Origin of the sequence: Amycolatopsis sp. NPDC006131 (assembly GCF_040614175.1) — a bacterium.
Taxonomy (GTDB): Bacteria; Actinomycetota; Actinomycetes; order Mycobacteriales; family Pseudonocardiaceae; genus Amycolatopsis_E; species Amycolatopsis_E tucumanensis.
The window spans coordinates 1-107998 of record NZ_JBEXTX010000013.1 but is presented as its reverse complement, the minus strand read 5'-3'; the positions used below and the strand labels follow the sequence as shown (position 1 = coordinate 107998).

Here is a 107998-nt window from a genome sequence, read left to right as displayed (position 1 = left end):
GGTGCGGGCAGGTCTGGCGGTGCCGGCCGGCGGGAGCCGGATGCGCGGCAGGAGTCGGGCCGTGGTGCGGGCAGGTCTGGCGGTGCCGGCCGGCGGGAGCCGGATGCGCGGCAGGAGTCGGGCCGTGGTGCGGGCAGGTCCGGTGGCGCTGGTCGGCGGGAATCCGGCCGTGGCGCGGGGGCGGCCGCGCACAGGTCCGGCGGTAGCGCCCGGCAAGAACCGGGAACGCGGCAGCAGCCGGGTGGCGCCGCGGCCTTCTCCGCGGGCGCCCGCACCGGCCGCCGCCGGGGTGGCTCCTCTCGCTGATCGCGCCAGGCGCGCCGTGTCCAGCGCGGATCAGCGCTGGATGACAGCCGCACCGAGCGCCTGCCGGGCCGGGCTCCGCCCGGCGCGACCCGCGCCGGTGAGCCCCGACGGGCGTGGATTCGGTTCGCGCCCGGGGGGACATGCGCCGGGCGCGACTCGTGCTGGCCGCCGAACGCGCCAGGGCCCGAATCCCGATCCACGCCGGACGTCAGCCGCGCCGTGCGCGGGCGTGGACCCGAGCCAATTCCCGGTAGTTCTCGGCGTTCGCGCGCGTCGCGGCCTGCTCCTCGGCGGTGAGCGGGCGCCGGACCTTCGCCGGGATTCCTGCGACCAGTGAGCCGGGCGGGATGTCCGCGCCCTCCAGCACCACCGCGCCTGCCGCGACGAGGCTGCCCGCTCCGATCCTCGCGCCGTTGAGCACCACCGCGCCCATCCCGATCAGGCAGTCGTCCTCGATGGTGCAGCCGTGCAGGACCGCGCGGTGCCCGACGCTCACCCCCGAGCCGATCGTGACGGGGAACCCGGGGTCGGCGTGCACGATCGTGCCGTCCTGGATGTTGCTGCCCGCCCCGACGGTGATCGTGTCCAGGTCCGCCCGCAGCACGGCCGTGTACCAGACCCCGGCGCCCGCGGCGACGGTGACCGCGCCGGCGACCACCGCGCCCGGCGCGATCCACGCGCCCGCGTCGACGGACGGCTGTTCGCCGTCCACAGTGAGATGTTCCATGATGTCCTTTCCAGATGTCTACAGTGGATTCACAGCGCGGACGGCAGGATCGCCGCCGTCCAAGCGAGCAGGGGCGCGCCCACGACGACGAGCGCGCTGTAGGCGAGCATGCGGCGCTGGAAGACGCGCTTGTCCGGGACCTGGGCCTGCGCGAGCACGATGATCCCGTTGGTGGAGAACGGGCTCACGTCCACGACGGTGGAGCAGAAGCCGAGTGCGACGACGAACCCGGCCGCGCCGAGCTGCCCGAGGTCCAGCAACGGCACGGCCAGCGGGAGCGCGATCCCGAGGGTGCCGATGGAGGAACCGAACGCGGACACGATCGCCACGGCGAAGCACAGCAGGAGCGCGGCCAGCAGTGGCGACCCGAGTGCCGCGGCCGCCTCGCCGAGCATCGCCAGGGTGCCGTTCTCCTTCAGCACCGCCATGTAGGACAGCATCCCGCACACCAACAGCACGGCCGGCCAGGCGACCTCGTCGGCCGACGGCTTGTGCCGGTCCGGGGCGAACAGCAGCAGGACGGCGGCGATGACGAACGCCGCGACCCCGACGTCGATCCCGAACGCCCCGGCGACCAGCAGCGCGAGCATGCCGGTCAGGGTGATCACCCGCAGCGGGGTGACCCGCGCCTCGGTGACCACGGCGGTCCGGGTCCGCGTGAGCGTGCCGGTGGACCCGCCGCCGCCGGCCGGCTGGCCCGGTCCCGCCACGACCTCGTCGCGGACGAACAGGTCACGCCCGAGGACCGCGAACAGCACCGCGGCGATGAGCACGTTGAGCCCGAACGGGACGGCGAACAGCAGCAGCGGGCTGACGTCCAGGCCGGCGTCGTCCACCATGCCGGTGGTGAACGCGCCGTACACGGTGATGGGGGAGAAGGCGGCCGACAACGCGCCGTGGCTGAGCATCATGCCCATCAGCAGCGGGTTGATCCGGTAGCGGGCGGCGATCGGCATCGCGATGGGCGCGAGCATGCCGACCGCGAGCACCGACCCCAGCGACATGAGCACGGCGGCGAGCGCGAACATCAGCCACACCACCGCCCACCGCCGCCCGCGCACCAGCTTGAGCGAGGCGGCGACGACGAGGTCGATCGTGCCGTTGACCTTCGCCACCCCGAACAGCAGCGTGATGCCGACGACGAGGACGAACGTGTCGCCGGGGAAGTACCCGGTGACGTCGTCGACGGAGATGCCGGAGATCGCGCCGACGACGAACGCGGCGACGAACGCGAGGATCCCCATGTTGACGGGCAGGACCGTGGCGAGGGTGAACACCGCCACGAGGACGAGGAGTGAAACGAACTGGACCATTGCGACCTGTTCCGGTCACGCACGCCCGCGGGGGCGGGCCACGTCACCATTGACGAGGGACCAGGGGGACGACGCGGCCGTCAGGCCGGTGCGGGTGCGCGGCGCAGCGCCTCCCGCACGGTGGCGACCGCGGTGGAAAGCACGTCTTCGTCGATCCCGGTGGGGATTCCGCGGGCGTGCAGGTGCGCCACGAGATCCTCGGTGGCGATGTTGCCGTGGGCGCCGGGCGCGAACGGGCAGCCGCCGTAGCCGCCCGCGGCGCTGTCGAAGCGGGTGACGCCCGCCTCGATCGCGGCGTCCACTGTGCTCAGAGCCTGACCGTGCGCGTTGTGCAGGTGCAAGGAGAGTTCGATGCCGGGCAGGGCGTCGCGGACCCGCGCGAGCGAGGTCATGACCTGGTCGGGCGTGGCGGTGCCCAGCGTGTCGGCGAGACCGATGCGGCGGATGCCCATCACGGCGAACCGCCTGGCGACCGCGACCAGCCGGTCCGGGGCGACCGCGCCGTCGAACGGGCACACGAAAGCGGTCGAAATGCCGGCCCGGAAAGCGGTTCCCGGGTGTTCGGCCACGGCGCGAGCCAGGTCGTCCAGCGCGGCGTCGCTGTCCCGGCCGGCGTTGGCGCGGCTGTGCCCGCTGCTGGCGGAGGCGACGACCAGCACGTCGCGGGCGCCCGCGGCGACGGCGCGGCGCACGCCGCGGGCGTTGAGCGCGAGGAAGGTGTAGCGCACGGAATCCTGGTGCGGCAGTGCGGCCACCAGGTCTTCCGCTCCGGCCATCTGCGGCACCTTGGCGGGGTTGACGAACGATCCGGCTTCCAGGTGCCGCAGGCCTGCGGCGACGAGCGCCTCCGCGATCGCGACCCGGTCGGCCACCGGCACCACGGCCGGCTCGTCCTGCAGGCCGTCGCGCAGCACCACGTCGGTGATGGTCACGCTCACCTCAGATCACCTTCCGCTCGCGGTAGCCGGACAGGCGCTCGGCGCCGATGCCGAGCAGTCCACCGAGCACGGCCTCGGTGTGCTCGCCCAATTCCGGACCCGCCCACCGGACGTCGCCGGGGGCGCCGGGCAGGCGCGGCACCACGCCCGGGAAGCGGATCTCCTCCGGCTCGTCCTCGACCACGACCTTGAGGGGGCGCAGCATGTCCCGCGCGCGGTAGTGCTCGTCCGCGGCGATAGCCCGCGCGTCGTACACCGGCCCCGCGGGCACCCCGGCGTCGTTGAGGATCCGCACCGCCTCCGGCGCGGTGTGCGCGGAGGTCCACGCGGTGATGGCGGCGTCGAGTTCGTCTTCCCGGGCGGAGCGGGCGTCGCCGTCGGCGAGCGCCGGGTCCTCGGCCAGGTCCCGGCGGCCGACCGCGGTCATCAGGCGGCCGAACGCGCCGCTGGAGTTGCCCGCGATCATGACCGACTGCCCGTCGGCCGTGGGGTAGACGCCACTGGGCACCACACCGGGCAGGTTCCCCGCGGTGCGCTCGCGCACCACGCCGTAGGCGTCGTAGTCCGGGATCAGCGACTCCATCATCATGAACACCGACTCGTAGAGTGCGACGTCGGCGACGCGGGGGCCGTCGTGGGGGACACCGCGTGCCTTGCCCAGCAACAACATCAGCGCGCCGACGACGCCGTAGAGCCCGGCGGCGGCGTCGGCGATCGGTGCGGCAGGCCGCACCGGGGGACGGTCGGGGTGCCCGGTGACCTGCCGCAGCCCGCCGAAGGCTTCGGCGACGCCGCCGAACCCGGCGCGGTCGCGGTAGGGGCCGGTCTGCCCGTAGCCGGAGATGCGGACGACCACCAGGTCCGGGTTCACCGCGGTGATTTCGGCCGGCCCGAGGCCCCAGCGTTCCAGCGTGCCGGGGCGGAAGTTCTCGACCACCACGTCGCACTGCCGCGCCAGGTCCAGGACGAGCGCGCGGCCCTCGTCCTGCTTGAGGTCCAGCGTGACCGATTTCTTGTTGCGGGCGATGGTGCGGAACAGCATCGACGTGCTGCCCCGGGTGCGGCGCCAGCCGCGCAGCTCGTCGCCGACGCCGGGCCGTTCGACCTTGATCACCTCGGCGCCGAAGTCGGCGAAGACGCGGGTGGCGAAGGGGGCGGCGATGAAGTTGCCGAGTTCGAGCACGCGGATGCCGGTCAGGGGAGCGTCGGCCACAACGCCTCCGTTCTCAAATAATGACTACCGATGTCATTTATCGAGAAGGACCATAAGTCGCGAGGGCCCGGCGCCACAAGACCGGTGCCCAACTTCAGCGGTGGCGCAACGCCCTTTCCAGCGTTTCCGCGGCCGCGACCACGAGATCGCCGTACTGCGCGCCCGGCCCGTCGCCGGACACCCGGAACACCGGGGCGGCCAGGCAGACCGCCGCGACCACGTCGCCGCGGTAGCGCACGGGCGCGCTCACCGAACACAGGCCGGGGGTCCGTTCGGACACGCTCTCCACCCAGCCCCGGCCGGCGCCGGTGAGCGCCAGAGCTGCCGATCCCTTGTCCGACAACGGCAGCACCGTGCCCACGGGCACGGCGGCGCGCAGCTCGTGGGGCGACTCCTCGCTGGCCACGCACAGCCGGTCCTCGCCGCGCAGCACCCACAGCTGGGCCGTCTCGCCGGTCTCGGCGCGCAGCCCGGTGAGCACCGGCGTCGCGGCGGCCGTCAGCGCGGACGAGGCGAACCGGGGGCCGATGTGGTGGCGGCCGTCGTCGTCGCGGTGCAGCAGGCCGTGCTTGACCATGGCGGACACCAGCCGGTGGGCGGTCGGCACCGACAGCCCGAGCGCGCGGGCGATCTCGCTGGCCCCCATCGGGTTCGCCTCGACCGCGTCCAGGATCGCGACCACCCGGTCCAGCACACCTACCCCGGTCGACACCGTCTCGCGCCACTGCTCGTCGTCCGCCACGCCGACACGGTAGCGCCGCCGGTGCGCGGCCGTCGCGGCGGCTCGCTGGACAAAGTGACCAGTGAAAGGGGCGAAACGTCGGGCAGAACGCGCACAATGATCAGCGCCGGGGGCGACACTTGCGCAGCTCCGGCGCCGCCCCGCACGCTTCGGCCATGCACGAAGCTGATCTCCCCGCGCTCCACCGCCTGATGGTCGTGGCGCGCCGGCTCGACGAAGAGGCCATCGCGCTGCAGCGCCAGGGCGTGTTCCCCGCCTACGCGCCGGCCAAGGGCCAGGAGGCCGCTCAGGTCGGCAGCGCCGCCGCGCTCGACCTGGCCCGCGACTTCGCCTTCCCGTGCTACCGGGAGCTCGGCGTCGCGGTGGCGATGGGCGTCGACCTCGTCGGCTACCTCGCGACCCACCTCAACGTCTGGCACGGCGGGCTCTACGACCCGAAGGCCTCCCGGCTGGCGCCGTTCAACGCCGTCGTCGGCGGTCCCGTCACCCACGCGGTCGGCTGGGCGATGGGCGCGAAGCTCGACGGCACCGGCGGCGCGGCGATCACCTACTTCGGCGACGGCGCCAGCTCGCAGGGCGACGTGCACGAGGCGATGAACTTCGCCGGCGTCTACCGGCTGCCGGTGGTCTTCTTCTGCCAGAACAACGGCTGGGCGATCTCGGTGCCGACCGCGGAGCAGGTGGCGGGCGGCTCGGTCGCGGCCCGCGCCGCCGGGTACGGCATCGAGGGCGTGCGCGTCGACGGCAACGACGTGGTGGCGGTGTTCGAGGCGACTCGCGCCGCGCTGGACCGCGCGCGCGACGGCGGCGGACCGACCGTGATCGAGGCGATGACCTACCGGCTGGGTCCGCACTCCACTTCGGACGATCCCGGCCGCTACCGCACGCTGGAGGACGAGCGCGCGTGGCTCGACCGGGACCCGCTGACCCGCGCGGCCGCGCAGCTGTCCGCCGACGAGGTCGCCGCAGCCGAGGAGCACGCCGCCACGGTGGTGAGCGGTGTCCGCGACGGCCTGCTGGCGCTGAACCCACCGCCCGCCGAGGAGCTGTTCTCGTTCGTCTACCGCGAGCCCACGACGGCCCTGCTGGAGCAGCAGCGGGTGTGGAAGGAGTCCCTCGATGCCTGAGTTCTCGTTGCAGCAGGCGCTGAACCTCGCCCTGCGCCACGCGTGCGAGGACGACGACCGGGTGCTGATCTTCGGCGAGGACGTCGGCACGCTCGGCGGGGTGTTCCGGGTGACCGACGGGCTGCGTGACAAGTTCGGCGAGCACCGCGTGTTCGACACCCCGCTGGCCGAGTCCGCGATCATGGGCATGGCGGTCGGGCTGGCCGTCGCCGGGTGGCGGCCGGTGCCGGAGATCCAGTTCGACGGCTTCAGCTACCCCGCGATCGACCAGATCGTCAACCAGGTCGCCCGCATGCACTACCGCAGCCGTGGCGTGCTGAACATGCCGATCACGTTGCGGCTGCCCAGCTTCGGCGGGATCAAGGCGCCCGAGCACCACGGCGAAAGCCTGGAAGCGCTGTTCGCGCACGTGCCCGGCCTCAAGGTCGTCGCGCCGGCCACCCCGCGCGAGGGCTACCACCTGCTGCGGCAGGCGATCGCCGATCCGGACCCGGTGATCTTCCTCGAGCCCAAGTCCCGGTACTGGCACCGCGAGACGTTCGATCCCACCGAGCCGGCCGAGATGCCGCCGCCCGGCACCAGCCGTATCGCCCGTCCCGGCAAGCACGGCACCCTGGTCGCGTGGGGCGCGATGGTCGCCCGCTGCCTGCAGGCCGCCGAACTGGCCGCCGAGGACGGGGTCGAGCTGGAGGTCCTCGACCTGCGCTGGCTCAAGCCGATCGACGCCGACGGGCTCGCGCGGTCGGTGGCCCGCACCCGCCGCGCGGTCGTCGTGCACGAGGCGCCGCTGACCGCCGGGCTCGGCGCCGAGGTGTCCGCGCTGATCACCGAACGCTGCTTCGCCGACCTGCGCGCGCCCGTGCAGCGGGTCGCCGGGTTCGACGTGCCCTACCCGTCCGGCGCGCTGGAGGACGAGTACCTGCCCAGCGCCGACCGCATCCTGACCGCCGTGCAGACCACCCTGGAGTACCGCCGTGGCTGAAGTGACCTTCCCCCTGCCCGACCTCGGCGAGGGCCTGATCAGCGCCCGCGTGCTGGAGTGGCTCGTCGCCGAGGGCGACTGGGTCGAGCGCAACGCGCCGCTGGTCGAACTGGAGACCACCAAGTCCGCCGTGGAGATCCCCTCGCCCCAGTCCGGCCGCGTCACCCGGCTGCACGTCGGCGAGGACGAGGAACTCGCGGTCGGCGCGCCGCTGGTCACCTTCACCGTGGAGGACGCCGGGATCGTCGGCACCGTCCCGGAGGAGCGCAAGCCGCAGCGGCGGGTCCGCCTGACCCTGCCGGAGGACTGAGGCGTGTTCGCCACCGCCGCCGACGGCACCAAGATCTGGTTCGACCACGCGCCCGGGCCGCGGACGGTGCTGCTGATCCACGGCTTCGCCTCGGACAGCGCCCGCACCTGGGAGCAGACCGGCTGGTTGCGGGCGCTGGACGGGCTCGGGCACCTGGCCGTGGACCTGCGCGGGCATGGGCAGAGCGGCACGCCCGCCTCCGGGTATTCGCCCGGCGGCCTGGCACGGGACGTGCTCGCCGTGCTCGACGAGGCCGGGTTGTCCACTGTGGACGTCGTGACGTACTCGATGGGCGGTCTGGTCGGGTGGGAGCTGGCGCGGCTCGCCCCGGGACGGGTCGGCCGGATGGCGCTCGGCGGCATCGGCGGCCGCCCCGTCGCCCGCGAGTCGATGGAGCGCGTGCGGGAGGCGCTGTCCGGCGGCGACCTGGACGCCTGCGTCGACGGGATCGCCGGTCACCGCCTCGACGGCCCGCCGCCGGTGCCCGTGTTGTTCGCCGCGGGTGAGCAGGACGAGGTCGCCGCGGACGCGCCGGAGTTCGCGGCGTCGCTGGGCGCGCCGTTCGTGTCACTCGGACGGCGCACCCACTTCAACGCGGTGTCCAGCCGCAGGTTCAAGGACGCGGCGCTCGCGTTCCTCGCCCCTGCAGGATGACCAGCGCCCCGAGGACGAGCACGGCGGCGCCGATCACCCGCAGCCCGGTGTCCGCGCCCGACACGAACGCCGGGATCACCTCGTCGGCCCGGGCGCGGGTGAGCGCCTCGGCGACGGTGTGGGCGCCGCGGGCGTCCTCGGGGAGCGCGGCGGTGAACCGCGCCGTGAGCACGGTGCCGATGACGGCGACGCCGAGCGCGCTGCCGAACTCCCGGGTGGTGGCCTGCAGCCCGGTCGCGACCCCGGCCTGCGCGGCGGGCTGCGAGCCGGCGATCACCCCGGACAGTGTCGGCAGCGCGAGCGTCACGCCGATCCCGGTCACGACGAGCCAGGCCGCGTAGACGGCGTACGGGGTGGCGGTGTCGCTCGTGGACAGTCCGAGGAGGCCGGCGCCGACGAAGCCGAACGCGAGCGCGGTCACGGCGGTGAGGCCGATCCGCGCCGTCAGGCGGCCGACGTGCCGCGCGCCGAGGATGATCGGGACCGTCAGCGGGATGATCCCGAGGCCGGTCCACAGCACGCCGAAACCCTTGGCGTATTGGAGGAACGACGCGTTGACGTAGAACAACGCGAACATGCCGAAGAAGATCGCCGTCATGCCGAGGCACGCGCTGCGCAGGCCGGCGATCCGGAACAGCCTGGGATCCAGGAGCGGGTGGCGGACCTTGAGCTCGACGACGGTCCACACCGCGAACAACACGGCCGAGCAGGCGAACCCGCCGATGACCAGAGGGCTGCCCCGGCCGGCCTCCGGGCCCTGCACGATGCCCAGCAGCAGCGCCACCGACGCGGCGACCAGCAGGACCGCGCCCGGCACGTCGAGACGGCGGTCGTGGCGCGCCGACACCGGCGCGATGCGAGCCACGAGCGCGGCCAGGACCAGCGCGATCGGCACCGCGGCGGCGAACAACCAGCGCCACGACCCGCCGGTCAAGATCGCGCCGCCGCCCGCGTTGCCGATCACCCCGCCGATGCCGGTCATGGACGCCCACGTGGCGATGACCGGGCCCTTCCGGTCGGCAGGGACGGCGTGCAGCAGCACCGCGAGGGTGTTGGGCAGCACGGCGGCCGCGCCGATCCCGGTGACCGCGCGCCCGGCGAGCAGGAGCGGGATGCCCGGCGCGACAGCGGAGATCAGCGCGCCCGCCGCGAACAGGGCCAGGCCGGAGAGCAGCACGCCCTTGCGGCCGAAGCGGTCGCCCGCCGCGCCGCCGGGGATCACCAGGCAGGCGAAGAAGACGACGTAGGTGTCGACGATCCAGACCAGCGCCGATGCGGACGGCCGCAGGGCGCTGGCGGCCAGCATGGGCACGGCCAGGTTGATCGCGGCGACCATGCCGACGACGAGCACGACGCACGCGCACATGACGGTGAGCAGACTCCGGTGCGAGACCCGGGGGAGAACCTGTGACATGACACGGACGCTAGGGATTCCTTCGACCTGCTTGCCACGCAACTTTGGCAAGGGAACTTTGCGTACGATGCAACTGTGGCCGAGCACCTCGATCTGAACCTGCTGCGCGTGTTCGACGCGCTGCTGCGGGAGGGCAGCGTGACGGCGGCGGCCGAGCGGCTGCACCTGTCCATCCCGGCGACCAGCCGCGCGCTGGGCAGGCTGCGGCGGGCGATGGACGACCCGATCCTGGTGCGCGCGGGCCGCGGGATGGCGCCGACGCCGTTCGCGCTGCGCACCGCGCCGCGGGTGCGGTCGCTGCTGGAGGAGGCGTCGGCGCTGACCAGCGCCGACCGCGAGGTGCGGCTGGCGGAGCTGGAGCGGACCTTCACGATCCGCATCAACGACGGGGTGGCGGCGACACTGGCAGCGGCCGCGGTGGAGGCCGCGTCCGCGGTCGCGCCTGGGGTGACGCTGCGGTTCGTCGCGGAGGGCAGCGAGAGCGCCGAGGCCCTGCGCGACGGCTCGGTGGACCTGGACATCGGGGTCGGGGAGGCGACGGCGCCGGACATCCGCACGGCTGTGCTGTATCGCGAACGGCTGGTCGGCATCGTGCGGGCGGACAGCTCGCTGGGGCGGCACCGCCGTCCGACGCTGGCGCAGCTGTGCCGGCACCCGCACGTGTCGGCGTCCCGCCGCGGCCGGGCGCGCGGCCCCCTCGACGAGGCGCTCGACGCCGCCGGGCTGGAGCGGCACGTCGCGGCGGTGGTGCCGACCTTCGCGGTGGCCGCGCTGCTGGTCTCGTCGAGCAGCTACGTCGGGCTCGTGCCGCAGCGGCTGGCCGCCCAGTACGGCTCGGTGCTGGGCCTGCGGTGGTTCCCGGTCGCGGCGGAGCTGCCGGAGCTGGAGGTGCACCTGCAGTGGCACGCGCGCCTGGACGCGGACCCCGCGCACCGCTGGCTCCGCGCCACGATCCGGGACGCGGTGGGCGGGACGCCGGCACCGGGTTGATGGTCGACGCGGCCGCCGCGGCGGGTTCGGCTTTCGCGAACGGGAATTCCGCATCTGGGCGGTCACCGGCGGGTCAGCCGGACCACCGGGTACTCGCGGTCGCTCTTGCGCTGGTACTTGCCGTACCTCGGCTGCGCGGCGACGATGCGCGGCCGGCCCGGTCGCGGTCGGCGCCGTCGAGCCGCTGCGGTTTCACCGGTACCCGGTCCTGGCCGGACAGCCTGATCGCCGCGCGGTCCGGGTGCGCCGTCAGGTTCGCGTACCTGTCCGGGTTCCGGTCGCCGCCGCCGGCGAACCGGGTCAGCGGTGTCTCCCGCGGCTGCCCGCTGCGGCGGCCGGCGGTGTGCAGGATCAGGACGTCCATGCCCATCATCGGGCCGCCCTTGCGGCGGATGCGGGTGACGGTGCGGGTGTTCATGCGCCGCTGGAACCAGAGTGAAAGCTTGCTCGCCATGCCGGGCAGTCAACCGCGCGGCGTGGGCCGGTGCTTCTCGGTTCCTGAGCGGTTCGCGGGCGTGACCAGCCCGGACTCGTAGGCGAGCACCACCAGTTGCGCGCGGTCGCGTGCGCGCAGTTTCGTCATCGCGCGGTTGACGTGCGTCTTCGCGGTCAGCGGGCTGATCACCATGTGCTCGGCGATCTCGTCGTTGGACAGGCCCTGCGCGACCAGCGCCACCGCCTCGCGCTCGCGGTTGGTCAGTTCGCCGAGGCCGGGGCCGGGGTGGAGCGGGCGGCTGACGTAGCGGTCGATCAGCTTGCGGGTGATCGACGGGGCCAGCAGGGCGTCGCCGCGGGCGGCGACCCGCACGGCGTGCAGGAAGTCCTCCGGCTGGATGTCCTTGACCAGGAACCCGGCGGCCCCGGCGCGCAGCGCGTCGAACACGTACTCGTCCAGGCCGTAGTTGGTCAGGATGACCACGTGCACCGCCGCCAGCGCCGGGTCCGCGGCGATGCGGCGGGTGGCCTCGATGCCGTCCACGACCGGCATCTGGACGTCGACGAGCGCGATGTCCGGCACGTGCTCGCGGGCGAGCGCGACCCCGGCCGCGCCGTCGGCGGCCTCGGCCACCACCTCGATGTCGTCCTCGTTGTCCAGCAGCGCGCGGAACCCGCTGCGGATGAGCGGCTGGTCGTCCACCAGCAGGACGCGGATCACGGCACCCGCTCCACCGGCAGTTCGGCCTCGACGCGGAACCCGCCGTCGGCCCGGGGCGCGGCGTCGAGGCGGCCGCCGAGCGCGGTGACCCGTTCCCGCATGCCGAGCAGCCCCACCCCGGGCGACGGCGGAGCGTCCACTGTGGCCGTTCCGTCGTCGTCCACGCGGATCTCGAGCGCGGCGGGCCGGTATCCGATGTGGACCGAGGCGGTGGTGGCGCGGGCGTGCCGGGCCACGTTGGTCAGCGATTCCTGGACGATCCGGTAGGCGGTGCGCTGCACGGCGGCGGGCACGTCGCCGGGTTCGCCGTCGATCGTCAGCGTCGTCTCCAGGCCGGTGGATCGCGCGCGCCGCACCAGTTCCGGGACGTCGTCCAGGCCGCGCGGCGGGCTGGTGCCGTCGTCGCGCAGGGCCTCCAAGGTCGCCCGCAGCTCGCGGGCCGCTTCCCGTCCGGCGTCCCGGATCGCCAGCAGCGAGTCCGGCACCTCCTCGCCGCGCTTGCGGGCGAGGTGGACGGCGACCTCGGCCTGCACCTTGATGACGGAGATCTGGTGGGTGAGCGAATCGTGCAGCTCGCGCGCGATGTGCAGGCGCTCCTCGTCGGCGCGGCGCCGCGCGGTCTCCTCCCGGGTGCGCTCGGCCTCGTCCGCCCGGCGCTCGGCCTGGCGGACCGCCTCGCCCGCCGCGCCCGCGGCGACCAGCCACGCCAGCTGGAGCACGTCCCGGGAGTGGGCGAACGCTCCGCCGACGGTCAGGTCCTGCGAGATCAGCAGCGCGAACGGCAGCGCGGCGAGCATGACCACGGTGGCGGCCACCGTGACGAGCCGCCGCCCGGCGCGGACGGCGGCGAACACCGCGAAGAGGTAGGCCAGCGCCGGGACGTCGACCCCGATGGCCTGCGCGGCGAGCGCGCTGAGCCCGGCGGCCGCCAGCACGGCCACCGGCGCCCGGCGGTGCGCGGCCAGCGCCAGACTCCCGGCGGCCAGCAGCGCGTAGCCCAGCGGCGCGAGAGCCGGGGCGGGCGCCGACAGCGCGGTCACCAGGAGGATCGCCGCCATCCCGGCGCCGATCGCCCAGTCCCCGGCGCGAATGGGTTCCTGCCCGGTGCGGATGGCCCTGTCGCCGGGACGGGTCGCCCCGGTGGGGATGGTCCTGTCTCCAGGGTCGGTCGTCCCGGTGGGGATGGCCCTGTCTCCAGGGCGGGTCGCCCGGGCCCCAGTGCGGGTCGCCCAGCCAACGGCACGGATCGCCCCGTTCCTGACACGGGTTGCGCCGATCCTGAAACGGGTCGTCCCGTCCGCGGCTGGGGTCGCGCTGCCCCCGGCGCGGCTCACCCACTTCCCGGCGCGGCTCATGCGCAGAACATTAGCCCGATCGCGGCGGGGGCGAGTCCTGCGCGTGGAGCATCCCTCGGCTACCGCGGGCGTAGTAGTTCCGCGGTTCCTGCGGCGCGGGCGGCAGCGTGGATTGCCTGCGCGTGCCGGACGACCGGCGGGGTGATCCCGGGCAGCATCACCGGTGTCGGAAAAACCGTTGCAGCCAAAAGGAGTTCGCCATGTTCGTCCAGTACACGCTCGCCCAGGCCGTCGACGCCGGGACGCTCACCACGGGGCGGCTCGTCGGCACCGTCGCCGCGCTGGTGGCGCTCGCCGGTGTGGTCGCGGGGGCGCTGGCGGTGGCCCGCCACCGGCGGCGGGGCGCCACCGCCGCACTGGCCACCGGGGTGGCCGGGATGGCAGCCGGCGGGATCGTGGTGGCGCTGGCCGAGGGCGGGCCGGGCACCGGCTACGGCATCGTCGGCGGGTTCGCCGCCCTGGCGATCGGGCTGGTCGCCGCCGCGCTGGGTGGGCTGGGGCTGGCCCGCACCCGCGCCCGCGTCTGAAACCGGTGGCCGGAGCGGGCCGGTCCGCACCCGCACCACGCCCGCGCCGGAAACCGGTCGCCGGAGGGGGCGGGCGCTGTTAGCTTGCGAGGCGTGGATCTCTTCTCACGCTCGTGGGCGGCGTTGCGGACCGCGGTCGCCGGGCTCGCCGACGACGACCTCGCCCGTCCGTCCGGCTGCGCCGGCTGGCTGGTGCGGGACCTGGTGTGCCACCTGATCATCGACGCCCAGGACGTCCTCATCACGCTGGTCACCCCGGCGGACGAGGAGCCGACCCGGGACGAGCTCACCTACTGGGAGGTCAGCGACCGGCCGCCGACCGGCGAGGACCCGCTCGACGCGCTGACGGTCCGGCTGGCCGCGGCCTACGGGGAGCCGTGGCTGCTGAAGTTCCACCTCGACGACGTCGGCTCCGCGGCCGGGCGCGCCGCGGAGCTGGCCGACCCCTCGGCGCGGGTGCGGACGCGCGACCAGGTCCTCACCGTCGCCGCCTACCTGTCCACCTACGTCATGGAGTGGACGCTGCACCACCTCGACCTGGTGGCGCACCTGCCGTCCGTCGCCGGGCCGCCCGCGGAGGGCCTCGCCGCGTCGCGCGAAATGCTGGAGAAGATCGCCGGGGCGCCGTTCCCCGGATCGTTCTCCGACACGGACGCGCTGCTGGTCGGCACCGGGCGCCGGGCCTCCACCGAGGCCGAACGGGCGGCGCTGGGCCCGCTGGCCGCGCGAGTCCCGTTCGTGCTCGGATGACGGCCGGGGTGATGCTGCCGCGGGACCTCGCGGCGGCGGAGATCGTGCCGTTCGCCAGGCGGGCCGAGGAACTCGGCTTCGGCGAGGTGTGGATCGTGGAGGACCTCGGCTTCCACGGCGGCATCGCGCAGGCGGCTACGGTGCTGGCGGTGACCTCCCGGATCCGCGTCGGCATCGGCATCCTGCCCGCCGGGGCGCGCAACGTCGCCTTCACCGCGATGGAACTGGCGACACTGGCACGGCTCCACCCCGGCCGGCTCGTCGCGGGCATCGGGCACGGGGTGCCCGGGTGGATGCGCCAGGTGGGCGCGTGGCCGTCGAGCCCGCTGACGTTGTTCGCCGAGTACGCCCGCGCGCTGACCGCTCTGCTGCGCGGGGAACGGGTCCGGGTCGCAGGCCGGTACGTGCGGCTCGACGACGCCGGGCTGGAGACCGCTCCGGAGACGGTCCCGCCGGTGCTCGCCGGAGTGCGCGGCCCGAAGTCGCTCGCCGTGGCCGGGGCCGAGCTGGACGGCGTGATTCTGGCCGAACCGGCGCCCGCCGAGTACATCGCCGCGGCCCGCCGGATCCTGCCACCGCACAAGCAGGTCGTGGCCTTCGGGCACGCGGTGGTGGACCCCGACCCCGAGGCGGCCCGCGCCCGGGTGCGGCCGCTGCTCACCGCGATCGGGGATCCGCAGCTGTCCGCGCACGTGGACCCGCTGCCGTTCGCGTCCGAGCTGCTGGCGTTGCGTGCGCGGCACCAGGACGGGGACTCCTTCGCGGCGGCGTTGCCGGGGGAGTGGGTGGACGAGCTGACGCTGGCCGGTCCCGCCGACGTCGTGCGGCGGCGGATCGCCGGCCTCGGCGCGGATTCGGTGGTGCTGATCCCGGTGGGAGACGACCGGCTCGCCGCGCTCGGCGCACTGGCCACGGCACTGTGAACCTGGCCGGGCAGTGTTTCCGGGGACGCCGGCCCCGCCCGGACCCGGCTCACCGCGCGCTTGCGCCACCTCCCCGCCGGGGGAGTGCCGCCTGCGGGACGACACCGGCAACCGGGACATGGCCGGCCGGTTCGACGGGTCCTGGCCGCCGGCGACGACTTGCGGACCCGGCGCTGGTCGCCTGTCCGCGGCACGTCGGCCAGGCGATGACCGGGCAGGCCGCGTTCCGCTGATCACCCGGCCACCGCGGTGATCGCGGCGATCACCGCGGGGCCGTCCAGCAGCACCGGGTCGTTGTGGTCCGCGCCGGGCACCTCGACGGCCCGGCCACCGGCGGCCGCGGCCACGGCCCGGCTCTGCTCCGGCGGCACGATCGAGTCGGCGCCGCCGTAGACCACGGTGACCGGCGCGGGCACCCGCGCGACCTGCTCGGCGACCGGGAAGGTGTCCAGCAGCAACAGCCGCACCGGCAGGAACGGGTAGTGCCGCCGGGCGACCGCGGCCAGGTCGGTGAACGGGGAGCGCAGCACCAGCGCCGCGGGCGGGAAGTCCACGGCGAGCCCGGCCACCACCGCCGCGCCCAGGCTCTCGCCGAAGTAGACCAGCGGCACCCGCGCCTGCGCGGCCAGGAACTCGCGGGCCGCGCGCACGTCCAGCGCGAGCCCGGCCTCCGTCGGCGAGCCCGGGTTGCCGCCGTACCCGCGGTAGTCCAGCAGCAGGGTCGCCACGCCCGCGGCGTGCAGGGCCCGCGCGAGCGGTGCGCGCAGCGACCGGTTGCCGGCGTTGCCCGGGGCCACCAGCACCGCCGCGCGCGGCGCGGCCACCGGGAAGTACCAGGCGGTGAGAGTCAGCCCGTCCGCGGTGCGCAGCGCGACGTCCCGGCCACCGGGGAGGACCTCCGCCGCGGACGGGACCGGGCCGCCCGAGGGCAGGTAGATGAGCCTGCGCTGGAACGCGAAGGCGCTGCCGAACACCACCGCCACGATGATGACGACCACCGCCGCGCCGATCAACAGCCGCCTGCGCACCACCCCATCATCCGCATGTGGCCGCAGTCACCGGCAGAATCGGGCCATCGTGTTAAAAAGGCTGCGAATATGATCGCGCGCTCCCCGACCGGGGTCGGCCACGGGGGAGCGCGACCAGGAGTACGTCGACGTACGACACCCGGCGTTCGTCGTCCAACCGTGGACGAGGTGATTCGATGCTGGTCGGAGTGCTGAAGGAGGCCACCCCCGGCGAGACCAGGGTGGCCGCGACGCCCGCGACGGTGGCCCAGCTGCTCAAGCTGGGCTACGAGGTCGTGGTGGAGCCGGGCGCCGGCGAACTGGCGAGCTTCTCCGACGAGGCGTACGCCGAAGCAGGCGCGTCGATCGGGAACGCCGTGCAGGCGGAGATCGTCCTGGGGGTGAACGCGCCGGCCAAGGAGCAGCTGGACGCGATGAAGCCGGGCGCGACCCTGATCAGCCTGCTGGCCCCGGCCCTGAACAAGGAGCTGGTCGACGACCTGGCGAAGCGGCCCATCACCGCGATGGCGATGGACGCGGTGCCGCGGATCTCGCGGGCCCAGTCGCTGGACGTGCTGTCGTCGATGGCCAACATCGCCGGGTACCGCGCGGTGGTCGAGGCGGCGCACACGTTCGGCCGGTTCTTCACCGGGCAGGTCACCGCCGCGGGCAAGGTGCCCCCGGCGAAGGTCCTCGTCGTCGGCGCGGGCGTGGCCGGACTGGCCGCGATCGGCGCGGCGGGCAGCCTGGGCGCGGTGGTGCGCGCGACGGACCCGCGGCCCGAGGTGGCCGACCAGGTCAAGTCGCTGGGCGGGGAGTACCTGTCCATCGAGGCGCCCGACGTCGAGGTCTCCGCCACGGGCTACGCCAAGGAGATGAGCGACGACTACAAGGCCCGCGAGCGGCAGCTCTACGAGGAGCAGTGCCGCGACGTGGACATCATCATCACCACCGCGCTGATCCCCGGGAAGCCGGCGCCGCGGATCATCACCGCCGACATGGTCGCCTCGATGCGGCCGGGCAGCGTGATCGTGGACATGGCCGCGGCCAACGGCGGCAACGTCGAGGGCACCGTCACCGGCAAGGCCGTCACCACGGACAACGGGGTGACGATCCTCGGCTACACCGACCTGCCCGGCCGGTTGCCCGCGCAGTCGTCGCAGCTGTACGGCACGAACCTGGTCAACCTGATGAAGCTGGTGACGCCGGGCAAGGACGGCACGCCGGTGTTCGACCTGGAGGACATCGTCATCCGGTCGATGACCGTGGTCCGCGAGGGCGAGCTGCTGTGGCCGCCGCCCCCGGCGCAGGTGTCGGCCGCTCCCGCGCAGGCCACGCCGAAGGCCGCCGCCAAGGAGCCGGAGCCGGAGAAGAAGAAGCTGTCCCCGGCCGCCCGGATCGGGCTGACCGCGGTGGCGGGCGCGTTGCTGTTCCTGCTGGTCGCGGCGTCGCCGCCGGCGTTGCAGGGGCACCTGACGGTGTTCGCGATGGCGGTGGTGATCGGGTTCTACGTGATCGGGCACGTGCACCACGCGCTGCACACGCCGCTGATGTCGGTGACCAACGCGATCTCCGGGATCATCGTGGTCGGCGCGCTGTTGCAGGTCGGGCACGGCGGCGGGGCGGTGACCTGGCTGGCGTTCGCGGCGATCCTGCTCGCCTCGATCAACATCTTCGGCGGGTTCGCCGTCACCCGGCGCATGCTCTCGATGTTCTCCCGCAGCTGAGCCCGATCAGGAGACCTGAACTCATGACTCTCGACACGATCGCGCAGGCGGCCTACCTGGTCGCCGCGTTGTTGTTCATCCTGGCGCTGGCGGGGCTGTCCAAGCACGAGACCGCCAAGACCGGCAACGGGTTCGGCATCGCGGGCATGGTCGTCGCGCTGGCGGCGACCGTCGCGCTGGCCGTGCACCGCGACATCTCCACCCTCGGCGTGGTGCTGATGGTGGTGGCGGTGGTGCTCGGCGCCGCCGTCGGCCTGCAGCGCGCCCGCGTGGTGCAGATGACCGGCATGCCCGAGCTGATCGCGCTGCTGCACTCCTTCGTCGGTCTGGCCGCCGTGCTGGTCGGCTGGAACGGCTACCTGGAGGTCGAAGCGCACCCCGAGGGGGCCGAGGCGCGGACGCTGGCCGCGCTCGGGCTGGGCGGGATCCACTCGGCCGAGGTGTTCATCGGCGTGTTCATCGGCGCGGTGACCTTCACCGGGTCGATCGTCGCGTTCCTGAAGCTGTCGGCGCGGATCAACTCCAAGCCGCTGATGCTGCCCGGCAAGAACTTCCTCAACCTCGGCGCGCTGGCGGTGTTCGTCGCGCTGACGGTGTGGTTCGTCATCGACCCGCAGCTGTGGCTGCTCGTCGTGGTCACCGCGGTGGCGCTCGCGCTGGGCTGGCACCTGGTGGCCTCGATCGGCGGCGGCGACATGCCGGTGGTGGTGTCGATGCTGAACAGCTACTCCGGGTGGGCGGCCGCCGCGAGCGGGTTCCTGCTGGAGAACAACCTGCTCATCGTCACCGGCGCGCTGGTCGGCTCCTCCGGTGCCTACCTGTCCTACATCATGTGCAAGGCGATGAACCGCTCGTTCATCTCCGTGATCGCGGGCGGGTTCGGCATCGAAGCCGGCCCGGCGGACGACACCGACTACGGCGAGCACAAGGAGATCACCGCCGACGGCGCGGCCGAGCTGCTGGCCGACGCGAGCAGCGTGATCATCACCCCCGGCTACGGCATGGCCGTCGCGCAGGCCCAGCACGGCGTCGCCGAGCTGACCCGGCGGCTGCGGGAACGCGGGGTCGAGGTCCGGTTCGGCATCCACCCGGTGGCCGGCCGCCTGCCCGGGCACATGAACGTGCTGCTCGCCGAGGCGAAGGTGCCCTACGACATCGTGCTGGAGATGGACGAGATCAACGACGACTTCGCCGGCACCGACGTCGTCCTCGTCATCGGCGCCAACGACACGGTCAACCCGGCCGCGGCCGAGGACCCCGGCTCGCCGATCGCCGGCATGCCGGTGCTGCGGGTGTGGGAGGCCAAGAACGTCGTGGTGTTCAAGCGGTCGATGTCCTCGGGCTACGCGGGCGTGCAGAACCCGCTCTTCTTCCGCGACAACTCCGCCATGCTGTTCGGCGACGCGAAGGAACGGGTCGAGGACCTGCTGCGGGCGCTGCCCGCCCCGAGCACGGCCGGGGCCGGGGCCCGCACCGGGAGCTGAGGACGGCGAAAGCGCTTCCCCGGCGGACCCGCCGCGCGTGGTCCGCCGGGGAAACGGCAGGTAACAGATCAAGGCCGATCACCCGGTTGATCTACCCACCTGCTATGTTCGCGCTCCCCACCGTCGAGAACTCCACAAGGACAACGACATGGAAACCGAGAGCGACCAGCACGCTGCTTCAACCGACGTGATAAGCAGCGCGGCGCACGCCGCCCGCCTGGTCATGTTGGACACCATGGACGAGAAGATCCGGTACGCGTGCGAGACACTGGGTGAGCCGTCGACCTCCGACGTGCTGGCCTTCCTGGTGACCTACGGCGTGGTCACCAACCCCAAGCGCGAGCGCGCCGCGGTCGCGGAGAAGGTCGGCAAGTGGCGGGAGGAGCGCGGGCTCGGCGACACCGGGGACCTGCCGCGGCTGTCGGTGAAGATGCTGGCCGAGCTGGACGGCCGCAAGGAAGCCGACGCGGCTGCCGAGGCGGAGCCGCAGGGCGACGAGACCGACACGCCCACCGGGGAGATCACGGAGACCGCCGAGGCGGCCAAGCCGGCGAAGCGCAAGTCGCCGGAGGGGTCGCGCGGCTTCTACCTGGTGGCGTTCATGTCGCTGCTGGTCTCGGTGGACACCTCGTGGCGCTTCTTCGGGGAGAAGCTCGGGATCACCAACGTCTACGAGCGTGCCGCGATGTTCGCCGTGGTCGAGGTCGCGCTGATCGCGTGCGGGTTCGCGATGCGCGCCGAGATCCGCAGCCCCAAGGGCAAGCCGGGCCCGGCCCGGCTGATCCTGTGGGCGCTGTGCGCGGCGTCCGGCTACATGGCCTTCGACCTGGCCGGCCCGGTGTCCGGCCTGGCGCGGGTCACGCTCGGCCCGGTCCTCGGTGTGGTCATGCTGCACCTGGCCCTGGGCATCGAGCTGCGGCACACCCGCGCCCGCGTCACCACCTGGTCGCGGGTCAGCCGTGAGCTCAAGGAGCGCTTCCTCTCCCGCCTCGGCCTCGGCGACGACGAGCGCGACGCACTCGCCCGGACCCGGGACCGCGCGGCGCGCCGTGCCGCGCACCTGGCCCGCGCGTCCTGGTTCACGCCGTTCCGCAAGACCCGGCTGGACCGGGCGCTGCGGGCGGCCAACGCCGCGCACGACGACCGGATGCGCGCCCGGCTGATGGCGGAGCTGGCCGCGGTCCAGCACGCCGACGAGCTGCGCAGGCTGGACCTGGCCTCGCCGTGGTCGGACTCGCTGTCCAACAGCCTGAAGTTCCTCAAGCGCTGACACTCGTCCCGACCGGAAACGGCCGCGTGCCGCCACGACTCCCGTGGCAGCACGCGGCCGTTCCGCTGTGGACGGTCAGTGTGCGGGGTGGAAGACCGCGCGCACGCAGCCGTCCTTCTTGTGCTTGAACAGGTCGTACCCCTTCGGGCCCTCGTCGAGCGGCAGCGTGTGCGTGACCAGGTGCCGGGTGGGGATCTCGCCCGCGGCCATCCGCTCCAGCAGCATCGGGATGTAGCGCTGCCCGTGCTGCTGGGCCCCGCGGATGGTGAGGCCGTTGTTGATGACCGCGCCGAGCGGGAACTTGTCCACCAGCCCGCCGAAGACGCCGAGGACGAACACGGTGCCGCCCTTGCGGCAGGCGTGGATGGCCTCCCGCACCGCCGCCGGCCGCTCGGTGTGCAGCCGCAGCTGCTGCTTCACCTGGTCGTAGGCCTGCTCGACGCCGGTGGTGTGCGCCTCCATGCCCACCGCTTCGATGCACACGTCCGGGCCGCGGCCGCCGGTGCGTTCACGCAGTTCGGCGCCGACGTCGGTGCTGCTGTAGTCGATGGTCTCGGACCCTATGTGCCGCTCGGTCATGGCGAGCCGTTCCGGGTAGCGGTCGATGGAGATCACCCGTTCCGCGCCGAGCAGGATGGCCGCCCTGGCCGCCATCTGGCCCACCGCGCCGCACCCCCACACGGCGACGACGTCCCCGGGCTTGACGCCGCCGAGGTCGGCCCCCATCCAGCCGGTCGGGATCGAGTCGGAGGCGAACAACGCCGCGTCGTCGTCGAGCCCCTCGGGCACCGTGAAGGCGCCGTAGTCGGCGAAGGGCACCCGGATGTACTCGGCGTGGCTGCCCTGGAACCCGCCCATCGCGTGGGAGTAGCCGAAGATCCCGCCCGGCTCGTAGCCGTAGGCCATCGCGGTGATGCCCGGGTTGGTGTTGCTGTTGTCGCACAGCGACCACAGGTCGTTGCGGCAGTACCAGCAGCGGCCGCAGCCGATGAACGACGCCACCACCACGCGGTCGCCGACGCGGTGCCGCCGCACGCCCGCGCCGACCTCGACCACCTCGCCGAGGAACTCGTGCCCCAGCACGTCCCCGGCCTCCATCGCCGGGATGTAGCCGCCGATCAGGTGCAGGTCGGAGCCGCAGGTGGTGCTCGCGGTGACCTTCACGACGACGTCCTGGTCGTTGCGGATCTCCGGATCCCGCACGTTCTCCACGGAGAGCTTGTTCACGCCCTGCCAGCACAACGCCTTCACAGCCGTCCCTCCCCTCCCGCGCGCCGCGTCGCGAAGCGCATGATCGCACCGCCCGGTGTGGGTTTCCCGGTCGTCGGCGGGTCCGGGCGGATCACCTCGCCGGTCTCCAGCCGCGACTTGAGGTCCCGCAGCGCCCGGCGGATGTCCTGCCGCGGATCGGCACCGCTGAGCCGGGCGAGCGCGCCGCCCGGCCCGGGGTCCACCGGCCGCAGCGCGACCTCGGTGCCCCGTTCACCGGGGGCCGCGGTGAGGCGGAACTCCACGGTGTCGCCGAAGTCGGCCAGCGTCCGCCGCAGCTCGTCGCTGTTGCCCACGCTCAGGGGCGACTCGCCGATCGTGACGGTGAGCCAGCGGCCGGCCTCCGTCCCGCCCCGGCGGGCCAGTCGCTTCCGGACCACCGGTGCGGCCGCGGCCGCTGCCGCCGCCAGCCCGCCGAGTCCCAGCCAGGTCCTGTCCATCGCGCCCTCCGTCGTGTCGTCGCGGGTTCCCTGTACCCCCGTGCCGGCGGGTGACACGCGCCGGCGGCGGGTTTGCGCGATCGCCGAAACGGGTAGCAGGGCCCGGCACGGTTGGAACTCGCCGCGAAGGGCACCGCATGACCGACACGTTGCGTCCCGCCGATCCCGTTCTGGTGCCGCGTCCCGCGGTGCACCGGCCGTCGCGTGGTTCGGCGGTGTTGCGGTTGTTGCGGACGACGGATCCGAAGCAGATCGCGATTCTGTACCTGACGACGTCGTTCGCGTTTTTCATGGTGGGCGGGTTGATGGCGTTGCTGATCCGGGGGGAGCTGGCGCGGCCGGGGTTGCAGTTCCTGTCGCCGGAGCAGTACAACCAGCTGTTCACGATGCACGGCACGATCATGTTGTTGCTGTATGCGACGCCGACGGTGTTCGGGTTCGCCAACTACATCCTGCCGTTGCAGATCGGGGCGCCGGATGTGGCGTTCCCGCGGTTGAACTCGTTTTCCTACTGGTTGTTCCTGTTCGGCGGGCTGATCGTGATGGGGGCGTTCCTGACTCCGGGCGGGGCGGCGGATTTCGGCTGGACCGCCTACACGCCGTTGTCGGACGCGGCGAACTCGCCCGGGATCGGCGGGAACCTGTGGGTGGCCGGGCTGATCGTGTCCGGTCTGGGCACGATCCTGGGCGCGGTGAACATGCTGACCACGATCGTGTGCCTGCGCTGCCCGGGCATGACGATGTGGCGGATGCCGATCTTCACCTGGAACATCCTGTTCACCAGCGTGCTGGTGCTGCTGGCCTTCCCGATCCTGACCGCGGCGTTGTTCGGGTTGCTGGCCGACCGGCTGATCGGGGCGCACGTGTTCGACCCCGGCAACGGTGGCGCGATCCTGTGGCAGCACCTGTTCTGGTTCTTCGGCCACCCCGAGGTCTACATCATCGCGTTGCCGTTCTTCGGGATCATCACCGAGATCATCCCGGTGTTCAGCCGCAAACCCCTGTTCGGCTACAAGCTGATGGTGTGGGCCACGGTCGGGATCACCGCCCTGTCGGTGGCGGTGTGGGCGCACCACATGTTCGCCACCGGCGCGGTGCTGCTGCCCTTCTTCTCCATCATGACGTTCTTCATCGCCATCCCCACCGGCATCAAGTTCTTCAACTGGATCGGCACCATGTGGCACGGCAAACTCACCTTCGAATCGCCCATGCTGTGGTCGGTGGGGTTCCTGGTGACGTTCCTGCTGGGCGGGCTGACCGGCATCCTGCTCGCCTCACCACCGCTGGACTTCCACATCCACGACAGCTACTTCGTGGTCGCGCACTTCCACTACGTGCTCTTCGGCACCATCGTGTTCGCCACCTTCGCCGGCATCTACTTCTGGTTCCCCAAGATGACCGGCCGCATGATGGACGAACGACTCGCCAAACTCCACTTCTGGACCACCTTCCTCGGGTTCCACACCACCTTCCTGGTCCAGCACTGGCTCGGCGACGCCGGCATGCCCCGCCGCTACGCCGACTACCTCGCCACCGACGCCTTCACCGGCATGCACATGGCCTCCACCATCGGCGCCTTCCTGCTCGGCCTGTCCATGCTGCCCTTCATCTACAACGTCGTCCGCAGCTACCGCTACGGCGAACCCGTCACCGTCGACGACCCCTGGGGCTACGGCAACTCCCTGGAATGGGCCACCACCTGCCCACCACCACGCCACAACTTCACCGAACTACCCCGCATCCGCTCCGAACGGCCCGCCTTCGAACTCCACTACCCGCACATGGTCCAGCGCTTCCGCGACGAAGCCCACATGACCCCATTCCAGAAACACCACGCCTCACCCGGCGAACTCGCCGCCGCCGCCACCCAGCCCGACGACCAAGGCCCCGGCAACGACCCGCGGGGCAAGTAGCCGGGGGCGCGCGGCTGCGGAGGTTCGTGTGGCGGCCGGTGCAGGGGTGAGAGGGCGGTCCGGCCGCACCGGTTAAGGTCGCGGGCGTGTCGATCAACTTCGGCGCCGTGCTGGCCATCGCGGGGCTGCTGGCTGTCGCCGGGTGCGCCTCCGAGCGCGGCTACGCCGTGCCGGATCGCGTGTGCGGCGTCCCGGTGGACTCCGCCGCGCTGGCGCCGCTCCTGCCGGACGGCGAGGGGATCGGTGAGAGCTTCACCGACAAGGCGCAGGGCAGCGTGTCCTGCCGGCTGAGCGTGGACGGCTCGACCGTGCTCTACCTCGCGGCCGACGTCACCGACCGCGGCACCGCCGCGGTCTCCCTGGACGACGACGGGCTGCGGCGGCTCGGCAACCCCGTCCTCGTCGACGGCGCGGGCGACGTGACCGCGGTGGCCGACCGCGGCGCCAAGGCCATGGCCGAGTGCACGCACGCCGGGCAACCGCGGTTGTTCGTGGGTCTCGTCCAGTCCGAGGCCGCGCAACCGCGGGACGTGCTGCTGGCCTTCCTGGCGAGCTGGTTCCCCGCGGCGCGCGCCGCGGCGGGTTGCTGACTCAGCGCAGCCCGGCGATCAGCAGCTCCACCAGGCGGCGGGCGTCGTAGCGGGGGTCGGAGTCCGCACCGACACACAGGTTTCCCACGCCGCGCATCAGGGCGTACGCCTCGACGTCCCGGTGGATTTCGCCCGCCGCGCGCGCCGCGTCGAGCAGGCTCGCGCACACCGGGACCAGCCGGTCCAGGAAGTAGGCGTGCAGCGCCGCGAAACCCGCCTCGTCGGACTGCAGCACGCCCGCCAGGCCGTGCTTCGTCACCAGGAAGTCCACGAACAGGTCCACCCACTTCCGCAGCGCCGCGTACGGCGCCTCGCTCGCCAGCAGCGCGGGACCCGCCTCGGCACAGGCGTCGACCTGGTGCCGGTACACGGCGATGATCAGGTCCGCCCTGGTGGGGAAGTGGCGGTAGATCGTGCCCATCCCGACCCCGGCCTCCGCGGCGATGTCCCGCACCGGCGCGTCCACGCCCGCCCGCACGAACACCGCGGCGGCCGCGTCCAGCAGGGCTTTCTCGTTCCGCCGGGCGTCGGCCCGCTTGGTCCGGGCTGGCTTCCCCTCGTCGGCCACGCACACCTCCTTGCTAAGCGGAACAAGGTTCCGTATCGTGAGTAGCGGAGCAACGTTCCGCTTGCTCCCAGCATAGAGGGGACACCACCTTGCAGTACCGCACCCTGGGCCACACCGGCGTGCGCGTCAGCGCACTGTCGCTCGGCGCGATGAACTTCGGCGCGATCGGCCGCACCACCCAGGACGAGGCGAACGCCATCGTCGACGCCGCGCTCGACGCCGGCGTCAACCTGATCGACACCGCCGACTTCTACCCGGGCTCGGAGGAGATCGTGGGCCGCGCCATCGCCGGCCGCCGCGACGACCTCGTGCTCGCCACCAAGGCGGGCCTGCCGGTCGACGACGACCACAGCCACCGCGGCGCCTCCCGCCGCTGGCTGGTCACCGAGCTGGACCGCAGCCTGCGCCGCCTCGGGGCCGACCACGTCGACCTCTACCAGATCCACCGCTGGGACCCGGCGACCAGCGACGAGGAGACCCTCTCGGCTCTGACCGACCTGCAGCGCGCGGGCAAGATCCGCTACTTCGGCTCGTCGACCTACCCGGCCTACCGCATCGTGCAGGCCCAGTGGGCGGCCCGCGAGCACCACCTGGGCCGGTTCGCCACCGAGCAGCCCGGCTACTCGATCCTGCAGCGGGCCGCCGAGGCCGACGTCCTGCCGGTCACCGAGCAGTACGGGATGGGCGTGCTGGTGTGGAGCCCGCTCGCGTCGGGCTGGCTCTCCGGCGCCATCCGGGCGGACCGGGAGTTCCGCACCAACCGCTCCGCGAACATGCCCGAGCGCTTCGACACCGCCCTGCCGGTCAACCGGGCCAAGCTCGACGCCGTCGAGCAGCTGGCGAAGGTCGCCGACGAGGCCGGCCTGACGATGATCCAGCTCGCGCTCGGCTTCGTGCTCGCCCACCCGGCCGTGAGCACCGCGCTCATCGGCCCGCGCACCCTGGACCACCTGAATTCGCAGCTCGCGGCCGCCGACGTGGTGCTGCCCGCCGACGTGCTCGACGCCATCGACTCGATCGTCGCCCCCGGCACCGACCTCGCCCCCGGCGAGAAGGTCGACACCCGGCCCGCGCTGCTCGACCCGTCGCTTCGGCGACGCCGATAGGAACCCCGCATGCCCAGTTTCGGCATCATGACCGCGCCCATGCAGGCCGGCTACGACGACATCCGCCGCGTCTGGCAAGAGGCCGACGCCATCCCCGAGATCGAGCACGCCTGGCTGTTCGACCACCTCATGCCGATCGCGGGCGATCCGGACGGCCCGATCCTCGAAGGCTGGACCCTGCTGTCCGCCCTGGCCGCGCAGACCAGCCGCCTGCGCCTCGGGCTCCTGGTGACCAGCAACCGGTTCCGCCCGCCCGCGGTGCTGGCCAAGATCGCCACCACCGTGGACGTCGTCTCCGGCGGCCGCCTCGACTTCGGCATCGGCGTCGGCTCGCGGCCCGGCCACCCGCTCGCCCGCCGCGAGTACGAGGCACACGGCCTGCCGTTCCACGACGCCGCGGACGCCACCGCGAGCCTCGCTGAGGCCCTGACCGTCATCCGCCGCCTGTGGACCGAGGAGCGGCCGTTCGACTTCGACGGCGCCCACGTGAGGCTCACCGGAGCGTTCGGCAACCCCAAACCGGTGCAGCGTCCCGGCCCGCCGATCCTCGTCGGCGGCCGCGCGAAGGCGACGCTGCGGGTGGTCGCCGAGCACGCGGACCTGTGGAACATCCCCGGCGGCGACCTCGACGACGCCGTCGAGCGCAGCGCGTTGCTCGACCGCTACTGCCGCGAGATCGGCCGCGACCCGGCGGCGATCACGCGGTCGATCCACCTGCCGGTCTCCTACGAACGGCCCGGCGACACCCGCAAGGCGATCGGCGCTGCCGCCGGCGCCGGCTTCACCCACTTCGTCCTCGGTCTGCCCACGCCCTACCCGCCGGGCGTCGCCAGGTGGGTGGCCGAGGAGGTGATCACGGCGGCCTGAGCCCGGCCGGGTGCAAGGTTTTCGTGACGTGGAAAGGGCGCTGGTGCCGCCCGGGGCCCGAAGCGAAGGTGGGTCGAACCACCCCACGTCAGCGAACGGGGACCTTCATGACCATCACCACGCGAGCCGCGGTGTGCCGGGAACCCCGGCGCCCCTGGGAGATCATCGACCTCGACCTGGACGAGCCGAAGGCGCACGAGGTCCGGATCCGCTTCCACGCGGCCGGCCTGTGCCACTCCGACGACCACATCCAGAAGGGCGACGCGCAGATGCGCTTCCCCGTGGTCGGCGGGCACGAGGGCGCCGGGGTCGTCGAGGCCGTCGGCGCGGACGTCACCCGCGTCGCGGCCGGCGACCACGTCGTCTGCTCCTTCATCCCGGCGTGCGGCCAGTGCCGCTACTGCTCCACCGGGCACCAGAACCTGTGCGACGCGGGCAAGAACGCGTCCACCGGCGAGTTCCCCGACGGCACCTTCCGCTTCCACGCCGGCGGCGAGGACTTCGGCGGGTTGTGCGTGCTCGGCACCTTCTCGCAGTACGCCGTGGTGTCGGAATTCTCCTGCATCCCGATCCCGCGGGACATCCCGTTCGAGATCGCCGCGCTGGTCGGTTGCGGCGTGCCGACCGGCTGGGGCTCGGCGGTGTACGCGGCGGGCGTGCGGGCGGGGGAGACCGTGGTGATCTACGGCGCGGGCGGCGTCGGCAGCAACGCGGTGCAGGGCGCGCGTTACGCCGGCGCCAAGCACGTGGTCGTGGTGGACCCGGTGGAGTTCAAGCGGGACATGGCGAAGGTCTTCGGCGCGACCCACACCTTCGCCGACGCGAAGGAGGCACACGAGTTCGTCGTCGAGACCACCTGGGGCCAGCTGGCCGACCACGCGATCATCACCGTCGGTGTCCTGCACGACGAGGTGATCGCCCGCGCCCTCGACGTCGTCGGCAAGAGCGGCAAGGTCACCATCACCGCCGTGGGTGGCGGCTGGATCGACGCGAACGCGGGCCTGTTCATCGGCTACCAGCGGCGGGCGCAGGGCGCGTTGTTCGGCAACTGCAACCCGCTCTACGACGTGCCGCGGCTGCTGGGCCTGTACCGCTCGGGCGACCTGAAGCTGGACGAGCTGATCACCCGGCGCTACTCGCTGGACGAGGTCAACCAGGGCTACCAGGACATGCTCGACGGCAAGAACATCCGCGGCGTCATCGTCCACGAGCACTGAGGGGACCGCGACCATGACCATCACCACCCGCGCCGCCATCGCCCGCGCGCCCCACCGCCCGTGGGAGATCACCGAGCTGCAGCTGGACGAGCCGAAGGCGCACGAGGTGCGCGTCAAGTTCCACGCCGCCGGGCTGTGCCACTCCGACGACCACATCACCAAGGGCGACGCCCCGGTGCGGCTGCCGATCGTCGGCGGGCACGAGGGCGCCGGCGTCGTCGAATCGATCGGCCCGCACGTCACCCGGGTCAAACCGGGCGACCGGATCGTCTGCTCCTACATCCCCGCCTGCGGGAAGTGCCGTCCCTGCTCGACCGGGCACCAGAACATGTGCGACGAGGGCAAGAACGCCTCCACCGGCATGTTCGCCGACGGCACGTTCCGCTTCCACGCCGACGGCGAGGACTTCGGCGGGTTCTGCACCCTCGGCACGTTCTCGCAGTACGCGGTGGTGTCCGAGTGGGCCTGCCTGCGGCTGCCCGAGGACATCCCGTTCGAGATCGGCGCGCTGGTCGGTTGCGGCGTGCCCACCGGCTGGGGCTCGGCGGTGCACGCGGCGGGCGTGCGTGCCGGGGAGACCGTCGTGATCTACGGCGCCGGTGGCGTCGGCAGCAACGCCGTGCAAGGGGCCCGCTACGCGGGGGCGAAGAACGTCGTCGTGGTCGATCCCGTGGAGTTCAAGCGGGACATGGCGAAGGTCTTCGGCGCCACCCACACCTTCGCCACCGCCAAGGAAGCACACGACTTCGTCGTGGAAACCACCTGGGGCCAGCTCGCCGACCACGCCATCTGCACGCCCGGCGTGCTCACCGAGGAGATCGTCAACGCGGCCGTGCAGGTCACCGGCAAGGGCGGCAAGGTCACCGTCACCGCCGTCGGCAAGATCGACGAGCACGCGGTGCACTTCCCGGCCGGCATGCTGATCGGCTACCAGCGGCAGCTGCGCGGCGCGTTGTTCGGCGACAGCAACCCGCTCTACGACGTGCCCCGGCTGCTCGGCCTGTACCGCTCGGGCGACCTGAAGCTCGACGAGCTGATCACCCGGCGCTACACGCTCGACCAGGTCAACGACGGCTACGCCGACATGCTGGACGGCAAGAACATCCGCGGCGTCATCGTGCACGAGCACTGAGTCCACGAGCACTGAGTCCACGAGCACTGGCGCGACACACCTCCCCACCCCCCGATGGCGGCTCCGCAACGAAGCGGGAGATCGACATGCGCACACCCATCCCACGTTTCCTCGCCGCCTTCGCGGCGCTGATCCTGCTCGCCGCCTGTGGCGGCGGGGGCCAGGCCGGTCAGGGCGGCGCGGCCGCCGGGCCCCCGCAACGCGGCGGGAGCATCACCGTGCTGGAGCTGAACTCCTTCGCCGGCGCCTGGCCCAGCGGACTGGACCCGGCCACCAACACGACCGGCGGCGCGAACCTGTCCCAGATGAGCGCGATCTTCGGCGGCCTGTTCGCGCTGACCGCGGACGAGGACGGCGGCAACGCCCGCGTCGTCCCGGAACTGGCCAGCGGCTACGAGCTGGCCGACGGCGACCGGACCATCCGCATCACCATCCGCGACGGCGTGAAGTTCAGCGACGGCACGCCGTTCGACGCCGAGGCGGTCGCCTTCAACTTCCGCCGCAACATCACCTCGACCTGCACCTGCGCCCCGCGGTGGCCGCTGGCCGAGCAGAACGGCATCAGCGTCGAGGGCAACGCGGTCGTGCTGCGGTTCACCCGCCCGTACGGCGCGGTGATCAACTCGATGGTGGTGTCCAACGTGAACTGGATCGCCTCGCCCACCGCGCTGCAGCAGATGGGCCCGGAGCAGTTCAAGATCACCCCGGTCGGCGCGGGCCCGTTCAAGGTGGTGTCCAACCAGCTGTCCTCGGAGCTGAAGCTGACCCGCAACGAGAACTACTTCAAGCCCGGGCTGCCCTACCTGGACAACCTGACGTTCAAGTCGGTCGGCGGCGACCAGCCCGCCTACCAGGCGATCCTGGCCGGGCAGGCGCAGGCCTACGAGGGCATGAACACCACCCCGCTGATCGAGCAGGCGCAGGCGAACAAGCAGCTCACCGTCACCATCCAGCCGCCCACCTCGCCGTACCTGATCCAGCTCAACACCAAGACCGCGCCGTTCGACAACCAGAAGGCGCGCGAGGCGGTCTACTACGCGACCAATGTGGACGCGATCCGCAAGGGACTGTTCAAGGACTGGTACCCGGCCGCGCAGACCTTCACCGGGCCGGGCGGGCTGTTCCACCACGACACCATCGACGGGTACCGGACCTACGACCCGGACAAGGCCCGCGCGCTGGTCGCCGAGCTGGGCGGGCTCACCGTCGACCTCGGCACGCTCAAGAGCTACGTCGCCGAGCAGGTGATGACCGCGTTGCAGAGCCAGTGGGAGGCCGTGGGCATCAAGACCACGATCCACTCCGACCAGCTCAACGCTTTGATCGGCAACTTCAACTCGAACAAGTGGCAGGCCATGCTGCAGACCGCCGGGGCGTGGGATCCCGCGGCCGGCGTCGGCGTCGGGTTCCGCTTCGCCGCCACCTCGCCGTTCAGCGGGGTCAACGACCCGGCCCTGGACGACCTGCTCAACCAGGCCGCGGCCACCGTCGACCCGGCCACCCGGGAGACGCTGTACCTGCAGGCGGGCAAGCGGATCAGCGACAACGCCTACGCGCCCTACATCCTGGCGTTCGCCCCGGCCAACGTCACCGCGGCCGGCGTGCACGGGCCCGGCCTGACCACGAAGATCCCGCCGGTCCTGGTCAACACCGGGGTGCTGTGGGACCAGGTCTGGACGAGCCGGTGACGGCGATCGGCGCGCCGCGGCGGCTGCCGGGGCCACTGGCCTCGCCGGCGCTGCGGCTGGTGGCCCGGCGGCTGCTCACCGCGGTCCCCATCGTGCTCGGCGTCAGCGTTCTCACTTTCGCGGTGCTGAGCCTGATCCCCGGGGACACGGCGCAGCTGCTGCTCGGCCCGGAGGCCACGCCCGAGCAGATCGCCGCGCTCAACCAGCAGATGGGGCTGGACCGGCCCGCGGTGGTGCGCTACCTGGACTGGCTCGGCGGCGCGGTCACCGGCGACCTCGGGAACTCGCTGGTCAGCGGGCAGCCGGTGACCGACGAGCTCGGCTCCCGGCTGGCCGTCAGCGGCGAGCTGGTGGGGCTGGCGTTCGTGCTGTCGCTGGGGCTGGCGATCCCGGTCGCCCTGATCGCGGCGCGCCGCCCGAACCGGCTCACCGACCGGGTGAGCATGCTGGTCAGCATCACCGGCCTGTCGCTGGCGAACTACGTGCTCGCGCTGCTGCTCGTGCTGGTGTTCGCGGTGCAGCTGGCGGCGTTCCCGGCCATCGGGTTCGTGCCGCTGGAGCAGGGGCTGGGGGCGAACCTGCACTCGCTGTTCCTGCCCGCGCTGGCGATCGCGTTCCCGCTGTTCTGCTTCTACACCCGGTTCCTGCGCGGTGACCTGGTGGACCAGCTGCACGGCGAGGACTACATCACCACGGCGCGGGCGAAGGGGATCGGGCCGTGGCAGGTGCTGCTGCGGCACGCCTTCCGGAACTCGGCGTTCGGGCTGATCACGGTGGTCGGGCTCAACCTGGGCACGATGATCGGCGCGACCGTGATCATCGAGCAGATCTTCGCGCTGCCCGGCATCGGGCAGATGCTGCTGTCGGCCATCAACAGCCGCGACTTCGTCGTGGTCCAGGCCTGCGTGGTGGTCTTCGCCGTGGTCGCGGTGGCCGCCAACCTGCTGACCGACCTGCTCTACGCCGTACTCGACCCGAGGATCCGCTATGGCGACGGTTGATCTGCCCACGGCGCTGCCCGCGGCGCGTCCGTCACGGGTGCGCGGCTGGCTGCGGCACGTCGAACTGGGCGTCCCGCTGGCCCTGCTCGCGCTGGTGTTCGGCGCGTGCTTCCTGTGGCCGCTGGTCGCTTCCGTGCCCGAACCGATCGGCGGGGACGTGCTGGAGTCGAACCTGCCCGCGTTCTCGCCGGGGCACCTGCTGGGCACCGACCCCAACGGCAACGACGTCTGGTCCCGGCTCCTGCACGGCGGGCGGTCGTCGCTGATCGTCGGCGTCGCGGTCAACGTGCTGGGCCTGCTGGCCGGCGGCACGCTCGGCGCGGTGAGCGCCTACCTCGGCGGCGCGGTGGACGCGGTGATCATGCGCGTGCTGGACGTGCTGATCGCGTTCCCGTCGCTGGTGCTGACCCTGGCGGTGGCGCAGAGCCTCGGGCCGAGCCAGGTGAACACGATCCTGGCGCTGGCGTTCTTCTCGGTGCCCGCGTTCGCGCGGATCTCCCGTGCGGCGACCCTGCGGTTGCGGGAGCAGCCGTTCATGGTCGCCGCGCACCTGTCCGGCACGCGGGTGTGGCGGATGTTGTTCCGGCACCTCGCGCCGAACATCGCGCCGCAGCTGGTGACGTTCTCGATGCTCGGCATGGGCATCGTGATCGTGATCGAGGGCGCGCTGAGCTTCCTCGGCCTCGGCATCCCGCCGCCCGCGCCGAGCTGGGGCAACATGATCTCCCAGGGACAGGCGAGCCTGTCGGCGACGCCGATGCTCGTGGTCTGGCCGTCCCTGGCGCTCTTTGTGACCGTCCTGGCATTCAACCTGCTGGGCGAGACGCTACGGGGACGCTGGAGCGGCCGATGAGCATCGACGAACTGACCACCCCGGCGTCCGTGCGGACCGGGACGCTGCTGGAGGTCGAGGACCTGCACGTGACGTTCGCGGCCCGGGGGCGCACGGTCCGCGCGGTGAACGGGTTGTCCTACCGGCTGGAAGCAGGCCGGACGCTGGCGATCATCGGCGAGTCCGGGTCGGGCAAGTCGGTCAGCTCGCGGGCGCTGATGGGCCTGCTGCCGCCGACGGCGCGGATCACCGGATCGGCGCGCTACCGCGGCGTCGAGCTGCTCGGCCTGTCCGAGCGGCGGATGCGGCGGCACCGGGGCGCGGACCTGGCGATGGTGTTCCAGGACCCGGCGCGGTCGCTGAACCCGACGATGCGGATCGGCGTGCAGATCACCGAGGCGGTGCGGGCGCACGGCGACCACGACCGGCGCGCGGCGCGGGACCGCGCGATGGACCTGCTGAAGCTGGTGCGGTTGCCGGCCCCGGAGCGGCGGTTCCACGAGTACCCGCACCAGCTCTCCGGCGGCATGCGGCAGCGGGTGATGATCGCGATCGCGCTGGCGGCGGACCCGAAGCTGCTGATCGCCGACGAGGCGACGACCGCGCTGGACGTGACCACGCAGGCGCAGATCATGGAGCTGCTGCTGGAACTGCAGGAACGGCTCGGCACGGCGATCATCCTGATCAGCCACGACCTCGGCCTGGCGGCGACCTACGCGCACGACGTGATCGTGATGTACGCCGGGCGGGCGGTGGAGTACGCCGCGGCGCCGGTGCTGTTCTCGCGGGTGCGGATGCCGTACACGAAGGCGTTGCTGGGCGCGATCCCGCGCGTGGAGCGCCCGCCGCACGCCGAGCTGCCGGTGACACCGGGCCAGCCGCCGGACCTGACGAACCTGCCGCCCGGGTGCCCGTTCGCGCCCCGGTGCGACCGCGCGGCCTCCGACTGCGTGGCCGAGGCACCCCCGCTGACCGAACACGAGCCGGGACACGCGTGGGCGTGCTGGCACCCTTGCGAGGAGGACGCATGACGGCGGCGAGCTCCCTGTCTGGTGCGGCCGGGCGGGCCGGCCTGTCCACTCCGCACGGAGCGCACCGATGACCACTGTGGAAGAACCGCTGCTGGAAGCACGCAACCTGGTGCAGGAGTTCACCGTCCGGGGCCGGGGTGGCACGCGTGGCGGCGTGGTGCACGCGTTGTCCGATGTGTCGTTCGACATCCGTCCGCGCGAGACGCTCGGCGTGGTGGGGGAGACCGGCTCGGGCAAGTCGACCCTGGCCCGCTCGATCCTGCAGGCCCCGCGGCCCAAGGCGGGCTCCGTGCGGTTGCGCGGCGTGGACCTCGCGACCGTGAAGGGCCGCCGGCTCGCGGACGCCCGGCGGCACGTGCAGATGGTGTTCCAGGACCCGTTCGGCTCCCTCAACCCGCGGTGGCGCGTCACCGACATCGTCGAGGAGCCGATGGTCGGCTACCGCACCGCGCCGGCCGCCGAGCGGCGCCGCCGGGCGCGGGACCTGCTGGACCTCGTCGGCCTGAACCCGGACACGTTCGGGCGGCGGCGCCCGCACGAGTTGTCCGGCGGGCAGTGCCAGCGGGTCGCGATCGCCCGCGCGCTGGCACTGGACCCGGCGCTGATCGTGTGCGACGAAGCGGTGTCCTCGTTGGACGTGCTGATCCAGGCGCAGGTGCTCAACCTGTTCGAGCGGCTGCGGTCGGAGCTGGGGCTGTCCTACCTGTTCATCTCCCACGACCTGGCGCTGGTCAAGCAGGTCAGCGACCGGGTCGGGGTGATGCACCTCGGGCAGCTGTGCGAGATCGGCCCGGCGGAGGAGATCTACCGCGCGCCCCGCCACCCGTACACGGTCGCGCTGCTGGAGTCCATCCCGCACGTGGACGCCGACGCGGCCGCGAACCGCCGTCCGGTCACCATCCGCGGCGAGCCGCCGTCGCCGATCTCACCGCCCAGCGGCTGCCGGTTCCGCACCCGCTGCCCGCGGGCGCGGGACAAGTGCGCCGTGGAAACGCCGCTGCTGCGCGAGCTCGCGCCCGGCCACCAGGCCGCCTGTCACTTCCCGGAGGAGGACGTCTGATGGAGATCTCGCTCGACGGCAAGGTGGCGCTGGTGACCGGCGCCGGGCCGAACATCGGCAGCGGCATCGCGCTCGCGCTGGCCCGCTACGGCGCCAAGGTGGCGTGCAACGACCTGGACCCGGCGGCGGCGAAGGCCGCGGCCGACCGGATCGAGCGCAACGGGGGCACCGCGATGGCCGTCCCCGGCGACGTGACGGACCCCGAGCAGGTCCGCGAGTACCTGGCGACCGTCGTGGACGCCTGGGGGCACGTCGACATCCTGGTCAACAACGCGGCGCTGCTCGGCGGGCGCGGGGTGCTGGACGAGAGCCCGGACTTCTTCCAGCGCGCGGTGAACGTGGCCGCGATGGGCAACTTCCTCAACACCCAGCTGGTCGGCAGGCACATGGCGGAGCGGGGGATCCGCGGCTCGATCGTGGCGATTTCGTCGTCCAACGGCTGGTCCGGCAGCGCCGGGGTGATCGCGTACGCGTTCCACAAGGGCGGGGTCAACAACTTCGTCCGGGCGGCGGCGATGGACCTCGCGCCGTACGGGATCCGCGTCAACAGCTTCACCCCGACCGCGCCGACCCCGGACAACCCGGCGCTGATCGCGGAGCAGGGGCCGGGCGGCGTGCTGGACAGGCCGCGCCGGGCCGGGATCGGCGGCGCGGACGGCGACGAGGAGTGGCGCCGCCCGTCGCGGTGGGCGGGGGAGCGGGTGCCGCTGGTGCCGATGGGCACGACCGGCACCCCGACCGACATCGGGCACGCGGTGGCGTGGCTGTGCTCGGACTACGCGCGCCTGATCACCGGCTGCGACCTGGTCGTCGACGGCGGCGCCCGTGCCAAGAACTTCGCCTACCACCCGGCGCCGGCGAGCGAGCTGGCCGGCCCGGCGCCGCTGATCCCGCTCGACGTGACGGGCGAGCTGGACCGGGAGCGTGACCGGTCTCGCTGTCCGGATGAGAGTGCGGATGCGGTCGTGCTGGACGACGACCGGAGCCCGTTGCGCCGCACGGGAATCGCGCTGCCGGGTACGGCCGCGTGGATCACGCCTGGCGGCGGCGTCGAGGACGGCGAGTCCCCGCTGGAAGCACCGGGTTCCGCTGGCGGGTGATCGAGGCCGGCGCGCCCGCGGCGCCGGTGCGGGTCGGCGGAAGCGCAAGATAGGAGAAGCGCGCGGCGGCGATCCGGTCATAGGGTGCGGACATGACGAATCAGATGATCTTCGTGAACCTGCCCGTCGCCGACCTGGACCGGGCCAAGAAGTTCTGGTCCGACCTGGGGTACGAGTTCAACGCGCAGTTCACCGACGAGAACGCGGCCTGCCTGGTGTTCAGCGACACGATCTACGCGATGCTGCTGAGAAACGACTTCTTCACGACCTTCACCGACAAGCAGATCACCGACAGCGCCAAGTCCACCGAGGTGCTGCTGGCCCTGTCCGCCGAGAGCCGGGAGGCCGTGGACACCCTGGTGGACAAGGCGGTCGCCGCGGGCGGGCGGGAGACCCGCGACCCGATGGACCAGGGGTTCATGTACCAGCGCGTGTTCGAGGACCCGGACGGCCACAACTGGGAGATCATCTGGATGGACCCGTCCCAGGCCAACGGCTGAGGCTGTATAACGACCTATACGGCACGGCGTTCAGCAGCCGAGCAGGCCGGCCAGCTCGCCGAAGTCCGAGGCCACCAGATCGGCGGGGAAGTCCCCGGGCCGGTCGGCCTGGCGGTGTGGTCCCTTCTCGGCGGGCCGCTCGACGAACGCCGTGCGCAGCCCGGCCGCGCGTGCGCCCGCCAGGTCCCAGGCGTGGGCGGCGACCGTCAGCACCTCGCCGGGCGCCACGTCCAGCAGGCCGGCCGCGGTCCGGTACACCGCCGCGGACGGCTTGTAGTCGCGGGCCAGCTCGGCGGACAGGATGCAGTCGAACGGCAGGGCGGCGTCCTTCACCAGGTGGGTGAGCAGCGCGAACCCGCCGTTCGACAGCGCCGCCACGACGTGCCGGGACCGCAGCCGCGCCAGGCCTGCCGCGGCGTCCGGCCACGCGGGCAGCCGGTGCCAGGCGCGCACCAGCCGGCGCCGGGCGTCTTCGCCGAGGGACACGCCGTGCTCGTCGAGCAGCGCGTCCAGCGACTCGCGGTGCAGCGTGTCCAGGACGGCCCACTCCCGTGAGCCGTCCTGCACGCGGCCCATCGAGGGCAGGTACCTGTCCCGCCACGCGGAGGTGAACTCGCCCGCGTCCACGTCGATCCCGGCCTCGGCGAAGACCGGCGCGACCTGGTCGCGCACGCCGCTGTACCAGTCGACGGTGGTGCCGAAGATGTCGCACGCGATCACCCGGATCGCGCCGGCGTCGAAGCCGCTCATGACTCGCCTTTCGGTCGTGCCCGGACGTGCAGCCGTTCCCCCTGCGGGCCGAACAGGCTGAGGATCTCGGCAGGCTCCGGGCCGGGGTTGCCGAACCAGTGCGGCGTGCGGGTGTCGAACTCCGCGGCCTCGCCGGGCGTCAGGATCACGTCGTGGTCGCCGAGGACGAGCCGCAGCCGCCCGGAGAGCACGTACATCCACTCGTAGCCCTCGTGCACCTTCTGCTCGGGCTCGCGCGAGGGCTTCCCGGGCGGGTAGATCATCTTGAACGCCTGCAGCCCGCCCGGCCGCCGGGTCAGCGGCACGATCGTCACGCCGAACCGCACGACCGGCTTGGCGTGCACCCGCGGATCCCCGGTCTCCGGCGCGCCGACCAGCTCGTCGAGGGTGACCTGGTGGACGCGGGCCAGCGGCAGCAGCAGCTCCAGCGTCGGCTTCCGCCCGCCGGACTCCAGCCGCGACAGCGTGCTCACCGAGATCCCCGTCGCCTCGGCCAGCTGCGCCAGCGTGACGCGCCGCTGCTTGCGCAGCGCCCGCAGCCGCGGCCCGACCGCGCCGAACAAGTCCTCGTCGCTCATGCCGCCATCCTGCCGCAGCGGAAAACGGACCCGGGCACGACGCGCCCGCCGCGGGAACCCCGGTAACGGCGGTCGCCGGACGGGCGACTTCGACAGCATCCCGGCCGCGGAAGGGAAGGCGCGCCATGTGCGGAATCGTGGGTTACCTGGGCCGTCGGCCCGCGTTGCCGATCCTGCTGGAAGGCCTGCGGCGGCTGGAGTACCGCGGCTACGACTCGGCAGGCGTCGCGCTCGCCAGGGACGGCAGGCTGCTGGTGCGCAAGGCGGCCGTGCGCGTGGCGGAGCTGACCCGGCTCACCGCGAACCTGGCGGGCAGCACCACCGGCATCGCGCACACCCGCTGGGCCACGCACGGCCCGGCCACCGCCACCAACGCCCACCCGCACACCGACGCCGGGCGGCGGATCGCGGTGGTGCACAACGGGATCATCGAGAACGCGACCGCGTTGCGCACCGCGCTGAGCGCCTCCGGGGTGCGGCTGGTGTCCGACACCGACAGCGAGGTCCTCGCCCACCTGATCGCCGCCGCGGCCGAACGCGGCGGCACGCTCACCGAAGCGGTGCGCACGGCGCTGGCCGACGTCGAGGGCACCTACGGGCTCCTCGTGCTCGACGCCGAGCGCCCGGACGTGCTGGTCGCCGCCCGGCACGGCAGCCCGCTCGTGCTCGGGCTCGGCGACCACGAGATGTACGTGGCCTCCGACCTGGCCGCGCTGGTCCGGCACACCCAGCAGGTCGTCTACCTCGAGGACGGCGAGCTGGCCACGATCCGCGCGGACGGGTTCGAGACCAGCAGCGGCGCCGACCGGCAGCCCACGGTCGTGGAGGAGGTGCCGGGGGACTACGAGCTGGGCGGGTTCCCGGACTACATGGCGAAGGAGATCGCCGAGCAGCCCGAGGCGGCGCAGCGGGTGCTGCGCGGCCGGCTCGACGAGCGGCTGGGCACCGCGCGTCTGGACGGCCTCCGGTTCACCGCCCGCGAGCTGCGCGGCATCCGGCGGGTCAAGTTCCTCGGCTGCGGATCGGCCTACTACGCGGGGCAGGTGGGCGCTGGGCTCGTCGAGGAGCTGGCGCGGGTGCCCGCCGACGCGGAACCGGCCGCCGAGTTCCGCTACCGCAACCCGGTGGTGGACCCGGACTGCCTCTACGTCGCGGTGAGCCAGTCCGGCGAGACCGCCGACACCCTCGCCACGGTGGAGGAGCTGCAGCGCAAGGGCGGACGGGTGGTCGGCGCGGTCAACGTCGTGGGCTCGGCGATCGCGCGCGAGTGCGACAGCGGCGTGTTCCTGCACGCCGGGCCGGAGATCTCGGTGGCCTCGACGAAGGCGTTCACGAACATGGCCGTGGCGTTCGCGCTGCTCGCCCTCACGCTGGGGCGGGTCCGCGACCTCTCGCTGGCCGAGGGCAGGCGGATCGCGGGCGCGCTGGCGGAGCTGCCGGAGCGGATCGGGGAGGTGCTCGCGGAGTCCGACCGGATCGCGTCGCTGGCCGGCCGGTTCGCCGACGCCGAGCACGTGTTCTTCCTCGGCCGGGTGCGCGGCTGGCCGGTGGCGCGGGAGGGCGCCCAGAAGCTGAAGGAGATCTCCTACGTGCACGCGGAGGCCTACCAGGCCTCGGAGCTCAAGCACGGCCCGCTGGCGCTGGTGGACCCCGCGATGCCGAGCGTGGTGCTGATCCCGGACGACGAGCTGGCCGCGAAGAACCTCGGCACGATCGAGCAGGTGAAGGCGCGCGGCGGCCCGGTCGTCGCGGTCACCACGACCGGACTGGCGGTGCCCGGCGCCGACGACGTGGTCCGGATCCCCTCCGCCGGCCCGGAGCTGGACCCGGTCCTGCTCACGATTCCGCTCCAGCTGCTGGCCTACCACACCGCGCGCAAGCTCGGCCGGGACATCGACAAGCCACGCAACCTCGCCAAGAGCGTCACCGTGGAGTAGTTGTTCTAGTGCTAGAGTAACCGGATGACCGCACTGACCCCGGCCGAGCTGACGCTGCTCGGCCTGCTCGTCGAGCGGCCCCGGCACGGCTACGAGCTGGACGAGGTCATCACGGCCCGCGGCATGCGGGAGTGGACCGAGATCGGGTTCAGCTCGATCTACTACCTGCTGGGGCGTCTGCGTGACCGCGGGCTGATCACCGAGGTCGCGAGCGCGGGCACCGGACGGGCCAAGGCGCGCAAGGTGTTCGGGCCGACGCCGGAGGGCCGCCGGGTCTGCGCGGCCGAGGCGGAGGCGGCCGTCGCCGAGCTGCGGCCGGTGTTCCCGCCGGTCCTGGTCGGACTGGCCAGCCAGCCGCTCATCCCGCCGGAGCGCCTGCGCGAGGCGCTGGCCGCGCGCGCCGCCGCGCTGGACGAACGCCTCGGCGCCCTCCGCCGCGCCGCCGACGCCCAATCGGACGCGCCGGCTTTCGTCCGGGCGATCTTCGGCTTCTCGCTCCACCAGCTCGCCGCCGAGCAGCGGTGGCTGACCGACTATCGCGCCACACTCGAAGGGGACGCCTGACGATGCCCGGCTACGACCCGAAACGGGAGCTCAAGGCGCTGTACGCGCCGAAGAACACCGACTGGGCGTTCGTCGACGTGCCCGAGCAGCGGTTCATCGCGATCGACGGCAGCGGCGACCCGAACACCTCGCCGGAGTACGCGCGGGCGGTCCAGGCGCTGTACGCGGTGGCCTACACGATCAAGTTCGCCGTCCGCCGCGCCGGGGGCGAGGAGTTCGTGGTGGGGCCGCTGGAAGGGCTGTGGTGGGCCGACGACTACGGCGTGTTCACCCGGCGCGAGAAGGACGCCTGGCACTGGACGATGCTGATCAGCCAGCCGCCCTGGGTGGGCGAGGATCTGGTCGAGCAGGCGCGGCAGGACGCGCTCGCCAAGAAGCAGCTGCCCGCGATCGGCGGAGTTCGCTTCCACACGCTGCACGAGGGGCGCTGCGCCCAGCTGCTGCACATCGGGCCGTACGACGACGAGGGCCCGGCGCTGGCGCGGCTCGGCGACCACCTCGCCGCGCACGGGCTGCGGCACTCCGGTCTGCACCACGAGATCTACCTCGGCGACCCGCGCCGGGCCGCGCCGGAGAAGCTGCGGACGGTCCTGCGCCAGCCCGTGGCGCCCAGCGCCTGAGGCCCACCGCCTGAGGCCCACCGCCTGAAGCGGGGACTTTCGCGGGGTCTTCGGCCTCGCCGACCGAGGACCAAGTGCCCTTCGCCCCGTGGCCGCGGGCCGGGAAGCTGGGTGTGCGGCGATCGGCCCGCCCGGGACAGGGAGAAGACCATGGATTTCGCAGGCGCCGGCAACAGCGTGGTGGTGGGCGTGGACGGCTCGCCCGGTTCACAGCGGGCCGTCGGGTGGGGCGCGCGCGAGGCGTCGCGGATGGCTCTGCCCCTGATCCTGGTGCACGGCTTCGGGATCCCGGACGCGTTCGCCGGCGAGGCGTTCCCGCCGGGGGACTGGCTGTCGGCGCACGAGCTGCACGCGGAGCGGCTGCTGGCCGGAGCGCGGCGGCAGGCCTGGCGGATCGACCCGGACCTCCCGGTGACGGTCGAGGCGAGCCTGGACGGCCCGATCCCGTTGCTGGTCAAGAAATCCGACACGGCGCGGATGCTGGTGCTCGGATCGGCCGGGCGGAGCGCGCTGCGCGACCTGCTGATCGGGTCGACCGCGCTGGCGCTGGCCGTGCACGGGCACTCGCCGATCACCGTGGTCCGCGGCGGGGAACCCGCGGACGACGCGCCGGTGGTCGTCGGCGTCGACGGGTACGCGCCTGCCGAGCCCGCGATCGGCCTGGCCTTCGAGGAAGCCGCCGCGCGGGACGTGGAACTGGTGGCCGTGCACGTGTGGAACGACTTCGACCTGGCCGAGGCGTTCGGGTTCGTGCGCGACCCCTTTGGCACGGCGCCCCGCGAGGACGCCGAGCGCGAGGTGCTGGACCGGTCGCTGGCGCCGTGGCGGGTCAAGTACCCGGAGGTGACCGTGCGGGCCGTGGCCGAGCGCGATCAGCCCCGCACGCGGCTGCTGGACTGGAGCGCGCGGGCGCAGCTGCTCGTGGCGGGCAGCCGGGGCCGCGGCGGATTCCGCGGCATGCTGCTCGGGTCCACGGCACAGGCGCTGATCCACCACGCCGAATGCCCTGTGCTGATCGCCCGTTCGCCACTGGATTAGGGACCTTCGCCCCTTTTCCCCGGCAACGCGCACCGCGTTCGCTGGGTGGGACCGTCGCGCACGGTGAGGAGTTTCGGAAATGAGATACGTGCCTCCCGGGTTGCCTGGCAGTTCCGTTCCGGTGCTGCCTCACTATGACAATTTCATCGGGGGGAAATGGCTGGCCCCGACCGAGGGCCGGTACCGGCCGGTGATCAGCCCGGCGACCGCGCGCACGATCTGCGAAACCGCCGACTCCAGCGCCGCCGACCTGGAGCTGGCGCTCGACGCCGCGCACGTCGCGCGCGACACCTGGGGCGAGTGCACGCACACCCGCCGGGCCGCGATTCTCACCGCCGCGGCGGACGCGATCGAAGACAACGCCGAGATGCTGGCGGTATGTGAAAGCTGGGAGACCGGGCGCCCGATTCGCGAGGCCCTTGGCGTCGACATTCCGCTCGCCGCCGACCATTTCCGCTATTTCGCCGACGTCGTGCGCGGTGAGGAGGGGATCGTCTCCGGAATCGACGACGACGTGCTGGCGTATCAGTTCCGGGAACCGCTCGGCGTGGTCGCCCAGTTCCTTCCGGTGCATTTCCCGGTGCTCGTCGCGGCGTGGAACCTGGCGCCCGCGCTGGCCGCGGGCAACTGCTCGGTCCTCAAGCCGGCCTCGGACGCGTCGTGGTCGGTGCTGAAGCTGGCCGAGGTGATCGGTGAGGTGATCCCGCCGGGCGTGTTCAACATCGTCACCGGCCGGGGCGAGGGCGTCGGCCGCGATCTGGCGAGCAGCCGCCGGATCGCGAAGGTCGTGTTCAGCGGCGAAACCGCCACCGGGCGGCGGATCCTGTCCTGCGCGGCGCCGAACCTGGTGCCGGTGTGGCTGGACGTGGGAGCCCGCTCGCCCAACGTGTTCTTCGCCGACGTGCTGGCCGACGAGGACGGTTTCCTCGACCGCGCGGTGGACGCGATGGTGCGGTCCGCCTCCGACGAGGGACTGGTGTGCACCTGCCCGTCGCGGGCGCTGGTCCAGGAGCCGGTCTACGACGAGTTCGTGGGGCGGGCCCTGGAGCGGATCGCCGAGCTGGTGGTCGACGACCCGCTGGACACCGCCACCCGCGTCGGCCCGCGGGGCGGCCCCGAGCAGCTCGCCCGGCTCGAGTCCTGTGTGGACACCGGGCGGAGCGAAGGCGCGACCGTCCTGATCGGCGGGCACCGGGTGACCGTGGGCGACGAGTTCACCGACGGCTACTTCTACGCCCCGACGGTGCTGCAGGGCCACAACCGGATGCGCGTGTTCCGGGAGGACCTGTTCGGGCCGGTGCTGGCGGTCACCTCGTTCACCGACGAGGAGCAGGCGATCGCGATCGCCAACGACTCGCGCAACGGGCCCGGCGCCGGGGTGTGGACCCGCGACGGCGACCGCGCATACCGCGTCGGGCGCGCGGTGAAGGCCAGCCGGGTCTGGACCAACTGCTACCACAACTACTCGTCGGCGGCGACCTACGCCTGCACCCCGGCGACCGGGGTGGGCCGGGAGTCCCACCGGCTGGTCCTGGACCAGTACAGCCAGATGAAGAGCCTCGTGGTCAGCCACAGCCGCCGGTACTCCGGGCCGCTCGCCGGCTGAACAGCCTGTCCTCAGGGGAGGATCCCGTTCGTCGGTGGGGAAAGGACCGGACCGACGGACAGGAGCCTCCCATGCCGATCATCATCGCCGGGCACGTGGCCGTGGCGGCCGACGAGCGCGACACCTACGTCGCGGCCCACGCCGATCTGGTGCGGCGGGCGCGCGAAGCCCCCGGCTGCCTCGATTTCGCCATCTCCGCCGACCCGCTCGACCCCGGGCGCGTCAACATCTTCGAGCGGTGGGAGTCCCGCGAGGACCTCGACGCGTGGCGCCGGGTCGCCAGGGCGCGGCGCACCGGCATCCGGATCCGCGGCGGGCGGGTCGCGGAGTACCCGGTCGAGGCCGAGGTGCCGGTGTTCGGGTGAGCGCCGCTCGTCAGAGCGCGGCCAGCTCCGGCTCCAGGTCGTCCAGGCCGAGCGTGCCCACCGACAGCGCCGCCATGTGCCAGGCCTTCAGCTCGAACCGCGGGTTGCGGGCCCTGGCCGCCGCGCGCCCGGCCAGCCAGGCGCGCTCGCCGAGCTTGTAGCTGATCGCCTGGCCCGGCACGCCCAGGTACCGCACGATCTCGCTGTCCAGGAACGCGGACTCACGCGTGGTGTGGGCGCCGAAGAACGCGCGGCCGGTCTCGGCGGTCCAGCGCAGGCCGGGGCCGAGCCCGGCCTCCTCCGGCACCGGCAGCCCCAGGTGCATGCCGATGTCGACGATCACGCGGATGATCCGCATCATCTGCGAGTCGAGGTAGCCCAGGCGGGCTGCCGGGTCGTCGAGGTAGCCCAGCTCGTCCATCAGGCGCTCGGCGTAGAGCGCCCAGCCCTCGGTGGTGGCGCTGACCGAACCGGCGCTGGTCTGGAACAGCGACAGCCGCCCCGACAACGTGGTCCAGTGGCCGAACTGCAGGTGGTGGCCCGGCACGGACTCGTGGTACCACGTGCTGATCAGCGTCCACAGTGGAAAGCGGGTCTGCCCGAGCGTGGGCAGCCAGGTGCGGCCGGGCCGGGAGAAGTCCCGCGCGGGCCGCGTGTAGTACGGCGCGGCCGCGCTGCCGGGCGGGGCCAGCCGGGTCTCCAGCACCCGCACCGGCGGCGCCAGGTCGAAGTGCCTGCCGTCCAGGTCGTCCATCGCGCGCGCGGTGAGGTCGGCCAGCCAGCGGCGGACTTCCTCCGCGCCCTCGACGACCGGGCCCTCCCGGTCCAGGTACGCCATCGCCTCCAGCACCGGCGCGCCGGGCAGCACGCGGCCCGCTTCCGCGCGCATCTGCGCGGCCAGGGCGCGGTACTCCGCCCACGCCCACTCGGTGGTCGCGGCGAGGTCGAGGTGCGCGCCGGTCCACTGGCGGGCGTGCAGCAGGTAGCGCTCCTCGCCGACGCCGTCGGGGGTCCCCTCGGCGCGCGGCAGGTAGTCGGCGGCGAGGAAGCCGCGCAACCCGGTCAGGGCGTCCTGCGCGGCGGTGGACGCCCGGTCCAGGTCGGCGCGCAACGCCGGCGGCACATCGGCCCCGGCGGTGAACCCGGCGAAACAGCCCTCCCACGCGTCCAGCTGGGCGATCGCCGTCTCCACCTGCCGCGGCGCGGCGAACAGGCCGCGCCGCACGCCCTCGCGCAGCGACTCGGCGTACCCGGCCAGCGCGCCCGGCACGCGCGCGACCCGGCGGGCGATCACCGCCCAGTCCTCCGCGGAGTCCGTGGGCATCATCAGGAAGGTGTTCCGCAGGCCCTGCAGCGGGCCGAGGATGTTGCGGATCATCCGCAGGTGCTCGCCTGCCGCGCTGACCGCCAGCCCGGTCTCCAGCCGCTCCCGCAGCAGCCGCGCGCAGCGGCGCTCGTCGTCGCCGCCGGGCTCCAGGCCGCGCAGGCGGGCCAGCGTCGCGGTCGCCAGCTCGTCCCGTTCCCGCTGGCCGGCGGGGGAGAGGTCGGTGAGCCGGTCCTCCCCGGGCGCGACGCCGAGCATGGTGCCCAGCTGGGGGTCGGCGGCGCAGGCCTGCGCGACGTGGGAGTCCGCGAGATCACGCACGGCGGTGGTGGGGTCGGGCACGGTCGGAGTCTAGATCTAGGCTCGACGGTGCACGGCACGCACGCGGAAACGGGGACAGTGTGACATCAGCGCAGGCCCACGACTTCACCTCGCTCTACCGGCACGGGTTCGTGCGGGTGGCCTCCGCGGTCCCGGAGCTCCGGGTCGCGGATCCGGAGTTCAACTGCGACGCCACGCTGGCGCTGGCCCGCCGCGCGGCCGCCGACGGGGTCGCGATCACGGTGTTCCCCGAGCTGGGCTTTTCCTCCTACACCGCCGACGACCTGTTCCACCAGAACGCGCTGCAGGCCGCGGTGGACGACGCCGTGGCGCGGTTCGTGCAGGAGTCGGCGGACCTGCCGGGGGTGTTCGCGATCGGCGCGCCGCAGCGGTTCGAGGGGCGGCTGTTCAACTGCGGCATCGTGGTGCACCGCGGCCAGGTCCTGGGCGTGGTGCCCAAGAGCTACCTGCCGGGCTACCGCGAGTTCTACGAGAAGCGCCAGTTCGTGGCGGCCAGGGACGCGGTGTCCGAGCGGGTGCTGGTGGCGGGCCAGGACGCGCCGTTCGGCAGTGACCTGCTGTTCGCCGCGCCGAACGTGCCTGGCCTGGTGTTCCACGTCGAGATCTGCGAGGACGGCTGGGTGCCGGTGACGCCGAGCGGGTTCGGTGCGATGGCGGGCGCCACGGTGCTGTTGAACCTCTCGGCGAGCAACATCGTGATCGGCAAGGCCGGCTACCGGCGCAACCTGTGCACCAACCACTCGGCCCGCTACATCGCCGCGTACCTGTACTCGGCGGCGGGGCCGGGGGAGTCCACCACGGACCTGGCGTGGGACGGGCAGGCGGTGATCGCGGAGAACGGGTCGCTGCTGGCCGAGGGCGAGCGGTTCGAGTCGAACCAGCTGGTGACCGCCGACGTCGACCTGGAGCGGCTGGCCGCCGACCGGTTGCGCATGACCAGCTTCAACGACAACGCGCACGACCACCGGGAGCGGCTCAAGTCCTTCCGCCGCGTGGACTTCGAGCTGGAGCTGCCGCCGGGGCCGGTGCGGCTGCGCCGGGAGATCCAGCGGTTCCCGTACGTGCCGGCGAACACCGCCGACCGCAACGAGCGCTGCCGCGAGGTCCACCACATCCAGGTGCAGGGCCTGACGCAGCGGCTCGCGGCGACCGGGATCGAAAAGGTCGTGATCGGCGTGTCCGGCGGGCTCGACTCGACGCAGGCGCTGATCATCGCCGCGCAGAGCATGGACAAGCTCGGGCTGCCGCGGGAGAACGTGCTGGCCTACACGATGCCCGGGTTCGCCACCACGAACCACACGCTGACCAACGCGCACAAGCTGATGAAGGCGCTGGGCACGTCCGCGCACGAGATCGACATCCGGCCCTCGGCGCGGCAGATGCTGGCCGACCTGGGACACCCGGCCGCGGACGGCTCGCCGGTGTACGACGTGACGTTCGAGAACGTGCAGGCGGGGGAGCGGACCTCGCACCTGTTCCGGCTGGCCAACCACCACGGCGCGCTCGTGGTCGGCACCGGCGACCTGAGCGAGCAGGCGCTGGGGTGGGCGACCTACGGGGTGGGCGACCAGATGTCGCACTACAACGTGAACGCCTCGGTGCCCAAGACGTTGATCCGGTACCTGATCGCGTGGGAGGTGGCGACCGAGCAGCTGGGCGAGGGCGCCGACGAGGTGCTGCGGTCGATCCTGGCCACCGAGATCTCGCCGGAGCTGGTGCCCGGGGAGGGGCCGGACTCGGGGCCGTCGCAGAGTTCCGAGGCGAAGGTCGGGCCGTACGAGCTGCAGGACTTCCACCTGTACTACCTGCTGCGGTTCGGCTACCGGCCCAGCCGCATCGCCTACCTGGCGCAGCACGCGTGGGGCGATGTCAAGGCCGGGCGGTGGCCGGACCTGGTGCCGGAGTCCGAGCGCAACAGCTACGACCTGCCGACGATCAAGAAGTGGCTGCGCGAGTTCCTGTGGCGGTTCATCCAGACCAGCCAGTTCAAGCGCTCCGCGATGCCCAACGCGCCGAAGGTCGGCTCCGGCGGTTCGCTCTCCCCGCGCGGCGACTGGCGCGCCCCGAGCGACGCCAGCGCGCGGGCCTGGCTCGACGAGCTGGAGGCCAACGTTCCGGGCTAGCCCGTGTTTCGGAAGTGGCTTGCGTGGCGCCGCGGGCAGCCCCGCCTGCGGTCGTCCTCGACAGCGCTAGTTGACGCGCGGCCCGGGGAAGGTGAACTGCGTGTCGATGTCGGAGGCGACCGCCTCGAGCAGTTCCTCGGTGAGGTCGCTCAGGGCCCGCGCGAGGGCGAGCTCCGCCGCGATGCCGGGCAGGTGCAGCCCGCGCGGGCCGTTCTCGACGAGGCCGATGCCGGTGAACCGGGTGTCGTCGGTGCCGCCGAGCCGGACTTCCGCGCGCGTCACACCCCCGATCTCGTCCAGTCCGATGTCCATCTTCCACTGGCCGGGGTGCCGCATGAACGCTCCTAGTTCGACTGGCCCCACTGTCCTCGTCGTCGTGGTCGCCGCCCAAGGGCCGGAAGTCCCTAACCGGCGCGGCCTGCGAACCACGCGAGCACGAGCCCGCCCGAGTTGAGCGCCAGGTGCACCAGCGCGGGGGCCAGCACCCCGCGCCCGGCGTAGCGGAGCGCGCAGAGCGCGACACCGGCCACCGCGGCGCCGAGCATCGCCAGCGCCGACAGGACCGGCAGGGGCAGGGCGCCGACGGCCGCGTCGACGCCCGCGTTGCGGCGCAACGCCAGCGACGGCAGCAGGTGCCACAGCCCGAACAACGCGGACGCGCCGAGTACGGGCCGCCACCGCCAGCGTTCGCCGCCGCCCAGCAAGGCGGGCAGCACGCCGCGGAAGGCGACCTCTTCCACGAGCACGGTGCCGAGCGGGATCCGCACCAGCGCGAGCCACACCAGCTCGGCGGGCGGGTGCTGCCCGACGCGGCCGTCCTGGAACAGCGGCCGCAGCGCCGGCACGGCGAGGGCGACGCCGAAGCCGGCCGCGACGACCAGGCACGCGACGCCCCCGGTGGCCGCCGAACGGCGCCACTGCCGCCGGGACAGGCCGAGCTCGGCGAACCCGCGGCCGGACAGGCGCGCGAGTCCGATGAGGACACCCGCGGTCACCGCCCCGCACAGGGGGTAGGCCCAGCCGGGCAGCACGCGGTTGGCCAGTGTCGTGGCCGCGGCCAGCACCGCGACGGCGCCGAGGACGGCCGTGCGGCGGGTGAGCGGGGGAGCGGTGCCGGTGTCGCGCATCCACCCCAGTCTGCCCGCGCGCCGCCGGTTCCGCGTCCAAGGGACCAACGGCCCTTCACCTCCGGCCGCGCGGACGTCACGCTTGAGCCGGGTGGTGGAAGGACTCGGGACATGCGCGGCGGAACCGGGGCGGTGCGGGCGGGGGCAGGCCGGTGACGCCCGCACCCGAGTCGTGGCCCGCCCGGTTCTGGCGCCTGATCCACCCGGGCGGGCCGCTGGTGCGCCCGTGGGACCGCTGGGAGGCGCGCCTGCTGGTGACGGCGATCCTGCTGGCGGTGGTCGCCGTGCCGGTGGCGGGGGTCCTCGTGTCGGAGGTGTACGTCCGCCACGCCGAGCTGGCGCGGGCGCAGCAGGCCCACCGGACCCAGGTGACGGCCGTGGTGCTGGCCGACGCCGGGTCCTTCGTGGCAGGCGGACCCGCGGTGCAGGTGGCGGAGGTGCCCGCGTTGTGGCGGCTGCCGGACGGGACCGAGCGCAGCGGCCCGGTCAGCGTCCCGGCGGGCACGGACCAGGGCGCGCGGCTGCCGATCTGGGTCGACGGGGCGGGGGAGCCGGTGCCGCCGCCGCTGTCGGCGTTCAACGCGCTGACCATCGCGCTCAGCGTCGGCCTGCTCGGGTGGCTCGGCGTGGTGCTGGTGCTGACGCTCGTCGTGCTGGCGGTGCACCTCGCGCTCGACCGGGTCCGCGCGGCGGCGTGGGCGCGCGAATGGGAGACGCTCGGCCAGGGAAGGAGTGGACGATGAACGACCTGGAGAGCCGGAAGGCGGCGCGGGAGGCGCGGGTGACCGCGGCGTCCCGGACGGGCCGGCACACGACGGAGGAGATGGCGGAGTCGGCGATGCGGCGGTACTTCGCCGAGGAGGCCTACCGGGAGCGCGAGGAGCGGGAGCGCCGGGAACAGCACAAGGGTGTATAACGCCCTATACGGCGCGGCTTTTTCGAGAATTCATTCTTCACCCGTCACCCGCCTGCCCTCCCGCAGCTTCGTCGCGAGGACGGCGGCCTGGGTCCGCCGTTCCAGCCCCAGCTTGGTCAGCAGGCGGGAGACGTAGTTCTTCACGGTCTTCTCCGCGAGGAACATCCGCTCGGCGATCTGGCGGTTGGTCAGGCCTTCGCCGATGAGGCCGAGCAGCGTCCGCTCGCGGTCGCTCAGCGCCGCGAGCGGGCCGGTCTCGACGGCGTCCGCGCGCAGCTTCGCCATCAGGGTCGCGGCCGCGCGGGTGTCCAGCAGCGATCGTCCACTGCCGACCTCGCGCACCGCCGAAATGAGCTGCAGCCCCTGGATGTCCTTGATGACGTACCCGCCGGCACCGGCCAGGATCGCGTTGAGCATCGCCTCCTCGTCGGTGTAGGAGGTCAGGATCAGCACGTTCAGCTCGGGCAGCCGGGAACGCAGCTCGCGGCACAGCTCGATGCCGTTGCCGTCGGGCAGGCGGACGTCCAGCACCGCCACGTCCGGCCGCAGCGCCAGGACCCGGGACAGCGCCTGCGCGGCGGTGGACGCTTCGCCGACCACCGTCAAGGCCGGATCCGCCTCGAGCAGGTCGGCGACACCGCGGCGCACGACCTCGTGGTCGTCGACGAGGAAGACCTTGATCATTCCGCCATCCCTTCGCCACAGGGAACCCTCCCAGGCTACGGAAGCCCGGTCCGTCGCGACACGGCTTAGGTCCCCGATCCCAGGGGACCAAGGTCACCTGACGGACGTCAAGGGACCAGCACCGCCGCGCCGGTGACCCGGTCGGCCGCCAGGTCGGCGAGCGCCTGGTCGGCCTGGTCGAGGCTGTAGGCGGTGGTGACGATCCGCAGGTGGTGCTCGCCGGCGAAGTCCAGGAACTCCCGCGCGTCGCGGCGGGTGTTGGCGGTGACGCTGCGCAGGGTGCGTTCCTGGAACAGGTGGTGCTGGTAGTTCAGGGACGGGACGTCGGTCAGGTGGATCCCGGCGATCGCGAGGGTGCCGCCGCGGTCAAGCGCCGCCAGCGCGGGCGGGACGAGTTCGCCGGCCGGGGCGAACAGGATCGCCGCGTCGAGCGGTTCCGGCGGCGGGTCGGCGGCGTCGCCCGCGGAGGCCGCGCCCAGGTCGAGGGCGAGTTGCCGAGCCTGGGCGCTGCGGGTCAGGACGTGCACGGTGGCGCCCTCGGCGAGGGCGACCTGGGCCGCCAGGTGAGCGCTGGCCCCGAAGCCGTAGACGCCGAGGCGCCCGTGGTGGGGCAGGTCGGCCCGGCGCAGCGCGCGGTAGCCGATGATGCCGGCGCACAGCAGCGGGGCGAGCTCGGTGACCGAGTAGCCGCCGGGGAGCCGGTGGGCGTAGGCGGCGGGGACGGTGGTGAAGCGGGCGTAGCCGCCGTCGGCGTCCCAGCCGGTGTAGCGGGAGCGCGGGCAGAGGTTCTCCGTGCCGCGGCGGCAGTAAGCGCATTCCCCGCAGGTGCCGCGCAGCCAGGCCGCGCCCACCCGGTCGCCGACCGCGAAGCCGGTGACGTGCGGGCCGAGGGCCGCGACCTCGCCGACGACCTCGTGCCCGGGCACCACCCCGGTGCGGTGCACCGGCAGGTCCCCCTCGACGACGTGCAGATCGGTGCGGCACACCCCGCACGCGAGCACGCGCAGCAGCAGTTCGCGGTCACCGACGTCGGGCACCGGTTCGTTGCGGAGTTCGAACTTGCGGGTGCCCGGAGGCCCGGGCCGGAACACTCGCCAGGCGTGCATGATCCCAGCCTCGCCGAGCCAGGGGCGGCCGGTAAGGGCCGAAGGACCCTGGCGCGCCCGTGGGCGCGGGTTCAGGCGAGGGTGGCGGCCGCGGTGCGGAATTCGTCGAGGGCCTGGCGGGCGAGCTCGGGGAACGGCTGGTCGTTGGCGGGTTCGATCCACCGCTCGAACGCGCGGGTGAAGGCGCGGACGCCGAGGTCGGCGGCGAGGCTCGCGGCGGGGTCCGGCACGCCGCGCGCGGTGAGGGCTTCCGTCATCGCCGCGCCGAGACCGGCGCGTTTGAAGACCTCGCGTTCGCGCAGTTCCTTGTGGGCGGCGATGACGTCGTGCAGGCGGGGGCCGAACTCGCGTTGTTCCGGCACGAAGGTGGCGGTGACGGCGTCGAGGGCGGCGGCGACGGCTTGCAGCGGGGTGGCGCCGGCGGGTGCGCCGGCGATGCCGTCGGCGAGGAGCCGCGCGTGCACTTCTTGTCCGGCGAAGAGCACTTCGCGCTTGTCGGGGAAGTGGCGGAAGAACGTGGTCTTGGTGAGGCCGGCGCGTTCGGCGATCTGCGCCACGGTGGTCTTGTCGTAGCCCTGCTCGGCGAACAGGTCGATGGCGGCGCGCACCAGGCGCATGCGCGCGTTCGGTTCCCAGCGGCCCATGTGCACAGCCTAGGTGATGTGACTGAGTACCGTCACTTCCGCTACAGTGACGGTACTCAGTCACATCACTTTCAGCGGGAGGCTCCTCATGCAGGTTTTCGTCACGGGTGCCGGCGGTCACATCGGTTCCGCCGTCGTCACCGAACTGCTCCAGGCCGGGCACGAGGTCATGGGCCTGGCCCGTTCGGAGTCCTCGGTAGCCGCCGTGAAGGCGCTGGGCGCCGAGGTGCGCTTGGGCGATCTGGCGGACACCGACGGGCTGCGTGCGGCCGCGGCCGGCGCGGACGCGGTCGTCCACCTGGCCTTCGACAACGCCGCGGCGCTGGCCGGGGACTGGTCCGCGGCGGCGGCGGCCGACCTGGCCGCGGCGCGGGCGTTCGGCGAGGCGCTGGCGGGCACGGGCAAGGCCCTCGTCGGGATCGGGATGCCGGCCGTGGCGGACGAGGTTCTCGCGGCGAACCCGCGGCTCGCGACCGGGCGGCTGATCGCCGGGCTGGCCGGGCAGGGGGTCCGCGCTGTGCTCGTGGCGGTGCCGCAGGTGGTGCACAGCACGCGGGACCGGAGCGGTTTCGTGCCGACGCTGATCAGGATCGCGCGGGCGAGCGGTGTCTCGTGTTACCTGGGCGACGGCGCGAACCGCTGGCCCGCGGTGCACACGCTGGACCTGGCCCGCCTCTACCGGCTGGCGGTGGAGCAGGCGCCCGCGGGAGCGCAGCTGATCGCAGCTGCGGAGGAGGGCGTGCGGGTGCGGGACATCGCCGAGGTGATCGGCCGCCACCTGGGGGTCCCGGTGCGCAGCGTCCCGGCCGAGCAGGGCGCTGATCGCTTCGGGCCTTTCGCGCCGCTGATGAGCATTGACAACCCGTTGTCCAACGTGGACACCCGCCGCCTGCTCGGCTGGGAGCCGGTGCACCCTGCCCTCATGGCGGATCTCGAGGAGGGGCACTACTTCGCCGGTTAAGTCACCGGCGCGGACCAGGTCAGCCGGGTGCCGCCGCCGTCCAGCGCGGTCACCGAGCACGTGCCGCCGGCCTGGGTGGCGCGTTCGGCGAGGTTGTGCAGGCCGCTGCGGGCGACCTTGCCGGGGATGCCGGTGCCGTTGTCGACGACGTCGATGACGAGGTCGTCGTCGACGGAGACGGTGATCGTCAGGGTGGTCGCGCGGGCGTGGCGGACCGCGTTGGACAACGCCTCCCGGAGCACCGCCTCGGCGTGTTCGGCCAGGTCGCTGCCGACGACGCCGATCGGGCCGGACATCCGCACAGTGGTGCGCAGGCCGGTGTCGCCGGTGACCTCGGCGATGATCTCGTTGAGGCGCTTGCGCAGCTGGGTGGTGCCGTGCAGGCCGCCGTGCAGGTCGAAGATCGCGGTGCGGATCTCGGCGACGATGCTCTGCACGTCGTCGATCATGTCGGCCAGCCGCCGTTGGATGTCCGGGTTGCGGGAGCGCATGTGGGTGCTCTGCAACGCCAGCCCGTGGGCGAAGAGCCGCTGGATGACGTGGTCGTGCAGGTCGCGGGCGATGCGGTCGCGGTCGGAGACCACCTTGAGCTCGTTGATGGAGCGCTGGTCCTCGGCCAGTTGCAGGGCGAGCGCGGCCTGGTCGGCGAACGCGGCGGCGAGCGGGAGCTGGGTGCCGTCGAACGGGTCCTGGCCCGCCTTGCGCAGGGTGACCAGCACGCCGGAGACGTAGTCGCGGGACGCGCGCAGCGGCAGGACCAGCGCGGGCCCGAACTCGTGGGTGAGGTCGTAGGCGAGGTTCTCCACGCGGCGCGGCTGGGCGTCGGTGTAGGCGGCGCCGCAGCTGGAGCCCTCGATCGGAATCTCGCGGCCGATGAGCGGGTCGGAGTCCAGGCCCGCCGAGACGGTGACCGTCAGGTGGGTGACGTCGGCGGGCGGGAGGTCGGGGTCGTCGGGCTGGGCGATGAAGGCGTAGTCGGCGCCGGCGAGGGCGAGGGCGCGGTTGGCGATCAGGTAGAGGACGTCGGTGGGGTCGGCGGCGGCGAGCAGTTCGGCGCGGATCTCGCTGGTGGCTTCCTGCCAGCGTTGCCGCAGCTGGGCTTCTTCGTAGAGGCGGGCGTTCTCCACGGCGATGCCGGCCGCGGCGGCCAGCGCCTGCACGACGACTTCGTCGTCTTCGGTGAACGGCTGGCCGTTGCTCTTTTCGGTGAGGTAGAGGTTGCCGAACACCTCGTTGCGCACGCGCACCGGGACGCCGAGGAAGGTCTTCATCGGCGGGTGGTGCGCGGGGAACCCGGAGGACGCGACGTGCTGGGAAAGATCGTCCAGCCGGATCGGTTTCGGTTGCTGGATCAGCAGTCCGAGCAGGCCGTGGCCGGTGGGCAGGTCGCCGATCTCGCGGCGGGTGGCTTCGTCGATGCCCTCGTAGACGAATTCGGCGAGGCCTTCGCGGTCCTGGTTGAGCACGCCGAGGGCGCCGTAGCGGCAGTCGACGAGGTTGATGGCGGCGTGCACGATGCGGCGCAGGGTGGCGTCGAGTTCGAGACCGCCCGCGACGGCGAGCATCGCCTCGAGCAGGCCGTCCATCTGGTCGCGCGACTGCACCAGCTGCTCGATGCGGTCCTGCACTTCCCGGAGCAGTTCCCGCAATCGCAACTGGGACAACGTTTCCCGTAACCCGGACAAGGGTGGGGCCTCGTCGGAGTCGTCGGTCCCGGGCATAGCAGCCAGACTCGCATGTCACCTGGGAGAACACCAGTCAAAAGGCGAGGTGGCGCGGGGCGAGTTTCACCGCCGATAGGGCACAAAGGCCTCATCGGTGAGGACACCGTGCCCTCGTGGGGGAGCCGCGCGGCGGTGAAGAGTGGAGCGATCCTGGACCCTTCGCGGCAGGGAGCCCAGATGTCGTTCGCCCAGGACCCGGTGCGGGTCGCACTCGACGCGGCGGTCCGCGCGCCGTCGCCGCACAACAGCCAGCCGTGGCGGTTCGAGGTGGACGGTGACCGGATCGGGGTGTTCCTCGACCCGGACCGGATTCTGAAGGTAGCCGACCCGGATGGCCGGGAGGCGCGGCTGGCGTGCGGCGCGGCGGTGCTCAACGTTCGGCTGGCGTTGCGCGCCGCCGGCCGGGCCCCGGTGGTGCACCTGCTGCCGCGGCGGGACGTGCCGGAGCACCTGGCGACGGTGTGGGCGCGGGGGCGGGTGACCCCGACGCCCGACGACGTGGCGCTGGCGCGGGCGATCGCCTACCGGCGGAGCAACCGGCGGGCGTTCACGGCGCGGGAGGTGCCGGTGTGGGTGCGGCAGGCGCTCGTGCGGGCGGCTTCCGAGGAGGGCGCGCACCTGGCGGTCGTGGGGCGGGCCGGGCAGCTGGACGAGCTGGGGGTGCTGCTGCGGGAGGCCGAGCGGTTGCAGCGGGAGGACCTGGCGTTCCAGGACGAGCTGCGGCAGTGGACGGCGTCGGACGGGGCGCGGGACGACGGTGTGCCGGCGTCGGCGGCCGGGGCGGGTCCGGATTGGCCGTTCGACCGCAAGCCGCTGGTGGCGGTGTTGTCGTCGTACACGGACACGCGGCTGGCCCAGTTGCGGGCGGGGCAGGCGTTGCAGCGGGTGCTGCTGCGGGCGACGACGGCGGGGGTGAGCGTGTCGTTCCTGTCGCAGCCGGTGGAGATCCCGGTGTTGCGGGCGGCGGTGGCGCGGCTGGTGTCGGCGCCCGGGAATCCGCAGGTGGTGCTGCGGTTCGGGTACGGGTTCGCGGCGCCGGCGACGCGGCGCCGCCCGGCCGAGGCGGTGACGCGGTACACGGTGCACGGTTAAGCGGGGCCGTGGCGGGGCATGTGTGCGGCATGGCGGTCGAAGACTCGTTGCCCACCCTGCGCCGGCTGGCGGATCTGGCGGAGCTGCTGATCCCCGGTGCGGTCGTCTACGTGCGGTACTCGCCCGGTCCGGAGGCCGACGCGGAGCACCCGAGCACCGATCACGAGAGCGGGCTGGAGATGCCCGGGGTGTCGGTGAACCCGTTGAACGCGCCGGGCTGGTGGTCGTTGCCGGTGGAGGACTGGCTGGCGCGGCGGATCGTGCAGTACGCGCACCAGCAGGCGGAGGGGGCGCGGCCGTGGGTGCTGACCGGCAAGGAGATCGACTTCGGGCCGGACAACGAGCCGCTGCTGGTGGACGTGGAGCCGATCGCGTGGATCTCCGAGGACCTGGTGCGCGAGGCGCACGAGCGGTACCACTCCCGGCTGGACGCGGGGCGCGCGACGCACGAAGATTGATCGCGTGGGTTTGTCCCGCCCGGCGGGCGGGAAAGCGGGACGTGCCGGGAGGTGAGCGATGGGCGTGGGTGACTGGTTGCGGTCGTGGCCGGTCTACCGGCAGCTGACCGGCGCCGACCGGCTGGGCCGGGGCAGCGCGGCGCAGTCCGCCCGGTCGCACTCGCTGATGCCGCGCACCGCGTCCGCGGACCGGGTGGTGCACTCGGTGTGCCCGTACTGCGCGGTGGGGTGCGCGCAGAAGGTGTACGTCTCCGGCGAGCGCGTCGTGCAGATCGAGGGCAACCCGGATTCGCCGATCTCGAGGGGCCGGTTGTGCCCGAAGGGGTCGGCGAGCAAGCAGCTGGTGACCGGCCCGCAGCGGCAGGAGAAGGTGCTCTACCGCGCGCCGTACGCGACGGAGTGGCAGGAGCTGGACCTGCCGTCGGCGATGGAGATGGTGGCCGAGCGGGTTCTGGACGCGCGGCGGCGGGGCTGGCAGGACACCGACGAGCACGGCAACCCGTTGCGGCGGACGATGGGGCTGGCGAGCCTGGGCGGCGCGACGCTGGACAACGAAGAGAACTTCCTGATCAAGAAGTTGTTCACGGCGCTGGGTGCGATCCAGATCGAGAACCAGGCCCGTATTTGACACTCCGCCACGGTTCCCGGTCTGGGAGCCTCCTTCGGTCGCGGTGGCGCGACGGACTACCAGCAGGACCTCGTCAACTCCGACTGCGTGATCATCATGGGCTCGAACATGGCCGAGGCCCATCCGGTCGGGTTCCAGTGGGTGGTGGAGGCCAAGGCGCGTGGCGCGAAGGTGTTCCACATCGACCCGCGGTTCACGCGGACGAGCGCGCTGGCGGACCGGCACGTGCCGTTGCGGGCGGGCTCGGACATCGCGTTCCTGGGCGGGGTGATCAACCACATCCTGTCCAACGGGCTGGAGTTCCGGGAGTACGTGCGGGCGTACACGAACGCGTCGTTCCTGGTGCGGGAGGACTTCCGGGACACCGAGGACCTGGACGGGCTGTTCAGCGGGTACGACCCGGAGACGGGGTCCTACGATCCGGCGAGCTGGCACTACGAGAGCGCACGGCCGCGCGAGGGCCGGGGCAGCCGGTCGAAGGAGCAGTCCTCGCCCTACCAGCACGGTTCGGGCGGGCCGCCGCTGGAGGGCGGGGCGGACGACATCGCCGCGGATCCGACGCTGGAGCACCCGCGGTGCGTGTTCCAGGTGCTCAAGCGGCACTTCGCGCGGTATACGCCGGAGATGGTGGAGCGGACCTGCGGCGTTCCTGCCGAGGTGTTCGAAGAGGTGTGCCGGGCCTGGACGGAGAACTCGGGGCGGGAGCGGACCGCGGCGCTGGTGTACAGCGTGGGCTGGACGCAGCATTCGATGGGCGCGCAGTACATCCGGGCGGGGTCGATCATCCAATTGCTGCTGGGCAACATCGGCCGGCCGGGTGGCGGGGTGTTCGCGTTGCGCGGGCACGCCTCGATCCAGGGGTCGACGGACATCCCGACGTTGTTCAACCTGCTGCCCGGGTACCTGCCGATGCCGGACACCTCGCACGAGAGCATCGACGACTACCTGCACCTGGTGCGGGGTGACCGGCAGAAGGGGTTCTGGCGCAACGCCGACGCCTACCTGGTGTCGCTGCTGAAGGAGTACTGGGGCGACCACGCCACGGCGGACAACGACTGGTGCTTCGACTACCTGCCGCGGATCAACGGCGACCACGGCACCTACCGCACGGTCATGGACATGATCGACGGGAAGGTGTTCGGGTACTTCCTGCTGGGGCAGAACCCGGCGGTGGGGTCGGCGCACGGGCGGTTGCAGCGGCTGGGCATGGCGAACCTGGACTGGCTGGTGGTGCGGGACCTGGCGATGATCGAGAGCGCCACGTTCTGGAAGGACTCGCCGGAGGTGGAGACCGGGGAGATCGTGCCGGAGCAGTGCCGCACCGAGGTGTTCTTCTTCCCGGCGGCCTCGCACGTGGAAAAGTCCGGCACGTTCACCCAGACGCAGCGGATGCTGCAGTGGCGGGACAAGGCGGTCGAGCCGAGGGGCGACCAGCGCAGCGAGCTGTGGTTCTTCTACCACCTCGGCCGGATCCTGAAGGAGAAGCTGGCGACCTCGGCCGACGAGCGGGACCGGCCGCTGCGGGAGCTGTGGTGGGACTACCGGATGGAGCACGGCGACGAGCCCTCCGGCGAGGACGTGCTGCGGCGGATCAACGGCGTCGACCTGACCACCGGCCGCGCGCTGAACGGCTACCTGGAGCTCAAGGACGACGGCAGCACGGCGTGCGGGTGCTGGATCTACGGCGGCGTGTACGCCGATGAGGTGAACCAGGCGGCGCGCCGCAAACCGCACGACGAGCAGGGCCCGTACGAGTCGGAGTGGGGCTGGACGTGGCCGCTGAACCGGCGGGTGCTCTACAACCGGGCGTCGGCGGATCCGCAGGGCCGGCCGTGGAGCGAGCGCAAGAAGCTGGTGTGGTGGGACGCGGACAAGGGCGAGTGGACCGGGCACGACGTGCCGGACTTCGAGAAGACGAAGCCGCCGGACTTCCGGCCGGAGCCGGGCGCGTCGGGTCCGGACGCGCTGCACGGGGACGACCCGTTCATCATGCAGGCCGACGGCAAGGCGTGGCTGTTCGCGCCGAACGGGGTGCTGGACGGGCCGCTGCCCACGCACTACGAGCCGCACGAGTCGCCGGTGCGCAACCCGCTGTACGGGCAGCAGGGCAACCCGGCGCGCAAGGTGTACGGGCGGGTGGACAACCCGTCGAACCCGTCGCCGCCGGAGGCGCACGGTGAGGTGTTCCCGTTCGTGTTCACCGCGGCGCGGCTGACCGAGCACCACACCGCGGGCGGGATGAGCCGTCAGCTGCCGTACCTGGCGGAGTTGCAGCCGGCGTTGTTCGTGGAGGTTTCGCCGGAGCTGGCGGCCGAGCGCGGGCTGGCGCACCTGGACTGGGCGCACGTGGTGACGAGCCGGGCGGCGGTGGAAGCGCGGGTGTTCGTGACCGAGCGGATGCGGCCGCTGCGGATCGAGGACCGGGTGGTGCACCAGATCTGGATGCCCTACCACTGGGGGCACACCGGGCTGGTGGACGGCGACGTGGTCAACGACCTGCTGGGCGTGGTGGTGGATCCGAACGTGTTCATCCAGGAGAGCAAGGTGGCCACCTGCGACATCCGGCCGGGGCGGCGTCCGCGCGGCCCGGCGCTGCTGGCCTACCTGGAGGACTACCGCACGCGGGCGGGGATCACCGTGGAGACCGGGACGCGGATCGCCACGGCGCGTCCGGACAGCGCCCACACGGAGGAGCGGTCATGAGCAACAGCTTCTACGGCCCGCTGGACGACGTGGCGGGCGATGCCGGCTATTCCGGGCACCCGCCGCGGATGGGGTTCTTCACCGACACCTCGGTGTGCATCGGCTGCAAGGCCTGCGAGGTGGCGTGCAAGGAGTGGAACGGGGTGCCCGACGACGGGTTCGACCTGCTGGGCATGTCGTTCGACAACACCGGGATGCTGGGCGCGAACTCGTGGCGGCACGTGGCGTTCGTGGAGCAGGAGCGGCCGGGTGCGGTGTCGCCGGAGCCGGTGGACCTGGGGCTGCCCTCGTTCGACCTGCCCGGGGCGGGCAGCGGGGCGGAGGCCCGCACGGATTTCCGGTGGCTGATGAGCTCGGACGTGTGCAAGCACTGCACGCACGCCGGGTGCCTGGACGTGTGCCCGACCGGGGCGTTGTTCCGCACCGAGTTCGGTTCGGTGGTGGTGCAGCCGGACATCTGCAACGGGTGCGGCTACTGCGTGTCCGGCTGCCCGTACGGGGTGATCGACCGGCGCGAGGACGACGGCAGGGCGTGGAAGTGCACGCTGTGCTACGACCGGTTGCGGGACGGGCTGGAGCCGGCGTGCGCGAAGGCGTGCCCGACCGATTCGATCCAGTTCGGGCAGCTGGACGAGCTGCGGGAGCGCGCGGCCCGGCGGGTGGACGCGCTGCACGAGGCCGGGGTGACCGAGGCGCGGCTGTACGGGGAGAGCCCGGAGGACGGTGTGGGTGGCGACGGCGCGTTCTTCCTGTTGCTGGACGAGCCCGAGGTGTACGGTCTGCCGCCGGATCCGGTGGTGCCGACGCGGGACGCGGGGTCGATGTGGAAGTTCGCCGGCATGGCCGCGTCCGCGCTGGCGGCCGCCGCGGTGTCGGTGTTCTTCGGACGGGGCAGGGGATGAAGGAGCAGGTCGCGGTGCCCAAGGCCGAGTTCCGGTCCTACTACGGGCGGCCGGTGCTCAAGCCGCCGGTGTGGGAGTGGAAGATCCCGGCCTACCTGTTCACCGGCGGGTTGTCGGCCGGGTCGGCGATGCTCGGCGCGGGGGCGGACCTGACCGGCCGTCCGGTGCTGCGGCGGGCGAGCCGCGCCGGGGCGCTGGGCGCGCTGGTGGCGAGCATGTACCTGCTGGTGGCGGATCTGGGGCGGCCGGAGCGGTTCCTGCACATGCTGCGGGTGGCCAAGCCCAGTTCGCCGATGAGCGTGGGCACCTGGATCCTGGTCGCCTACGGGCCGGGCGCGGGGGTGGCCGGGGCGGCGGAGCTGGTGCCGCGGCGGTGGCGGGCCACGCTGCCCGGCCGTCTGCTGGGTCGGCTGGCACGGCCTGCGGGGTTGTCGGCGGCGGCGATCGCGCCCGGGGTGGCCTCGTACACGGCGGTGCTGTTGTCGCAGACCGCGGTGCCCGCCTGGCACTCGGCGCACCGCCAGCTGCCGTTCGTGTTCACCGGGTCGGCCGCGGCCAGCGGCGCCGGGTGGGGCATGGTGTGGGCGCCGGTCGCCGAGGCGGGGCCGGCGCGACGGCTGGCGGTGCTGGGCGCGGCGGCGGAGCTGGTGGCGTCGAAGGTGGTCGACCAGCGCCTCGGGCTGGTCTCGCAGGCCTACACCACTGGCAAGGCGCACCGGCTGCGGAAGTGGTCGGAGTACCTGACGCTGGGCGGCGCGGCCGGTGCGCTGGCCGGGCGGCGCAGCCGGGCCGTGCAGGTGGTGTCCGGGCTGGCGCTGCTGGCCGGCAGCGCGTTGCAGCGGTTCGGGGTGTTCGAGGCCGGTGTGGAGTCCACGAAGGACCCGCGGTACGTGGTGGAGCCGCAGCGGGACGCGATCAACCGGGTGAGCGGGCGCTGAGCAGGTTCGCCAGCGAGAAGGACTCGCCGCGGGCGAGCAGCCGGACGTCGGTGGCCGGGTGGCGGCGCGCGGCCTCGGCGAGGAAGTTCGACACCGGCGAGGTGAACTTGCCGTAGTCGTCGAAGTGCACCGGCACCACGTGGGTGGGGTTCATCAGCTCCAGCATCCGGCCGCCCTGCCGGTCGTCCATGGTGACCAGCACGCCGAGGACGCGGGTGCCGCCCAGGTGCAGCACGGCCAGGTCGATTTCTGGGTAGCGGCGGCGGATCCCGGTCAGCTCGTCGTGGATGATCGTGTCGCCGCTGACGTAGATCCGCAGCGTGGCCGCGCCGGGGTGCGGGGTGTACTCCCAGATGCTGCCCATGACCGGCGGCAGGATCCGGTTCAGTGGGCCGCGCGAGTGGCGTGCGGGGACGGCGGTGACGGTGAGCTGGGCGTCGCCGTCGCGGAAGGTGTCGCCGCCCCAGGTGGGCAGGGCGACGGTGGCCTGGAAGCCGCGTTTGGCCAGCCTGCGGGCGGCGTGCTCGGTGGTCAGGATCGGCACGTCGGCGGGCAGGTCCCGGCGGGCGACCCGGTCGAAGTGGTCGCCGTGGAGGTGGGACAGCACGACACCGTCCAGCGGGGGCAGGTCGGCGACCTGCGCGGCCGGTTCGGTGCGGCGCCGGGACACCAGGCCCTGCCCGAAGTGGGACCACTGGCCGCGGTGCAGGAAGTTCGGGTCGGTCAGCACCGTGAACGGCCCCAGCCGCACCAGGGTGGTGGCGGTGCCGATGAAGGTGAGCGAGTCGGCGGGGAACATCAACGGCCCTTCCGGTCGGTGTCCGGTACGGCTACCCACCGCGGGGCGGATGATTCGCGCGCGGCTGGGTAGCCGCCCGGTATGGCACCTCCCGTCGTGCGACCCGTGTTCGGCGCGCTGGCCCGGCTGCGGCACGCGCGCGTGTTCCACCCGCGCGGTGTCCTGCTGCGCGGCACCCTGGAGACCCTGACCCCCGGCGAGCTGCCACTGCCGCCCAGCGGGCCGGTGGTGGCGCGACTGTCCAAAGGGGCCGGTCTGCCGCGCGGGATGCCCGACATCCTCGGGCTGGCGCTGCGCATCCCGACCGACGACGGGCCGTGGGACCTGACCCTGGCCAGCGCGAGCGCGCGGGTGCTGCTGAGGCCGGCGACGGGGTGGCGGCGGACGGTGTTCAGCAGCCTCGTGCCCTACCGGGTGGCCGCCGGGCTGCGGTGGATCCTCGCCGAGGTGGACGGCCCGGACGGCGCCGCGCTCGACGACGTGGACGCGGTGACGGTCACCTGCTCGGCGGCGAAGCTCACCGGCCCGGCCACCCCGGTCGCGCGAATCGCACTGGACACCCCCCTCGGCGACGGCGAGCGCCCCAGCTTCGACCCGATGCTGCACAGCCCACCCGGCGCGCGGCTCTACCCGGAGTGGCTGTCCCGCCTGCGGGAGCCCGCCTACCAGGGCAGCCGCGCCGGCCGCCGCTGATCCTTGCTCCGCAGAACGCTTCGCCACTCGACTAGCCCTGCCCAGGTGCCGCGACCGCGCCGCGCCCATGGTTCCGGCGCGCCAGGATCGACCGGATCCCCGCGTGCTCTTCCCGGGATCAGCCGGTTTCCCGCATGCGGAACGCGGCCTCGGCGACCCGCAGCGGCATGCCGAGCGCGTGGCCACCGCTAGGCGGTGCTCCGCAAGCCGCTCAACGGACTCCGCTGTGGCGCTGCGACCGCGTTGCGCCGGGCAGCGCGCCCGATGTTGCGGCGCGCGAGGATCAGCCGGGTTTCCGCACGCGGAAGGCGGCTTCGCGGCCCGCAGCGGCATCCTGAGCGCACGGCCACCGCCAGGCGGTTCTTCGCTGGTCGCTCTGCCACTCAACGGACCCCGGCCTGGCCGCACTCGCGTCGCGTCGGGCGTCGCGCTTGGCGTTCCGGCGCTGTCTCCTGTCCAGGATCAGCCGGTTTTCCGCATGCGGAACGCGGCCTCGGCGACCCGCAGCGGCATGCCGAGCGCGTGGCTGTAGGTGCGCGTCCACGCCAGGCGACGCTCCATCTCCTCGCCCTGCACGGTGCACCGCGAGCCCATCGCCGCCCGGTAGGCCTCGCCGGCGGCGTGCGCGGCGGCTTCGGCCTGGCGGTGCGCCTGCGCGGCCAGCCGCCGTCGCCGGGTCTCGGCGCTCGTCAGGATCTCCTCGGCCAGCCGCTGCGCCCGCGTCAGCAACGCGACCGCCTGCCCGTCCACCGTCGGCACGCCGTCGGACGCGTCGCGGGCCCGCAGCCGCGCGACCTCCGCGCGCAGGCGCGCCGCCTCGCGGTCGCGGGTGGCCAGCTCGTCGGCCAGCCGCCACTGGAAGTCGTGCACGTCGCCGCGGTCGAAACCCCGCCGGTGCCAGGGCGCGCGCCGGAACGGGCGGGCCCGCACGCGGTCCGCGGTCAGCCCGTGCTGCGGACCGGTTCCGGTGTCCGGCGGCGGGAGCAGCACACTCTGCCGTCCCCGGCCGCGCACCTCGGCGTTGGTCATCACCTCGGCGACGACCGCGTAGGCGCTGGTCCAGTCCGCGGCCAGCTCCGGCGTCCACCGCTCGCCGAGGAAGTGCTCGAGCGTGGCCAGCAGCGCCTGCCCGACCAGCGGGTAGTGCTCCGGGCGCACCCCGGCCTCGCGGTGCGCCCGGCCCAGCCCGCGCAGGTAGGGGACCGCGGCGTCAAGGTCGTCCACGTGGGTGACGATCTGCCCGAGCCCGAAGACGAAGCGCTTTCGCTGCGGCGCGAGCGACACCGGGAACAGGTCCCGCAGTGACGGGCGGAGCAGGAACAGCGTGGCGTAGAACCAGAGCGGGACCTCGTCACCGCGCTCGGCGACGGTGGTCCAGCTCGCCCGTAGCCGGGGGATGTCCACGGCGGTTAGCGCGCCTCTCCGGCGATGACCGGGCGGCCCCGGTCGGTGCAGGCCATTTCGCGCTGGTCCTTCCCTTGACGAATGGCAGGAGCCCAGGACCGGCCATTCGCCAAGGGAAGGGTTTCCAGCAGTGGAAAATAGGTTTCAGGAATCGTGGCGGAACCGGTCAGCCCCGGCGGTAGCGCAGCCCGTACCCGTAGGGGAACAGCGGGTCCTGCCCGTCGCCGACGTTGATCGGCTGCTGCGCGGCGCTGCGCATCCACGTCACCGGCAGCTTCCCGGTCGGGTTGTAGTCGCCGAACAGCACGTCGGCGACGCCGCCGCCTTCGGTGCCCGGCAGCCACGACGCCAGCAGCGCGTCCCAGCCGGGCAGTTCCGCGGCGATGTCCAGCGGACGGCCGGACACCAGCACGACCACCACCGGCACCCCGGAATCCTTGAGCCGCTGCAGGGTCGCCAGGTCCTCCGCGTCCAGACCCATGCCCGCCGGCCGGTCGCCCATGAACTCCGCGTACGGCGTCTCGCCGACCACCGCGACCGCGACGTCGTAGCTGTCGTCAATGCCGGCGCCGTCCCGGTTGTAGGTGACCGCGCTGGAGCGCGCCTTGTCGCGGATCCCTTGCAGGATCGTGGTTCCCGGCGTGATCGGTCCGCTCGAGCCCTGCCAGGTGATCGTCCAGCCGCCGCTCTGGTTGCCGATGTCGTCGGCGTTCTTGCCCGCCACGAAGATCTTCTGCCCGTTCTTGCCGAGCGGCAGCACGCCGCCGTCGTTCTTGAGCAGCACCTGCGACTCGCGCACCGCCTGCCGCGCCAGCGCCCGGTGTCCGGCGCTGCCCACGGTGGAGGTGTAGCGCCGGTCGGTGAAGGGCCGCTCGAACAGCCCGAGCTGGAACTTCTTGGTCAGGATGCGGCGGTTGGCGTCGTCGATGCGGCTCATCGGCACCCGGCCCGCCTGCACCTCGGCCCGCAGCGTGTCGATGAACTTCACGTAGTCGTAGGGCACCATCACCATGTCCACGCCCGCGTTGATCGAGGCCCGGACCTCCTCGGCGGTGAAGCCCTCCTGGCCGTCGATCTTGTCGATGCCCTGCCAGTCGGACACGACGAACCCGGAGAAGCCCAGCTCGCCCTTGAGCACATCGGTGATCAGGTAGCGGTTGGCGTGCATCTTCACGCCGTTCCAGCTGCTGAAGGAGATCATCACCGACCCGACCCCGCGCTGGACCGCGGCGCGGAACGGCGCCAGGTGGATGGCCCGCAACTGCTGCTCGGTGAGCTCGGTGTCGCCCTGGTCCACACCACCGGTCGTGCCGCCGTCGCCGACGTAGTGCTTGGCGGTGGCCAGGACCGATCCCTTGTCGGACAACGACCTGCCCTGCAGGCCGTCGATGATCGTGGTCATCGACGAGGCCAGTTCCGGGGTCTCGCCGAAGGACTCGTAGGTGCGGCCCCAGCGGTCGTTGCGGGCCACGCACAGGCACGGCGCGAAGTCCCAGTCCACGCCGGTGCCCGACACCTCTTCGGCGACGGCGTCGCCGATGCGGCCCACCAGCTTCGGGTCGCGGGTCGCGCCGAGACCGATGTTGTGCGGGAAGATCGTCGCGCCGTAGACGTTGTTGTGGCCGTGCACCGCGTCCACGCCGTAGATGATGGGGATGCGCAGGGGAGAGGTCAGCGCGGCGCGCTGGAACCCGTCGTACATGTCGGCCCAGGACTGGGCGGTGTTCGGCGTGGGCACCGAGCCACCGCCGGACAGCAGCGACCCGAGCCGGTGGGTCGCGATGTCGGCGGGGTCGGTGATGGCGCCGCGCTCGGCCTGGGTCATCTGGCCGAGCTTGTCGTCCAGGCTCATGCGGGACAGCAGGTCGGCCACCCGCACCGGGACCGGTTTGCCCGCGTCGAGGTAGGCGGGGCGGTGCTGGACGGGCGCCGCCGACACCGTGGTCGCGCCGGAGACGAGCGCGACGGTGGCGGCGAGCGCGGCGAAGAGGGTTTTCCGGCGAACAGATCGGGGTCTCATCCGTGGTCCTCCTTGACACATCGGATTTGTTGCCGTGGGCAACTTAAGCGCGCTGCTGTAACCTAGCCCACACTTCCGGGACAGGTCCAGACCTCTGTTCGGCCTACGACTTCCGTCGGTAGGTTGGGTTGCATGGCAAGGCCGAACAGCACCGTCGTCGTGCTCGCCGGGGCAGGCGCGGACAAGGTCATGGCCGGGCTCGACGGGCTGGCCAACGTGCACGTGGCGGCGTCGGCGGACGCGGGCGCCCTGGTGTCGCACGCCGCGTACGTGGTGCACGACCGGGACCCGCTCGCCGGGGTCGCGCAGGCATGGGCAGGGTTCTTCGACCGGCAGGCTCCCGCCGGCGCACTGGAGGTCGCGATCGAAAGCGCGGTCGCCGACCTCCGCCGCGGCGTCACGCTGCTGCCCGACTACTACGTCGTGCTCGACCCGGAATCCCTGCCGCCCACGGGGAAGCACTGGTGGCTGGGCGTGCTCGCGGGCGCCGCGCCCAGCCGGGTCGTCCCGGCCGCGCCGACGGCGTCCGCGGTGCGGGAAGCGCTCTCCCGGCTGCCGTCGGGCCGGTGGTGGCCCGACGACGTGGAGACCTGGCTACGCGACCTGGTCCGCGTGGTGCCGGACCAGGTCGGCCTGCCCCGGCCCGCTCAGGCCTGAAGACCCCAGTCGCGGATCACGGCTTCGGTGTCCGCGCCCGGCGTGGGCGGCGCCGACGGCTCGCCGCTGGGCGTCCGGGAGAACCGCGGCGCGGGAGCGGCCTGGGTCGCGCCGTTGATGTCCCGCACGGAGCCCCGCGCGCTCAGGTGCTCGTTCTCCGCCGCCTCGGCGAAGGACAGCACCGGTGTCACACACGCGTCCGTCTCGGCGAACACCGCCGTCCACTCGTCGCGGGTGCGGGAGGCGATGACCTCGGTGAACCGCTCCCGCAGCTTCGGCCACCCGGAGCGGTCGCCCTGCGCGGGCAGGTCCTCACCGTCCAGGCCGAGGCCCTTGAGCAGCTCGGCGTAGAACTGCGACTCCAGCGCCCCCACCGCGATGTACCCGCCGTCGGCGCACCGGTAGGTGTCGTAGAACGGGCAGCCGGTGTCCAGCAGGTTCGTGCCCGGCTCGTCGGCCCACGCGCCCTGCGCCCGCAGCGCCCACACCATCTGCAGCAGCACGCTCGCGCCGTCGACCATCGCCGCGTCCACCACCTGGCCCCGACCGGAACTGGCGCGCTCCACCAGGGCCGCCAGCACCCCGGTGACCAGGAACATCGAGCCGCCGCCGAAGTCGCCGACCAGGTTCAGCGCCGGGATCGGCTTGCCGCCGGTGTCGCGGACCGCGTGCAGCGCGCCGGTCAGGGAGATGTAGTTGATGTCGTGCCCGGCCCGCTTCGCCATCGGGCCGTCCTGGCCCCAGCCGGTCATCCGGCCGTAGACCAGGCGCGGGTTGCGGGCGAAGCAGTCCTCCGGGCCGACCCCGAGCCGCTCGGCCACGCCCGGCCGAAAACCCTCCAGCAGCACGTCCGCCTTCTCGACCAGCTGCTCCACCAGCCGCTTGCCCTCGGGGGTCTTCAGATCGGCCGCGATCGAGCGGCGGCCGCGCAGCACGTGGTCCCGCGCCTCCGGCGGCAGCACCTGCAGGCCACCCGAGGGCCGCTCGACGCGCACCACGTCCGCGCCCAGGTCGGCGAGGATCATCGCCGCGTGCGGTCCAGGGCCGATGCCCGCCAGTTCCAGCACCTTGATCCCCGCCAGCGGCCCCATCGGCACTGCTCCCCACTCGTCGTCGTGCAAGTGCCCCGGATTGTGCCAGGCGCGGGCGCGCGGCGGATGTGGCGCATTCCACCGCACTACACGGACCGCTCACGAAACCAGGCGCATCATGGAGTCAGGGCGCTCGCGCCGGGGCGCCGCCGTGGTGAGGGAGCTGCCAATGCCCTACCAAGACCTGGGAGCGTTCATCTGGCCCATCATGGTGCTGATCTGGGTGCTGGCCGCCTCCTACTCGCGCGCCGCGATGCACCACCGCTGGCAGACCCGCGCCCACCCCGCACCCGCCCGTCCACCCGGACGATCCATCGACGCCCCCGACGCGGCCGCGTCGCTGCGCGTGCTGTGGGACGCCGCGCGCGAGCGGTACGCCCGGATCGCGGGGGAGTACGGCGACTACGAGTCCGACCCCAAGCAGGTGCTGCGCCGGCCCGCGCTGGCCGACCCGGCGGTGCCCTCGACCAGCCGGTTCATCGACGCCTTCCACGAGGCGATGGCCCTGCACACCGAGACCTACCCGCCCACCGACCTGGCCCGCAAGTACGTGGAGGCCACCGAAACCGCCGAAAAGGCCTGGACAGCGGCCTGCGAGGCGGCCGACAAGCTGCGCGCATCCCGGTTCACCACCGACGAGCGGGCGCTGATCAACCAGGGCATCAAACTGCTCGAACTCGCCGAGGGCGCGGCCACCCCCGCGGAGCAGGAAGCCGCCTTCGCCGCCGCGCGGCAGGTGCTCGCCAAACTCGAACGCAGCGCAGGCACCCGCCTCGACTGGCGCGTGCCACGCCCCGCGCGCCAGACCATCGACCGGCTCGGCAGGCCGCCCCTGCCCCCGGCATGAATGTGGCCCGGTCCGACGAGAACCCCGGCCGCGCACGAGGCTGCCGCCCTCGCTGAGGGCCACGCCCGGCTCCGCCCGCGAAGCACCCCCGGCCGGTCGGCGGGGCTTCCGGTCCAGCAGGGTCGGATGACGGAAGGTCACGGCGCGAGGCGCGCCCAGCGAGGTCCGCTCGGCAGGCCCCCGCCGTGAAGGAGGGCAAGTCCCGCTGTCGCCCCGGCGGCTGCCGGTCCACAACCCCGGCGTGAGAGGGGCGCGGCGCGCCGAATGCCGTTCAGCGGGCACCACCCGGCGGCATCTCGCCGAGCTCGGCCCGCCACGCGCGGCTCCACGGAGGGCGAGCCGCCGCTACAGACCGCCGCCGGTCCACCACCGCGGACATGACGAAGGGCCCGGCGCACGCCGGGCCCTCCACCAACCAGTACCTGCTACCGGCGAGCCTTCGCGGTCTCCCTGTTGTTGGCCTTCTCGATCGCCTTGACCAGCTCGTTCTTGTTCATCGACGAGCGGCCCTTGATGTCCAGCTTCTTGGCCACGTCGTACAGGTGCTGCTTGCTGGCCGAGGCGTCCACACCACCGGCGGTCTTGGTCGCCTTGCGCCCCGCGCCCCGGGCGGCCTGCTTGTCCGACGGGCCCTTGCGGCCCTTCTCCTCCCAGTGGTCGCCGACCTTCTCGAACGAGTGCTTCAGCGACGCGTACGCCGTCTGGTGCGCGCGCCGCCCCTCGCCGTAGGTCTCCACCGCCGAGTCGTGGGTCTTCACCCACGTGTCCTGCGCCTTCTTCGACGACCGCTTCAGCGTGCTGGGCAGGGCTTCACGTCCAGGCATCGGAGCACCTCCTGTCGCCTCTCGTGCCTGCCCCACGGCTTCCCGGTACGGCCGTACGTCAAACTTCGCCGTCCTCGACCCGCATCGCCTGCTGCTCGGCGCCCCCGGCGGGCCGCTGACGGCCCCGGTCCTCACCGATCTCGGTGCCCTCGGCGTCGACCAGCTCGTTGGACCGGTCCGGCGCCGACACCTGCTCGGCCGCGGCCTCGGAGTCCGGCTCGACCGCCCGGTCCGGGTCGCGCACCCGCCAGCTCACCGGGTCCTCCAGCGGCTTCGGCTCGGCGTCCAGCTCCAGGTTCTCCTGCTGCTCCGACGCTGGCTCCTGCGGCATGTTCCCTCCTCAGCCCGGCATCGTCTCGCCGCCGAGCGCGGCGAGCACCTCACCGGTGTAGTACGACGACAACTGGTTCGACGCGAAGAACACGAACGACGGCGCCAGCTCGTCCGGCTGCGCCGCCCGCCCCATCGGCACCTGCTGCCCGAACTTCTCCACGTGCTCCGGCGACATCGTCGCCGGGATCAGCGGTGTCCACACCGGACCCGGCGCGACCGCGTTGATCCGCACGCCCCGGTCGGCCAGCGCCTGCGCCATCGCGTAGGTCCACGCGATCACCGCGCCCTTGGTGGCCGAGTAGTCGATCAGGGACTTGTTGCCGCGCAACCCGTTCACCGACGCGGTGTTCACGATCGACGAGCCCTCGCCCAGGTGCGGCAGCGCCGCGTGCGTCACCCGGAAGTAGCTGTGGATGTTCACGTCGAACGTGCGCGTCCACTGCTCGTCGGTCAGATCCTCGGGGGAGTCCAGCTCCTGCTGCGTGGCCACGTTGTTGACCAGGACCTCCAGCCCGCCGAACTCCCGCACCGTCTCGTCCACGACCTTCCGGCACTGCTCGCGCGAGCCGAGGTCGCCGGGCAGCAGCAGGCAGCGGCGGCCCTCCTTGCGCACCAGTTCCGCGGTCTCCTCCGCGTCGTCGTGCTCGTCCAGGTAGGCGATCGCCACGTCGGCGCCCTCCTTGGCGAACGCGATCGCGACCGCGCGCCCGATGCCGGAGTCACCACCGGTCACCAGCGCCCGCTTGTCCCGCAGCAACCCGCGCCCGGTGTAGTCCGCCATCCGGTCCCGCGGCCGCGGCTCCATCTCGTCCGTCACGCCGGGCGGTTCCTGTTGCTGACGTGGCTGTCCCATGCGCACACTCCTTCCTCACCTGCCCCGAGGTGTCCCCGCTCCCGGCGGCACCAAACGCGACGGTTCGCGCCCACGCGCGCCGGGTATCCGCGTCCGCATGAACTCGCCAGCGAGCAAGGGCCTGCGCGTCGTCGTCACCGGCGCCAGCGGCAACGTGGGCACCAGCACCGTCGAGGCGCTCAGCCGCGACCCCGCCGTGGCCTCGATCCTCGGCGTGGTCCGCCGCGAACCGGAGTGGCGCGTGCCGAAGCTGGAGTGGCGCACCGCCGACCTGGCCGAGGACCAGATCGCCCACCTGGTGCGCGGCGCCGACGTGGTGATCCACCTGTCGTGGCTGTTCCAGCCCACCCACGACCCGGCGCTGACCTGGCGGTCCAACGTGCTCGGCGCGATCCGCGTGTTCGAGGCCGTGGCCAGGGAGAACGTGCCCGCGGTGGTGTACTCCTCGTCGGTGGGGGCCTACTCGCCGGGCCCGAAGGACAGCCCGGTCACCGAGAGCTGGCCCACCCACGGGTGGCCCGCGGCCGCCTACCCGCGGGAGAAGGCCTACCTGGAGCGCTACCTCGACGGGTTCGAGAAGGCCAACCCCGGCGTGCGGGTGGTGCGGCTGCGCCCGGCGTTCATTTTCAAATGGGAGGCCGCCTCCGCCCAGCGGCGGTTGTTCGCGGGCCCGTTCCTCCCCGGCAGCCTCGCCCGGCCGTCGCTGATCCCGGTCGTCCCGGACATCCCGGGTCTGCGCGTGCAGGCGGTGCACTCCGCCGACATCGGCGAGGCGTTCCGCCTGGCCGCGATGAAGGACGTGCGCGGGGCGTTCAACATCGCCGCCGACCCGGTCGTCGACGCCAAGGCACTGGCCCGCCTGCTCGGCGCCCGTACCGTCCCGGTGCCCACGTGGGCGATCCGCGGCGTGGTCGCCGCCGGCTGGTACGCCCACCTGTTGCCGGCCTCACCGGGCCTGCTGGACACCGTCCTGCGGCTGCCGATCATGGACACCACCCGCGCCCGAGACGAGCTCGGCTGGACCCCGCGCCACGACGGCCTGGAAGCGATCGGCGAGTTCCTCGCCGGGCTGCGCGCCGGCGCGGGCATGGCGACGCCGCCGCTGACCCCGGACAACGCCCCGACCCGCATCCAGGAGGTGCGCACCGGCATCGGCAACCGGCCGTGACTCAGCGCCGCAGCTCGTCGATGCGGGCCAGCACCTCGTCGACGAGCGGGCACACCCGCGGCACCAGGTCGGGGCTCCAGGTCTCCTCCGCGTAGTGGCGCGTCCGGTACAGGTCCCGGGCGTGCGCGAGGACCGGACGGTGTACCGCGGGCAGGTGGGCCAGGGCCCAGTCCGCCGCGGCGTCCTTGGGTTTGATCTCCCCGGTGGCGAGGGTCGCCCACACGCGGGCGAGGGTCAGCACGACGTTGCGCGTGTCGCCGGCCAGGTCGGCGACGAGTTCGGGGATGCCCGCCACGCTCGCCCGCACCACGTCCGAATGCGGCACCGGGTCCAGGAGCCGGGCGGGTGGCGGCCCGGCCAGCGGGTGGTCGCCCGCCAGGACCATCGCCAGCACCAGCGCCAGGTCCGGCATCGGTTCCGGCGGGGGAGGCCCGCTCGCCTGAATTTCCTCCCGCAGCCACTCGCCGTAAAGGAAGTCACCCACCGGCGGGAACCGCCACGGGCTGACCTCGGACCGCACCACCACGGTCAGTTCGACCGGCCGCACCGCGGTGGTCAAGCCGGAGATCTCCAGCAGGCCGTCCAGCAGCACGCGCCGCTGCCGCTGGTCCAGGCTCCGCCGCGTGACGGCGAGGACGTCCACGTCGCTGGCCGGGCGGAGACCCCCGAGCACCGCCGAGCCGTGGAGGTACACGCCGAGCAGCTCCGGGCCCGCGACGTCGCGGACGAGCCGGACGGCGCGCTCCAGCTGATCCCCCACAGCGTTGATGATAGGAATGGCGGCGTGAGCATCGAGACCGCGGCCGATGAAGCCGTCACGCTGACCAGCGACCTGATCCGCATCGACACCACCAACACCGGCGATCCGGACACGCTGGTGGGGGAGAAGGCGGCAGCGGAGTTCGTCGCGGAGAAGCTCACCGAGGTCGGCTACGAGATCGAGTACGTGGAGTCCGGCGGGCGCAACCGCCACAACGTCATCACCCGGCTCGCCGGCGCCGACCCCAGCCGCGGGGCGCTGCTCGTCCACGGCCACCTCGACGTCGTCCCCGCGGACGCCTCCGAGTGGTCCGTGCACCCCTTCTCCGGCGCCATCCAGGACGGCTACGTGTGGGGCCGCGGCGCCGTCGACATGAAGGACATGCTCGGCATCATGCTGGCGCTGGCCCGCCACTACAAGCGCGAGAACATCGTCCCGCCGCGCGACATCATCTTCGCCTTCCTCGCCGACGAAGAGGCCGGCGGCAAGTACGGCGCCCAGTGGCTCGTGGACAACCGCCCCGACCTGTTCGAAGGCGCCACCGAGGCGATCAGCGAGGTCGGCGGCTTCTCCATCAGCCTCAAGGACGACGTCCGCACCTACGTGGTGGAGACCGCGGAGAAGGGCATCCGCTGGATGAAGCTGCGCGTGCGCGGCACCGCCGGGCACGGCTCGATGATCCACCACGACAACGCCGTCACCAAGCTCGCCGCCGCCGTCGCGCGGCTCGGGCAGCACCGGTTCCCGCTCGTGCTCACCGACTCCGTGCGCGAGTTCCTCGCCGGCGTCACCGAGATCACCGGCTGGGACTTCCCCGAGGACGACATCGACGGCGCGGTCGCCAAGCTCGGCAACATCTCCCGCATGATCGGCGCGACCCTGCGCGACACCGCCAACCCGACGATGCTCACCGCCGGCTACAAGTCCAACGTCATCCCCTCGGTCGCCGAAGCCGCCGTGGACTGCCGCATCCTGCCCGGCCGCATGGAGGCCTTCGACCGCGAGCTCGACGAGATCCTCGGCCCGGACATCGAGAAGGAGTGGATGGAGCTGCCGCCGGTCGAGACCACCTTCGACGGCGCGCTCGTCGACGCCATGACCGCCTCGATCACCGCCGAGGACCCGGGCGCGAAGGTGCTGCCCTACATGCTCTCCGGCGGCACCGACGCCAAGTCCTTCCAGACGCTGGGCATCCGCAACTTCGGGTTCGTGCCCCTCCAGCTGCCCGCCGACCTGGACTTCTCCGGGCTGTTCCACGGCGTGGACGAGCGGGTGCCGGTCGACGCGCTCAAGTTCGGCACCCGCGTGCTGGACCGGTTCTTCCGCGCCTCGTGACCAGCGCGGCGCAGCTCCGCAAAACGGCGCGGTCCCTGCCGGAAACCACGGAGGACGGCGGCGCCTTCACCGTGGGCGGCGCGGTGTTCGCCGCGCTGGTGGACAAGCAGGTGACGCTGCGGCTGCCCGCGTCCGAGGTGGACGAGCTGCTGGCAGCGCACCCGACGGCCGCCCGGGACAGCGGCGGGGTGCGGGTGCCGCTGGCCGACATCGACGGCCGGCAGCTCAACCACTGGGTGTGGCGCGCCTGGCTGGCGCACGCCCCGGAACACCTCGCGCGCACGGCCACCGCGGCGGTGGCGGGCGAGAGCGGCGACCTGCCGCGGGCCATCGGCCGCCCCGCCACCCGCGCGCTGGGCAACGCCGGGATCACCACGCTCGACCAGGTCGCCGCCATGACGGAGGCCGAGCTGCTCGCCCTGCACGGCATGGGCCCCAAAGCCGTGCGCATCCTCCGCGAAGCGCTCGCGGAGACGGGCCGCTCACTCGCCGGCTAGGTCCCGACCGCGCGGGGCCCGGCTTCCGCGCGCGCCGCGCCGGCCCAGATCAGCGCGGCGACCCAGCCGATGAGGGACCACCCCGCCAGGAGGGTGCACACCGCGATCGGCCGGACGTCGGCCACACCGCGGCGGCGGGCGAGCAACACCGGCGCGAACCACACCGGGACGCATGTGACCAGCGCGACGATGCCCAGCAGCACCACCAGCGCCACGCCCATCCCGGCGAAGACCGCCAGCAACGCCACGGCCACCGCGACCCCGGCGCAGGCGGCGGTCACGACACGGACAACGGGCGAGGAGGACATGCTGCTCCTTCCAAGGGGCAGCACTGAGATCGACACGAGGGCCCCACCCGTTACCGCTCTTCGCGCGTAGCGCATCCGTCGAGGGGGCGGCTCTGGGCCCGACGCCCAGCTGCGGGCGCCGCTCGGGTCAGATCAGGACCTCGGGCAGGGCGGTGGCCGGCTGCCGCTTGCGGCGCAGCCACACCCGCCGGGTGCCGTCGGAGTAGAGCCGGACCGTCGAGAGCTCCCACCCGCCGTACTCGGCGTTGATGGACAGCTGCGTGGCCGCGGCCCGCCGGGAGACGCCGGGTGGCAACTGCAACCGGCGGTACTCCCAGTCCTCGTCGACCACCGCCTCCTGGTGCTTCATGGCTGGATCACCTGGACCCCTTCTCCCGCCGCGGAGCCGACGACCACCCGCCCGCTCCGCTCCTCGACGGTAACCGAATCCGGCTGCCGGACCGTCGGGAAACGGTACTTCTCGACCGGTTCGCCGCCGCGCACGTCGAACCCGACGACCTCGTTGCGCTCGGTGAGCGTCACCCACGCCAGCGCGCGCTGCGCGTCGTAGGCGAGGCCGTACGCCCCGCCGGGAACCGGGTACCGCTGCCGCAGCAACAGCGGGCCGGTGGAGAACGCCAGGAGGGCACCGGCGCGGGTGTCGACCACGAGCACCCGCCCGAAGGAGTCCGCGACCGCGTTGGTGGCACCGTCCCCGGCGCGCAGGCCCTCGGCGATCGTGCCGCCGTCCACGTCCACCGAGAACACGGCGGTGCGCAACTCGTCCAGCACGACGGTGTTCCCGCCGGCCTGCAGCACGTCGTCGGCGCTGTAGAGCTGGCCCTCGATCGTCTTGGTCAGCCGGTCGCCGGTGAACACGTCCACGGCCTTGCGGTCCCGCACCGCGACCACCGTCCGGTCGCCCTCGACCACCGCGCCGGACGGCTGCCCGGCCACGGCCAGGGTGCTCACCTCGCCGCCGGGCAAGGCGATCCGGGCCACCTGCCCGGCCGCGGGCAGCGTGGCCAGCAGCACCCCGCCGGACACGCGCAGGTGCTCGACCCGCCCGGCGACCGGCACCCGCATCGGCGCGGCCGCCAGGTCAGCGGCCTGGTACAGCAGCACGGCGTCCGGCACGGCGACGGCCAGCGTCCCGGTGGCCGGGTCGGCGGCCAGCGCGGTGACCTCGGGGGAGCCGATCACGGTGCCCGCGGGGGCGGCGGCAGGCTGGGGCGACACGGGCGCCGTCGCCGCGACCGGGTCGGCCACGACCTGCAGCGTGTCGGTGGAGTCACCGGACTTCGACGAGCACCCGCTCAGCACCAGGGCGCAGACCAGCACGACACCGGTCCCGACGGTGGCGGAGGAGCGCACAAGACCTCCGGATCGCATTCCTCTGTTGCCTCCAGCATCCCCTGAAAACCCCGCCGCGTCACGTGCCATCCACCCCACGGTCACTTCGTGCCCCGCTCGGGGTAACCGAACTCGACCGCGCTGACGTCGTCCAGCGCCGAGGAGATCGCGACCGGCAGGGCGATCTCCTCCGCCGCCAGTGACCCGGTCAGCTGCCCGGTGTCGCGCGCCCCGACCACCGGCGCGACCACGCCGGGCCGGTCCCGCACCCACGCCAGCGCCACCACCAGCGGCGACACCCCCAGCCCGTCGGCCGCGGTGGCGACCGCCTCGACGATCCGCGCCGCCCGCTCGGTGCGGTGCTGCTCGACGTAGCCGGCGTACTCGGCCGACGCGCCCCGGGAGTCGGCCGGCGTGCCGTGGCGGTACTTGCCGGTCAGCACCCCGCGGCCCAGCGGCGCCCACGGCAGCACGCCGAGCCCGTGGTGGCGGGCCGCCGGGACCAGCTCGCGCTCCACCCCACGCTCCACCAGCGAGTACTCGGCCTGCGTCGCGACGAGCCCGGCCGGCCGGGCCGCCGCGGCCGAGGCCAGCTGCCAGCCCGCGTAGTTGCACACCCCGGTGTAGCGGACCTTGCCCGAGGTCACCGCGTGGTCCAGCGCCGACAGCGTCTCCTCCAGCGGCACCGAGTCGTCCCACGCGTGCAGCTGCCACAGGTCCAGGTGGTCCACGCCGAGCCGCCGCAGCGACCCCTCCAACGCGGACAACAACGCGCCGCGGGAGGCGCCACCGCCGAACGGCCCGTCGGTGCGCCGGGCGACGGCCTTGGTCGCCACGACGATCTCGTCACGCGGCACCAGGTCGCCCAGCAGGCCCCCGAGGATCCGCTCGCTCTCGCCGCCGGAGTAGATGTCGGCGGTGTCCACGAGCGTCCCGCCCGCCTCGACGAACGCGACGAGCTGGCTGGCCGCCTCGTCGGCGTCGGTCTCCGCGCCCCAGGACATCGTGCCGAGCGCCATCCGGGAGACCCGCAACCCCGACCTGCCCAGCTGTCGCTTCTGCATGCACAGAGAGTAGCTGCGGCGCGGAGCGCCACCGTTGAGGGTGGCGGCGGGCGACGGGCGGGCGTAACGAAAGTACTGTAAAGAACTTGACGAAGGCGGCTCATCGAGTGATCCGCGCCGCCGATAGCCTCTCCCACCGTGCGAACGCGACTGATTTCCCCGAAGGCCCGGTGAGCATGGGCTGGTTCGAAGCACTCGTCCTCGGCCTGGTCCAGGGCCTGACCGAGTTCCTCCCCATCTCCTCCAGCGCCCACCTGCGCATCACCGCGGCGCTCGCCGGCTGGGACGACCCCGGCGCGGCGTTCACCGCGGTCACCCAGATCGGCACCGAGCTGGCGGTCATCCTCTACTTCTCGAAGAAGATCGGCCGCGTCCTGGCCGCCTGGTGGCGCTCGCTCTACCAGCGGGAGGCGCGCCACGACCCGGACGCCCGCCTCGGCTGGCTGATCATCGTCGGGTCGCTGCCGATCGCGGTGCTCGGCCTGCTGTTCCAGGACGCCATCGACAGCGCGTTCCGCGACCTGCGGCTCACCGCGACGACGCTGATCGGGTTCGGCATCCTGCTGCTCATCGCCGACCGGGTGGGCCGCCAGTACCGGACGCTGGACCACCTCACCGTCCCGCACGGTCTCGGCTACGGCTTCGCCCAGGCCATGGCGCTCATCCCCGGCGTGTCCCGCTCCGGCGGCACCGTCACCGCGGGCCTGTTCCTCGGCTACACGCGCGCCGACGCCACCGAGTACGCGTTCCTGCTGGCCGTGCCCGCGGTCTTCGCCTCCGGCCTGTACAAGCTCACCGACATCGGTGGCGAGCACAGCCCGCAGTGGGGGCCGACGATCCTGGCCACCCTGGTCGCCTTCGGCGTCGGCTACCTGGTGATCGCGTGGCTGATGAACTTCATCAAGACCAAGAGCTACGTGCCGTTCGTGATCTACCGGATCGCGCTCGGCGTGCTGCTCATCGTGCTGGTCGCCACCGGCGTCCTTGATCCGAACGCGGGTCCCGCCATGTAGGTTGGCGGCGTGGCTACCGTGATCCTGCTCCGGCACGGCCGCTCGACCGCGAACGGGTCGGGCGTGCTGGCCGGGCGGACCCCCAAGGTCGGGCTCGACGACACCGGCCGCGCGCAGGCTCAGGCGCTCGTGGAGCGGCTGGCCGGCGTGCCGCTGGCCGAGGTCGTGTGCTCGCCGATGCTACGCTGCAAGAACACGGTGGCCCCGCTCGTCGCCGAGCGGGGCCTCACCCGCACCGTCGAACCGCGCCTGTCCGAAGTGGACTACGGCGAGTGGACCGGCCGCGAGCTGAAGGACCTGGTCAAGGAACCGCTGTGGCGGGTCGTGCAGGCCCACCCCTCGGCCGCGGTGTTCCCCGGCGGTGAGGGCCTGGCAGGCATGCAGGCGCGCGCGGTCGCCGCGGTGCGCGAGCACGACGCGCGGATCACCGCCGAGCACGGCGACCACGCCGTCTGGCTGCTGTGCAGCCACGGCGACGTGCTCAAGTCCATCCTGGCCGACGCGCTGGGGCAGCACCTGGACGCGTTCCAGCGGATCGTGGTCGACCCGGCGTCGATCTCCGTGGTCCGTTACACCGAGGTGCGCCCGTTCGTGGTGCGCGTCAACGACCACAGTGCGGATCTGGCCGGGGTGGTGCCGCCGGCGCCGAAGCGCGGTAGGAAGAAGAAGACGTCCTCCGACGCGGAGATCGGAGGGTCGACAGGACAGAAGGGCCGCGCTGGATGACACCGGACAACCCGTTCTCGCAGGCGAGCGACCTGCCCTACGGTCTGCCCCCGTTCGACCGGATCGCCGACGAGCACTTCGGCCCGGCGTTCGCGGCCGGCCTGGCCGAGCACGCCGCGGAGATCGAGGCCATCGCAGGCAACCCGGAGCCGGCGACGTTCGAGAACACGATCGTGGCGCTGGACACCTCGGGCCGCCTGCTGCAGCGCGTCTCGTCGGTGTTCTTCAACCTCACCTCCTCCGACACCAACCCGGCGCGGCAGGAGCTGCAGGCCGAGATCGCGCCGAAGCTGGCCGCCCACTCCGACGCCATCCACCTGAACCCGCGGCTGTTCGCCCGCGTCAAGGACCTCTACGACCGGCGCGACCAGCTGGGGCTGGACGAGGAGTCGGCGTGGCTGCTGGAGCGCACCTACACCGACTTCCAGCGCGCCGGCGCCGGGCTCGACGAGAGCCAGCAGGCCAGGTTGCGGGTGCTCAACGAGGAACTGTCCACGTTGTCCACCCGGTTCCAGGAGAACCTGCTCCGCGACACCAACGACCTGGCCGTGCTGGTCGAGGACGCGGCGGAGCTGGCCGGGCTGTCCGACGGCACGATCGCCGCCGCGCGTGAGGCCGCCGCCTCCCGCGGTGTCGAGGGGTACCTGCTCACGCTGAACCTGCCCACCTCGCAGCCGTTGCTGTCCTCGCTGGAGAGCCGGGCGTTGCGGGAACGGCTGTTCACCGCGTCGATCTCGCGCGGCAACCGTGGCAACGACAACGACAACTCGGCCGTGCTGGCGCGGATCGTGCAGCTGCGCGCCGAGAAGGCCGCCCTGCTCGGCCACCCCAACCACGCGGCGTACGTGATCTCCGACGAGACCGCCCGCACCGCCGAGGCCGCCGTCGGGCTGCTGGAGCGGCTCGCGCCCGTCGCCGTGGCCAACGCCCGCCGCGACGCCGCCGAGCTGCAGACCTACCTCGAGCAGGACCACCCCGGCGCCACGCTCGACCCCTGGGACTGGGCCTTCTACGCCGAACGCGTCCGCAAGGCGAAGTTCGACCTCGACGACGCGACGCTGCGGCCCTACTTCGAGCTGGACCGCGTGGTGCGCGACGGCGTCCTCTACGCGGCGAGCCGGTTGTACGGGCTGAGCTTCACCGAACGCCACGACCTGCCCGTCTACCACCCGGACGTGCGGGTGTTCGAGGTCTTCGACGCCGACGGCAGCCCGCTGGGCCTGTTCCTCGGCGACTACTACACGCGCGACTCCAAGCGCGGCGGCGCGTGGATGAACACCTTCGCCGACCAGTCGCACCTGCTGGGCGAGCGGCCGGTGGTGGTCAACAACCTCAACATCGCCAAGCCGCCCGCCGGTGAGCCGACGCTGCTCACCTTCGACGAGGTCACCACCCTGTTCCACGAGTTCGGGCACGCGCTGCACGCGCTGGTGTCGGACGTGCGCTACCCGAAGTTCTCCGGCACCAACGTGCCGCGGGACTTCGTGGAGTACCCGTCCCAGGTCAACGAGATGTGGATGCTGTGGCCGGAGGTGCTGGCCAACTACGCCAAGCACCACGAGACCGGTGAGCCGCTGCCGCAGCGCCTGGTGGAGCGGCTGGAGGAGTCGGCCCAGTACGGCCAGCCCTTCGCCACCACCGAGTACCTGGCCGCGTCGCTGCTGGACCAGGCCTGGCACGGGCTGGGCACCGAGGACGCGGTCGGCGACGTCGCCTCGTTCGAGGCCGCCGCGCTGGAGAAGGCCGGGGTGGCGGTGCCGGCGATCCCGCCGCGCTACCGCAGCACCTACTTCGCGCACGTGTTCAGCGGCGGCTACTCGGCCGGGTACTACTCCTACATCTGGAGCGAGGTGCTCGACGCCGACACCGTGGAGTGGTTCAAGGAGAACGGCGGTCTCAAGCGCGAGAACGGCGACCACTTCCGGGCCACGCTGCTCTCCCGCGGCGGCGCCGGTGACCCGATGGGCTTCTTCCGCGACTTCCGCGGCCGGGACCCGGAGATCGCGCCGCTCCTGGCGCGCCGCGGCCTGACCGGCGCGTGATGGAGGTCGGGCGGGAGGCGCAGTACGACGTCTTCGCCGAGGAGTTCCTCGACCACGCGCGGGACGGCTTCTACAACGCGCACCTGGACCGGCCGGCGTGCCTGGGCCTGCTCGGGGACGTCGGCGGTCTGCGGGTGCTCGACGCCGCGTGCGGTCCGGGCCTGTACGCGGAGGAGCTGGTGGCGCGGGGCGCGGCGGTGGTCGGCGTGGACATCAGCCCGCAGATGGTCGAGCTGTCCCGGCGCCGCGTCCCGGCCGGGGAGTTCCGCGTGCACGACCTCGCCGAGCCGCTCGACTGGCTGCCGGACGCCTCGGTGGACCGGGTGCTGTTCGCGCTGGCCGTGGAGTACGTCGACGACCGGGTGGCGCTGCTGCGGGAGCTGCGCCGCGTGCTCCGGCCGGACGGGGCGCTGGTGCTGTCCCGGCAGCACCCGTTCGGCGACTGGCTCCGGCACGGCGGCAACTACTTCGAGCCGCGCGTGGTCGAGGAGGTGTGGAGCCGCGGCTGGCGGGTCCGCTACTGGCTCTCCCCGCTGGAGCAGACCTGCGAGGAGCTGCGCGCGGCCGGGTTCCTCGTCGAGCGGCTGCTCGAACCCCGCCCGTCACCCGCGGCTGAGGCGCTCGACGCCGAACGGTTCGAACGCCTCAGCCGCGAGCCGACGGGGTTCCTCGCGATCCGCGCCGTGCCGGACCCCCGTCACTGCTGCCAGGGGGAGAGACCGTGACCGACACACCGACCGTCGACTCGTCCAACACCGATCAGTTCCGCTCCTGGGACGGTGGCAATGGAGCGTTCTGGACCGAGCGCGCCGAACGCTTCGACGAGGGTATGTCCGGCTACCACGGCGAACTGTTGAAGGCGGCCGAAATCCAGCAGGATTCCACGATCCTGGACATCGGATGCGGCAGCGGTCAAGTCACTCGTGACGCGGCCCGCATCGCCCGTGGAGGTTCGGCGCTGGGCGTCGACCTGTCGTCGACGCTGCTGGATCTCGCGCGCGCACTGGCAGCGGAGGAGCGGCTGACCAACGCGGCCTTTGTCCAGGCGGACGCGCAACTCCACGACTTCGGTGAGTCGCGCTTCGACGTCGCTGTCAGCAGGCACGGCACCATGTTCTTCGGCGACCGGCAGGCGGCGTTCGCCAACATCGCACGCGCCATCCAGCCAGGCGGCCGCTTCGTGCAGCTGACGTGGCAGGCGCTCGACCGCAACGAGGGCATCAGGACCTTTCGCACCATCGCGTCCGGGGGCCGTGAGCTTCCACCGCCACCACCCGAGGCTCCGACCCCCTTCTCGCTGAGTGACCCTGATCGAGTGCGTCAGCTGCTCACCGAGGCAGGCTTCGCCGACATCGAGATGACGGACCTGTCCATGCCCATGTACTACGGCCGCGATGTCGAGGACGCGTTCGACTTCATCACCGGCAACTTCGCCGCTGCGCTGCGCCAACTCGACAACGAACGGCGCGCCCACGCCATCGACGCTCTCAGAGCCGACATCGCCGCCCACCTCACCGACCGGGGCGTGCTGTACGGCGCGGCACACTGGCTCATCAACGCCCGGCGCACTTGAACGGACGGCCGACCGGGGGCCCGCCCGCGCGCCTCGTCCGCGGCGGGCCCTCCGGTGGGACGCCCTACCGCGGCGCCTGGAAGCCGCCGATCTCGTGCTCCAGCAGTTCGGCCAGGCGCAGCGGGGTGCGGTCCTCGAACATCGGGCCGATGAGCTGCACCCCCACCGGCAGGCCCTCCGGGGAGCGGCCGGCCGGGATCGCGGTCGCGGGCAGGCCGGGCATCGTCGCCACGCCGGCCCAGACGAGCTGGTCGAAGTACGGGTAGCCGGCGCCGTCGATGTCGATGCGGCGTTCCATCGGGTTCGGGCTGTGATCGTGCGGGAACGCGGGCGTCGGCGTGATCGGGCAGACCACGGCGTCGAACTCGGCGAAGAACTGCCGCCAGCCGTGGCGGTGGAGTTCGCGGCGGTGGTTCGCGGCCAGCCAGTCGTGGTGGCTGAACACCATGGCGCGCAACCGCACGGCGTCGAGGCTGCCGTCGTCCGCGCTCAGCCCGGCCACGCGGGCTCGCAGTTGCTCGTCGTCGATGGGGAACCGCGCGACGGCGCCGGAAATCAGCAACTGCATGTAGAGCGTCGCGGCTTCGGCCAGGTCGGGCAGCAGCCCGCTGTGCCATTCGACGCGGGCGCCGCCGTCGGTGAGCGCGGCGGCCACCCGGTGCACGCCCGCCCGCACCGCGGCCCCGGTCGGGAGGAGCGGATGCTCGTCCAGCACCAGGACCCGGAAGTCGCTCAGCCGCTCGTGACGTGCGGACGGCAGCGCCACCTGGTGCGCCTTGCCGGCCGTCAGCGGGTCCGGGCCGGCCATGACGTCGAGCAGGAGCGCGAGGTCGCGGGCGGTGCGGGCCATCGGACCGACGACGGCGAGGTTGAGGTCGACCGGCAGGGCCGGCCCCGGCGGCGCGACCATGCCGCGCGGCGCCGCCAGCCCGAGCGTCGGCTTGTGCGCGTGAATGCCGCAGAAGTGCGCGGGGGTGCGCAGCGAACCGGCGAGGTCGGAGCCGATGGACAACGGGCCGAACCCGCACGCCAGCGCCGCCGCCGATCCGCCGGAGGACCCGCCCGCCGTGCGGTCGTGGTCCCACGGGTTGCCGGTGGTGCCGTAGATCTCGTTGAAGGTCTGGATGTCCTGCAGTCCCAACGGCACGTTCGTCTTGCCCAGCACCACCGCGCCCGCGGTCTTGAGCCGCGAAACCTGCACCGCGTCGTCGGCGGGCCGGAACTCCCGGTGTTGCGGCATGCCCCAGGTCGTCGGCAACCCGGCCACGTCGTAGGACTCCTTGACCGTCACCGGAATCCCGAGCAGCGGCCGGTCCTCGCCGCGGGCGCGAGCCCGGTCCGCGGCGCGCGCGGCGGCTCGCGCGCGGTCGAAGTCCGGCACGCAGATCGCGTTGACCGCCTTGTCCTCGCGCTCGATGCGGTCGATGGCCTCGTCGGTCAGTTCCACTGAGGACACCGCACCGGCACGCAACGCGGCAGCCAGCTCCTCGGCCGGCTTCAAGCTCCACTCCATGAATCCGACGCTATCCGCGTGCCGGAGAGGGCACAAAATCCCTTCTCCCACAACGAAAAGGTGGGCTGGACGACAACTTACATAAACGATGTATATAAAGATGCTATGCTTCTGCCGTGAGCCGTCAAGACACCGCTCGTGGCGCGGCCGCCGCCATCGGGGCCGCCCTCTACGGCCTGGCCACCAGCGCCGTGAGACGCCTGCCCCGGGACATGAGCCTGACCTCCGCCGCCACCCTGGCCACCCTGGACCGGACCGGCCCGCGGCGCATCACCGATCTGGCCGCGATCGAGGGCGTCACCCAGCCCGCGATGACCGCACTGGTCCGGGTGATGGAGGAGGCCGGCCTGGTCGAGCGGCGGGGCGACGCGGCCGACAAGCGGGTCACGCTGGTGTGCCTGACCGAGGCCGGAGCCTCCTACGTCCGGACGCGGCGCCAGGCGGGCGTCAACGCGTTCGAGCGGTTGATCGGCGAGCTGACCGGCGAGGAGGTCGAAGCGCTGGTGGCGGCCCTTCCGGCGCTGAAGCACCTGGCAGAGCTCGAAAGCCAGGACCGCGAAGGGTCGAAAAAGTGACCGGGCAGGCGAGGTCGCGGTGAAGGCGTTCCCGGCGGCGCGTTCCGAGCCGCGGCTGCTGGTCCCCGCCCTGATGTTCATCGCTCTGGTCGTGGCGGTGGTCGGCAGCCTCGGGACACCGCTCATCACCAGCGTGGCGACCTCGTTCCACGTCTCGCTCGACAGCGCGCAGTGGACGCTGACCGTCGCACTGCTCAGCGGCGCCGTCGCCACGCCCGTCCTGGGCCGGCTCGGAGCCGGCCCGCACCGGCGGGCCACGATCCTCGCCACGCTGGTGATCGTCGTCGCCGGCAGCGCGCTCACCGTGCTGCCGCTGCCGTTCGCGTGCCTGCTGGCCGGGAGGGCGGCCCAGGGCGTCGGCCTCGGGCTCACGGCGCTGATGATGGGCGTGGCCCGGGACCACCTTCCCGAGGAGCGCGGCGCGACCGTGATCGCTCTGATCTCGGTGGTCTCGATCATCGGGGCCGGCGTCGGCTACCCGCTGACCGCACTGCTCGCCGAACTCGGCGGGGTGCGGGCCGCCTACGGCCTCGGCCTGATCGTCACCGCCGCCGCACTCCTGACCGCGTGGCGCTCCATGCCCGAAGCCCCCGCGGGCCGCTCCGCCCGCCTGGACGTGGCGGGCACGATCGTCCTGGCCGCCGCGCTGCTCCTGGTGCTGTTCCTGGCAGGCGAACGGAACCTGTGGAGCCGCCACCTCGCCGTGGCGGCAGGACTCGCCGTCGTCGCGGTGGTGCTGCTCTGCGTCTGGGCCGTCGTCGAGCTGCGCAGCAGGACGCCCCTGGTGGACGTGCGGGCGGTGCGGCACCCGGCGGTCGCCGGGGCGAACCTCGCCATGTTCGTCGGCGGGATCGGCATGTACCTCCTGCTCACCCTCATCACCCGGTACGCGCAGACGCCGCCCGGCGCCGGCTACGGCTTCGGGCTGACGACGTTCGTCGCCGGGCTGGTCCTCATCCCGTTCTCGGTGCTGGGGTTCGTCGCAGGCAAGCTCACGCCGCGGCTGCGCACGCGGATCGCCGACCCCCTGCTCCTGGCCGGCAGCGCCGTCGTGATCGGCGGCGGATTCGCCCTGTTCGCGGCGACCCGGTCGGACCGGGCCGAACTGTTCGCGGCGATGGGCGTGCTCGGTTTCGGCGTCGGCGGCTTCTCGGCCGCGATGCCCGGCGTCATCCTGGCCGTCACCCCCAAGAGCGAGACGTCGAGCGCCATGAGCTTCAACTACGTCGTCCGCAGCGTCGGCTACTCCCTGGGCAGCGCCCTCGGCGGCCTCGTCCTCGCCGCGGGCACCGGCCCCGGCCTCCTCTTCCCCGACGACAGCGCTTACACCACCGCGGCGCTGATCGGCATCGGCGCCATGGCGATCACGACGCTGACCAGCCTCGCACTCGCCCGCCGACGCTCATAAGTCAGAGCACTCATCACAACACTGGAGGTTCCATGCCCAAGGGCTACTGGGTCAGCGTCTACCGCACCGTCTCCGACCCCGAAAAGCTGGCTGCCTACAACAAACTGGCCAGTCCGGCCGTCCGGGCCGCGGGCGGGCGGCCCCTCATCCTCGGCGGCCGGGTCGTCGCGCACGACGCCGGGATCGCCGAGCGCACCGTCCTGGTCGAGTTCGACAGCTTCGAGCAGGCCGTCGCGGCGCGCGAGAGCGCGGCCTACCAGGAGGCGCTGGCCGTCCTCGCCGACGGCGTCGAGCGCGACTTCCGCATCGTCGAGGGCATCGACTAGCCGGAGGTCAGCCCTGGAGCGGCCACACCTCGACCACCCCGTGGGCCACCGCGCACGGGGTCCCGGCCACCATCCGCGTGGCCTCCTCCAGCGTGTCGGCCTCGATGATCGCGAACCCGGCGACCGGCAGGTCCGACCGCAGGAACGGGCCCGGCGTCACCTGGGTCCCGGCCGCGTCGTGGTTGCGCACCTGCACCGGCTCGCCCGCGATCCCCATCTCGACCCCGGCGGCGCGCAACCGGGAGTCGTGCTCGTGGGCGGCCGTCCGCACCTCCTCGGCAGTCCGCTCGTAGCCCGCGCTGTCCCCGTAGCCGATGGTGATGAACTTCCCCATCGGGGCAAGGTAGCGCCGCCCGGTCAGCCGAGCCAGTGCCCGTCGCGCATGAGGGTGCGTCCCGGCAGCTCGTTGGCCTCCCGCCAGGCCTGCACCCGCGTCGGCCGGATCCGGAAGTACTGGTACGGCTGGGTCTCCGCACGCGGGTCGAACCCGGTCCGCGCGGCGAACGCCTCGCACGCCGCCGCGTCCGGCTCGACCGGCTCGGCGACGCCGTCGACGAGGACGACGTCCCGCGTCGGGCCGAGGCCCAGGCGCACCCGGCCGTCGGCCATCAGGTTCCGGCTGGTGAGCGAGTCACGCGGGGTGGCGACGAGCAACGCGGCGCCGTCCCACAGGTAGGACAGCGGGATCAGGTGCACGCCCGCCTCACCGGAAGTCGCCACCCACCGGTCGACGTCGGCCTCCAGCCGGGCGCGGGTGTCGCGCAGCCGCTCGGCGAGCCCGCGGGGCGGATCGATCGCGGTCATGATCACCACGCTGACGCCGGAGGGCCGGCCCCCGTCAGGGAACCGGCCCTCCGCGCACCACCAGGAAAAATCAGATGAGACCGAGCTTCTTCACGGCCTCGCGCTCCTCGGCCAGCTCGTTGACCGACGCGTCGATGCGGCCGCGGGAGAACTCGTTGATCTCCAGGCCCTGGACGATCTCGTACTTGCCGTCCTTGCAGACGACCGGGAACGAGGAGATCAGGCCCTCCGGCACACCGTAGGAACCGTCGGACGGCACGGCCATCGAGGTCCAGTCACCCTCGGGGGTGCCGTTGACCCAGTTGTAGATGTGGTCGATGGCGGCGTTCGCGGCCGACGCGGCCGACGACGCGCCACGGGCCTCGATGATCTCCGCGCCGCGCTTGGCCACGCGCGGGATGAACTCCTCGGCCAGCCACTTCTCGTCGTTGACGGCCTCGGCGGCGTTCTTGCCGGCGACCTCGGCGTGGAAGATGTCCGGGTACTGGCTGGCGGAGTGGTTGCCCCAGATCGTCAGCTTCTTGATCTCGCTGACCGGCGCGTTCAGCTTCTTCGCCAGCTGGGCGACGGCGCGGTTGTGGTCCAGGCGGGTCATGGCGGTGAACCGCTCGGCCGGGACGTCGGGCGCGTGCGACTGCGCGATGAGGGCGTTGGTGTTGGCGGGGTTGCCGACCACCAGGACGCGGATGTCGTCGGCGGCGCCGGCGTTGATCGCCTCACCCTGCGGCTTGAAGATGCCGCCGTTGGCCTCCAGCAGGTCGGCCCGCTCCATGCCCTTGGTGCGCGGGCGCGCGCCCACCAGCAGCGCCACGTTGGCGCCGGCGAAAGCCTGCTTCGCGTCGTCGAAGATGTCGATGCCCGCGAGCAGCGGGAACGCGCCGTCCTCCAGCTCGAGCGCCGTGCCCTCGGCCGCCTTGACCGCCTGCGGGATCTCCAGCAGCCGCAGCTTCACCGGCGTGTCCGGGCCGAGCAGCTGACCGGACGCGATGCGGAACAGCAGCGCGTAGCCGATCTGGCCGGCGGCGCCGGTTACGGTGACGTTGACGGGGGCTTGGGTCATTGCGTACTCCTGCGGACGGAATCTTGGCTTGTGCTGGTGACCCTATCGCCCTCTGCCTGCGCTGACGTGGTGCGTCGCCTCACGTTCTGCTGAACCGATCGAGTCGAATCGGCCACCGGCACCTCGAACGCCCTGCCCAGCGCGACGATCCCGGCCTCCAGGCGGCCCAGGCTGGTGAGCACGGAGCGTGCCTGGGCGTTGTCCGTCTCACGGGTCTCCGGCGCGGCGGTGTTGCGCACCAGCTTCCCGCGCTCGTCGCCGTCGAGGGCGTCGCGCAGCACGTCGACGTTGCGGCTGATCCGCTCGATCACCGCGGTCAGCCGGTCGTCGGCGGGCAGCAGGCCCGGTTCGGAGCGGGCCGCGATCTGCCGCGCCCGGAACGCCAGCCGTTCCAGCGTGCTCATCACGTACCAGCCGTAGTCGCGGCGGCTGGCGAGGCTGATCGGGTGGGTCAGCGGCTCGATCGTGGTGCGCACCTTCTCCACCGAGCGGTCCAGCTCGCGGGAGAGTTCGATCACGTTCACGTTCTCCCGCCCGGACAGCAGCGCCTCCGCGCCGGCCAGGAACTCGCACAGGTCCGTCAGGGCGTCGTCGATGTCGGACACCATCACGGTGCGGGTGCGCACCGGCACCACCAGGACCGCCGCGATCAGGCCCGCGGCCGCGCCGATCGCGGTCTCGGCCACCCGCACCCACAGCACCTCGACGCTGAACGTGCCGAGCAGGCTGTAGAGCAGGCCCAGCATGCAGGTGATGAAGAAGGCCATCAGCAGCTGCGACACCCGCGCCACGTAGACCAGGCAGAACACGCACACCAGGATCAGCACCACCGTGGCGACCGTGTTGCCGGTGACCAGCAGCGCCAGCAGCATCCCGCCGAAGATCCCGCCCAGGGTGCCGGTGACGCGGCGGAACCCCTTCACGAACGTCGCGCCCGCGGTGCTGGTGTTGAGGAACACCACGAACACCGTCAGCACCGCCCAGTACCAGCGGGAGTCGGAGATGAACTCGCCACCGAGCACGGCGAGCCCGCCGCCGACCATCGCCTGGATCGCGCTGCGGGTGCGGTTGTCGTAGGCGAGGACCTTCTTGGGCTCCTCTTCGGTCTCCTCCTCGGGCAGTTCGGTCTCGGCCGAGTAGTCCTTCTCGGCGACGCGCTGCGCGTTGACGTCGGCCAGCGCCAGCTCGGCGATCGCGCGGCGCACCTCGTCGCCGGGTTCGGTGCGCTCGGCGAGCCGGCTGCCGGCGACCAGCATCTTGCTGAACTCCTCGGTGTCGCTGATCACCGGCAGATCGCGGGGATCGCGCTCGATCAGGGAGTCCAGCCGCAGCAGGCTCGCGATCAGGTCGTCGCGGACCGCCTCCGGCAGCGCGCCCTCCTCGGCGGCGCGGCGCACGGTGATCGCGAGCCACTGGCAGGCCAGCTCCACGGCGAGCAGGCGGCGGCGCAGCAGCTGCGTGCCGGTCTCGTCGAACAGGTCGCCGATGGTGTCCTCGATCATCAGGACGGCCTCGTGCAGGCGGGTGTCGGCCTTGCGCAGCTGGTTGATCCGCCACTCGCTGCCGCCGCTGGCCAGGCACGCGGCCGCGGCCCGCACCACGGCGCTGATCCGGGCGCGGAACGCGCGGCGGGCCCGCAGCAGCTCGCCCTCCGGGCGCCGCCGCAGCACCGCGAACCGCATCACGGCGTTCGCGGCGAGCCCGATCGCCAGGGCGAGGATGTACTCGGGCAGCTGGCGCGGGTGGATCGCGAGGAACATCGCGAAGAAGAACATGAAGAACGACAGCGCGCCCATCGCGGTGCCGCGCGGCGCGAACCGCTGCGCGTAGACCGCGAGGAAGATCAGCAGCACGAACAGCACGCTGTCCAGCGGGGGAGCGGTGGCGCCGAACGCGGCGACGGTGAGCGAGGCCGACCCGCACAGCATGACCAGCACGAGCGTGATCGCCTGGTCCTTCGGCGTCTTGTCGTTGACGCTGAACGCCGAGTTCATCGCCGCGATGCTGGCCACCATGATCGTCGGGATCGGACGGCCGAGCAGGAGCAGCACCAGGATCGACAACACGATCCCGCCCACCGCGATCCCGGCCAGCCGCAACCGCACCAGCCCCGGATCGGCGGCGACCAGCCGGTCCTGGGCCACCTTCCACACCCTCATGCACGGCCCCCGAGCAGTTCCCATTCGGTCAGCGCGGTCCGCCGCCCGGTCGCCGCGGTGATCCGCAGCCGGTAGGCACGGTACGTGCCGGGCTCGGCGATGGAGAACGGGCGGGTCTGCCGCCGCCACCGGAACCGCTCGCCGCGACGCTCGTCCAGCCGCACCCACGACTCCCCGTCGGTGGTGCCTTCCAGCACCCAGTCGCGTGGGTCGCCGCCGCGGGCGGCGGAGGTCAGTGTGTAGAGCTCGACCCGCGCCGGTTCGCCGACGGTGCACTCGATCACCGGGGTGCGCGAGCGGAACGTGACTTGGGTGGCGGTGGTGTCGGCGAACAGCGGGGTCACGTCGGTGCCGTCGTCGCAGCTGCCGGTGCCGGTGACGTCGGCCAGCGGCTGCGCGCCCAGCGACGGCGGTGGATCGCCCCAGCCGGTGGGGGTGTCCGTGACGTCGAACGCCAGGTGGCCGGCGGTGATCAGGTCGGCGTGCGGCAGCCAGGTCGAGTGGTGCGGCTTGCCGTCGATCGTCACGCCCCGCACGTAGGGCCCGCGGCCGGGGGCGCTGATCGTCACCGTCCGCCCGTTCTCCAGGCGCAGCCGGGCCCGCTCGAACAGCGGCGCGGTCAGCACGTAACCCGGGTTGCCCGGCGCCAGCGGGTACAGGCCCAGCGCGGCGAGCACGTACCAGGCGGACATCTCGCCGTTGTCCTCGTCGCCCGGGTAGCCCTGCCCGATCTCGCTGCCCAGGTAGCAGCGGGTCAGCACCTCCCGGACGATCGCCTGCGTCTTGGCCGCGGCGCCGGCGTGGCAGTACATCCACGGGATGTGGTGGCTGGGCTGGTTCGAGTGCCCGTACTGGCCGAGCCGGACGTCCCGCGCCTCGGTCATCTCGTGGATGATCCCGCCGTAGGACCCCGGGACGCGGCCCGTCTCCGGGGTGGCGAAGAACATGTCCAGTTTGGACTCCAGCCCCGCGGGGCCGCCGAGCAGCGCGGCCAGGCCTGCGCCGTCGTGCGGCACGGAGAACACGGTGTTCCAGGCGTTGGTCTCGGGCTGGTCGAAGCCCCACCGGGCCGGGTCGTGGTGCTCCGGCGCCCAGCGCCACCGGCCGTCGTGGTGACGGCCCTGGAAGAACCCGGTGGCCGGGTCGAAGTGGTTGACGTACTGCGCGGCGCGCTGCCGGAAGTAGCGGGCGTCGTCGGTGTGCCCCAGCTCCTCGGCGAGCGCGGCGAGGCCGAAGTCGTTGAGGCAGCTCTCCAGCGCCCAGGACAGGCCCTCGTGCGTGGTCAGCGGCGTGAAGCCGAGGAAGATCGACTCCCGCAGGCCCTGCCGCCCGACGCCGCGGCCGGGCGGGGTGACGGTCGCGTTGCGCAGCGCGGCGTCGTAGGCGGCGTGCACGTCGAAGTTCCGCACGCCTCTGCGGTAGGCGTCGGCGAAGGCGACGTCGGAGCTGGTGCCGGTCATCAGGTTCGCGTAGCCGGGGGAGGACCAGCGCGCGATCCAGCCGCCCTCGCGGAACTGCTGCACGAACCCCTCGATCAGCTCCCCGCAGCGTCGCGGCGCCAGCAACGCGAGCGCGGGCCACACCGTGCGGTAGGTGTCCCAGAAGCCGTGGTTGACCGACATCGGGCCGTCCACGACCTTCGCCCCGGTCCGGGTGCGGGTGCTCGGCCACCAGCGGCGCCACACCGGGCTGGCGTGCCGGACTCCGCGCGGGGTCTGTTCGTGGGCCGAGTTCGGGTACAGGAACAGCCGGTACAGGCCGGAGTAGAAGGTGGTCAGCTCGTCCGGGGTGGCGCCGTCGATCTCGACCCGGCCGAGCACCTCCTGCCACGCCGCCCGCGCCCGCTCGCGGACCTGCTCGAACGTGGTGCCTGCCGGGATCTCCTGCTCGAGGTTGCGGCGCGCCTGCTCCAGGCTGATCAGGGAGGTCGCGATCCGCAGCTCGACCTTCGGTGTGTCGAAGGACAGGTAGCCGGTGTTGGGCCAGCGCAGGCGGCGGCCGCCTGTGGCCGCCCGGTCGAAGGTGCCGTACACGAACATCCGGCGCGCGCCGACGGACAGGCGGCTGCGTGCCCACGTGTGCCCGGTGACCACCCCGCGCGCCGGGTCGACGCGGAGGCCACCGCGCCGGTTGACGTTGTCGAACAGCACCCACCCGCCCTCGCCGGGGAAGCTGAAGCGGATGAGCGCGGCGTGGTCGGTGGGTGCGAGGTCGACGGTGATGCCGTTGTCGAAGCGCACCCCGTAGTGGTGCGGCCGGTCGGTCTCGTTGTCGTGGGAGAACGCCAGCGCCCGCGCCTTCCGGTCCGCGGTGACCGGACCGATTCCCGGCAGGAATTGGAAGGGGTGCCGGTCGCCCATCCACGGGCTCGGCTGGTGGCTGACCGCGAAGGCCTGCAGCTCGGGCCGGTTCTGTGCGTTGTTGCGCCGGTGGTACTCGTACAGCCAGTCGAGTGACCCGGCGTCGGTCACCGGGGTCCAGAAGTTGAAGCCGTGCGGCATCGCGGTGGCCGGGAAGGTGTTGCCGCGGGAGAACTCGTTGCTGGAGTGGGTGCCGCGCGTGGTGCGCACCCAGTCGACCGGGTCCCGCGGGCCTTCGGGTGGCGCGCCGGCGATCGCGACGTCGTCGACCCAGCCCGACACCGGCTCACCCGGCGACGGCTCGGCGAGCAACACGACGGCCCGAGCCCGGCGGCCCGCGGCCTCGCCGAGCGGGTGGCGCACGAGGTTCCACTGGTCGAGGTAGAGGGTCTTGGACTCGCCCGCGTCGAGCGCCGACCCCCCGATCAGGGTGCCGTCGTCCAGCTCGACGGCCAGTGCGACGAAGGTGCTGCGCCAGCTCGGCCCGGCATCGGACTCCGGGAACACCACATAGGACAGTCGAGTGTCCGCGCCGATCTCGAAGTCCACTTCGAACAGCACCTGACGAGCGGGTTGGTCCGCCGTGTAGCGGGCGGCGCGCACCCCCGTGAACCCCACGCCGGGCTTGGCCGCGGGCGCCCGCCCCGGCCCGGAGCCGACGGTCACGACCGCGCCGGAGATGGGCCGCGGATCACCGTCCTCGAACGAGGAGAAGAAGTGGGTCCGGGTCACGTCGCCTACCGTAACCGGCCGCCACGCTCCCTTCCCGCCGAGCAGTTCCAAGCTGGACAATCCGGGCACGTCGGCGGGCAGGCGCGGCAGTCACGTGCCGCCGAGCGGGGCCAGCTGGGCGGGCGTCCGCGGTGGCGCGGATCCACCAGTGGCGGCGCCCCGCCGGCGCGACAATCACTTGGCACCACCCGCCCCAGCATCTTCTGCCGAGCACCGCCGGCGCGGACCGGGCGCGGCAATCACCGCCCACCCCGCTCACTTCGTGCCGAGCAGTTCCACCTCCGCCAATCCCGCCGCGCCGCCTGTGCTGCTCGTGATCCGCAGCCGGTAGTGGGCGTACGCGCCTGGCTCGGCGATCTTGAACGCCCGCGTCTGCTGCCGCCACGTGAACGTCTCCCCGGAGCGGCTGTCCAGCGGCGTCCAGGTCTGCCCGTCGGCCGAGCCCTCCAGCACCCACGCGCTCGGGTCCCCCGCCTCCTTGGCCGAGGTGAGCGTGTAGAACGTCGCGGCCACCGGGCCGGGGACCGGGCAGTCGACCGTCTCCAGCGGGCGCGCCTGGGTGGCCGAGGTGTTGTCGAACAGCGGCCCGCCGGGCGTCGTCAGGTCCGCGGGCGGCTGGGGCGGCGAGTCGCCCGTCGTGAGCGAGGGCGGGACCTCCGTCGCCCCCCAGCGCGACGGGCTCGGGCCCATCGCGAAGTCCAGCGTGCCACCGGCCGCGATCACGTCGTGCGGCAGCGACGTCGAGTTCCACGTCCGGCCGTTGACCCGCAGCCCCTGCACGTAGACGTTGCGGGCGTTGTTCTTCGGCGCGTTGATCACCAGGTCCCGGCCGCCCGCGAGGTGCACCGTGGCCTTGGTGAACAGGGGCGAACCGACCGCGTACTCCGGGCTGCCCATCCGCAGCGGGTAGAACCCGAGCGCGCTGAACACGTACCACGCCGACATCTCGCCGTTGTCCTCGTCGCCGGGGTAGCCCTGCCCGATCTCGCTGCCCAGGTACAGCCGGGACAGCGCTTCCCGCACCCTGGCCTGCGTCTGCCACGGCTGCCCGGCGAAGTCGTACATGTAGGCGATGTGGTGGGAGGGCTGGTTGGAGTGGCCGTACTGGCCCATCCGCACGTCCCTGGCCTCCCGCATCTCGTGGATCAGGCCGTTGTACGCCCCGGGGAACCCGGCGGTCTCCGGCGTGGCGAAGAACTGGTCCAGCTTCCGCGCGAGCCCGTCGCGGCCGCCGTAGAGGTTGGCCAGCCCCTGCCCGTCCTGCGGCACGGTGAAGGCCATGTTCCAGCCGTTGGTCTCGGTGTAGTCGTGTCCCCACTCGCGCGGGTCGTACTCACCGGCCGGGACGCGGAACGTGCCGTCGGCGGCGCGGCCCTGGAAGAACCCGACCGCGGGGTCGAACATGTGCACGTAGTTCTGGGCGCGGCCGCGGAAGTACTCGGCGTTCTCGGCGTACTCGCGGCGGCGCGGGTCGTCCGGCGCGGCCTCGTCGGCCAGCTTCTGCGCCATCATCGCGATGCCGAAGTCGTTGAGGTAGCCCTCGATCGCCCACGACATGCCCTCGCCGGTCGACGTCGGCGTGTAGCCGAGGAAGATCGACTGCTCCAGGCCCTTGCGCCCGACGTCCTCGTTGGGCGGGGCGACCGTGGCGTTGCGGATCGCCGCGTCGTAGGCCGCGTGCACGTCGAAGCCCCGCACGCCCTTGAGGTAGGCGTCGGCGAAGGCGACGTCGGAGCTGGTGCCGGTCATCAGGTTCGCGTAGCCGGGGGAGGACCAGCGCGCGACCCAGCCGCCGTCGCGGTACTGCTGGAGGAACCCGTCGATCATCCGGCCCGCCATGTCCGGCGTGAGCAGCGCGTAGGCGGGCCAGGTGGTGCGGTAGGTGTCCCAGAACCCGTTGTTGACGTAGATCTCGCCGTCGACGACCTTCGACCCGGTGTGCGTCGGCGTGTCCGGCCCGGTCTTGGGCGAGACCGGGCTCGCGTAGGCGGGGCGCGGGCTGCGCGTGGTGCCGACGTTCTCGAACCCGGAGTTGGGGTAGAGGAACAGCCGGTACAGGTTCGAGTAGAGCGTGGTCAGCTGGTCCCGGCTGGCGCCTTCGACCTCGATCACGCCGAGCTTGCGGTCCCACGCGGCCTGCGCGGCCGAGCGGACCGTCTCGAACGCCGTGCCCGCCGGGATTTCCTGCTCCAGGTTGCGCTTCGCCTGGTCGACGCTGATCAGCGAGGTCGCGATCCGCATGCCCACGACGCCGCCGCGGCCCGGGTCGAACTTCAGGTAGCCGCGCACGTGGTCCCGTCCCTCGCCGGGCAGCATGTCCCCGCCGGTGACCGGCCGGTCGAAGGCCGCGTAGACGAACATGCGGCCCGCGCCCGCGGAGTTGCCGCTGCGCACGTCGGTGAACCCGGACAGTGTGCCCGTGGCGGGGTCGAGGGTGAGGCCGCCGGCGTCGTCGAAGTTGTCGAAGATCAGGTTCGCGTCGCCGCCGGGGAAGGTGAACCGGAACGCCGCCGCGTGGTCGGCGGGCGCGATCTCGGCCTTGACGCCGTTGTCGAACGTCACGCCGTAGTAGTGCGGTTTGGCGGTCTCGTTGGCGTGGTCGAACGACAGTGCCCGTGCGGCCCGGTTCGCGTCCGGCACGCCGGCGGCGGCCGAGGGCATCACCTGGAAGGTCTGCCGGTCGCCCATCCACGGGCTCGGCTCGTGGGACAGCGACAGCGCTTGCAGCGCGGGCCGGTTCTGCGCGTTGTTGCCCTCCTGGTAGCGGTAGAGCCAGTTCAGCGACCCGGCGTCGGTGACCGGGGTCCAGAAGTTGAAGCCGTGCGGCACCGCGGTGGCGGGGAAGTTGTTGCCGCGGGAGAACGTGCCGTTGGCGTTCGTGCCGCGGGTGGTGAGCACGTGGTCGGACAGGCGGGTCACGCGGGCCTGCGGCGCGGCGGGCCCGAGCGTGATGTCGTCGAACCAGCCGTTGAACGAGCCGGCGCCGTTCGGGTTGTCGTAGGCGATCAGGATCCGCGCGACGGTCTTGCCGCGGGCGACCGTGCCGATCGCCGAGCGCACCAGGTTCCACTGGTTGGCGTAGAGCGACTTGGCCGCGCCCTGCCCGCGGGGGCTGAGCGGGAACCCGTACTGGTCCACCGCGCCCAGGGTGGACAGGTAGGTGCCGTCGGTGAAGGCCAGGTCGACCGAGACGTTCGTGCTCGGGTACTTCAGGTCGTTGCCGGTCAGCTCGGGGAACACCGTGTAGGACAGCTCGGTGTCGGCGCGCACCGGGATCCGCACGTCGAACACCTTGTTGTAGGAGTAGCCGTGCGGCGCGGTCTGGGTGCCGACGTAGTGGAAGGCACGCAGCCCGGTGAACCCGGCGCGCGGTTTGCTGGTGTAGCCGCCGGGCGGGCCGCTGTCCGGGTAGGACCGCATGGCGGGCAGCGGCGGCGGGGCCGGCTGGTCGTCGGCGAGCAGCAGTTCGGCGAGCTGGACGATGTCCGCGCCGCCATTGGCGGTGATGTCCAGCCGGTAGAAGCGGTGCGTGGCGGTGGCGGCGAGGCGGAACTCCCTGGCCTCGAGCCGGTCGCCGAACGTCTGGCCGCTCTGGCTGTCCACTGTGGTCCAGGTGGCGCCGTCGTCGGAGCCCTGCAGGGTCCAGTCCCGGGGGTCGCGTTCCGGGGCGTCGTTCGCCGAGGTCAGGCCGTAGCGGGTGATGGCGACCGGCTCGGCGAACTCGATCTGCACCCAGCCGGTGGGGGCGAAGGCGAGCCACTTGGAGTCCGGGCTGCCGTCGAGCACGTTCAGCGCGACCTCGCCTGCGCCGGTGTTCTCCGCGCTCGCGGTCGCGCCGGTGGCGCGGCCGCGCACGTCGCCCGGGATGGCCGAGCCGTTCGCGCCGTTCACGCCCGAGGTGAGCGGGCGGCCGTCCGGCCCGGTCTCCACCGTGTCCACCCAGTCCGGCTCGGGCTGGCCGGCTTCGAACGACGACGCGAACCGCGCCGGTGCCTCCGCTCCCGCCGGCGGCGCGGCGACCAGACCGGTCATCAGCAGGGCGACGGCCAGCGCGCGAATGGTTCGGACCATGTCAGGCAGCGAAACGCGCGGGCCGGGGCACCGTCAAGCGGCCACGCCAAAGCTGGCCCAAACCGGACAGGGACGGGTGAATCCCGCACCGCGATCGGCCGCCCCAGGTTTAGCCTGATCAGCGCCGCCGTGGAACGCGACGGACCGTTGCAATGCAACGCACCGTCGCGTTGCGGTTAGGGTGAGGCCATGCCGACCGGTGCCGCGCCCCGCCGGGTCCAGGAGATCTTCGCCGCGACCCTCGACCTGCTCACCGAGCACGGCTACGACGGGCTCACCATCGAGGGGACCGCCCAGCGCGCGGGCGTGCACAAGACGACCCTCTACCGCTGGTGGTCGTCGAAGGACGAACTGCTCGCCGCGGCCGTGACCGGCTCGGCGCTGCTGGACTTCCCCGTCGCCGACACCGGCAGCCTGCGCGGCGACCTGCTCGCCGTGGCCACCCGCCTGTCCCGGCTGCTGACCCGCCCGGCGACCGCGGCGGTGCTGGCCGCCGTGCCGGGTCGCCCGCTCCTCGCCGAAGCGACCAGCGCGTTCTTCACCGCACGGCTCACCCGCGACCACCCGGTCTTCACCAGGGCCGTGGAACGGGGCGAGCTGGCGGCGGACGGCGACGCGGACCTGGTCGTGGACCTGCTCGCGGGCGCGCTGTGGTTCCACCTGCTGCTCTGCGGCGGCAGCGCGGACCGGCGCTACCTGGCGCGGCTGGTGGATTCGGTCCTGACCGGCGTCAGCGTCCGGCGCGCTTGACGTTGACACTGTGACAAGGTCTTCACTGGGACGCGGAGGTGGTTCCGATCAACCCGACACACCGCGACCTGCTCGGCGCCCTGAGCGCCGGGAACCCATCCACGCGGCTCAAGGCCGCGCTGGCGGCAGGCACGCACCCCGACCCCGGTCTCCTCGGCGAGCTGGTGGCCCGCAGCGCGGTCGAGCCGGACTTCTTCGTCCGCGACATGCTCACCTGGGCGCTGACCCGGCTGCCCGCGGAGATCACGGTGCCCCGGCTCCTCGCCGAGCTCACGTCCGGGCGGGCTCAGGCACGCAGCCAGGCGCTGCACACCCTGTCCAAGATCGGGGACCGGAGCGCGTGGCCCGCGATCACCCGCGCGTTGCTGCACGACGCCGACGACGAGGTCGCGCGCAGCGCGTGGCGGGCCGCGGTCGTCCTGGTGCCCGACGAGGAGCGCGCCGCGCTGGCCGAGGACCTGGCCGCACAGCTGGGCCGGGGCGACCGGGCGGTGCAGCTGAGCCTCAGCCGGGCGCTCGTCGCGCTCGGCGACGTGGCCGAGCCGGCCCTTCGGACGGGGCTGGCGAACCCGGACCCGGTGGTGCGCGCGCACGCCCGCGCCACGCAGCGGCTCCTGCGTGACCCGGACGCCGGGTTCGCCCCCGACGTCGAGGAGGCGAAGCGGGTGGCCGCGCTCGGCCCGGAACGCGCGGCGGGCACGTCGTGCTGATCGGCGAAGTGGCGCGCCGCTCGGGGGTGAGCACCCGGATGCTGCGGCATTACGACACCCTCGGGCTGGTGCGCCCGACCGGCCGCACGGTCGGGGGCTACCGGGAGTACTCGGACGAGGACATCCGCCGGATCTTCCACGTGGAGAGCCTGCGGTCCCTCGGGCTGTCGCTGCGGCAGATCGGGCGCGCGCTGGCCGATCCCGGGTTCACACCGTCCACACTGGTCGCGGACCTCATCCGGCGGACCGAGGACCGGATCCGGCGGGAGCAGGAGCTGCTGGAGCGGCTCCGCGCGGTCGACGCCTCCGCGCCGTCGGACTGGCCGGACGTGCTGCGCATCGTCGAGCTGCTGCACGGGCTGAACTCGCCCTACGCGGCCCGACGGCAGCAGGCCGCGCTGACCGAGGCCGTGCCGGTGCCCGCCGAACTGCTGGCCGAGGCGGTGCTGGCCGAACCCGACGCGAACGTGGCCGGCGCGCTGCGGTGGGCACTCGCGCGCGCCGGCGGCGACGGGGTGGCCAGCCTGGTGCCCGGCCTGCGGGCCGACGACGTCGAAGTCCGGCGCCGCGCGGTGCTGGCGATCGCGGAGATGCCGGGGGACGAGGCGACCGAGGCGCTGACCGGAGCACTGAAGGACCCGGACGGGATCGTGCGCAGGCACGCGGCGCTGGCCCTGGGGCGGTCCGGCGTCGCCGCAGCGGTGCCGGCGCTGGTGGGCATGGTGGTGTCCGGTGACGGCGACGTGGAGGCGGCCGAGGCGCTGGGTGCGCTGGCGCTGGACCCCGGGCACGCGGAGCAGGTGATGACCGCGCTCACCGGCGAACTCGCTGCCGCGGACTCCGCGGTGCGGCTCCGCCTGACCCAGGCACTCGCCGAGATGCCACCACCCCTCGCACACGCCGTACTGCGGCAACTGACCGACGACGAGGACCGCGCGGTGGCCCTCCTCGCCACGGCCGTGCTGGGGGAGTGAAGCTGTGGCTCTGAGCGGCGGAGCCGCCTCACCACCTGAGCAGCTCGCGCCGCCTCAGGTTCCGCCACCCGCACCGCTATGCAAGCCACCCACGAGGGACATTCACTGCCCGGTCAGCAGTGGGTGAGGAAGTGCTCCAGCACGCGCTTCCCGAAGTGCAGCCCCTCCAGCGGCACCCGTTCGTCCACGCCGTGCGCCATCGCCCGGTACTCGAAGCCCTCGGGCAGCCACAGTGGCGCGAAGCCGTAGCAGGCGATGCCCAGCGGGCTGAACGCCTTGGCGTCCGTGCCGCCGCCCATGCAGTACGGCACCACGACCGCCTCCGGGTCCTGCGACCGCAGCGCCTCGGCCATCGCGGTGAACCACGGGGAGTCCACCGGCGCCTGCACGGCCGGCTGGCGGGCCACGAACTCGCGTGTGACGTCCGGCCCGAGCAGCTCGTCGAGCTGGTCCAGCAGCTGCTTCTCGGTGCCCGGCAGGGTCCGGGTGTCGATCTGGGCCTGCGCCAGGCTCGGGATCACGTTCACCTTGTACCCGGCGTCCAGCATCGTCGGGGTGGTGCTGTTGCGGATGGTCGGCTCGACGAGCTTCGCCGCCGGGCCCAGCCGCGCCATCGTGCCCTCCACATCGGACAGATCCACCTCGACGCCGAGCGCCTCGCCGGTGCGGACCAGGAACGCCTCCACCGTCGGGGTCAGCGTGACCGGCCACTCGTGCGCGGCGATCCGGTTCAGCGCCTCGATCAACCGCACCACCGCGTTCTCGTGGTTGGGCCGCGAGGCGTGCCCGGCCCGGCCTCGCGCCGTCAACCGCATGTGCGCGGTGCCGCGCTCGGCCGTGCCCACCGGGTAGAGCCGCTTGACCGTGCCGTCGGCCGCGGGCACGTGGTAGGTGTAGCCGCCGGACTCGCTGATCGCGGCCACACACCCCTCGAACAGCTCGCGGTGCTCGTCGGCCAGCCAGTGCGCCCCGTACTCGCCGCGGTCCTCCTCGTCGGCCACGAAGGCCAGCACCAGGTCGCGCCGCGGCCGCAGCCCGTCCGCCACCGCGGTCAGCACCATCGCGATGAAGTCCTTCATGTCCACCGCGCCCCGGCCCCACAGGTAGCCATCCCGGACCTCACCGGCGAACGGCGGCACCGTCCAGTCCGCGGCGTCGGCGGGCACCACGTCCAGGTGCCCCTGCACGAGCAGCGCCGGCAGCGTGGGGTCGGCGCCGGGGAGCCGGGCGACCACGTTGGTGCGCCGCGGCGCGGACTCCAGCACCACCGGTTCGAGACCGGCGCCGGCGAGCACGCCCGCGACGAACTCCGCCGCGTCCCGCTCACCCTCGGCGTCGCCGTGGCCGCGGTTGGTGGTGTCGAACCGCAGCAGCTGCGCGCACAGACTCTCGACGTTAGCCATACTTCCCCTGCACCGCGCCCGCGGCGATCGCCGTGACCACCTTGAACGCCTTCATCGCTTCGGTCATCGTTGCCGCGTCGAACCCGACCCGGCGCACACCGGTCTGCTCGACGGTCGGCACCACCGCGGCGGCCTGCGCCAGGTGGCTCGCGTCGAACTCGACCTCGATGCGGTGCGCGGCGGCCGCACCCGGCGCCCGCACCGCACGGTCCATGCTCGCCCGTGCGGCCGCGCTCAGCATCTCGGCGGTCCTCGACGGGGGAAGGCAGACCGCGGCGTAGCGGCTCACGCACTCCTTGACGGCGACCAGCCGCGCGCCCGGCGCGTAGTCGGCGGCGTCCTCGCACGTCCGGTCGTCGCCGGACACCAGCAGCACCGGCACCCCGTGCTCGGCGGCCAGCGCGGCGTTGAGGCGGCCCTCGCTGGCAGGCACCCCGTCCAGCCACACCCCGGTGATCTGGTTCTCCAGGTAGGTGTGCGACAGCACCCCGTCCTCGCCCGCCCCGGCGTGGTAGCCCAGGAACACCACCCCGTCCACGCCGCTGTCGATGCCCTGCATCATCGACAGCGGCTTGTGCCGCCCGGTGAGCAGGCGGGCCCGGTCGTCTAGGTCCTCCAGCAGCAGGTTGCGCTGCGACGAGTGCGCCTCGTTGACCAGCACGTCGCTCGCGCCGCCCGCGTGCAGGCCGCGGACCACGGCGTTGACGTCCCCGGTGAACAGACGGCGGAAGCGCTGCCACTGCTCGGTGCCGGGGACGACGTCGTCGGTCCAGGTGACGCCGGTGGCGCCCTCCATGTCCGCCGAGATCAAGATCCGCATGGTCCAGACCTTACGTCACGGCTCGGCAACACCACCCGTGAGTCGTTGACTCCACGTGCTTGGAAGTGGTTACTTTCCGGTTTCGGAATCAGCCAGAGAGGTGGGACCTGTGGGGATGCGTTTCCCGAGACGAACGCGGGTGGGCGCGGCGGTGGCCGCCGCGGCGCTGGTGGCGGGCCCGTTCGTGCCCGCGGCCCAGGCGCAGCAGCAGAGCGGCACGGTGCTGCGCGTGGCGCTGGTGCAGGAGATCGACCACCTGAACCCGTTCCTCGCCTCGTTCGCCTCCAGCACCATGGTCGGGCGCATGACCTGGGAGTTCCTCACCCTGCCCTCGGCCGAGGACAACACCCCCGCGCCGGGCCTGGCCGAGTCCTGGTCCACCTCGCCGGACAAGCTCACCTGGACCTACCGGATCCGGGACGGCGTGAAGTGGTCCGACGGGCAGCCGGTCACCGCGAAGGACGCCGCCTACACGTTCACGCGGATCATGACCGACGAGAACGCCCAGGAAGCCAACGGCACCTACGTCGAGAACTTCGAGTCGGTCACCGCCACCGACGACCGCACCCTGGTTATCAAGACGAAGACCCCGCAGGCCAGCATGACCGCGCTGGACGTGCCGATCGTGCCCGAGCACATCTGGGCGAACCAGCCGAACATGACCGACCCGGCCACCGACTCGGTGCCTGTCGTCGGCGTCGGCGACGGCCCGTTCCTGATCACCGAGTACCGGCCCAACGAGCTGGTCCGGCTCAAGGCCAACCCGGACTACTGGCGCGGCCGCGCCAAGATCGACGAGCTGCAGTTCATCAGCTACAAGAACTCCGAGGCCGCGGTCAACGCGCTGAAGAACGACGAGGTCGACTTCGTCAACCGGCTCACGTCGACCCAGTTCGACACGCTGAAGAACGCCGAGGGCATCACCACGAACCAGGCGATCGGCCGCCGCTACCGCGAGATCATCGTCAACCACGGCGCCCAGACCCAGTCCCGCCAGCCGATCGGCGACGGCAACCCGGTGCTCAAGGACGTCCGCGTGCGGCAGGCCATCGCCCGCGCACTGGACCCGCAGACCCTGGTGGACAAGGTGCTCGGCGGCTACGGCCAGACCGGCGGCGGCATCGTGCCCGCCTCCTTCCCGGCCTACCACTGGGAGCCCGCGGCGAACGAGCGCTACAACTTCGACCCGGCGGCCGCCAACGCCCAGCTCGACCAGGCCGGCTACCCGCGCGGCGCCGACGGCACCCGGATCGGCCCGGACGGCAAGCCCATCGAGCTGCGCCTGCTCGGCCGGGCCAGCGAGGACTTCGCCCAGCGCGCCTCCGACTACGTGGTCAGCTGGCTCGGCGCGATCGGCATCAAGGCGACCAAGCAGCTGGTCTCCGACAACGAGGTCGACGAGCGCACCAACAACGGCACCTACGACCTCGCCTTCTCCGGCTGGGGCACCAGCCCGGACCCGGACTACATCCTGTCCAAGCAGACCTGCGCGGCCCTGCCCGCGGTGGCGGGCAGCAGCAGTAGCACCTCGTTCTTCTGCGACCCCGAGTTCGACCGCCTCTACGCCGCCGAGAGCACCGAGTTCGACCCGGCCAAGCGGGCCGACCTGGTGAAGCAGGCCCAGGCCCGCTACTACACCCAGGTGCCCAGCATCGTGCTGGACTACGACAACGTGCTCGAGGCCTACCGCTCGGACAACTTCGCGAGCTTCACCAAGCAGCCCGCGGGCACCGGCCAGATCATGGAGCAGAGCGGCTACTGGGGCTTCTACGGCGCGACCCCGGCCGAGGGCGGCTCGTCCTCCAGCGGCGGCCTGTCCAGCGGCGCCTGGATCGCGATCGGCGCCGGTGTCGTGGTCGTCCTGGCCATCGCGGGCACGGCGGCCGGGCGGCGCCGCAAGTCCGCCGACGACCAGGAGTAGGCGTGACGAACGCGCTCTCCACCGCCGCGGCGGAGCTCGACGAGCCCCGCCGCGGCACCGGCACCGCCCGGTTCCTGCTCGGCAAGCTCGGCGGCGCGATCGGCAGCCTGCTGCTCGTCGTCGCGCTGGGTTTCCTGCTGTTCCGGATGATCCCCGGCGACCCGGTCACCACCCTGACCCGCGACCGGCCCACCAGCCCGGAGCAGCTGGCGCAGCTGCGCGCCCGGCTCGGCGTCGATCAGCCGCTGTACCGGCAGTTCCTGGACTACGTCGGCGGGCTGCTGCACGGCGACTTGGGCACCTCCTACGGCTACAACCGGCCGGTGAGCGCGCTCATCGGCGAGCGGCTCGGCCCCACACTGCTGCTCGTCGGCACCGCCACCGTGCTGGCCGTGGCGCTCGGGCTGTGGCTCGGCGTGCGCGCGGCGTGGCGGCGGGGCAGCCTGTTCGACCGCACCCACACCGGGATCGCGCTGACGCTGTGGTCGATGCCCCAGTTCTGGCTGGGCCTGCTGCTGCTCATCGCCACGCAGGGGGTGTTCCCCAGCGGCGGCATGCGCTCCCCGGACACCCCGCCGGAGTTCTTCCCGCAGCTGCTCGACGTCGCCCACCACCTGGTGCTGCCGTGCGTCACGCTGCTCGCGGTGATCTACGCCCAGTACATGCTGGTCATGCGGTCGTCGCTGCTCGGCGAGATGAACGCCGAGTACCTCACCACCGCCCGCGCCAAGGGCCTGCGCGAGGACCTGGTGCGCCGCCGCCACGCGGTGCCCAACGCGCTGCTGCCCACCGTGACGCTGGTGTTCCTGCAGTTCGGCCTGGTGGTGTCCGGCACCGTCACGGTCGAGACCGTGTTCTCCTGGCCCGGGCTGGGACTGCTCACCTACGAAGCGCTGCGGGTGCCGGACCTGCCGCTGCTGCAAGGAGTCTTCGTGGTCATGGCCGGCTCGGTCATCGTGATGAACCTGATCGCCGAGGTGCTCTACCGCGTGCTCGACCCCCGGGTGCGTGCGCAGTGACCGCCCCCGCCGCGATCGCCTGGCAGCGGCGCCGCGCCGCGGCCGCTTCGGTGTGGCGCGAGTTCGCCGCCGACCGCGGCGGCCTGGCCGGGCTGGGCGTCCTCGTGCTGGTGGTGCTGCTCGCGGTGCTCGCGCCGGTGATCACCGACCCGGCCGGGCTGGACGTGGTCAACGCTCCCGGAAAGCCCTTGCAGCCGCCCAGCGGCGAGTTCCCGCTCGGCACCGACATCGACGGCCGCTCGGTCCTGCTGCTCACGTTGTGGGGTGCGCGGGTGTCGCTGTTGGTCGGGTTCGCCGCGACCATCCTGTCCGTGCTGATCGGCACGCTCGTCGGCATCGCCGCCGCGCACTTCGGCGGCTGGATCTCCGGCCTGCTGATGCGGTTCACCGATTTCTTCCTGGTGCTGCCCTCGCTGGTGCTGGCGATCGCGCTGTCCACCGTGCTGCCGCACGGCGTGCCGACGATCATCGTCGCGGTCGGGGTCACCTCCTGGCCCACCACGGCCCGGCTGGTGCGCGCGCAGACCCTGACCATCGAGTCGCGGCCCTACATCGAACGGGCCCGCGCCCTGGGCGGCGGGCACCTGCACGTCATCGGCAAGCACGTGCTGCCCGGCGTGCTGCCGCTGGTGCTGGCCAACACCACCCTCGTGGTGGGCAACTCGATCATCGCCGAGTCCACGCTGTCCTTCCTGGGCCTTGGCGACCCGTCCGCGCCGTCCTGGGGCCAGATGCTGCAGCGCGCCCTGTCCTCCGGCGCGGTCACCGGCGGAGCGTGGTGGTACCTGATCCCGCCCGGCTTGGCGATCGTGGTGATCGTGCTGTCGTTCACCCTCGCCGGCCGCGCGCTGGAGACGGTGCTCAACCCGCGGCTGAAGGGGGAGCACGCGTGAGCCTGCTGGAGATCAAGGACCTGCGCGTCGCCTACCGGGACGTGGAGGCGGTGCGCGGCGTGGACCTGACGCTGGCGCCGGGGGAGACCCTCGGCGTCGCCGGGGAGTCCGGCTCGGGCAAGTCCACGGTCGCGATGAGCGTGCTGCGGCTGCTGCCCAAGTCCGCGAAGGTCACCGGGGAGATCCGGCTCGACGGCGAGGACGTCACCACCATGCGCTGGGGACACCTGCGCGCGGTGCGGTGGGCCAAGGCGTCGGTGGTGTTCCAGGGCGCCATGCACGCGCTCAACCCGGTCCGCACCATCGGCGACCAGATCGCCGAACCGATCCGGCTGCACGACCCGTCGGCCACCGACGTCGACGGCCGGGTCGCCGAGCTGCTGGAGTCGGTGGACCTGCCGCCGTCCCGCGCCGGGGCCTACCCGCACGAGCTGTCCGGCGGGCAGAAGCAGCGCGTGATGATCGCGATGGCGCTGGCCTGCCGCCCGCGGCTGATCATCGCCGACGAGCCGACCACCGCGCTCGACGTCATCGTGCAGGCCCAGGTGCTCGACCTGCTGACCCGCCTGGTCGCCGAGCACGGCCTCGGCCTGATCATGATCAGCCACGACCTGTCCGTGCTCGCCGCGACCTGCGCGCGCATCGCCGTGATGTACCGCGGGGAGATCGTCGAAGAAGGCCCGTCCGCCGAGGTGATGCGCTCGCCGCGGCACGAGCACACCCGCGCGCTGGCCGCCGCGTTCCCCACGGTCGGCGACCCGGCCGCCCGCTTCGCACCCGCCACCACCGCGCCGGTTCCTTC

The 107998-nt window shown here is 72.7% G+C and carries 103 protein-coding genes; 60 read left to right on the top strand and 43 right to left on the bottom strand.

Going from position 1 to position 107998, the window contains the following annotated elements; all coding sequences use genetic code 11:
- Positions 1 to 514: 514 nt before the first annotated feature.
- The 5 genes from ABZ215_RS10405 to ABZ215_RS10385 all read right to left on the bottom strand — a co-directional run bounded on the left by ABZ215_RS10405 (position 515) and on the right by ABZ215_RS10385 (position 5239).
- Positions 515 to 1033 carry a gamma carbonic anhydrase family protein gene (locus tag ABZ215_RS10405; RefSeq protein ID WP_354949250.1) on the bottom strand — a complete coding sequence of 173 codons (519 nt, stop codon included), beginning with the start codon at positions 1031 to 1033 and terminating at the stop codon, positions 515 to 517.
- Positions 1034 to 1062: 29 nt separating this feature from the next.
- Positions 1063 to 2346: an SLC13 family permease gene (locus ABZ215_RS10400; protein ID WP_354949248.1), complete on the bottom strand. Its 1284-nt coding sequence runs from the start codon at positions 2344 to 2346 to the stop codon at positions 1063 to 1065.
- 80 nt (positions 2347 to 2426) lie between these two features.
- Complete coding sequence (locus ABZ215_RS10395) at positions 2427 to 3284, bottom strand: hydroxymethylglutaryl-CoA lyase (protein ID WP_354949246.1); 858 nt, start codon at positions 3282 to 3284, stop codon at positions 2427 to 2429.
- Between the two features lies 1 nt (position 3285).
- Positions 3286 to 4497 (bottom strand): CoA transferase, encoded by a 1212-nt coding sequence (locus tag ABZ215_RS10390; protein ID WP_354949244.1) that lies wholly within the window; start codon positions 4495 to 4497, stop codon positions 3286 to 3288.
- A 94-nt stretch (positions 4498 to 4591) separates the two neighbouring features.
- Positions 4592 to 5239, bottom strand: coding sequence for a helix-turn-helix domain-containing protein (locus ABZ215_RS10385; RefSeq protein ID WP_354949242.1), 648 nt, complete (start codon positions 5237 to 5239; stop codon positions 4592 to 4594).
- Between the two features lie 155 nt (positions 5240 to 5394).
- Here ABZ215_RS10385 and ABZ215_RS10380 point away from each other — a divergent pair, with 155 nt between their 5' ends.
- Genes ABZ215_RS10380 through ABZ215_RS10365 form a run of 4 tightly spaced genes read left to right on the top strand, consistent with a single transcriptional unit; the run spans position 5395 to position 8312 of the window.
- On the top strand, positions 5395 to 6366 hold the full coding sequence (locus ABZ215_RS10380; RefSeq protein WP_354949240.1) for a thiamine pyrophosphate-dependent enzyme: 972 nt from the start codon (positions 5395 to 5397) through the stop codon (positions 6364 to 6366).
- Complete coding sequence (locus tag ABZ215_RS10375) at positions 6359 to 7348, top strand: alpha-ketoacid dehydrogenase subunit beta (protein WP_354714488.1); 990 nt, start codon at positions 6359 to 6361, stop codon at positions 7346 to 7348. Before ABZ215_RS10380 ends, ABZ215_RS10375 begins: the two co-directional genes overlap by 8 nt.
- A complete protein-coding gene (locus tag ABZ215_RS10370) occupies positions 7341 to 7658 on the top strand; it encodes a biotin/lipoyl-containing protein (RefSeq protein ID WP_020418037.1) in 318 nt (105 codons plus the stop codon). The genes ABZ215_RS10375 and ABZ215_RS10370 overlap by 8 nt, the downstream gene beginning before the upstream one ends.
- A 3-nt stretch (positions 7659 to 7661) precedes the next feature.
- A complete protein-coding gene (locus ABZ215_RS10365; RefSeq protein WP_354949238.1) occupies positions 7662 to 8312 on the top strand; it encodes an alpha/beta fold hydrolase in 651 nt (216 codons plus the stop codon).
- Here the strand turns inward: ABZ215_RS10365 and ABZ215_RS10360 are convergent.
- The gene (locus ABZ215_RS10360) at positions 8272 to 9678 is read right to left on the bottom strand and encodes an MFS transporter (RefSeq protein WP_354949255.1); all 1407 of its coding nucleotides are present in this window, start codon (positions 9676 to 9678) and stop codon (positions 8272 to 8274) included. The genes ABZ215_RS10365 and ABZ215_RS10360 overlap by 41 nt on opposite strands.
- Before the next feature lie 123 nt (positions 9679 to 9801).
- On the opposite strand from ABZ215_RS10360, the gene ABZ215_RS10355 reads away from it, so the two are divergent.
- Positions 9802 to 10716, top strand: coding sequence for a LysR family transcriptional regulator (locus ABZ215_RS10355; protein ID WP_354949236.1), 915 nt, complete (start codon positions 9802 to 9804; stop codon positions 10714 to 10716).
- A gap of 73 nt (positions 10717 to 10789) precedes the next feature.
- Here ABZ215_RS10355 and ABZ215_RS10350 read toward each other — a convergent pair whose 3' ends face one another.
- The 3 genes from ABZ215_RS10350 to ABZ215_RS10340 are packed head-to-tail and all read right to left on the bottom strand — an operon-like array spanning position 10790 to position 12930.
- On the bottom strand, positions 10790 to 11170 hold the full coding sequence (locus tag ABZ215_RS10350; protein ID WP_354949234.1) for a nitroreductase/quinone reductase family protein: 381 nt from the start codon (positions 11168 to 11170) through the stop codon (positions 10790 to 10792).
- A 9-nt stretch (positions 11171 to 11179) separates the two neighbouring features.
- On the bottom strand, positions 11180 to 11872 hold the full coding sequence (locus tag ABZ215_RS10345; RefSeq protein WP_354949232.1) for a response regulator transcription factor: 693 nt from the start codon (positions 11870 to 11872) through the stop codon (positions 11180 to 11182).
- A complete protein-coding gene (locus ABZ215_RS10340) occupies positions 11869 to 12930 on the bottom strand; it encodes a histidine kinase (RefSeq protein ID WP_354949230.1) in 1062 nt (353 codons plus the stop codon). Before ABZ215_RS10340 ends, ABZ215_RS10345 begins: the two co-directional genes overlap by 4 nt.
- 497 nt (positions 12931 to 13427) lie before the next feature.
- On the opposite strand from ABZ215_RS10340, the gene ABZ215_RS10335 reads away from it, so the two are divergent.
- The 3 genes from ABZ215_RS10335 (at position 13428) to ABZ215_RS10325 (ending at position 15427) form a co-directional block, all read left to right on the top strand.
- Positions 13428 to 13754: a DUF6223 family protein gene (locus ABZ215_RS10335; RefSeq protein ID WP_354949228.1), complete on the top strand. Its 327-nt coding sequence runs from the start codon at positions 13428 to 13430 to the stop codon at positions 13752 to 13754.
- A gap of 93 nt (positions 13755 to 13847) precedes the next feature.
- A complete protein-coding gene (locus ABZ215_RS10330) occupies positions 13848 to 14504 on the top strand; it encodes a maleylpyruvate isomerase N-terminal domain-containing protein (RefSeq protein WP_354949226.1) in 657 nt (218 codons plus the stop codon).
- Complete coding sequence (locus ABZ215_RS10325) at positions 14501 to 15427, top strand: LLM class flavin-dependent oxidoreductase (RefSeq protein WP_354949224.1); 927 nt, start codon at positions 14501 to 14503, stop codon at positions 15425 to 15427. The genes ABZ215_RS10330 and ABZ215_RS10325 overlap by 4 nt, the downstream gene beginning before the upstream one ends.
- A gap of 233 nt (positions 15428 to 15660) precedes the next feature.
- Here ABZ215_RS10325 and ABZ215_RS10320 read toward each other — a convergent pair whose 3' ends face one another.
- Positions 15661 to 16455: an alpha/beta hydrolase gene (locus tag ABZ215_RS10320; protein ID WP_354949222.1), complete on the bottom strand. Its 795-nt coding sequence runs from the start codon at positions 16453 to 16455 to the stop codon at positions 15661 to 15663.
- 176 nt (positions 16456 to 16631) lie between these two features.
- On the opposite strand from ABZ215_RS10320, the gene ABZ215_RS10315 reads away from it, so the two are divergent.
- From ABZ215_RS10315 to ABZ215_RS10305, 3 genes are all read left to right on the top strand, one after another.
- Positions 16632 to 18161, top strand: coding sequence for a Re/Si-specific NAD(P)(+) transhydrogenase subunit alpha (locus tag ABZ215_RS10315; protein WP_354949220.1), 1530 nt, complete (start codon positions 16632 to 16634; stop codon positions 18159 to 18161).
- Positions 18162 to 18184: 23 nt separating this feature from the next.
- On the top strand, positions 18185 to 19645 hold the full coding sequence (gene pntB / locus ABZ215_RS10310) for a Re/Si-specific NAD(P)(+) transhydrogenase subunit beta (protein WP_354949218.1): 1461 nt from the start codon (positions 18185 to 18187) through the stop codon (positions 19643 to 19645).
- A gap of 148 nt (positions 19646 to 19793) precedes the next feature.
- Positions 19794 to 20915, top strand: coding sequence for a hypothetical protein (locus ABZ215_RS10305; protein WP_017982607.1), 1122 nt, complete (start codon positions 19794 to 19796; stop codon positions 20913 to 20915).
- Positions 20916 to 20990: 75 nt separating this feature from the next.
- Here the strand turns inward: ABZ215_RS10305 and ABZ215_RS10300 are convergent, their stop codons facing one another.
- Entirely contained in the window at positions 20991 to 22166 is a 1176-nt protein-coding gene (locus ABZ215_RS10300; RefSeq protein ID WP_354949205.1) for a zinc-dependent alcohol dehydrogenase, read from the bottom strand.
- A complete protein-coding gene (locus tag ABZ215_RS10295) occupies positions 22163 to 22624 on the bottom strand; it encodes a hypothetical protein (RefSeq protein ID WP_020418024.1) in 462 nt (153 codons plus the stop codon). The genes ABZ215_RS10300 and ABZ215_RS10295 overlap by 4 nt, the downstream gene beginning before the upstream one ends.
- A 137-nt stretch (positions 22625 to 22761) precedes the next feature.
- On the opposite strand from ABZ215_RS10295, the gene ctaD reads away from it, so the two are divergent.
- On the top strand, positions 22762 to 24537 hold the full coding sequence (gene ctaD, locus ABZ215_RS10290) for a cytochrome c oxidase subunit I (RefSeq protein WP_020418023.1): 1776 nt from the start codon (positions 22762 to 22764) through the stop codon (positions 24535 to 24537).
- An 86-nt stretch (positions 24538 to 24623) separates the two neighbouring features.
- Positions 24624 to 25127, top strand: coding sequence for a hypothetical protein (locus ABZ215_RS10285; protein WP_354949203.1), 504 nt, complete (start codon positions 24624 to 24626; stop codon positions 25125 to 25127).
- Between the two features lies 1 nt (position 25128).
- On the opposite strand, the gene ABZ215_RS10280 is transcribed toward ABZ215_RS10285, so the two are convergent.
- Positions 25129 to 25695 (bottom strand): TetR/AcrR family transcriptional regulator, encoded by a 567-nt coding sequence (locus tag ABZ215_RS10280; RefSeq protein WP_237334794.1) that lies wholly within the window; start codon positions 25693 to 25695, stop codon positions 25129 to 25131.
- An 89-nt stretch (positions 25696 to 25784) separates the two neighbouring features.
- Here ABZ215_RS10280 and ABZ215_RS10275 point away from each other — a divergent pair, with 89 nt between their 5' ends.
- The 11 genes from ABZ215_RS10275 (at position 25785) to ABZ215_RS10225 (ending at position 37229) form a co-directional block, all read left to right on the top strand.
- Positions 25785 to 26801, top strand: a complete 1017-nt coding sequence (locus tag ABZ215_RS10275; RefSeq protein ID WP_020418020.1) for an aldo/keto reductase — start codon at positions 25785 to 25787, stop codon at positions 26799 to 26801.
- 9 nt (positions 26802 to 26810) lie between these two features.
- The gene (locus ABZ215_RS10270; RefSeq protein ID WP_354949200.1) at positions 26811 to 27668 is read left to right on the top strand and encodes an LLM class flavin-dependent oxidoreductase; all 858 of its coding nucleotides are present in this window, start codon (positions 26811 to 26813) and stop codon (positions 27666 to 27668) included.
- Positions 27669 to 27775: 107 nt separating this feature from the next.
- Positions 27776 to 28885, top strand: a complete 1110-nt coding sequence (locus ABZ215_RS10265) for an NDMA-dependent alcohol dehydrogenase (protein ID WP_237334797.1) — start codon at positions 27776 to 27778, stop codon at positions 28883 to 28885.
- Positions 28886 to 28898: 13 nt separating this feature from the next.
- The gene (locus ABZ215_RS10260) at positions 28899 to 30017 is read left to right on the top strand and encodes an NDMA-dependent alcohol dehydrogenase (protein ID WP_354949197.1); all 1119 of its coding nucleotides are present in this window, start codon (positions 28899 to 28901) and stop codon (positions 30015 to 30017) included.
- Between the two features lie 86 nt (positions 30018 to 30103).
- Complete coding sequence (locus tag ABZ215_RS10255; RefSeq protein WP_020418016.1) at positions 30104 to 31705, top strand: ABC transporter substrate-binding protein; 1602 nt, start codon at positions 30104 to 30106, stop codon at positions 31703 to 31705.
- Positions 31678 to 32706, top strand: a complete 1029-nt coding sequence (locus tag ABZ215_RS10250) for an ABC transporter permease (protein WP_354949194.1) — start codon at positions 31678 to 31680, stop codon at positions 32704 to 32706. The genes ABZ215_RS10255 and ABZ215_RS10250 overlap by 28 nt, the downstream gene beginning before the upstream one ends.
- Positions 32693 to 33559, top strand: a complete 867-nt coding sequence (locus ABZ215_RS10245) for an ABC transporter permease (protein ID WP_354949192.1) — start codon at positions 32693 to 32695, stop codon at positions 33557 to 33559. The genes ABZ215_RS10250 and ABZ215_RS10245 overlap by 14 nt, the downstream gene beginning before the upstream one ends.
- Positions 33556 to 34569 (top strand): ABC transporter ATP-binding protein, encoded by a 1014-nt coding sequence (locus ABZ215_RS10240; RefSeq protein ID WP_020418013.1) that lies wholly within the window; start codon positions 33556 to 33558, stop codon positions 34567 to 34569. The genes ABZ215_RS10245 and ABZ215_RS10240 overlap by 4 nt, the downstream gene beginning before the upstream one ends.
- A gap of 67 nt (positions 34570 to 34636) precedes the next feature.
- On the top strand, positions 34637 to 35629 hold the full coding sequence (locus ABZ215_RS10235) for an ABC transporter ATP-binding protein (RefSeq protein ID WP_354949190.1): 993 nt from the start codon (positions 34637 to 34639) through the stop codon (positions 35627 to 35629).
- Positions 35629 to 36729 (top strand): SDR family oxidoreductase, encoded by a 1101-nt coding sequence (locus ABZ215_RS10230; RefSeq protein ID WP_354949188.1) that lies wholly within the window; start codon positions 35629 to 35631, stop codon positions 36727 to 36729. Before ABZ215_RS10235 ends, ABZ215_RS10230 begins: the two co-directional genes overlap by 1 nt.
- A gap of 92 nt (positions 36730 to 36821) precedes the next feature.
- Positions 36822 to 37229, top strand: coding sequence for a VOC family protein (locus ABZ215_RS10225; RefSeq protein WP_039791441.1), 408 nt, complete (start codon positions 36822 to 36824; stop codon positions 37227 to 37229).
- 30 nt (positions 37230 to 37259) lie between these two features.
- Here the strand turns inward: ABZ215_RS10225 and ABZ215_RS10220 are convergent, their stop codons facing one another.
- Complete coding sequence (locus tag ABZ215_RS10220; RefSeq protein ID WP_354949186.1) at positions 37260 to 37979, bottom strand: haloacid dehalogenase type II; 720 nt, start codon at positions 37977 to 37979, stop codon at positions 37260 to 37262.
- On the bottom strand, positions 37976 to 38557 hold the full coding sequence (locus ABZ215_RS10215) for an XRE family transcriptional regulator (RefSeq protein ID WP_020418007.1): 582 nt from the start codon (positions 38555 to 38557) through the stop codon (positions 37976 to 37978). The genes ABZ215_RS10220 and ABZ215_RS10215 overlap by 4 nt, the downstream gene beginning before the upstream one ends.
- A gap of 125 nt (positions 38558 to 38682) precedes the next feature.
- Between ABZ215_RS10215 and glmS the strand changes: the two genes are divergently transcribed.
- From glmS to ABZ215_RS10185, 6 genes are all read left to right on the top strand, one after another.
- Complete coding sequence (glmS, locus tag ABZ215_RS10210; protein ID WP_354709029.1) at positions 38683 to 40494, top strand: glutamine--fructose-6-phosphate transaminase (isomerizing); 1812 nt, start codon at positions 38683 to 38685, stop codon at positions 40492 to 40494.
- 24 nt (positions 40495 to 40518) lie between these two features.
- Positions 40519 to 41058, top strand: a complete 540-nt coding sequence (locus ABZ215_RS10205; RefSeq protein WP_354949184.1) for a PadR family transcriptional regulator — start codon at positions 40519 to 40521, stop codon at positions 41056 to 41058.
- A 2-nt stretch (positions 41059 to 41060) separates the two neighbouring features.
- Positions 41061 to 41678 carry a GyrI-like domain-containing protein gene (locus tag ABZ215_RS10200; protein WP_354949182.1) on the top strand — a complete coding sequence of 206 codons (618 nt, stop codon included), beginning with the start codon at positions 41061 to 41063 and terminating at the stop codon, positions 41676 to 41678.
- Positions 41679 to 41828: 150 nt separating this feature from the next.
- Positions 41829 to 42716 (top strand): universal stress protein, encoded by an 888-nt coding sequence (locus tag ABZ215_RS10195; RefSeq protein ID WP_354949180.1) that lies wholly within the window; start codon positions 41829 to 41831, stop codon positions 42714 to 42716.
- A 79-nt stretch (positions 42717 to 42795) separates the two neighbouring features.
- Positions 42796 to 44322, top strand: coding sequence for an aldehyde dehydrogenase family protein (locus ABZ215_RS10190; protein WP_354949178.1), 1527 nt, complete (start codon positions 42796 to 42798; stop codon positions 44320 to 44322).
- A 71-nt stretch (positions 44323 to 44393) separates the two neighbouring features.
- The gene (locus ABZ215_RS10185; RefSeq protein ID WP_354949176.1) at positions 44394 to 44687 is read left to right on the top strand and encodes an antibiotic biosynthesis monooxygenase family protein; all 294 of its coding nucleotides are present in this window, start codon (positions 44394 to 44396) and stop codon (positions 44685 to 44687) included.
- A gap of 10 nt (positions 44688 to 44697) precedes the next feature.
- Here ABZ215_RS10185 and ABZ215_RS10180 read toward each other — a convergent pair whose 3' ends face one another.
- Entirely contained in the window at positions 44698 to 46353 is a 1656-nt protein-coding gene (locus ABZ215_RS10180) for a DUF885 domain-containing protein (protein ID WP_354949174.1), read from the bottom strand.
- A 59-nt stretch (positions 46354 to 46412) separates the two neighbouring features.
- Here ABZ215_RS10180 and ABZ215_RS10175 point away from each other — a divergent pair, with 59 nt between their 5' ends.
- A complete protein-coding gene (locus tag ABZ215_RS10175; RefSeq protein ID WP_354949172.1) occupies positions 46413 to 48476 on the top strand; it encodes an NAD(+) synthase in 2064 nt (687 codons plus the stop codon).
- Positions 48477 to 48542: 66 nt separating this feature from the next.
- Here ABZ215_RS10175 and ABZ215_RS10170 read toward each other — a convergent pair whose 3' ends face one another.
- Entirely contained in the window at positions 48543 to 48812 is a 270-nt protein-coding gene (locus tag ABZ215_RS10170; protein ID WP_354949170.1) for a dsRBD fold-containing protein, read from the bottom strand.
- A gap of 68 nt (positions 48813 to 48880) precedes the next feature.
- Positions 48881 to 49603 (bottom strand): CPBP family intramembrane glutamic endopeptidase, encoded by a 723-nt coding sequence (locus ABZ215_RS10165; RefSeq protein WP_237334813.1) that lies wholly within the window; start codon positions 49601 to 49603, stop codon positions 48881 to 48883.
- A gap of 152 nt (positions 49604 to 49755) precedes the next feature.
- Here ABZ215_RS10165 and ABZ215_RS10160 point away from each other — a divergent pair, with 152 nt between their 5' ends.
- Both ABZ215_RS10160 and ABZ215_RS10155 read left to right on the top strand, forming a co-directional pair.
- Entirely contained in the window at positions 49756 to 50346 is a 591-nt protein-coding gene (locus tag ABZ215_RS10160; protein WP_354949168.1) for a hypothetical protein, read from the top strand.
- Positions 50343 to 50519: a hypothetical protein gene (locus tag ABZ215_RS10155; RefSeq protein ID WP_354709035.1), complete on the top strand. Its 177-nt coding sequence runs from the start codon at positions 50343 to 50345 to the stop codon at positions 50517 to 50519. The genes ABZ215_RS10160 and ABZ215_RS10155 overlap by 4 nt, the downstream gene beginning before the upstream one ends.
- A gap of 30 nt (positions 50520 to 50549) precedes the next feature.
- Here ABZ215_RS10155 and ABZ215_RS10150 read toward each other — a convergent pair whose 3' ends face one another.
- From ABZ215_RS10150 to ABZ215_RS10140, 3 genes are all read right to left on the bottom strand, one after another.
- The gene (locus ABZ215_RS10150; RefSeq protein WP_354949166.1) at positions 50550 to 51203 is read right to left on the bottom strand and encodes a response regulator transcription factor; all 654 of its coding nucleotides are present in this window, start codon (positions 51201 to 51203) and stop codon (positions 50550 to 50552) included.
- A gap of 107 nt (positions 51204 to 51310) precedes the next feature.
- The gene (locus ABZ215_RS10145) at positions 51311 to 52309 is read right to left on the bottom strand and encodes a zinc-binding alcohol dehydrogenase family protein (protein WP_027935860.1); all 999 of its coding nucleotides are present in this window, start codon (positions 52307 to 52309) and stop codon (positions 51311 to 51313) included.
- Positions 52310 to 52380: 71 nt separating this feature from the next.
- Entirely contained in the window at positions 52381 to 52953 is a 573-nt protein-coding gene (locus ABZ215_RS10140; RefSeq protein WP_354949163.1) for a helix-turn-helix domain-containing protein, read from the bottom strand.
- A gap of 88 nt (positions 52954 to 53041) precedes the next feature.
- On the opposite strand from ABZ215_RS10140, the gene ABZ215_RS10135 reads away from it, so the two are divergent.
- Complete coding sequence (locus tag ABZ215_RS10135) at positions 53042 to 53914, top strand: NAD-dependent epimerase/dehydratase family protein (protein WP_354949161.1); 873 nt, start codon at positions 53042 to 53044, stop codon at positions 53912 to 53914.
- Here the strand turns inward: ABZ215_RS10135 and ABZ215_RS10130 are convergent.
- Entirely contained in the window at positions 53911 to 55563 is a 1653-nt protein-coding gene (locus tag ABZ215_RS10130) for a GAF domain-containing protein (RefSeq protein ID WP_354709136.1), read from the bottom strand. The genes ABZ215_RS10135 and ABZ215_RS10130 overlap by 4 nt on opposite strands.
- A gap of 252 nt (positions 55564 to 55815) precedes the next feature.
- Here ABZ215_RS10130 and ABZ215_RS10125 point away from each other — a divergent pair, with 252 nt between their 5' ends.
- The 5 genes from ABZ215_RS10125 to nrfD are packed head-to-tail and all read left to right on the top strand — an operon-like array spanning position 55816 to position 62359.
- Positions 55816 to 56730, top strand: a complete 915-nt coding sequence (locus tag ABZ215_RS10125; protein WP_354949159.1) for a nitroreductase family protein — start codon at positions 55816 to 55818, stop codon at positions 56728 to 56730.
- Between the two features lie 29 nt (positions 56731 to 56759).
- A complete protein-coding gene (locus tag ABZ215_RS10120; protein WP_354949157.1) occupies positions 56760 to 57188 on the top strand; it encodes a DUF6098 family protein in 429 nt (142 codons plus the stop codon).
- A 58-nt stretch (positions 57189 to 57246) separates the two neighbouring features.
- Complete coding sequence (fdh, locus tag ABZ215_RS10115) at positions 57247 to 60519, top strand: formate dehydrogenase (protein ID WP_354949155.1); 3273 nt, start codon at positions 57247 to 57249, stop codon at positions 60517 to 60519.
- Positions 60516 to 61421, top strand: coding sequence for a 4Fe-4S dicluster domain-containing protein (locus ABZ215_RS10110; protein ID WP_354949153.1), 906 nt, complete (start codon positions 60516 to 60518; stop codon positions 61419 to 61421). Before fdh ends, ABZ215_RS10110 begins: the two co-directional genes overlap by 4 nt.
- Positions 61418 to 62359, top strand: coding sequence for an NrfD/PsrC family molybdoenzyme membrane anchor subunit (nrfD, locus tag ABZ215_RS10105; RefSeq protein WP_354949151.1), 942 nt, complete (start codon positions 61418 to 61420; stop codon positions 62357 to 62359). The genes ABZ215_RS10110 and nrfD overlap by 4 nt, the downstream gene beginning before the upstream one ends.
- On the opposite strand, the gene ABZ215_RS10100 is transcribed toward nrfD, so the two are convergent.
- Positions 62337 to 63158: an MBL fold metallo-hydrolase gene (locus tag ABZ215_RS10100; RefSeq protein WP_020417983.1), complete on the bottom strand. Its 822-nt coding sequence runs from the start codon at positions 63156 to 63158 to the stop codon at positions 62337 to 62339. The two genes, nrfD and ABZ215_RS10100, sit on opposite strands and share 23 nt — an antisense overlap.
- A gap of 81 nt (positions 63159 to 63239) precedes the next feature.
- Here ABZ215_RS10100 and ABZ215_RS10095 point away from each other — a divergent pair, with 81 nt between their 5' ends.
- Complete coding sequence (locus ABZ215_RS10095) at positions 63240 to 63851, top strand: hypothetical protein (protein WP_354709046.1); 612 nt, start codon at positions 63240 to 63242, stop codon at positions 63849 to 63851.
- Between the two features lie 462 nt (positions 63852 to 64313).
- On the opposite strand, the gene ABZ215_RS10090 is transcribed toward ABZ215_RS10095, so the two are convergent.
- Both ABZ215_RS10090 and ABZ215_RS10085 read right to left on the bottom strand, forming a co-directional pair.
- Complete coding sequence (locus ABZ215_RS10090) at positions 64314 to 65255, bottom strand: globin domain-containing protein (RefSeq protein WP_354949148.1); 942 nt, start codon at positions 65253 to 65255, stop codon at positions 64314 to 64316.
- 166 nt (positions 65256 to 65421) lie between these two features.
- Complete coding sequence (locus ABZ215_RS10085; protein WP_354949146.1) at positions 65422 to 67275, bottom strand: glycoside hydrolase family 3 N-terminal domain-containing protein; 1854 nt, start codon at positions 67273 to 67275, stop codon at positions 65422 to 65424.
- Between the two features lie 132 nt (positions 67276 to 67407).
- Here ABZ215_RS10085 and ABZ215_RS10080 point away from each other — a divergent pair, with 132 nt between their 5' ends.
- The gene (locus ABZ215_RS10080; protein WP_020417980.1) at positions 67408 to 67932 is read left to right on the top strand and encodes a hypothetical protein; all 525 of its coding nucleotides are present in this window, start codon (positions 67408 to 67410) and stop codon (positions 67930 to 67932) included.
- Here the strand turns inward: ABZ215_RS10080 and ABZ215_RS10075 are convergent.
- A complete protein-coding gene (locus tag ABZ215_RS10075; RefSeq protein ID WP_354949253.1) occupies positions 67923 to 69023 on the bottom strand; it encodes a CaiB/BaiF CoA-transferase family protein in 1101 nt (366 codons plus the stop codon). The genes ABZ215_RS10080 and ABZ215_RS10075 overlap by 10 nt on opposite strands.
- Before the next feature lie 169 nt (positions 69024 to 69192).
- Here ABZ215_RS10075 and ABZ215_RS10070 point away from each other — a divergent pair, with 169 nt between their 5' ends.
- On the top strand, positions 69193 to 69870 hold the full coding sequence (locus ABZ215_RS10070; RefSeq protein ID WP_157358525.1) for a hypothetical protein: 678 nt from the start codon (positions 69193 to 69195) through the stop codon (positions 69868 to 69870).
- A gap of 425 nt (positions 69871 to 70295) precedes the next feature.
- Here the strand turns inward: ABZ215_RS10070 and ABZ215_RS10065 are convergent, their stop codons facing one another.
- From ABZ215_RS10065 to ABZ215_RS10055, 3 genes are read right to left on the bottom strand one after another with little or no spacing between them, the layout of a single operon-like run.
- Positions 70296 to 70694 carry a ChaB family protein gene (locus tag ABZ215_RS10065; RefSeq protein WP_020417978.1) on the bottom strand — a complete coding sequence of 133 codons (399 nt, stop codon included), beginning with the start codon at positions 70692 to 70694 and terminating at the stop codon, positions 70296 to 70298.
- Between the two features lie 58 nt (positions 70695 to 70752).
- Positions 70753 to 71025, bottom strand: a complete 273-nt coding sequence (locus ABZ215_RS10060) for a hypothetical protein (RefSeq protein WP_354949144.1) — start codon at positions 71023 to 71025, stop codon at positions 70753 to 70755.
- A gap of 9 nt (positions 71026 to 71034) precedes the next feature.
- Positions 71035 to 71880 carry an SDR family oxidoreductase gene (locus ABZ215_RS10055; RefSeq protein ID WP_027935854.1) on the bottom strand — a complete coding sequence of 282 codons (846 nt, stop codon included), beginning with the start codon at positions 71878 to 71880 and terminating at the stop codon, positions 71035 to 71037.
- 97 nt (positions 71881 to 71977) lie between these two features.
- On the opposite strand from ABZ215_RS10055, the gene ABZ215_RS10050 reads away from it, so the two are divergent.
- Positions 71978 to 73048, top strand: coding sequence for an NAD-dependent epimerase/dehydratase family protein (locus tag ABZ215_RS10050; protein WP_020417975.1), 1071 nt, complete (start codon positions 71978 to 71980; stop codon positions 73046 to 73048).
- Position 73049: 1 nt separating this feature from the next.
- Here ABZ215_RS10050 and ABZ215_RS10045 read toward each other — a convergent pair whose 3' ends face one another.
- Positions 73050 to 73808 (bottom strand): aminoglycoside adenylyltransferase family protein, encoded by a 759-nt coding sequence (locus ABZ215_RS10045; RefSeq protein ID WP_354949141.1) that lies wholly within the window; start codon positions 73806 to 73808, stop codon positions 73050 to 73052.
- Between the two features lie 24 nt (positions 73809 to 73832).
- Between ABZ215_RS10045 and ABZ215_RS10040 the strand changes: the two genes are divergently transcribed.
- A complete protein-coding gene (locus ABZ215_RS10040; RefSeq protein WP_020417973.1) occupies positions 73833 to 75143 on the top strand; it encodes a M20/M25/M40 family metallo-hydrolase in 1311 nt (436 codons plus the stop codon).
- Positions 75140 to 75640 (top strand): helix-hairpin-helix domain-containing protein, encoded by a 501-nt coding sequence (locus ABZ215_RS10035; protein WP_237334829.1) that lies wholly within the window; start codon positions 75140 to 75142, stop codon positions 75638 to 75640. Before ABZ215_RS10040 ends, ABZ215_RS10035 begins: the two co-directional genes overlap by 4 nt.
- Here ABZ215_RS10035 and ABZ215_RS10030 read toward each other — a convergent pair.
- The 4 genes from ABZ215_RS10030 to ABZ215_RS10015 all read right to left on the bottom strand — a co-directional run bounded on the left by ABZ215_RS10030 (position 75637) and on the right by ABZ215_RS10015 (position 78344).
- Positions 75637 to 75948, bottom strand: a complete 312-nt coding sequence (locus ABZ215_RS10030; protein WP_354949139.1) for a superinfection immunity protein — start codon at positions 75946 to 75948, stop codon at positions 75637 to 75639. The two genes, ABZ215_RS10035 and ABZ215_RS10030, sit on opposite strands and share 4 nt — an antisense overlap.
- 127 nt (positions 75949 to 76075) lie before the next feature.
- Complete coding sequence (locus ABZ215_RS10025) at positions 76076 to 76297, bottom strand: DUF5703 family protein (RefSeq protein WP_017982338.1); 222 nt, start codon at positions 76295 to 76297, stop codon at positions 76076 to 76078.
- On the bottom strand, positions 76294 to 77301 hold the full coding sequence (locus tag ABZ215_RS10020) for a hypothetical protein (protein ID WP_354949137.1): 1008 nt from the start codon (positions 77299 to 77301) through the stop codon (positions 76294 to 76296). Before ABZ215_RS10020 ends, ABZ215_RS10025 begins: the two co-directional genes overlap by 4 nt.
- An 80-nt stretch (positions 77302 to 77381) precedes the next feature.
- Positions 77382 to 78344 (bottom strand): aldo/keto reductase, encoded by a 963-nt coding sequence (locus ABZ215_RS10015; protein ID WP_027935852.1) that lies wholly within the window; start codon positions 78342 to 78344, stop codon positions 77382 to 77384.
- A gap of 176 nt (positions 78345 to 78520) precedes the next feature.
- Here ABZ215_RS10015 and ABZ215_RS10010 point away from each other — a divergent pair, with 176 nt between their 5' ends.
- From ABZ215_RS10010 to ABZ215_RS09990, 5 genes are read left to right on the top strand one after another with little or no spacing between them, the layout of a single operon-like run.
- Positions 78521 to 79357: an undecaprenyl-diphosphate phosphatase gene (locus tag ABZ215_RS10010; protein WP_020417968.1), complete on the top strand. Its 837-nt coding sequence runs from the start codon at positions 78521 to 78523 to the stop codon at positions 79355 to 79357.
- Between the two features lie 9 nt (positions 79358 to 79366).
- Positions 79367 to 80083 (top strand): histidine phosphatase family protein, encoded by a 717-nt coding sequence (locus ABZ215_RS10005; RefSeq protein ID WP_027935851.1) that lies wholly within the window; start codon positions 79367 to 79369, stop codon positions 80081 to 80083.
- Entirely contained in the window at positions 80080 to 82125 is a 2046-nt protein-coding gene (locus ABZ215_RS10000) for a M3 family metallopeptidase (protein ID WP_354949135.1), read from the top strand. The genes ABZ215_RS10005 and ABZ215_RS10000 overlap by 4 nt, the downstream gene beginning before the upstream one ends.
- The gene (locus ABZ215_RS09995; protein WP_354949133.1) at positions 82125 to 82850 is read left to right on the top strand and encodes a methyltransferase domain-containing protein; all 726 of its coding nucleotides are present in this window, start codon (positions 82125 to 82127) and stop codon (positions 82848 to 82850) included. Before ABZ215_RS10000 ends, ABZ215_RS09995 begins: the two co-directional genes overlap by 1 nt.
- Positions 82847 to 83698: a methyltransferase domain-containing protein gene (locus ABZ215_RS09990; protein WP_354949131.1), complete on the top strand. Its 852-nt coding sequence runs from the start codon at positions 82847 to 82849 to the stop codon at positions 83696 to 83698. The genes ABZ215_RS09995 and ABZ215_RS09990 overlap by 4 nt, the downstream gene beginning before the upstream one ends.
- Before the next feature lie 64 nt (positions 83699 to 83762).
- Here the strand turns inward: ABZ215_RS09990 and ABZ215_RS09985 are convergent, their stop codons facing one another.
- Entirely contained in the window at positions 83763 to 85211 is a 1449-nt protein-coding gene (locus ABZ215_RS09985; RefSeq protein WP_354949129.1) for an amidase, read from the bottom strand.
- Positions 85212 to 85327: 116 nt separating this feature from the next.
- Here ABZ215_RS09985 and ABZ215_RS09980 point away from each other — a divergent pair, with 116 nt between their 5' ends.
- Genes ABZ215_RS09980 through ABZ215_RS09970 form a run of 3 tightly spaced genes read left to right on the top strand, consistent with a single transcriptional unit; the run spans position 85328 to position 87520 of the window.
- Positions 85328 to 85786 (top strand): MarR family transcriptional regulator, encoded by a 459-nt coding sequence (locus ABZ215_RS09980; RefSeq protein ID WP_354949127.1) that lies wholly within the window; start codon positions 85328 to 85330, stop codon positions 85784 to 85786.
- Positions 85787 to 85805: 19 nt separating this feature from the next.
- Entirely contained in the window at positions 85806 to 87194 is a 1389-nt protein-coding gene (locus ABZ215_RS09975; protein WP_354949125.1) for an MFS transporter, read from the top strand.
- A 32-nt stretch (positions 87195 to 87226) separates the two neighbouring features.
- The gene (locus ABZ215_RS09970; RefSeq protein WP_354949123.1) at positions 87227 to 87520 is read left to right on the top strand and encodes a DUF1330 domain-containing protein; all 294 of its coding nucleotides are present in this window, start codon (positions 87227 to 87229) and stop codon (positions 87518 to 87520) included.
- 7 nt (positions 87521 to 87527) lie between these two features.
- On the opposite strand, the gene ABZ215_RS09965 is transcribed toward ABZ215_RS09970, so the two are convergent.
- From ABZ215_RS09965 to ABZ215_RS09940, 6 genes are all read right to left on the bottom strand, one after another.
- The gene (locus ABZ215_RS09965) at positions 87528 to 87854 is read right to left on the bottom strand and encodes a YciI family protein (protein ID WP_354709059.1); all 327 of its coding nucleotides are present in this window, start codon (positions 87852 to 87854) and stop codon (positions 87528 to 87530) included.
- Positions 87855 to 87877: 23 nt separating this feature from the next.
- Positions 87878 to 88324 carry a pyridoxamine 5'-phosphate oxidase family protein gene (locus ABZ215_RS09960; RefSeq protein WP_354949121.1) on the bottom strand — a complete coding sequence of 149 codons (447 nt, stop codon included), beginning with the start codon at positions 88322 to 88324 and terminating at the stop codon, positions 87878 to 87880.
- Positions 88325 to 88394: 70 nt separating this feature from the next.
- On the bottom strand, positions 88395 to 89384 hold the full coding sequence (locus tag ABZ215_RS09955) for a malate dehydrogenase (protein ID WP_237334841.1): 990 nt from the start codon (positions 89382 to 89384) through the stop codon (positions 88395 to 88397).
- Entirely contained in the window at positions 89381 to 91543 is a 2163-nt protein-coding gene (locus tag ABZ215_RS09950; RefSeq protein ID WP_354709062.1) for an FUSC family protein, read from the bottom strand. Before ABZ215_RS09950 ends, ABZ215_RS09955 begins: the two co-directional genes overlap by 4 nt.
- Entirely contained in the window at positions 91540 to 94635 is a 3096-nt protein-coding gene (locus ABZ215_RS09945) for a GH92 family glycosyl hydrolase (protein WP_354949119.1), read from the bottom strand. Before ABZ215_RS09945 ends, ABZ215_RS09950 begins: the two co-directional genes overlap by 4 nt.
- A 255-nt stretch (positions 94636 to 94890) precedes the next feature.
- On the bottom strand, positions 94891 to 98706 hold the full coding sequence (locus ABZ215_RS09940; RefSeq protein ID WP_354949117.1) for a GH92 family glycosyl hydrolase: 3816 nt from the start codon (positions 98704 to 98706) through the stop codon (positions 94891 to 94893).
- 189 nt (positions 98707 to 98895) lie between these two features.
- Between ABZ215_RS09940 and ABZ215_RS09935 the strand changes: the two genes are divergently transcribed.
- The 3 genes from ABZ215_RS09935 to ABZ215_RS09925 are packed head-to-tail and all read left to right on the top strand — an operon-like array spanning position 98896 to position 101140.
- Positions 98896 to 99456, top strand: coding sequence for a TetR/AcrR family transcriptional regulator (locus tag ABZ215_RS09935; RefSeq protein ID WP_354949115.1), 561 nt, complete (start codon positions 98896 to 98898; stop codon positions 99454 to 99456).
- A 38-nt stretch (positions 99457 to 99494) separates the two neighbouring features.
- Positions 99495 to 100166, top strand: coding sequence for a HEAT repeat domain-containing protein (locus tag ABZ215_RS09930; RefSeq protein WP_354949113.1), 672 nt, complete (start codon positions 99495 to 99497; stop codon positions 100164 to 100166).
- Positions 100160 to 101140, top strand: coding sequence for a HEAT repeat domain-containing protein (locus tag ABZ215_RS09925; RefSeq protein ID WP_354949111.1), 981 nt, complete (start codon positions 100160 to 100162; stop codon positions 101138 to 101140). The genes ABZ215_RS09930 and ABZ215_RS09925 overlap by 7 nt, the downstream gene beginning before the upstream one ends.
- Positions 101141 to 101253: 113 nt before the next feature.
- Here the strand turns inward: ABZ215_RS09925 and ABZ215_RS09920 are convergent, their stop codons facing one another.
- Positions 101254 to 102543: a M20/M25/M40 family metallo-hydrolase gene (locus tag ABZ215_RS09920; protein WP_354949109.1), complete on the bottom strand. Its 1290-nt coding sequence runs from the start codon at positions 102541 to 102543 to the stop codon at positions 101254 to 101256.
- Positions 102536 to 103363: a M55 family metallopeptidase gene (locus ABZ215_RS09915; protein ID WP_354949107.1), complete on the bottom strand. Its 828-nt coding sequence runs from the start codon at positions 103361 to 103363 to the stop codon at positions 102536 to 102538. The genes ABZ215_RS09920 and ABZ215_RS09915 overlap by 8 nt, the downstream gene beginning before the upstream one ends.
- A 115-nt stretch (positions 103364 to 103478) precedes the next feature.
- Here ABZ215_RS09915 and ABZ215_RS09910 point away from each other — a divergent pair, with 115 nt between their 5' ends.
- From ABZ215_RS09910 to ABZ215_RS09895, 4 genes are all read left to right on the top strand, one after another.
- Positions 103479 to 105284, top strand: coding sequence for an ABC transporter substrate-binding protein (locus tag ABZ215_RS09910; RefSeq protein ID WP_235716111.1), 1806 nt, complete (start codon positions 103479 to 103481; stop codon positions 105282 to 105284).
- 2 nt (positions 105285 to 105286) lie between these two features.
- A complete protein-coding gene (locus tag ABZ215_RS09905) occupies positions 105287 to 106303 on the top strand; it encodes an ABC transporter permease (RefSeq protein ID WP_354949105.1) in 1017 nt (338 codons plus the stop codon).
- Positions 106300 to 107196, top strand: a complete 897-nt coding sequence (locus ABZ215_RS09900) for an ABC transporter permease (RefSeq protein WP_020417946.1) — start codon at positions 106300 to 106302, stop codon at positions 107194 to 107196. The genes ABZ215_RS09905 and ABZ215_RS09900 overlap by 4 nt, the downstream gene beginning before the upstream one ends.
- Positions 107193 to 107998 (top strand): ABC transporter ATP-binding protein (locus tag ABZ215_RS09895; protein ID WP_354949102.1); only part of this gene is annotated, 806 nt, incomplete at its 3' end. The genes ABZ215_RS09900 and ABZ215_RS09895, both read left to right, overlap by 4 nt.

Coding starts and splice junctions, on each gene's coding strand:
- pntB (WP_354949218.1), top strand. CDS start 18,185: ATGACTCTCGACACGATCGCGCAGGCGGCCTACCTGGTCGCCGCGTTG.
- ABZ215_RS10315 (WP_354949220.1), top strand. CDS start 16,632: ATGCTGGTCGGAGTGCTGAAGGAGGCCACCCCCGGCGAGACCAGGGTG.
- ABZ215_RS09910 (WP_235716111.1), top strand. CDS start 103,479: ATGCGTTTCCCGAGACGAACGCGGGTGGGCGCGGCGGTGGCCGCCGCG.
- glmS (WP_354709029.1), top strand. CDS start 38,683: ATGTGCGGAATCGTGGGTTACCTGGGCCGTCGGCCCGCGTTGCCGATC.
- ABZ215_RS10380 (WP_354949240.1), top strand. CDS start 5,395: ATGCACGAAGCTGATCTCCCCGCGCTCCACCGCCTGATGGTCGTGGCG.
- ABZ215_RS10305 (WP_017982607.1), top strand. CDS start 19,794: ATGGAAACCGAGAGCGACCAGCACGCTGCTTCAACCGACGTGATAAGC.
- ABZ215_RS09985 (WP_354949129.1), bottom strand. CDS start 85,211: ATGGAGTGGAGCTTGAAGCCGGCCGAGGAGCTGGCTGCCGCGTTGCGT.
- ABZ215_RS09970 (WP_354949123.1), top strand. CDS start 87,227: ATGCCCAAGGGCTACTGGGTCAGCGTCTACCGCACCGTCTCCGACCCC.
- ABZ215_RS10010 (WP_020417968.1), top strand. CDS start 78,521: ATGGGCTGGTTCGAAGCACTCGTCCTCGGCCTGGTCCAGGGCCTGACC.
- ABZ215_RS10350 (WP_354949234.1), bottom strand. CDS start 11,170: ATGGCGAGCAAGCTTTCACTCTGGTTCCAGCGGCGCATGAACACCCGC.
- ABZ215_RS10195 (WP_354949180.1), top strand. CDS start 41,829: ATGGATTTCGCAGGCGCCGGCAACAGCGTGGTGGTGGGCGTGGACGGC.
- ABZ215_RS10055 (WP_027935854.1), bottom strand. CDS start 71,880: ATGGGACAGCCACGTCAGCAACAGGAACCGCCCGGCGTGACGGACGAG.
- ABZ215_RS10015 (WP_027935852.1), bottom strand. CDS start 78,344: ATGCAGAAGCGACAGCTGGGCAGGTCGGGGTTGCGGGTCTCCCGGATG.
- ABZ215_RS09965 (WP_354709059.1), bottom strand. CDS start 87,854: ATGGGGAAGTTCATCACCATCGGCTACGGGGACAGCGCGGGCTACGAG.
- ABZ215_RS10230 (WP_354949188.1), top strand. CDS start 35,629: ATGGAGATCTCGCTCGACGGCAAGGTGGCGCTGGTGACCGGCGCCGGG.
- ABZ215_RS10085 (WP_354949146.1), bottom strand. CDS start 67,275: ATGAGACCCCGATCTGTTCGCCGGAAAACCCTCTTCGCCGCGCTCGCC.
- ABZ215_RS10360 (WP_354949255.1), bottom strand. CDS start 9,678: ATGTGCGCGTGCGTCGTGCTCGTCGTCGGCATGGTCGCCGCGATCAAC.
- ABZ215_RS09955 (WP_237334841.1), bottom strand. CDS start 89,384: ATGACCCAAGCCCCCGTCAACGTCACCGTAACCGGCGCCGCCGGCCAG.
- ABZ215_RS10095 (WP_354709046.1), top strand. CDS start 63,240: ATGGCACCTCCCGTCGTGCGACCCGTGTTCGGCGCGCTGGCCCGGCTG.
- ABZ215_RS10145 (WP_027935860.1), bottom strand. CDS start 52,309: ATGCACGCCTGGCGAGTGTTCCGGCCCGGGCCTCCGGGCACCCGCAAG.
- ABZ215_RS10335 (WP_354949228.1), top strand. CDS start 13,428: ATGTTCGTCCAGTACACGCTCGCCCAGGCCGTCGACGCCGGGACGCTC.
- ABZ215_RS10185 (WP_354949176.1), top strand. CDS start 44,394: ATGCCGATCATCATCGCCGGGCACGTGGCCGTGGCGGCCGACGAGCGC.
- ABZ215_RS10030 (WP_354949139.1), bottom strand. CDS start 75,948: ATGTCCTCCTCGCCCGTTGTCCGTGTCGTGACCGCCGCCTGCGCCGGG.
- ABZ215_RS10400 (WP_354949248.1), bottom strand. CDS start 2,346: ATGGTCCAGTTCGTTTCACTCCTCGTCCTCGTGGCGGTGTTCACCCTC.
- ABZ215_RS10120 (WP_354949157.1), top strand. CDS start 56,760: ATGGCGGTCGAAGACTCGTTGCCCACCCTGCGCCGGCTGGCGGATCTG.
- ABZ215_RS10265 (WP_237334797.1), top strand. CDS start 27,776: ATGACCATCACCACGCGAGCCGCGGTGTGCCGGGAACCCCGGCGCCCC.
- ABZ215_RS10405 (WP_354949250.1), bottom strand. CDS start 1,033: ATGGAACATCTCACTGTGGACGGCGAACAGCCGTCCGTCGACGCGGGC.
- ABZ215_RS10255 (WP_020418016.1), top strand. CDS start 30,104: ATGCGCACACCCATCCCACGTTTCCTCGCCGCCTTCGCGGCGCTGATC.
- ABZ215_RS09915 (WP_354949107.1), bottom strand. CDS start 103,363: ATGCGGATCTTGATCTCGGCGGACATGGAGGGCGCCACCGGCGTCACC.
- ABZ215_RS10165 (WP_237334813.1), bottom strand. CDS start 49,603: ATGCGCGACACCGGCACCGCTCCCCCGCTCACCCGCCGCACGGCCGTC.
- ABZ215_RS10240 (WP_020418013.1), top strand. CDS start 33,556: ATGAGCATCGACGAACTGACCACCCCGGCGTCCGTGCGGACCGGGACG.
- ABZ215_RS10225 (WP_039791441.1), top strand. CDS start 36,822: ATGACGAATCAGATGATCTTCGTGAACCTGCCCGTCGCCGACCTGGAC.
- ABZ215_RS10135 (WP_354949161.1), top strand. CDS start 53,042: ATGCAGGTTTTCGTCACGGGTGCCGGCGGTCACATCGGTTCCGCCGTC.
- ABZ215_RS10270 (WP_354949200.1), top strand. CDS start 26,811: ATGCCCAGTTTCGGCATCATGACCGCGCCCATGCAGGCCGGCTACGAC.
- ABZ215_RS10050 (WP_020417975.1), top strand. CDS start 71,978: ATGAACTCGCCAGCGAGCAAGGGCCTGCGCGTCGTCGTCACCGGCGCC.
- ABZ215_RS10110 (WP_354949153.1), top strand. CDS start 60,516: ATGAGCAACAGCTTCTACGGCCCGCTGGACGACGTGGCGGGCGATGCC.
- ABZ215_RS09940 (WP_354949117.1), bottom strand. CDS start 98,706: ATGGTCCGAACCATTCGCGCGCTGGCCGTCGCCCTGCTGATGACCGGT.
- ABZ215_RS10205 (WP_354949184.1), top strand. CDS start 40,519: ATGACCGCACTGACCCCGGCCGAGCTGACGCTGCTCGGCCTGCTCGTC.
- ABZ215_RS09960 (WP_354949121.1), bottom strand. CDS start 88,324: ATGACCGCGATCGATCCGCCCCGCGGGCTCGCCGAGCGGCTGCGCGAC.
- ABZ215_RS09995 (WP_354949133.1), top strand. CDS start 82,125: ATGGAGGTCGGGCGGGAGGCGCAGTACGACGTCTTCGCCGAGGAGTTC.
- ABZ215_RS10340 (WP_354949230.1), bottom strand. CDS start 12,930: ATGGCGGCGATCCTCCTGGTGACCGCGCTGTCGGCGCCCGCCCCGGCT.
- ABZ215_RS10080 (WP_020417980.1), top strand. CDS start 67,408: ATGGCAAGGCCGAACAGCACCGTCGTCGTGCTCGCCGGGGCAGGCGCG.
- ABZ215_RS10190 (WP_354949178.1), top strand. CDS start 42,796: ATGAGATACGTGCCTCCCGGGTTGCCTGGCAGTTCCGTTCCGGTGCTG.
- ABZ215_RS09935 (WP_354949115.1), top strand. CDS start 98,896: ATGCCGACCGGTGCCGCGCCCCGCCGGGTCCAGGAGATCTTCGCCGCG.
- ABZ215_RS10245 (WP_354949192.1), top strand. CDS start 32,693: ATGGCGACGGTTGATCTGCCCACGGCGCTGCCCGCGGCGCGTCCGTCA.
- ABZ215_RS10235 (WP_354949190.1), top strand. CDS start 34,637: ATGACCACTGTGGAAGAACCGCTGCTGGAAGCACGCAACCTGGTGCAG.
- ABZ215_RS09920 (WP_354949109.1), bottom strand. CDS start 102,543: ATGGCTAACGTCGAGAGTCTGTGCGCGCAGCTGCTGCGGTTCGACACC.
- nrfD (WP_354949151.1), top strand. CDS start 61,418: ATGAAGGAGCAGGTCGCGGTGCCCAAGGCCGAGTTCCGGTCCTACTAC.
- ABZ215_RS10140 (WP_354949163.1), bottom strand. CDS start 52,953: ATGGGCCGCTGGGAACCGAACGCGCGCATGCGCCTGGTGCGCGCCGCC.
- ABZ215_RS10025 (WP_017982338.1), bottom strand. CDS start 76,297: ATGAAGCACCAGGAGGCGGTGGTCGACGAGGACTGGGAGTACCGCCGG.
- ctaD (WP_020418023.1), top strand. CDS start 22,762: ATGACCGACACGTTGCGTCCCGCCGATCCCGTTCTGGTGCCGCGTCCC.
- ABZ215_RS10325 (WP_354949224.1), top strand. CDS start 14,501: ATGACGGCCGGGGTGATGCTGCCGCGGGACCTCGCGGCGGCGGAGATC.
- ABZ215_RS10075 (WP_354949253.1), bottom strand. CDS start 69,023: ATGGGGCCGCTGGCGGGGATCAAGGTGCTGGAACTGGCGGGCATCGGC.
- ABZ215_RS10295 (WP_020418024.1), bottom strand. CDS start 22,624: ATGGACAGGACCTGGCTGGGACTCGGCGGGCTGGCGGCGGCAGCGGCC.
- ABZ215_RS10060 (WP_354949144.1), bottom strand. CDS start 71,025: ATGCCGCAGGAGCCAGCGTCGGAGCAGCAGGAGAACCTGGAGCTGGAC.
- ABZ215_RS10200 (WP_354949182.1), top strand. CDS start 41,061: ATGCCCGGCTACGACCCGAAACGGGAGCTCAAGGCGCTGTACGCGCCG.
- ABZ215_RS10375 (WP_354714488.1), top strand. CDS start 6,359: ATGCCTGAGTTCTCGTTGCAGCAGGCGCTGAACCTCGCCCTGCGCCAC.
- ABZ215_RS10070 (WP_157358525.1), top strand. CDS start 69,193: ATGCCCTACCAAGACCTGGGAGCGTTCATCTGGCCCATCATGGTGCTG.
- ABZ215_RS10170 (WP_354949170.1), bottom strand. CDS start 48,812: ATGCGGCACCCCGGCCAGTGGAAGATGGACATCGGACTGGACGAGATC.
- ABZ215_RS10125 (WP_354949159.1), top strand. CDS start 55,816: ATGTCGTTCGCCCAGGACCCGGTGCGGGTCGCACTCGACGCGGCGGTC.
- ABZ215_RS10150 (WP_354949166.1), bottom strand. CDS start 51,203: ATGATCAAGGTCTTCCTCGTCGACGACCACGAGGTCGTGCGCCGCGGT.
- ABZ215_RS10215 (WP_020418007.1), bottom strand. CDS start 38,557: ATGAGCGACGAGGACTTGTTCGGCGCGGTCGGGCCGCGGCTGCGGGCG.
- ABZ215_RS10100 (WP_020417983.1), bottom strand. CDS start 63,158: ATGTTCCCCGCCGACTCGCTCACCTTCATCGGCACCGCCACCACCCTG.
- ABZ215_RS10260 (WP_354949197.1), top strand. CDS start 28,899: ATGACCATCACCACCCGCGCCGCCATCGCCCGCGCGCCCCACCGCCCG.
- ABZ215_RS10065 (WP_020417978.1), bottom strand. CDS start 70,694: ATGCCTGGACGTGAAGCCCTGCCCAGCACGCTGAAGCGGTCGTCGAAG.
- ABZ215_RS10155 (WP_354709035.1), top strand. CDS start 50,343: ATGAACGACCTGGAGAGCCGGAAGGCGGCGCGGGAGGCGCGGGTGACC.
- ABZ215_RS10220 (WP_354949186.1), bottom strand. CDS start 37,979: ATGAGCGGCTTCGACGCCGGCGCGATCCGGGTGATCGCGTGCGACATC.
- ABZ215_RS09950 (WP_354709062.1), bottom strand. CDS start 91,543: ATGAGGGTGTGGAAGGTGGCCCAGGACCGGCTGGTCGCCGCCGATCCG.
- ABZ215_RS10000 (WP_354949135.1), top strand. CDS start 80,080: ATGACACCGGACAACCCGTTCTCGCAGGCGAGCGACCTGCCCTACGGT.